Source organism: Herbaspirillum sp. 1130 (genome assembly GCF_017833835.1).
GTDB classification, from domain to species: Bacteria; Pseudomonadota; Gammaproteobacteria; order Burkholderiales; family Burkholderiaceae_D; genus Herbaspirillum; species Herbaspirillum huttiense.
The window spans coordinates 1,325,015-1,440,357 of record NZ_JAFICQ010000001.1; the positions used below are offsets into that span (position 1 = coordinate 1,325,015).

91 protein-coding genes and 4 tRNA genes (2 of these 95 running past the window's edge) are annotated in these 115,343 nt (G+C 62.8%); 42 read left to right on the top strand and 53 right to left on the bottom strand.

The genetic code is table 11. From position 1 onward, the window contains the following. Positions 1-380, top strand: the 3' portion of a protein-coding gene (locus JOD78_RS05775; RefSeq protein ID WP_134135923.1) for an ABC-type transport auxiliary lipoprotein family protein. 223 nt of this gene lie to the left of the window's left edge; only the last 380 of its 603 coding nucleotides appear in the window; its start codon lies beyond the left edge, outside the window; its stop codon occupies positions 378-380. Positions 381-480: 100 nt separating this feature from the next. Then, entirely contained in the window at positions 481-1,398 is a 918-nt protein-coding gene (locus tag JOD78_RS05780; protein WP_204726601.1) for a LysR family transcriptional regulator, read from the top strand. 16 nt (positions 1,399-1,414) lie between these two features. Here the strand turns inward: JOD78_RS05780 and JOD78_RS05785 are convergent, their stop codons facing one another. After that, complete coding sequence (locus tag JOD78_RS05785) at positions 1,415-2,155, bottom strand: LrgB family protein (protein ID WP_034339613.1); 741 nt, start codon at positions 2,153-2,155, stop codon at positions 1,415-1,417. Beyond that, the gene (locus JOD78_RS05790) at positions 2,155-2,514 is read right to left on the bottom strand and encodes a CidA/LrgA family protein (RefSeq protein WP_209567629.1); all 360 of its coding nucleotides are present in this window, start codon (positions 2,512-2,514) and stop codon (positions 2,155-2,157) included. Before JOD78_RS05790 ends, JOD78_RS05785 begins: the two co-directional genes overlap by 1 nt. Positions 2,515-2,740: 226 nt before the next feature. Between JOD78_RS05790 and JOD78_RS05795 the strand changes: the two genes are divergently transcribed. From JOD78_RS05795 to JOD78_RS05900, 22 genes are all read left to right on the top strand, one after another. Further along, positions 2,741-3,043, top strand: coding sequence for a type II toxin-antitoxin system Phd/YefM family antitoxin (locus JOD78_RS05795; RefSeq protein ID WP_209567631.1), 303 nt, complete (start codon positions 2,741-2,743; stop codon positions 3,041-3,043). An 8-nt stretch (positions 3,044-3,051) separates the two neighbouring features. Then, the gene (locus JOD78_RS05800; RefSeq protein ID WP_209566844.1) at positions 3,052-3,435 is read left to right on the top strand and encodes a type II toxin-antitoxin system RelE/ParE family toxin; all 384 of its coding nucleotides are present in this window, start codon (positions 3,052-3,054) and stop codon (positions 3,433-3,435) included. A 251-nt stretch (positions 3,436-3,686) separates the two neighbouring features. Continuing rightward, entirely contained in the window at positions 3,687-4,847 is a 1,161-nt protein-coding gene (gene wecB / locus JOD78_RS05805; protein ID WP_209566846.1) for a UDP-N-acetylglucosamine 2-epimerase (non-hydrolyzing), read from the top strand. A 502-nt stretch (positions 4,848-5,349) separates the two neighbouring features. Further along, positions 5,350-7,650, top strand: coding sequence for a cellulose biosynthesis cyclic di-GMP-binding regulatory protein BcsB (locus JOD78_RS05810; protein ID WP_209566848.1), 2,301 nt, complete (start codon positions 5,350-5,352; stop codon positions 7,648-7,650). A gap of 9 nt (positions 7,651-7,659) precedes the next feature. After that, the gene (locus tag JOD78_RS05815; protein WP_209566850.1) at positions 7,660-9,828 is read left to right on the top strand and encodes a glycosyl transferase family protein; all 2,169 of its coding nucleotides are present in this window, start codon (positions 7,660-7,662) and stop codon (positions 9,826-9,828) included. Positions 9,829-9,861: 33 nt separating this feature from the next. Beyond that, positions 9,862-12,441 carry a tetratricopeptide repeat protein gene (locus JOD78_RS05820; protein ID WP_209566852.1) on the top strand — a complete coding sequence of 860 codons (2,580 nt, stop codon included), beginning with the start codon at positions 9,862-9,864 and terminating at the stop codon, positions 12,439-12,441. A 34-nt stretch (positions 12,442-12,475) separates the two neighbouring features. Further along, complete coding sequence (locus JOD78_RS05825) at positions 12,476-13,339, top strand: hypothetical protein (protein ID WP_209567633.1); 864 nt, start codon at positions 12,476-12,478, stop codon at positions 13,337-13,339. A gap of 51 nt (positions 13,340-13,390) precedes the next feature. Continuing rightward, positions 13,391-14,440: a hypothetical protein gene (locus JOD78_RS05830; RefSeq protein ID WP_227022671.1), complete on the top strand. Its 1,050-nt coding sequence runs from the start codon at positions 13,391-13,393 to the stop codon at positions 14,438-14,440. Positions 14,441-14,565: 125 nt separating this feature from the next. After that, positions 14,566-15,120, top strand: coding sequence for a YbhB/YbcL family Raf kinase inhibitor-like protein (locus JOD78_RS05835; protein ID WP_134135938.1), 555 nt, complete (start codon positions 14,566-14,568; stop codon positions 15,118-15,120). 7 nt (positions 15,121-15,127) lie between these two features. Continuing rightward, complete coding sequence (locus JOD78_RS05840; RefSeq protein ID WP_039785463.1) at positions 15,128-15,949, top strand: helix-turn-helix transcriptional regulator; 822 nt, start codon at positions 15,128-15,130, stop codon at positions 15,947-15,949. Positions 15,950-16,147: 198 nt separating this feature from the next. Then, positions 16,148-16,528 (top strand): hypothetical protein, encoded by a 381-nt coding sequence (locus tag JOD78_RS05845; RefSeq protein ID WP_209566853.1) that lies wholly within the window; start codon positions 16,148-16,150, stop codon positions 16,526-16,528. Positions 16,529-16,823: 295 nt separating this feature from the next. Continuing rightward, the gene (locus JOD78_RS05850) at positions 16,824-17,315 is read left to right on the top strand and encodes an MgtC/SapB family protein (protein WP_039785458.1); all 492 of its coding nucleotides are present in this window, start codon (positions 16,824-16,826) and stop codon (positions 17,313-17,315) included. A 13-nt stretch (positions 17,316-17,328) separates the two neighbouring features. Then, positions 17,329-17,646, top strand: a complete 318-nt coding sequence (locus JOD78_RS05855) for a YnfA family protein (protein ID WP_039785457.1) — start codon at positions 17,329-17,331, stop codon at positions 17,644-17,646. Between the two features lie 415 nt (positions 17,647-18,061). Further along, entirely contained in the window at positions 18,062-19,369 is a 1,308-nt protein-coding gene (locus JOD78_RS05860) for an MFS transporter (protein WP_121041806.1), read from the top strand. 11 nt (positions 19,370-19,380) lie between these two features. Continuing rightward, positions 19,381-21,954: a nitrite reductase large subunit NirB gene (nirB, locus tag JOD78_RS05865; protein ID WP_209566856.1), complete on the top strand. Its 2,574-nt coding sequence runs from the start codon at positions 19,381-19,383 to the stop codon at positions 21,952-21,954. Positions 21,955-21,980: 26 nt separating this feature from the next. Then, positions 21,981-22,343: a nitrite reductase small subunit NirD gene (gene nirD / locus JOD78_RS05870; RefSeq protein WP_034337836.1), complete on the top strand. Its 363-nt coding sequence runs from the start codon at positions 21,981-21,983 to the stop codon at positions 22,341-22,343. Between the two features lies 1 nt (position 22,344). Continuing rightward, positions 22,345-23,568: an FAD-dependent oxidoreductase gene (locus JOD78_RS05875; protein WP_051156323.1), complete on the top strand. Its 1,224-nt coding sequence runs from the start codon at positions 22,345-22,347 to the stop codon at positions 23,566-23,568. 40 nt (positions 23,569-23,608) lie between these two features. After that, a complete protein-coding gene (locus JOD78_RS05880; RefSeq protein WP_209566858.1) occupies positions 23,609-26,377 on the top strand; it encodes a nitrate reductase in 2,769 nt (922 codons plus the stop codon). Between the two features lie 68 nt (positions 26,378-26,445). Then, positions 26,446-26,522, top strand: a tRNA-Pro gene (locus JOD78_RS05885). A 94-nt stretch (positions 26,523-26,616) separates the two neighbouring features. Beyond that, positions 26,617-26,693: transfer RNA gene (locus tag JOD78_RS05890), tRNA-Arg, on the top strand. Positions 26,694-27,605: 912 nt separating this feature from the next. Further along, positions 27,606-28,247 (top strand): MCP four helix bundle domain-containing protein, encoded by a 642-nt coding sequence (locus tag JOD78_RS05895; RefSeq protein WP_134135948.1) that lies wholly within the window; start codon positions 27,606-27,608, stop codon positions 28,245-28,247. 197 nt (positions 28,248-28,444) lie between these two features. Next, positions 28,445-28,942: an SgcJ/EcaC family oxidoreductase gene (locus JOD78_RS05900; RefSeq protein ID WP_209566860.1), complete on the top strand. Its 498-nt coding sequence runs from the start codon at positions 28,445-28,447 to the stop codon at positions 28,940-28,942. Positions 28,943-29,055: 113 nt separating this feature from the next. Here the strand turns inward: JOD78_RS05900 and JOD78_RS05905 are convergent, their stop codons facing one another. Further along, positions 29,056-30,681, bottom strand: coding sequence for a methyl-accepting chemotaxis protein (locus JOD78_RS05905; RefSeq protein ID WP_209566861.1), 1,626 nt, complete (start codon positions 30,679-30,681; stop codon positions 29,056-29,058). A 417-nt stretch (positions 30,682-31,098) separates the two neighbouring features. Next, the gene (locus JOD78_RS05910) at positions 31,099-31,557 is read right to left on the bottom strand and encodes a GNAT family N-acetyltransferase (RefSeq protein WP_034333342.1); all 459 of its coding nucleotides are present in this window, start codon (positions 31,555-31,557) and stop codon (positions 31,099-31,101) included. A gap of 433 nt (positions 31,558-31,990) precedes the next feature. Here JOD78_RS05910 and JOD78_RS05915 point away from each other — a divergent pair, with 433 nt between their 5' ends. Then, the gene (locus tag JOD78_RS05915; RefSeq protein ID WP_204726620.1) at positions 31,991-33,568 is read left to right on the top strand and encodes a DUF3300 domain-containing protein; all 1,578 of its coding nucleotides are present in this window, start codon (positions 31,991-31,993) and stop codon (positions 33,566-33,568) included. A gap of 248 nt (positions 33,569-33,816) precedes the next feature. Further along, positions 33,817-35,517 (top strand): peptide chain release factor 3, encoded by a 1,701-nt coding sequence (locus JOD78_RS05920; protein WP_209566863.1) that lies wholly within the window; start codon positions 33,817-33,819, stop codon positions 35,515-35,517. Positions 35,518-35,620: 103 nt separating this feature from the next. Here JOD78_RS05920 and ppa read toward each other — a convergent pair whose 3' ends face one another. The 5 genes from ppa to hemC form a co-directional block, all read right to left on the bottom strand. Then, positions 35,621-36,154 (bottom strand): inorganic diphosphatase, encoded by a 534-nt coding sequence (ppa, locus tag JOD78_RS05925; RefSeq protein WP_006463345.1) that lies wholly within the window; start codon positions 36,152-36,154, stop codon positions 35,621-35,623. Between the two features lie 277 nt (positions 36,155-36,431). Beyond that, the gene (locus tag JOD78_RS05930; RefSeq protein ID WP_121041830.1) at positions 36,432-37,631 is read right to left on the bottom strand and encodes a heme biosynthesis protein HemY; all 1,200 of its coding nucleotides are present in this window, start codon (positions 37,629-37,631) and stop codon (positions 36,432-36,434) included. A 20-nt stretch (positions 37,632-37,651) separates the two neighbouring features. Beyond that, positions 37,652-38,860 (bottom strand): uroporphyrinogen-III C-methyltransferase, encoded by a 1,209-nt coding sequence (locus tag JOD78_RS05935; RefSeq protein WP_034333323.1) that lies wholly within the window; start codon positions 38,858-38,860, stop codon positions 37,652-37,654. A gap of 35 nt (positions 38,861-38,895) precedes the next feature. Further along, the gene (locus JOD78_RS05940) at positions 38,896-39,693 is read right to left on the bottom strand and encodes a uroporphyrinogen-III synthase (protein ID WP_134135958.1); all 798 of its coding nucleotides are present in this window, start codon (positions 39,691-39,693) and stop codon (positions 38,896-38,898) included. After that, entirely contained in the window at positions 39,677-40,633 is a 957-nt protein-coding gene (gene hemC, locus JOD78_RS05945) for a hydroxymethylbilane synthase (protein ID WP_134135960.1), read from the bottom strand. The genes JOD78_RS05940 and hemC overlap by 17 nt, the downstream gene beginning before the upstream one ends. Positions 40,634-40,877: 244 nt before the next feature. On the opposite strand from hemC, the gene ppc reads away from it, so the two are divergent. After that, complete coding sequence (gene ppc, locus JOD78_RS05950; protein WP_121042324.1) at positions 40,878-43,793, top strand: phosphoenolpyruvate carboxylase; 2,916 nt, start codon at positions 40,878-40,880, stop codon at positions 43,791-43,793. A 125-nt stretch (positions 43,794-43,918) separates the two neighbouring features. Here the strand turns inward: ppc and JOD78_RS05955 are convergent, their stop codons facing one another. Together JOD78_RS05955 and JOD78_RS05960 are read right to left on the bottom strand one after the other, a co-directional pair. Beyond that, positions 43,919-44,356: a YbaN family protein gene (locus tag JOD78_RS05955; RefSeq protein WP_121041836.1), complete on the bottom strand. Its 438-nt coding sequence runs from the start codon at positions 44,354-44,356 to the stop codon at positions 43,919-43,921. Beyond that, entirely contained in the window at positions 44,353-45,027 is a 675-nt protein-coding gene (locus JOD78_RS05960; RefSeq protein WP_121041838.1) for a biliverdin-producing heme oxygenase, read from the bottom strand. Before JOD78_RS05960 ends, JOD78_RS05955 begins: the two co-directional genes overlap by 4 nt. Before the next feature lie 275 nt (positions 45,028-45,302). Between JOD78_RS05960 and JOD78_RS05965 the strand changes: the two genes are divergently transcribed. After that, complete coding sequence (locus JOD78_RS05965; RefSeq protein ID WP_121041840.1) at positions 45,303-47,579, top strand: TonB-dependent receptor; 2,277 nt, start codon at positions 45,303-45,305, stop codon at positions 47,577-47,579. A gap of 438 nt (positions 47,580-48,017) precedes the next feature. After that, positions 48,018-48,956 carry a dienelactone hydrolase family protein gene (locus tag JOD78_RS05970; protein ID WP_039785426.1) on the top strand — a complete coding sequence of 313 codons (939 nt, stop codon included), beginning with the start codon at positions 48,018-48,020 and terminating at the stop codon, positions 48,954-48,956. Positions 48,957-49,142: 186 nt separating this feature from the next. Here the strand turns inward: JOD78_RS05970 and JOD78_RS05975 are convergent, their stop codons facing one another. Then, the gene (locus tag JOD78_RS05975) at positions 49,143-49,973 is read right to left on the bottom strand and encodes an HDOD domain-containing protein (RefSeq protein ID WP_121041844.1); all 831 of its coding nucleotides are present in this window, start codon (positions 49,971-49,973) and stop codon (positions 49,143-49,145) included. A 473-nt stretch (positions 49,974-50,446) separates the two neighbouring features. Between JOD78_RS05975 and argH the strand changes: the two genes are divergently transcribed. The 8 genes from argH to JOD78_RS06015 all read left to right on the top strand — a co-directional run bounded on the left by argH (position 50,447) and on the right by JOD78_RS06015 (position 57,404). Continuing rightward, positions 50,447-51,841 (top strand): argininosuccinate lyase, encoded by a 1,395-nt coding sequence (gene argH, locus JOD78_RS05980; RefSeq protein ID WP_121041846.1) that lies wholly within the window; start codon positions 50,447-50,449, stop codon positions 51,839-51,841. A gap of 311 nt (positions 51,842-52,152) precedes the next feature. Beyond that, positions 52,153-53,310, top strand: coding sequence for an ABC transporter substrate-binding protein (locus tag JOD78_RS05985; RefSeq protein WP_088753397.1), 1,158 nt, complete (start codon positions 52,153-52,155; stop codon positions 53,308-53,310). Positions 53,311-53,591: 281 nt separating this feature from the next. Further along, positions 53,592-54,473, top strand: coding sequence for a branched-chain amino acid ABC transporter permease (locus tag JOD78_RS05990; protein ID WP_034335502.1), 882 nt, complete (start codon positions 53,592-53,594; stop codon positions 54,471-54,473). Between the two features lies 1 nt (position 54,474). Beyond that, positions 54,475-55,350 carry a branched-chain amino acid ABC transporter permease gene (locus JOD78_RS05995; RefSeq protein WP_034335500.1) on the top strand — a complete coding sequence of 292 codons (876 nt, stop codon included), beginning with the start codon at positions 54,475-54,477 and terminating at the stop codon, positions 55,348-55,350. Then, the gene (locus JOD78_RS06000) at positions 55,350-56,111 is read left to right on the top strand and encodes an ABC transporter ATP-binding protein (RefSeq protein ID WP_121041850.1); all 762 of its coding nucleotides are present in this window, start codon (positions 55,350-55,352) and stop codon (positions 56,109-56,111) included. Before JOD78_RS05995 ends, JOD78_RS06000 begins: the two co-directional genes overlap by 1 nt. Next, positions 56,108-56,839, top strand: coding sequence for an ABC transporter ATP-binding protein (locus JOD78_RS06005; protein ID WP_088753394.1), 732 nt, complete (start codon positions 56,108-56,110; stop codon positions 56,837-56,839). Before JOD78_RS06000 ends, JOD78_RS06005 begins: the two co-directional genes overlap by 4 nt. A gap of 137 nt (positions 56,840-56,976) precedes the next feature. After that, a tRNA-Leu gene (locus tag JOD78_RS06010) sits at positions 56,977-57,061 on the top strand. Positions 57,062-57,319: 258 nt separating this feature from the next. Continuing rightward, positions 57,320-57,404, top strand: a tRNA-Leu gene (locus JOD78_RS06015). Between the two features lie 200 nt (positions 57,405-57,604). On the opposite strand, the gene JOD78_RS06020 is transcribed toward JOD78_RS06015, so the two are convergent. The 3 genes from JOD78_RS06020 to JOD78_RS06030 form a co-directional block, all read right to left on the bottom strand. Further along, the gene (locus tag JOD78_RS06020) at positions 57,605-57,916 is read right to left on the bottom strand and encodes a hypothetical protein (RefSeq protein ID WP_134040251.1); all 312 of its coding nucleotides are present in this window, start codon (positions 57,914-57,916) and stop codon (positions 57,605-57,607) included. A gap of 260 nt (positions 57,917-58,176) precedes the next feature. Continuing rightward, on the bottom strand, positions 58,177-58,527 hold the full coding sequence (locus tag JOD78_RS06025) for a hypothetical protein (protein ID WP_121041852.1): 351 nt from the start codon (positions 58,525-58,527) through the stop codon (positions 58,177-58,179). 210 nt (positions 58,528-58,737) lie between these two features. Next, positions 58,738-59,424 (bottom strand): hypothetical protein, encoded by a 687-nt coding sequence (locus JOD78_RS06030; RefSeq protein ID WP_134040253.1) that lies wholly within the window; start codon positions 59,422-59,424, stop codon positions 58,738-58,740. A gap of 482 nt (positions 59,425-59,906) precedes the next feature. On the opposite strand from JOD78_RS06030, the gene JOD78_RS06035 reads away from it, so the two are divergent. Further along, a complete protein-coding gene (locus JOD78_RS06035; RefSeq protein ID WP_209566865.1) occupies positions 59,907-62,126 on the top strand; it encodes an alpha/beta hydrolase domain-containing protein in 2,220 nt (739 codons plus the stop codon). Positions 62,127-62,209: 83 nt separating this feature from the next. On the opposite strand, the gene JOD78_RS06040 is transcribed toward JOD78_RS06035, so the two are convergent. From JOD78_RS06040 to speB, 7 genes are read right to left on the bottom strand one after another with little or no spacing between them, the layout of a single operon-like run. Further along, a complete protein-coding gene (locus JOD78_RS06040) occupies positions 62,210-63,154 on the bottom strand; it encodes a glyoxylate/hydroxypyruvate reductase A (protein WP_158601258.1) in 945 nt (314 codons plus the stop codon). 10 nt (positions 63,155-63,164) lie between these two features. Next, positions 63,165-63,920, bottom strand: a complete 756-nt coding sequence (locus JOD78_RS06045; protein ID WP_121041857.1) for a class II aldolase/adducin family protein — start codon at positions 63,918-63,920, stop codon at positions 63,165-63,167. A 1-nt stretch (position 63,921) separates the two neighbouring features. Next, the gene (locus tag JOD78_RS28200) at positions 63,922-65,451 is read right to left on the bottom strand and encodes an amino acid ABC transporter permease/ATP-binding protein (protein WP_121041859.1); all 1,530 of its coding nucleotides are present in this window, start codon (positions 65,449-65,451) and stop codon (positions 63,922-63,924) included. Between the two features lie 30 nt (positions 65,452-65,481). Then, positions 65,482-66,294 (bottom strand): ABC transporter substrate-binding protein, encoded by an 813-nt coding sequence (locus JOD78_RS06055; protein ID WP_121041861.1) that lies wholly within the window; start codon positions 66,292-66,294, stop codon positions 65,482-65,484. A 51-nt stretch (positions 66,295-66,345) separates the two neighbouring features. Beyond that, the gene (locus tag JOD78_RS06060) at positions 66,346-67,410 is read right to left on the bottom strand and encodes a 2-oxoglutarate and iron-dependent oxygenase domain-containing protein (RefSeq protein WP_121041863.1); all 1,065 of its coding nucleotides are present in this window, start codon (positions 67,408-67,410) and stop codon (positions 66,346-66,348) included. 2 nt (positions 67,411-67,412) lie between these two features. Beyond that, the gene (locus tag JOD78_RS06065) at positions 67,413-68,306 is read right to left on the bottom strand and encodes a TIM barrel protein (protein WP_121041865.1); all 894 of its coding nucleotides are present in this window, start codon (positions 68,304-68,306) and stop codon (positions 67,413-67,415) included. A gap of 10 nt (positions 68,307-68,316) precedes the next feature. Beyond that, complete coding sequence (gene speB / locus JOD78_RS06070) at positions 68,317-69,267, bottom strand: agmatinase (RefSeq protein WP_209566867.1); 951 nt, start codon at positions 69,265-69,267, stop codon at positions 68,317-68,319. A gap of 166 nt (positions 69,268-69,433) precedes the next feature. Here speB and JOD78_RS06075 point away from each other — a divergent pair, with 166 nt between their 5' ends. Then, the gene (locus JOD78_RS06075; protein WP_121041869.1) at positions 69,434-70,330 is read left to right on the top strand and encodes a LysR family transcriptional regulator; all 897 of its coding nucleotides are present in this window, start codon (positions 69,434-69,436) and stop codon (positions 70,328-70,330) included. A gap of 42 nt (positions 70,331-70,372) precedes the next feature. On the opposite strand, the gene pbpC is transcribed toward JOD78_RS06075, so the two are convergent. The 3 genes from pbpC to JOD78_RS06090 form a co-directional block, all read right to left on the bottom strand. After that, the gene (gene pbpC, locus JOD78_RS06080) at positions 70,373-72,661 is read right to left on the bottom strand and encodes a penicillin-binding protein 1C (protein ID WP_121041871.1); all 2,289 of its coding nucleotides are present in this window, start codon (positions 72,659-72,661) and stop codon (positions 70,373-70,375) included. After that, the gene (locus JOD78_RS06085) at positions 72,661-78,552 is read right to left on the bottom strand and encodes an MG2 domain-containing protein (RefSeq protein ID WP_209566869.1); all 5,892 of its coding nucleotides are present in this window, start codon (positions 78,550-78,552) and stop codon (positions 72,661-72,663) included. The genes pbpC and JOD78_RS06085 overlap by 1 nt, the downstream gene beginning before the upstream one ends. A 103-nt stretch (positions 78,553-78,655) precedes the next feature. After that, a complete protein-coding gene (locus JOD78_RS06090) occupies positions 78,656-79,537 on the bottom strand; it encodes a LysR substrate-binding domain-containing protein (protein ID WP_121041875.1) in 882 nt (293 codons plus the stop codon). A gap of 144 nt (positions 79,538-79,681) precedes the next feature. Between JOD78_RS06090 and JOD78_RS06095 the strand changes: the two genes are divergently transcribed. Together JOD78_RS06095 and JOD78_RS06100 are read left to right on the top strand one after the other, a co-directional pair. Next, positions 79,682-80,863 (top strand): MFS transporter, encoded by a 1,182-nt coding sequence (locus JOD78_RS06095; RefSeq protein WP_209566871.1) that lies wholly within the window; start codon positions 79,682-79,684, stop codon positions 80,861-80,863. Between the two features lie 15 nt (positions 80,864-80,878). Further along, a complete protein-coding gene (locus tag JOD78_RS06100) occupies positions 80,879-81,976 on the top strand; it encodes an SDR family oxidoreductase (RefSeq protein WP_209566873.1) in 1,098 nt (365 codons plus the stop codon). A gap of 96 nt (positions 81,977-82,072) precedes the next feature. Here the strand turns inward: JOD78_RS06100 and JOD78_RS06105 are convergent, their stop codons facing one another. From JOD78_RS06105 to ndk, 15 genes are all read right to left on the bottom strand, one after another. Continuing rightward, positions 82,073-82,603 carry a phosphoribosyltransferase family protein gene (locus tag JOD78_RS06105; protein ID WP_034332511.1) on the bottom strand — a complete coding sequence of 177 codons (531 nt, stop codon included), beginning with the start codon at positions 82,601-82,603 and terminating at the stop codon, positions 82,073-82,075. Between the two features lie 53 nt (positions 82,604-82,656). After that, entirely contained in the window at positions 82,657-83,970 is a 1,314-nt protein-coding gene (locus tag JOD78_RS06110; RefSeq protein ID WP_088753376.1) for an adenylosuccinate synthase, read from the bottom strand. Between the two features lie 3 nt (positions 83,971-83,973). Then, entirely contained in the window at positions 83,974-85,134 is a 1,161-nt protein-coding gene (locus tag JOD78_RS06115; RefSeq protein ID WP_209566876.1) for an ATP phosphoribosyltransferase regulatory subunit, read from the bottom strand. 271 nt (positions 85,135-85,405) lie between these two features. Beyond that, positions 85,406-86,299: a protease modulator HflC gene (gene hflC / locus JOD78_RS06120; protein ID WP_121041883.1), complete on the bottom strand. Its 894-nt coding sequence runs from the start codon at positions 86,297-86,299 to the stop codon at positions 85,406-85,408. Further along, entirely contained in the window at positions 86,299-87,657 is a 1,359-nt protein-coding gene (gene hflK, locus JOD78_RS06125) for an FtsH protease activity modulator HflK (protein WP_121041885.1), read from the bottom strand. Before hflK ends, hflC begins: the two co-directional genes overlap by 1 nt. An 89-nt stretch (positions 87,658-87,746) precedes the next feature. Beyond that, the gene (hflX, locus tag JOD78_RS06130) at positions 87,747-88,871 is read right to left on the bottom strand and encodes a GTPase HflX (RefSeq protein WP_121041887.1); all 1,125 of its coding nucleotides are present in this window, start codon (positions 88,869-88,871) and stop codon (positions 87,747-87,749) included. Between the two features lie 39 nt (positions 88,872-88,910). Beyond that, complete coding sequence (gene hfq / locus JOD78_RS06135; RefSeq protein WP_006463311.1) at positions 88,911-89,150, bottom strand: RNA chaperone Hfq; 240 nt, start codon at positions 89,148-89,150, stop codon at positions 88,911-88,913. Positions 89,151-89,289: 139 nt separating this feature from the next. Next, entirely contained in the window at positions 89,290-90,633 is a 1,344-nt protein-coding gene (der, locus tag JOD78_RS06140; protein WP_121041889.1) for a ribosome biogenesis GTPase Der, read from the bottom strand. A gap of 26 nt (positions 90,634-90,659) precedes the next feature. Beyond that, positions 90,660-91,859, bottom strand: coding sequence for an outer membrane protein assembly factor BamB (gene bamB, locus JOD78_RS06145; protein ID WP_134135984.1), 1,200 nt, complete (start codon positions 91,857-91,859; stop codon positions 90,660-90,662). Positions 91,860-91,999: 140 nt separating this feature from the next. After that, positions 92,000-92,644, bottom strand: coding sequence for a tetratricopeptide repeat protein (locus JOD78_RS06150; RefSeq protein WP_121041891.1), 645 nt, complete (start codon positions 92,642-92,644; stop codon positions 92,000-92,002). A gap of 45 nt (positions 92,645-92,689) precedes the next feature. Beyond that, the gene (hisS, locus tag JOD78_RS06155) at positions 92,690-94,045 is read right to left on the bottom strand and encodes a histidine--tRNA ligase (protein WP_039785359.1); all 1,356 of its coding nucleotides are present in this window, start codon (positions 94,043-94,045) and stop codon (positions 92,690-92,692) included. A gap of 130 nt (positions 94,046-94,175) precedes the next feature. Further along, positions 94,176-95,438: a flavodoxin-dependent (E)-4-hydroxy-3-methylbut-2-enyl-diphosphate synthase gene (gene ispG, locus JOD78_RS06160; RefSeq protein ID WP_134135986.1), complete on the bottom strand. Its 1,263-nt coding sequence runs from the start codon at positions 95,436-95,438 to the stop codon at positions 94,176-94,178. A 13-nt stretch (positions 95,439-95,451) separates the two neighbouring features. Continuing rightward, positions 95,452-96,546 carry a helix-turn-helix domain-containing protein gene (locus JOD78_RS28205; protein WP_134135988.1) on the bottom strand — a complete coding sequence of 365 codons (1,095 nt, stop codon included), beginning with the start codon at positions 96,544-96,546 and terminating at the stop codon, positions 95,452-95,454. 300 nt (positions 96,547-96,846) lie between these two features. Beyond that, on the bottom strand, positions 96,847-98,019 hold the full coding sequence (gene rlmN, locus JOD78_RS06170) for a 23S rRNA (adenine(2503)-C(2))-methyltransferase RlmN (RefSeq protein WP_121041897.1): 1,173 nt from the start codon (positions 98,017-98,019) through the stop codon (positions 96,847-96,849). 96 nt (positions 98,020-98,115) lie between these two features. Continuing rightward, the gene (gene ndk / locus JOD78_RS06175) at positions 98,116-98,541 is read right to left on the bottom strand and encodes a nucleoside-diphosphate kinase (protein WP_034333977.1); all 426 of its coding nucleotides are present in this window, start codon (positions 98,539-98,541) and stop codon (positions 98,116-98,118) included. 268 nt (positions 98,542-98,809) lie between these two features. On the opposite strand from ndk, the gene JOD78_RS06180 reads away from it, so the two are divergent. Next, the gene (locus JOD78_RS06180) at positions 98,810-99,499 is read left to right on the top strand and encodes a Bax inhibitor-1/YccA family protein (RefSeq protein WP_039785351.1); all 690 of its coding nucleotides are present in this window, start codon (positions 98,810-98,812) and stop codon (positions 99,497-99,499) included. A gap of 75 nt (positions 99,500-99,574) precedes the next feature. On the opposite strand, the gene rlmD is transcribed toward JOD78_RS06180, so the two are convergent. From rlmD to JOD78_RS06245, 13 genes are all read right to left on the bottom strand, one after another. After that, positions 99,575-100,936 carry a 23S rRNA (uracil(1939)-C(5))-methyltransferase RlmD gene (rlmD, locus tag JOD78_RS06185; RefSeq protein WP_204726645.1) on the bottom strand — a complete coding sequence of 454 codons (1,362 nt, stop codon included), beginning with the start codon at positions 100,934-100,936 and terminating at the stop codon, positions 99,575-99,577. A gap of 141 nt (positions 100,937-101,077) precedes the next feature. Next, positions 101,078-102,091: an RNA polymerase sigma factor RpoS gene (rpoS, locus tag JOD78_RS06190; protein WP_039785345.1), complete on the bottom strand. Its 1,014-nt coding sequence runs from the start codon at positions 102,089-102,091 to the stop codon at positions 101,078-101,080. Positions 102,092-102,094: 3 nt separating this feature from the next. After that, entirely contained in the window at positions 102,095-103,078 is a 984-nt protein-coding gene (locus JOD78_RS06195; RefSeq protein ID WP_209566877.1) for a peptidoglycan DD-metalloendopeptidase family protein, read from the bottom strand. A 221-nt stretch (positions 103,079-103,299) separates the two neighbouring features. Further along, the gene (locus JOD78_RS06200) at positions 103,300-104,265 is read right to left on the bottom strand and encodes a protein-L-isoaspartate(D-aspartate) O-methyltransferase (RefSeq protein ID WP_034333980.1); all 966 of its coding nucleotides are present in this window, start codon (positions 104,263-104,265) and stop codon (positions 103,300-103,302) included. Next, a complete protein-coding gene (gene surE / locus JOD78_RS06205) occupies positions 104,262-104,999 on the bottom strand; it encodes a 5'/3'-nucleotidase SurE (RefSeq protein WP_134135992.1) in 738 nt (245 codons plus the stop codon). The genes JOD78_RS06200 and surE overlap by 4 nt, the downstream gene beginning before the upstream one ends. A gap of 72 nt (positions 105,000-105,071) precedes the next feature. Next, positions 105,072-106,019 carry a flagellar brake protein gene (locus tag JOD78_RS06210; protein WP_121041907.1) on the bottom strand — a complete coding sequence of 316 codons (948 nt, stop codon included), beginning with the start codon at positions 106,017-106,019 and terminating at the stop codon, positions 105,072-105,074. 1 nt (position 106,020) lies between these two features. After that, positions 106,021-108,234 (bottom strand): ATP-dependent DNA helicase, encoded by a 2,214-nt coding sequence (locus tag JOD78_RS06215; protein ID WP_227022672.1) that lies wholly within the window; start codon positions 108,232-108,234, stop codon positions 106,021-106,023. 150 nt (positions 108,235-108,384) lie between these two features. Continuing rightward, positions 108,385-108,591, bottom strand: coding sequence for a YdcH family protein (locus tag JOD78_RS06220; protein ID WP_006463294.1), 207 nt, complete (start codon positions 108,589-108,591; stop codon positions 108,385-108,387). Between the two features lie 101 nt (positions 108,592-108,692). Next, the gene (locus JOD78_RS06225) at positions 108,693-109,640 is read right to left on the bottom strand and encodes a hypothetical protein (RefSeq protein WP_134135994.1); all 948 of its coding nucleotides are present in this window, start codon (positions 109,638-109,640) and stop codon (positions 108,693-108,695) included. An 11-nt stretch (positions 109,641-109,651) separates the two neighbouring features. Beyond that, a complete protein-coding gene (zapE, locus tag JOD78_RS06230) occupies positions 109,652-110,749 on the bottom strand; it encodes a cell division protein ZapE (protein WP_134135996.1) in 1,098 nt (365 codons plus the stop codon). A 146-nt stretch (positions 110,750-110,895) separates the two neighbouring features. Further along, positions 110,896-112,323 carry a dihydrolipoyl dehydrogenase gene (lpdA, locus tag JOD78_RS06235; protein ID WP_134135998.1) on the bottom strand — a complete coding sequence of 476 codons (1,428 nt, stop codon included), beginning with the start codon at positions 112,321-112,323 and terminating at the stop codon, positions 110,896-110,898. Between the two features lie 121 nt (positions 112,324-112,444). Then, positions 112,445-113,686: a 2-oxoglutarate dehydrogenase complex dihydrolipoyllysine-residue succinyltransferase gene (odhB, locus tag JOD78_RS06240; protein WP_088753356.1), complete on the bottom strand. Its 1,242-nt coding sequence runs from the start codon at positions 113,684-113,686 to the stop codon at positions 112,445-112,447. 88 nt (positions 113,687-113,774) lie between these two features. Further along, positions 113,775-115,343 carry the 3' portion of a 2-oxoglutarate dehydrogenase E1 component gene (locus JOD78_RS06245; protein WP_121041915.1) on the bottom strand. 1,296 nt of this gene lie beyond the right edge of the window, so only the last 1,569 of its 2,865 coding nucleotides appear in the window; its start codon lies beyond the right edge, outside the window; it ends in the stop codon at positions 113,775-113,777.

Below are 115,343 nucleotides of genomic sequence, written 5' to 3' on the forward strand. Positions count from 1 at the left end.
ACGTGGTCAAGTCCTACGCCGGCGTGCGCTGGAGCGATCCGGCACCGCAGTTGCTGCGCGACCGCCTGCTGGATGCCTTCCAGGCCGACGGACGTTTCCCGCGCCTGTCCGGCGACAATGCCAACATCGCGGCCGAGGTCGAACTCGATGGCGCACTCAACGCCTTCCAGACGGAATATCGCAACGGCGCGCCCAGCGTGGTGATCGTCTATGACGCGCGACTGGTCGACACCGCCACGCGCCAGCAACTGGCGGCGCGGCGCTTTGCGGTGGTGGAAGCGGTGGCCGGCAGCAAGGTGCCGGAGGTGGTCAGCGCCTTTGGCAGCGCCTCGGCGCGGCTGGCGAACGAAGTGGTGGCGTGGGCCGCCACGGTGCGATGAACGGATTTTCCGGACGCGCCATTATCCGAACGTAGCATGGGCAGGCGCACGCTGCTGTGGCAATCTGACCGGTATTTTTCTTGCGGATCGGAAAGCAGCCATGGACAAGTTGCAAGCGATGGAAACCTTTGTCGCCGTGGTAGAGAGCGGCAGCTTCGTAGCCGCCGTGGAGGTGACCGGCCAGTCCAAACCGGCGGTCTCGCGGCAGGTTTCGGAGCTGGAACAGTTCCTCGGCATCCGCCTGCTCCACCGCACCACGCGGCGGCTCTCGCTGACCGATGAGGGCCGCGTCTACTTCACGCGTTGCAAGGAATTGCTGGAATCCATCCAGGATGTGGAGAGCGAAGTCGGGCTCAATTCCGACCAGGCCTGCGGACGGCTGCGCATCGGCGCTCCGCAGGATTTCGGCGTGGAGCAACTGGCTCCGCTATGGGGCAAGTTCACCGAACAGAATCCGCTGATCACGCTCAACATCACCCTGTCGGACCGCACCATCGACCTGCTTGAGGAAGGTTTCGACATGGCCATCCGCATCAGTACCCTCGGTGACAGCCGCATGGTGGCGCGGCCGCTGGCACCGGTGCGCATGATTGCCTGCGCCTCGCCGGCCTTCCTGCAGCGGCATGGTACGCCGGTAAGTCCGGCGGAACTGCGCGACTATCCCTTCATCTCCTACAGCTACCGCAACGGCGGCGATGAGTGGCATTTCAAGCATGAGCACGGCGACACCTGCACGGTGCGCGTGCGCTCCACCGTCTACGTCAACAATGGCGCTACCTGCCGTGCCATGGCCATGGCCGGCCAGGGCATCGCGATCCAGCCGGACTTCATCGTCAACGCGGCAATCCAGTCCGGTGAACTGGTGGAATTGTTCGAAGGCTGGAGCACCGGCGAACAACTGGTGGTGCATACGCTCTACCCGACCCGCACGCATCTGCCGCCCAAGGTGCAGCGCATGCGTGATTTTCTGGTGGAGCAGTTCAAGGTACCGCCATGGTGCCCGAAGCAAGTAGCTTAAATTATTTAGTTCATTCTCAATTTCCGGTCCAGCGCAGGAACAGCGGCATCAGCACCGGCACCAGCACGGCGGTGAAGACGCCATTGAGTCCCATGCCCAATCCGGCAAAGGCACCCATCTCTGCACTGACCTGCAAAGCGCGCGCGGTGCCGATGCCATGTGAGGCCACGCCCAGCGCGAAGCCGCGCACCGGATGGCTGTCGATCCGCAGGAAGTTGAGCACGTAGCGCGCCAGGACCGCGCCCAGGATGCCGGTGCAGATCACCAGCACGGCGGTCAGCGACGGCAGGCCGCCGAAGCGTTCCGAGATGGCCATGGCAATCGGCGTGGTGGCCGACTTGGGTGCCATGGAAATGACGATGTCGCGCGAGGCCCCCATGGCGTAGGCGATCCCGACCGCCGAGACCACGGCCGTCACGGAACCGGCGGCCAGTCCCAGCATCAGCGGCAGCACTGCGCGGCGGAAATTGTGCCACTGCTTGTAGAGCGGCATGGCCAGCGCAACCGTGGCCGGTCCAAGCATGAAATGCACGAATTGCGCGCCTTCGAAATACGTCTTGTAGGGCGTATGCGTGATGCCCAGGATGCTGACCACGATGACGATGGCGATCAGCACGGGATTGGCCAGCGGGTGGTAACCCAGCCGCCGGTAGATCCACAGTGCCACGAGATAGGCCACCAGCGTGGTCGTCAGCCCCAGCAGCGGCGAGGCTGCCAGGTAGACCCAGACATCGGTCAGACGGGCCAGGCCGTGCATCAGTGCGGCTCCTCATCGTGATCCGGCTGGCGTGCCGCAGAGAAGCGCTTCATCGCCGCATTGGTCACCAGCGCGCCGACGCCGATGGCCAGCACCGTGCTCACCACCAGCGCCACCGCGATGGCCGGCAGATCGCCTTTGAGCTGGCCGGCAGCGGCAATCACGCCGACACCGGCCGGCACGAACAGCAGCGACAGGTGCTGCAGGATGCCCCATGAGGTCGGCTCCATCATCTGCGCCAGGCGTGAGGAAGAGAGAAAGGCGATCAGCAACAGCAGCATGCCGATCACCGGACCGGGAATGGGCAGGCCCAGCAATTGCGCGGTGCCTTCGCCCAGGCATTGGAAGACCAGGAGGATGGCGAGGGGGGGTGAGGTTCATGGGCGGCCAATGGTGATGGAAGTGGCAGACAATCAAAAAATGCGAGGAAAGCGGATTGATTTCACGATTTCGCTGCCAGACCAGGCAATTTGCGCGAGCATGCGCCTCTTCCATCCAAGGAGTGACATCATGCGCACGCAAGCAACCAGCAAGGCAGGCCTCTATAATGTACAGGAATCTGTACATCATTTTAGGAGGTCCGAGATGGCCTTTTCTTCCACTGACGTGATTACGCTGACGCAAGCCCGGGCCCAACTTTCCGAACTGGCGGATCAGGTCAAGGCGGGCACAGAGAAAATCATTACCAAGAACGGCGTCAGCTACGTCGCCTTGATCGATACAGAGCGACTGGATTACTACCATCAGTTGGAGCGGGAGCACCTGCACCTGCTGACCATTGAAGATGCCCGCGCCGGGCTGGCCGATGTCGCGGCCGGTCATGTGGACGATGCCCGCACCGCCCTCAACGGCCTCAAACGCCGCCGCACTGCCAAGACCACGCGCTGAGGTACAAGGTGGCCGTCCCGCATCGGGTCGAGGTCACGACGTATTTCCTTCGCGGGCTGGCGCAGATCGAGGATTTCCTCGACGCCAATGAGGCAACCGATGCCTATGACCAGCTGCTGGATGAACTGATCGCGACCGTCATCCCCAATCTGGAAAGTTTTCCAAAGCTCGGCCCCTTGATTCAAGGCGGCGCCGGGCAATCAACCGAAGTCCACAGCGCCCTGCGCCTCCTCGAACGGCAATTGGGCAGACTGGCCCGCCACACGGAGGTACGAGAGTACGTCATGAAGGATACTCTGGTGCTCTATGCCCGCTCCAGGGGTGTCGTTCACTTGCTCTCAATACGCCACCAGCGGCAGCGCCGCAACTATCTCGCCGCCCCCTCACCGTAAGTCCTGCGCCCGGACCAGCCAAGCTTGCCCGGGCGCAATGACGATAACGCGTACGCTCCGTCCAAGCCTTTCACTGTCGCCAGAACCAAATCTTCGCGAGTCTTGTCCCATATCCCGGGCTGTCTCTGCTTATCGGATGGCCCCACCACTCCGCGCACCACGCTGATGCCAACAATCAACAAGAACAGCCCAACGCCGGTCACGACCTCGATTTGATACAGGCGCGCTCACGCAGCCTTTACTGGAGCATCATGGACCAAGCCACGCCCAGCCACCCTCTCCGGGTGCTGTCGATTTTCGGTACCCGCCCCGAAGCCATCAAGATGGCACCGCTGGTCAAGGCCCTCGATGCCGAGCCCGCCATCGAGTCCATCGTCTGCGCCACCGGCCAGCACAAGCAGATGCTGGCGCAGGTACTGGAGCTGTTCGCCATCGAGGCCGATCACAGCCTCGATGTGATGGTGCCGGACCAGACGCTCAACGGCCTCTCCGCGCGCCTCTTCGCCGGCATCGACCAGCTGCTGGAGCAGACCCGGCCCGACCGCGTGCTGGTCCACGGCGATACCACCACCGCCATGGTCGCGGCCATGGCGGCCTTTCACCGGCGCATCCCGGTCGGCCACGTGGAGGCCGGCCTGCGCACCCATGACATGCACCAGCCCTGGCCGGAAGAGATGAACCGGCGCACCATCGATGTGGTCAGCGACCTGATGTTCGCGCCCACCGCGCAGTCGCGCCGCAATCTCGAAGCAGAAAACCTGCAGGGAAAAATCGTGGTCACCGGCAACACCGTCATCGATGCCCTGCAGATGACGGTGGCCCGCATCGATGCCGATGCCGGGCTTCGCGCCCAGCTCGATGCCGCCCTGCCAACGCTGCTGCCTGAACGCCGCCTGCTGCTGGTCACCGGCCACCGGCGCGAGAACTTCGGTACCGGATTCCTGCAGATCTGCCGCGCACTGGCCCAGTTGGCGCAACGCGATGACCTGCAGATCGTCTACCCGGTGCACCTCAATCCCAACGTGCGCGGCCCCGTCATGCAGGAGCTGTCCGGCCTGCCTCACCTGCATCTGATCGAGCCGCTGGACTATCTGCAGTTCGTGCGGCTGATGCAGCGCACCCACGTGATCCTGACCGATTCCGGCGGCGTCCAGGAAGAAGCGCCCGCATTGGGCAAGCCGGTACTGGTCATGCGCGACGTCACCGAACGCCCCGAGGCCGTGGCCGCAGGCACCGTGCAACTGGTCGGCACCGATACCGGCCGCATCGTCGATACCGTGGCCACCCTGCTGAGCGAAGACCGGCTCTGGCGCAGCTTCGCACGCAAACAAAATCCCTATGGCGACGGACAGGCCTGTGCCCGCATCGTCGATGCCATTCTGGGACGCAACTTCCAGCCCTTCTCCGCCTGACTCATCCATTCGCAAGCCATGGGCGGCGAGACGTTGCGGTTTTTGTCGTCGTCCCGTTTACTTAGTTTTTTATGGAAATGTTTTCCGGCCAGAACCGAGTGAAATCAAACAATATAAAAAATTTTTTACGCCCCTGATGTAGGGAATTCTCACAAACATCCTTGTCAGTGTTGCGTTACCCCGCCTTTTCTCCTCAGGCGAAATCAGCCAGAAGCGCCCCTTTTCCCATGCGCCCCTCCGGGTGATGCCAGACGGCAATCGCCCTGAATACTTAGTTTTTCTGCCTCGCCATTTCAAGCAAAAAATCACGAAAAAATGGACACAAGGAAAGTGTCCGCGTACTGCAAGGTGTAAAGAGTGATATCGAACATGCAACCAAATTGACCTCCCTCCGCTCCTACCGCACGCAACCGAGCCACGCAACCGAACAACAAACAATTCAACGAAACGCCACAAGGTCCGGACTACGCGGACCGATGGTCCCTCTTGCGACAGGAATCTGATGATTGCACGCCACCACCCCCAGCCAGCGGCTGCGCGCCGCCTGCGCTTGTCCGCGGGAACGCCGATGTTCATGACGCTGGCCGTCGCCGTGCTTGCCGCCGGCTTTTCGCCGGTCCTGCTGGCCGCCCCCACAGGCAACAACGCCGCCGCTGACGCTTTCCGCACCTTGACTGACGATACCTGGATCGAGCGCCGCGAGAGCCTGGCCTCACTGGGCATCACCTCGCCGCTGGTGCTGGCGTCCAATGACAGCAGCCGCGAACTCTATCTGCCGGTGCCGTCCAATGTGCCGCTGGCGGATGCCAATCTGAAACTGGACGCAAAGTATCTGCGCGCCGATGGCGGCCGCACCACCATGGTCGTGGCCATCGATACCTATCCGGTCGCGGCGCGTGCCATGACGGCCGATCAGGGCGATGCCAGCCTGGCGCTGGGCATCGATGGCGCGCCTCGCGCCAATGGATTCGTGCGCATGGGCGTGAACTGGACCACCATGCTCTCCGGCCTGTCGCAATGCGCCGACCCGCGTACGCCCGGCAACGTGCTGCAGGTGAATCCCGATTCCTCCTTCAGCTACCGCTACGACAGCCGCGCCATCGGCGACCTGCGCACCGCCTGGGGGGCGCTGCCGGCCCTGACCTCCATCATGGTGGCGGGACGCCAGCTGGATGCACAGAGCTACGACAGCGCCTGGCGCATCGGTGTGGCGCTGGAACGCGCGGGCAAGCACAGCACGGTGACGGTGCTGCCGCGCGTGGGTGACGTGATCGACCTGAGCCGCCTCAACGTACCCGATGGGCTGCGCGGCATTGCCGCGTTTGCCGCGCTCAAGGGCAGCGGCCAACATGCCCTGAAGGATCCGGCCGAAGTCGGCGCCTTGCTGGCCCTGGGCCGCAACCAGGTGCGGGCCGACATCGTGGTGGCCGATGCAGCGCTGCTCTCCGGTCTCGACAGCGCCATGAACGCCCTGCAGCAGCAGGTGCAGGCCAGCGCGCCCGAAGCGATGCCGGCCTTCAGCGGCTGGCGCGCCCGCGTGCAGCCGCAGTCCGCCAGCCTGCAGGCTGGTGAACTGCGGCTGTCGTCAGCCTTCGGTCATCCGGTGATCCTGGCGGGTGCGCAGTCCGGCCCCGCCTTTGCGCAGATGTTCGACCGCTACTGGCGCAACATCAGCGGTGCCGCCTCGCTGGTGGCGCGCACGGCGCACAAGCCGGTGACGGGTGAAGACTTCATCCTGCTGAAAAACCTGGGCGGTGCGCCGGGTAGCATCGATGTGCTCAGCCGCGCCGACTGGAGTGCGTCCTTCGATATCGCCGAAGTCGCCAGCGACGGCCGCCTGCCGTCCGAACTGGTACTGGATGTCTCGGCCGCGCCGGGTGCCACGCGCACGCCGCCGGTGGCCTCGGTGTTCCTCAACGATGTGCTGCTGGGAGCGCGCAGCCTGCAGGCCGACGGCCAGCGCGAGCGCATCATCGCGCGCATCCCGCCGGGTGCGCTGGCTGCACAGAACCAGTTGCGCGTGTCCTTCGTGCGCCAGCCCTCCAGCGACAACTGCCGTGAAACGCCCCAGGCCTTCCCGGTAGCGGTGCTGGGATCCAGCCACCTGAAACTGGACAAGGCCCAGGACGAAGCCAACTTCACCGGCATGGTCCGCCGCTTCGCCGCCGGTGCGCAGTTGCTGGTGCCGCACAGCTATCTGGACGATGTGCCGGCCAGCCTGCAGCGCGTCATCATGGTGGCCTCCAGCGCCGGCCTGCCCGCCGACCGCACCCGCATGACCGTGGTGGACGACGGCAAGGAGGCCGCTCCTTCGGGCAGCTTCCTGGCGTTTGACCTGCCCTTCAAGGATGCCCAGGGCATCGTGCAGGTCAAGGGCAATACGCTGGTGATGAATGACAGCAGCGCCAAGCCCATGCTCGACGTCACCGGCTTCGACCGCCTCGGCATTCTCGAGGTAGCCAAGACCAACGGCCAGCAAGGCGTGGTCTGGCACAGCGTCGGCAAGGAACGGCCGCTGGTGGCCAAACCGTTTGCGCTGTCGTCCGGCAATGTGGCAGCCGTGTCCTCGACCGGCCTGCTGGCGGAGATCGACACCAATGACGCCAGTGGCCGCGATGCAGTGCAGGACGCCCCCTCGCTGACCATTCCGGACATCCTGTGGTGGGTGGTGCCGCTGACCATCATCGGCCTGTTCATTCTCCTGCTGATCCTGGCCAGCCGCACGCGCCGCCGTCGCATGGCCGAGCAGGAAGCCCAGCGCAAGCAAGCCCAGGCGACGCCGCGCGACGCCGGCCAGGACTGAGGACGGCGCATGTTCACCACAGCCAATGCCACGGCCCAGCTCAACTTCCTGTTCGCCAACTACTACGCGGCACTGGAAATTGCGGCGGCCGTGGTGGCCCTGCTGATCCTGCTGTCGGCGCTGGACGACCTGTTCTTCGACCTCTGGTACTGGTCGCGCCGCCTGTGGCGCCGGTTCACCATCGAGCGCGTGCGCACGCCATTGACGGTGGAGCAGCTGCGGCAGCGCGATGAGCAGCCCATCGCCATCATGGTGCCGGCCTGGATGGAAGCGGACGTCATCGCGCAGATGATCGAGGACATGGTGGCCGTGCTGGACTATCGGCGTTACCACATCTTCGTCGGCACCTACGTCAACGACCGCGAGACCATCGACGAAGTGGAGCGCATGCGGGTGCGCTACAAGCAGCTGCACCGGGTGGAAGTGCCGCATGCCGGTCCGACCTGCAAGGCCGATTGCCTGAACTGGGTGGTCAAGACCATCTTTGCCAGCGAAGCCGGACTGGGCATGCAGTTCGCCGGTGTGGTCCTGCACGACAGCGAAGACGTGCTGCATCCGATGGAGCTGAAATTCTTCAACTACCTGCTGCCACGCAAGGACATGATCCAGCTGCCGGTAGCCTCGCTGGAGCGCGAATGGTTTGAACTGGTGGCCGGTACCTACATGGACGAATTCGCCGAAAGCCATGCCAAGGACATGATGGTGCGCGAAAGCGTGGCCGGACTGGTACCCTCGGCGGGGGTCGGCACCAGCTTCTCGCGCAAGGCGCTGCACGGACTGATGCAGGCCTCCGATGGCGAGCCCTTCAACGTGTCCAGCCTGACCGAGGATTACGAGGTCGGCACCAAACTCTCGCAGATGGGCATGCAGACCATCTTTGCGCGCTTCCCCGTGAAGTTCAAGGTGCGCCGCAAACCCTGGTTCTTCGGCAAGCGCGAGCAGGTGGCCGAGAGCACGCTGGAAATGCCGCTGGCGGTGCGCGAATATTTCCCCGACACCTTCACCCAGGCCTATCGCCAGAAGGCGCGCTGGGTCATCGGCATCGGCCTGCAGAGCTGGGAGCAGATGGAATGGCGCGGTTCGCTGGCGGCACGCTATCTGCTGCTGCACGACCGCAAGGGCGTTGTCACGGCCTTCGTCAGCATGCTGGGTTATGTACTGGCCTTGCAGTTCATCCTGTTTTCGGCGGCCACCACTTTCCAGTGGTGGGACGTGTTCTACCCTCCCCTGCTGGCCGGTGACGGCTGGTGGCGCACCGTGCTCACGCTCAATGCTTTGGCGATGCTCAATCGTGCCGTGCACCGTTTCTATTTCACCACCGAGCTGTACGGCTGGCGTCACGGCCTGATGGCCCTGCCGCGCATGGTGGTGGCCAACTTCGTCAACTTCATGGCCGTGGCGCGCGCGTGGCGGCTGTTCCTGCTGTACCTGTTCGCGGGCCGCGCACTGGCCTGGGACAAGACCATGCACGACTTCCCCACGGATGGCATCGCCAGCCGCGTGCGCCTGCGTCTGGGTGACCTGCTGCGGACCTGGCAGGCAGTCGACGAGGCCACGCTGTCGATGGCGCTGGAGGAACAGCGCCGCACGCAATTGCCGCTGGGGACCGTCATGGTCAGCCATGGCTGGCTGGATGAAGAAACCCTGGCCGAAGCACTGGCCTATCAAGAAGGCCTGCCGCGCGTGAGCCTCACGCGGGAACGCGTGCAACGCCATGCGGGCGAACTGCCGGTGGAAATCTGCGCCCGCCTGCGCACGCTCTACCTCGGCCCCGGCAAGGAAGGCCGGCCCGACCAGGGCATGGCGCGGGTGGCCGTGGCCAGTGCGCTGACCGATGCCGCGCGGGCCGAGCTGGAAGCGGTCCTGGGCCGCGCGCCCTTCGCCATGGTGGCGCGCGAGTCCGAGATCGCCGCCGGCTTGCGCCTGCTGCGCGGGCAGGACAATGCCTTCGACCCGGCCCGCACCGAAGCCCGCGTCCCGCTGCTGGGCGACCTGCTGATCGCCAGCGGCCTGCTGTCGCGCCCGGTCTTCGATGCCGCCATGCAGCGCTATCGACCCGACCTGCATGGCCGCATCGGCGACTACCTGGTCAATGAAGCCGTGATCTCGCGCGAGGCCATCGAAGAGGCGGTACGGCGCCAGCGCGACTGGCTGGCACAAGGCGGCCAGCCTGCGTGAGCACCGCCCTCATCACCACAACAAGAAGACACGATGAAGAACAAGACCTTGTCCCTGCTGCTCCTGCTGCTGGTCAGCGGTGCTGCTGCCGCCACCGGAACCGCGCTGGCACAAACTGCGGTGGTGGAACTGCCGCTGTCCGGCCCGGCCTATCGCCTGGCGCAGCAGGCCTATGCCTCGGCGGCGCGCGGTGCGTTCGGGCAGGCGCAGGCGCAACTGCAGGAAGCGATACGCCTGCGCCCGGATTCCATGGCCTTGCGCCGCCAATTGCGCGAACTGCGCCAACAGCAGCGCGGCGGAATGAGCGCCGGGCGTGGCACGGCGCGCGACCCCGGCTATGCCGCCGCAGCAGCGGCCTATCGCGCCTACGATGGCAAGCGCTACGACCAGGCCGTCACGCTGGCACGCCAGGCCGTGGCGGCCGCCCCGCACAATACTGCCTACTGGCTGCTGCTGGGCAATGCCCTGATCGAGACCCATGACTACGACCGCGCCAGCGAAGTACTGGCCCAAGGCGCGGACAAGGTCACGGACCAGCGCCCGCTGCTGCGCCGCCAGCTGGAACTGCAACGCGAACGCGCCGCCATGGCTGCGGCCGAAGTCTTCCGCGCACAAAGCGGCAACCAAGCCGAGGCCGAGCTGGACGCTGCACGCCGGGCCGTGGCACTGGCACCGCAGGAAATGGAATATCGCCTGATGCTGGTGATAGCCCTGCTGCACAACGAGCAGATCGCGCAGGCCGAGCGCTCCGCCGACGAAGCCCACGCCATGGACGAACGCCAGCCCGGCCCGCTGCTGCTGCGCGCCTATGCCCGCGTGCGTCTGGGCCAGGCCGATGCCGCCCGCGCCGACTTCGCACAGGCACGCCGGTTGGCAACCAGCGACAGCAGCGCCGCTGAACAACTGGATGCAGGGATTCTGCAGGCCGATGCCGAACTGGCCATGCAACAACCGCAGGCGGCACTGGATGTGCTGAACGATCTTGATCCCGACACGCTCGCCCCCGCAATCGATGCACGCCAAGCTGCGCGCTTGCGCCTGACGCGCCAGCAGGCCACCCAGACACTGGGACGCTATCGGCTGGCGGCGCTCGGTGCCGAACAGCGCAACCCGTCCATATCGTCCCGCCAACTCCCCGTGCCAGCACTGGATTGCAGCCGCGATGGTGCAGAAAACGTCAATCCCTGCCACGTGACGTTTGGCGCGCAAGCGCGCGATGCCGGCTTCGATGCCGCCACACGCGGCTACCAGGCGATGCAGCAGCAACAGTACGCACAGGCGGCGCAAGCAGCTAACGAGGCCGTAGCCCTGTCACCGCAGAATGCCGAATACCGCCTGCTGCTGATCGATGCCTTGCAGGCTGGTGGACAGGATCAGCAAGCCGAGCAGGCCATCAGCGCCACCCTGCAGGCACAGGGTGCAGATGGCCCCTTGCTGGCAAGGCGCGCTGCCTTGCGCGCACAACTGGGAGATAGCGCGGGTGCCCGCGCCGATGGTGAGGCGGCCTTGGCGCAAGGCGGCTTGCCGGTCGAGACCGAGATCGCGCTGCTGGCCCGCACCGGTCATCCACGCGAAGCGCGTGAACGCTTCCTCGCCGCGCGCGATGGCGGCGCGCTGGATGGACTGGATGATCTCCAACTGGCCTACCTGGCGTCCCAGGCGGGGGACGCCCCCGCTGCCCGGGACGCCTTCCGTCGTGCCGATGCAGGCGGCACCCTGCCCGCCCGCGCACTTTCTGATGCGGGGTATGCCGCCATCGATGCCGGTGACGATGACGCCGCGCTGGGCTGGTTCAAGCGCAGCGTCGACCGTGCCGACGATGGCAGTCTGCAGCAGACGCCGCAGCAGCGCTTCGATACCCGTCGCAGCATCGCCACCATCGATCGCAGCGGCGGCTTCATCGCCTCGCTCACGCACAACGGCGGCGGCCCCAGCGCCGGCAATGGCGGACGTCCCGGTGCCTCCGCCACCGACAGCACCCTGCAGGCCGGAGCAGAAGCCTACTGGCGGCCCTTCGGCTATCAGGGCGGCCGTCCGGTCGAACTGTTCGCACGCGTATTCCAGACCCTGCAGGACCAGTCCGGCGGTGCGACTGGCACGCAGACTGCGCAAGCCACCGTAGGCGCGCGCTGGAAGCCGCTGGCCAGCCAGAACCTGGTGCTGTCGCTGGGACGGCTGATCCCGCTGGGAAGCCAGTCCGCCGCCGACTGGCTGGTGCAACTGGCCTATTCCGATGGCATCGGTACCGACCTGCGAGTGGATCGCCCTGACTGGTGGACCACGCAATGGTATGGCGAGGTCGGCCGCTACCTGCGCAATCCGCAGACCTATGGTCTGGCCTCGGTCCAGACCGGACGCAGTTTCCGGCTCGACAGCGTGAGCGATCAGCTGGTGCTGTTCCCGCATCTGAGCCTGAACGCCGACTTCAATTCGCTCAATACCCATCGCACCGCCATCGGCATGGGTCCGGGGGTGAACCTGCGTTATTGGTTCCGGGGCGATCGCTATCATGCACCGCGCTCCTATGTGGACCTGTCGCTGCAGTATCGCTGGCGCATCGGCGGCGATGAACGGGCGCAGGGATTCTTCGTCAGCACCACGCTGTCCTACTGAGTCCTCGTGAACCGCAGGTCCTCCCATGAAGTACATGCCACCGGCACCCTTGCCCTCCCCGCTGCGCCGTAGCGCCCTGCTGGCCGCTGCCTCGGCGTGGCTGCTGGCCGCCTGCGCCGGCTGTGACCTGCGCGCGCAAGCGCAGGGCGAGATCGAGGGCATCGTCTGGCAGCCCGACAATGCCACCGTCGAACCACGCGGCCAGTGGCAAAAACTGGGAGCGCGAACCCTGCTGGTGCAATGGAGCGCAGTCGATGGCCAGGCCTTTGTTGCAGGCAGTGATTTGCCGACCGTGCCACGCCTGCCCGACTGGCAGCGCATTGCGCGCGAACCATGGGCACAGGAGGTAATCCTCGGACTGGCCGGCCGCTTCGATGAAGCTGCGGCCCGCGCCGACCTGCCGCAACTGATCGCGCAATCCGCCAAGCTGGCAAGATTGTCCACGCCGCTCAAGGTCAGCGGCTGGTACTTCCCGGTGGAGATCGATCCGACCTGGACCGAGGCTGCTCAACTGGGCCAGCTGCTCGGCCAGTTGCCACGACCGCTATGGATCAGCGTCTACGACAGTGCCAATGTGGGGCCGGAAGCACTGGCCGCCGGCTTGCTGAGCTGGCTGCCGCCGGATGTCGGCGTGTTCTTCCAGGATGGCGTCGGCGTCTATGCCCGCGAGCCGCAGGTGGCGCTGCACTACGTGCAGGTGCTGTCGCAGCGGCTGGGGCCGGCGCGGGTGCGGATCATCGCCGAGGCCTTTCGCCCGCAACCCGGAGGCGGATTTCGCAGTGCCACCGTGGAGGAGCTGACGCCGCAATTGCAGCACTATCGCGGGTATCGGGTCTGGCTCTTCGACGGACCGCATTACGTGAACGATGCGCTGGTAGAGGCGCTGCGTCCACGCTGAAACCGAGCGCGCCTCTCGTTACATCCCGTTACGTTTGTGAAGCATCTTCCCATGGTGCAGCCAGGCCGAGGCGGCCATCATCCCGCCCTGGCCTCATCAGGCGCGCATTTCCGGCCGCGCCATTGCTCTTCCATGGACATCGTCTACCTGCACAGCCCCATCACCTATTCCATCGCACGGCAATTGCAGCGCGAGGGAGAAGTGCGCGCGCCGCTGGTGGTCTGCGGACGTGGCATGCAATGGGAGGGTCCCTACGTCAGCGTCATCGACGACGGCATCTGGGATCCGGCACGCACCGTGGCGTTTCTGGAGGGGATGGTGGCGGCCCTGCCTGCCACCTTCACGCCCTTGCGCATCTTCGTGCCGCACACCGGCTTCCTGCTGGGCAAGCTGCTCAAGCTGGCGGCAGCGGTGCAGACCGTGTGTTACCTGGAAGAAGGCAACACCTCCTGCAATCCCCTGCTGGCCGCACCGGCGCAAAATGCCGCCGTCGATGCCACCACACTGCTGCACATGCTGCAAGCCAAACCCATGCTGATGCAGCGCCTGGGCCTCACACCGCAAGCCGTCCTGCAGGTCAATGCGATGCCCGCCATCTGGTTCGATGCGCAGAGCCCGAAATATGGCGGCGCCTACCGGGTCTCGCCGCAAGCCTTTGCGGGCCTGCCGCAGGTGCGCACGATCAGCCTCGAACCTCAGGGCGGACTGCGCGAGACGGAGCGCCACTGGCTGTGCTTCCTGCCCAACATCATCAACATGGTGGCGCGCTGCGGCCAGCACAGCGAAGAGGCCCAGCGCAACCTGCATGGCCTGATGAGTTCGCTGCGCACCATGCAGGCGCTGGTGGCCAGCCAGCATGCGCGGCTGGTCATGAAATTCCACCCGGTCGACGAGGCCAATCTCAATCCGCAGTTCAAGCAGCAGTTCTACAGCTTCGGCCTCAGCTACGCCAGCTTCGCGGCCCAGCAAGCCATCGACGCGCAGCTGGAACCGGCGCTGTTCGATTTCACCCGCTTCATCGTGATCAATGAATCGGCGGCCAGCCGCTATGTCGAACTGTTCCAGGGACTGGACTTCCTGATTTCGCTGAACCTGTTCTGACAACGCGGCACGCAGCACTCTGGGCGCGTTGACGCTTTCTGCACCGAGGCTGACGTTTTCTGCACCATGTCGCCGCTGCCAGCCCTCTACCATGGGCGCTCCTCAACCTTGACCGGAGCGCATTCATGTCCTTTTTCCGCTTTTCCGTGGCCACGCTGGCCCTGACGTTTTCTGCACTGTCGGCCCACGCTGCCGATTTCACCGTGACCAGCCGCGACATCCAGAATGGCAAGGCGCTGTCGAACGCGGAAGTCTTCAACGGCTTCGGCTGCAGCGGCCTGAACCGCTCGCCGCAGCTGTCCTGGTCCAACGCCCCGGCCGGCACCAAGAGCTTCGCCGTGACCGTGTATGACCCGGATGCCCCGACCGGCAGCGGCTGGTGGCACTGGACCGTGTTCAACCTGCCGGCCTCCACCACCAGCCTGCCGACCGGCATCGATGCCCAGGGCCGCGGCCTGCCCGCTGGTGCCATCCAGGGCCGTACCGATTTCGGCAGCAGCGGCTACGGTGGTGCCTGCCCGCCAGCGGGTGACAAGCCGCACCGCTATCAATTCGTCATTTGGGCACTGAACACCGAAAAATTGCCACTGGATGCGCAAGCCAGCGGTGCTATGCTCGGCTTCTTCCTCAACGGCGCGGCCCTCGGCCAGGCCCGCTTGACCGCCACCTACGGACGCTGATTCCCGCATGCAAAGTGACATCGCCATCCTGCCCTTCGCCCATGGCACCCGCCCCACGCTGACACGCATCCGCGCCCGGCACGAACAGCAGTTGCGCCAGGTCTTCATCGGCCTGGCCAGCATCTGCCACGTCCGCCAGGGCAAGAAGCGCATGCAATGGGGCCATCGCCATCTGCTGTGCGGGCAGGATGTGCTGGTGCTCATCGCCGCCGGTACCCAGGTCAATGTCGCCAACCTGCCCAAGGGCGGCGAATATGCGGCCGACATGGTGTCCCTGCCGCCGGCACTGATCGAGCGCTTTCGCCTGCACTATCCCGGCCAGGGCGTACAGGCGCGCGATGCCAGCGCGGTCAGCAGCGTGGCGCAGGATGCCGACATCCTGCGCGCCTGGCGCCATCTGCAGGACTGCATCCGCGAAGAAGCCGCCAGCGAACTGCAATGCCAGGCAGCCGAAGGCCTGCTGCTGGCCCTGAGCCTGCGCGGCGCCATCGGCGGCCTGCTGCGTGAACGTGGCGACGCCATCAGCCATCACATCGAACAGCACCTGCTGATGCTGGCCCCGGAAGAACGCAGCCTGGAACGCGTGGCCGAGGCTTTTCACTGCAGCGTGTCGACCCTGCGGCGGCGGCTGGCGCGCGAGCAGACCGGCTTCCGCGAATTGCTGGACAAGGTGCAGCTGGGACTGGCGCTGGACCAGTTGCAGGCCTCGTCCTTGCCCATCGCCGACATTGCCTCGGCCTGCGGCTATGACTCGCCCTCGCGCTTTGCGATGCGCTTTCGGCAGCATTACGGGATCAGCCCCAGCGAGTTGCGACAGACCCTGCCCTGAGGTCAAAGCCTCCCGAACCTTACCCCCAAACGGCGCGTTGACCTGCGTGGCTCAACAACAAGCGCCGTCATCCCGGTACGAAAGCACCGACACGCGATTGAAACAGCGTCCGACTGCCCGCATTCGGCGCAGGACCTAGTATGGCTCCAACGGCTCGCGATGGCGGGACGCCCCCCACAACAACCTTAGGAGATCTCCATGTCCAAACCGACCCTGAAATTCCTCGGCACTGCCCTGGTAGTGGCTGCCTTCAGCACCGGCGCCTTCGCACAGAATGCCGGCGGTGCCAGCGGTGGTGCAGCCGGTTCCGGCGCGGCTGGCTCGGGCGCAGCAGGTGCCACCGGCGCACAGACCACGCCCAACAACAGCGCCACTGAGTCGGGCGGCTCCTCTTCCGGCAAGAGCATGCGCAGTCACAACAAGTCGGACAAGTCGATGGACAAGTCGATGAAGAGCGGCAGCCAGAATTCCCGCTCGGGCAACAACGCCAATACCACTGACTCGAAGAACGGCCCGCTGGGCACCTCGCCGGGCGGCAATGGCGGCGGCACCGGTGGCGCCGGCGGCTCGGGCTCCTGATCGCTTGCGCAGCAATGCGCAGATGACTCAGATACTCTGATGACCTTTTTCAGCTTTTGTTGTCTCCGTAGTTCCTGTTGTTTCGTTGTGTAGTTGTTTCTGTTGTCTCCGTAGTTTCCTGTTGTTTGATGCTTGAGCGCAGCATGGCGAAGTCTTCATGCCTCCCGCCATGCATGATTTGCCCCGTCGAAGCTGACGGGGCTTTTTTATGGCTGCAGCCAGCAGTCGTTCGACGGTGAAAACGCGCGTGGCGGGAGGGTACAATGTCGCCTTCGCTCACTGCCCGCGCCTGTCCATGACCGATCATCTGGAAATTTTTTACCGGCTCCTGTTCGCCATGCTCATCGGCTGCGTCATCGGCATCGACCGCAACCTGCGCGGCAAGCCGACCGGCATGAAGACCCTGGGCCTGGTGGCGCTGGGATCGGCATTGGTCACGATGGCCGCCATGGACTTCTCGCTGGAGTCCGATGTGCATAGCCGCGATGCGGTCAGCCGTGCCATCCAGGGTGTCATCACCGGCATTGGTTTCCTTGGCGCGGGCGTGATCATCCATGAACAGCGCAGCGAGAAGGTACGCGGCCTGACCACGGCGGCATCGATCTGGGTGACCGCTGCCGTGGGCATCGTCTGCGGTGCCGGCTGGTGGCGCGTGGCGCTGATGGCGACGGGTCTGATCCTGACCTTGTTCGTCGTAGGCCGTCCGCTGGAACACTTCCTGCACCGCCGATGGCTGCGCAAGACCGACGACGAACGCGCCGACATCAGCGCGCGCGAAGAAGATTGAACGCCTCGCGCGCATGAAAACCGTTTTCCTCTATCTCTGCACCGCACTGGCCGAAATCGTCGGCTGCTATCTTCCTTACCTCTGGCTCAAGCAGGATCGCAGCGCCTGGCTGTTGCTGCCGGCCGCCGCCAGCCTGGCCCTGTTCGCCTGGCTGCTGACCTTGCATGAAGCCGCGTCCGGACGCGTCTATGCGGCCTATGGCGGGGTCTATATCGCCGTGGCCATGCTCTGGCTCTGGGCCGTAGATGGCGTGCGCCCTTCCGCCTGGGATTGTGCCGGGGTGGCCGTGGCGCTGGCAGGCATGGCGCTGATTGCCTTCCAGCCGCGATAAGCACGATTCTTTCCGGTCCCGTGCAGACGGGCTATCCCTGCGGCAACAAACACGTCACCGGCTTCATCTTTTCGGGCCCGCACGCTCACGCACTGTCACGATGCACTGCACCACGAACGCGCAGACTGCACTCGAATACATCATGCAATGATATATATCGGTGATCGGGCCCCGCGCCACTATTGCGCTTCATTTCCGCCTTCCTCTCCACAAAACCGCGCCCGTGCTGCCTCCGTGCCAAATCCCTGCGGCTGGCACGGCCTTTGCTCAATGTCCATCAGGATCAAGGACGATCCACCACTTTGATGCCGATCTAACGATGGATCTGCAATGCATACGGACAATGGCGTCCGCTTGAAACGAGGCAAGGCCTCGGATTCGAGCGGGCGCCTTTTTGTTTTTACGGGACCCCGACATGAGCAAATCCAATCGTATCGCGCTGTTCTCCCTGGGCACGCCCCAGATGCGCGCCTTCCACCTCACCTGGATGGCCTTCTTCGTCTGCTTCTTCGCCTGGTTCGCCTGCGCGCCGCTGATGCCGGTCATCAAGGGGGAATTCCACCTCACCCCTGGCCAGATCGCCAACATCAACATCGCCGCCGTGGCCGTGACCATCCTGGTGCGCCTCATCATCGGCCCCATGTGCGACCGCTTCGGTCCGCGCAAGGCCTATACCGGGCTGCTGCTGGCCGGTGCCGTGCCGGTCATCGGCGTGGCCTTCGCGCAGAGCTACGAGAGCTTCCTGTTCTTCCGTCTGCTCATCGGTGCCGTCGGTGCCAGCTTCGTCATCACCCAGTACCACACCTCGGTCATGTTCGCCCCCAACGTGGTCGGCACGGCCAATGCGGCCACGGCCGGCTGGGGCAATGCGGGCGGCGGCGTGGCGCAGGGCGTGATGCCCCTGCTGATGGCCGCCATGCTGATGCTGGGCGTCTCGCAAGGCTGGGGCTGGCGTGCGGCGCTGCTGGTGCCGGGCGTGCTGATGCTGGTGATGGCCGCGCTCTACTGGCGCTTTACCCAGGACTGCCCGGAAGGCAACTATGACGAACTGCGCGCCGCCGGCGTGACCATCGAAAGCGGCAAGCGCGGCGGCTGGGCCAGCTTCCGTGCAGCGGCCGCCAACTATCGCGTTTGGATGCTCTTCATCACCTACGGTGCCTGCTTCGGCGTGGAAATCTTCATCCACAACATCGCCGCCATCTACTACGTGGACCACTTCCAGCTCTCGCTGGAGTCGGCCGGTATCGCTGCTGCCAGCTTCGGCCTGCTGGCGCTGTTTGCCCGCGCCCTGGGCGGCTACATCTCGGACAAGGTGGCCCTGCGTGGCGGCCTGAACCGCCGCGCCACCCTGCTCTTCGTGATGATGCTGGGCGAAGGCCTGGGCCTGCTGTGGTTCGCCCATGCCGGCAGCGTGGTGGCCGCCGTCATCGCCATGCTGTGCTTCGGCCTGTTCACCCACATGGCCTGCGGCGCGACCTATGCGCTGGTGCCCTTCATCGACCGCAAGGCACTCGGCGGCGTGGCCGGCATCATCGGTGCCGGTGGCAACGTCGGTGCAGTGGCCGCGGGCTTCCTGATGAAGGGCCTGGGCAACACCCAGCAGACGCTGTCGATGCTGGGCGTGCTGGTGACCATTTCGGCACTGTGCGCAGTGGCCATCCGTTTCACCGCGTCGGACAAGAGCGGCGATGCCGCCCTGGCCGACAGCAAAGTTGCAGCCTGAGGAGAGCACCCATGAACATCATCGTCATCGGCCACGGCATGGTCGGCCACAAATTCCTGGAATGCCTGGCCGAGAGCGGCGCAGGCGACCTCAAGGTCACCATCCTCTGTGAAGAACCGCGTCCGGCCTACGACCGCGTGCACCTCTCCGAATTCTTTGCAGGCAAGAGCGCGGAAGATCTGTCGCTGGTGGCACCCGGTTTCTTCGACGCCGGCCGCAGCCCGGTGCAGTTCGATCTCAAACTGAACGCCAAGGCGCGGCACATCGACCTGGAACGCAAGCAGGTGGTGGTCAACGTGGCCGGCGCAGAAGAGACCTTGTCCTATGACAAACTGGTACTGGCCACCGGCTCCTATCCCTTCGTGCCGACGGTGGCGGGCAACCAGCGCAAGGATTGCTTCGTCTATCGCACCATCGAAGACCTGGAAGCGATGCTGGAATGCGGCAGCCGTTCGAAGAGCGGCGTGGTCATCGGCGGCGGCCTGCTGGGCCTGGAATGCGCCAAGGCCCTGCGTGACCTGAAGCTGGAAACCCACGTGGTCGAATTCGCGCCGCGCCTGATGGCGGTGCAGGTCGATGAAAGCGGTGGCCGCATCCTGCGCCAGAAGATCGAAGAACTGGGCGTGACCGCCCATACGCAAAAGAACACGGTCGAGATCGTCGATGGCAAGCAGCACACCCATCGCATGAATTTCGAAGATGGCTCGCACCTGGAAACCGACATGATCGTCTTCTCCGCCGGCATTCGTCCGCGTGACGAACTGGCTCGCCAGGCGGGCCTGAAGGTGGGAGACCGTGGTGGCATCGTCATCGACAACAGCTGCCTGACATCGGACGCGGCCGTCTACGCCATCGGCGAATGCGCGCTGTGGAACGGCAAGATCTTTGGTCTGGTCGCCCCCGGCTACGACATGGCCCGCACTGCGGCCAAGCACCTGCTCTCGCACCGCGATGACGCCATCGAAGTGCCGGCCTTCAACGGTGCCGACATGAGCACCAAGTTGAAGCTCATGGGCGTGGACGTAGCCAGCATCGGCGATGCGCACGGCAAGGAAGCCGGCAGCCGCTCCTACCAGTTCACCGACGAACGCAAGCAGATCTACAAGAAGATCGTGGTCTCCGAATCGGGCAAGCATCTGCTGGGCGCAGTGATGGTCGGTGATGCCGCCGAATACGGCACCCTGCTGCAAATGATGCTCAACAAGATCGAGCTGCCGGAGTCGCCGGAATTCCTGATCCTGCCGCAATCGGACGGCAAGGCAAAACCGGGTCTGGGCGTGGATGCCCTGCCGGAATCGGCGCAGATCTGCTCCTGCAACAATGTCTCCAAGGGCCAGCTGTGTGCAGCGGTCGCCTCGGGTGTCACGACGATTGGCGACCTGAAGGCTTGCACCAAGGCCGGCACCGCCTGCGGCGGCTGCGTGCCGCTGGTCACGCAGGTGATGAAGGCGGAGATGAAAAAGCAGGGTCTGGCCGTCAACAACCATGTCTGCGAACACTTCCCCTACTCCCGCCAGGAAATCCACCACCTGGTGCGCGTGGGCCAGATCAGGAGTTTCGATGAACTGCTGGCCAAGCATGGCAAGGGTCTGGGCTGCGATGTCTGCAAGCCGATGGTGGCCAATGTGCTGGCCTCGCTGTGGAACGACTTCGTGCTCAAGAAGGAACACGCCGGCCTGCAGGATTCCAACGACTATTTCCTCGGCAACATCCAGAAGGATGGCACCTACTCGGTAGTGCCGCGCATGGCCGGTGGCGAAGTCACGCCCGACGGCCTGATCGCGGTCGGCCAGATCGCCAAGAAATACGGCCTCTACACCAAGATCACCGGCGGCCAGCGCGTGGACCTGTTCGGTGCCCGCGTGGACCAGTTGCCGGACATCTGGGAAGAACTGATCGCCGCCGGTTTCGAGACCGGCCATGCTTACGGCAAGTCCCTGCGCACCGTGAAATCCTGCGTCGGCTCGACCTGGTGCCGTTACGGCGTGGGCGACAGCGTGGGCTTCGCCGTGCGCCTGGAAAACCGCTACAAGGGCCTGCGTTCGCCGCACAAGATCAAGTTCGGCGTCTCCGGCTGCACCCGCGAATGTGCCGAGGCGCAGGGCAAGGACGTGGGCATCATCGCCACCGACAAGGGCTGGAACCTGTACGTCTGCGGCAATGGCGGCATGAAGCCGCGCCATGCCGAGCTGATCGCCTCCGACCTCGATGAAGAAACCCTGACCCGCTACGTCGACCGTTTCCTGATGTTCTACGTGCGCACGGCCGACCGCCTGCAACGCACCAGCACCTGGCGCGAGAATCTGGAAGGCGGACTGGACTACCTCAAGAGCGTGGTCATCGATGACAAGCTGGGCATCGCCGCCGAGCTGGAAACCGAGATGCAGCGCGTGGTCGACACCTACCAGTGCGAATGGAAGAAGGCCGTCACCGATCCGGAAACGCGCAAGCGCTTCCGTCACTTCGTCAACAGCAAGGCGGCTGACGGCAACATCAAGTTCGTCGAGGAACGCGGGCAGATCCGTCCGGCCACGGTGGCCGAGAAGAAGCTGCTCGATATTCCGGTCGTCGTCGAGACCGTGTGAACATCAGGAAAAATCAGGAGCCCGGCATGCACAGCGACCAACAAATCAAGCACTGGACCCCCGTCTGCGAACTGGCCGAGATCGTCCCCAACACGGGCGTGGCCGCGCTGATCGGCGACCAGCAGGTAGCCATCTTCCACGTGATCGACCGCAGCCAGGGCGAGCCGCAGCCGCGCGTCTTCGCCATCGGCAATTACGATCCCAACGCCCAGGCCGCCGTGCTCTCGCGCGGCCTGGTAGGCAACCTGGGCGAACGCATCGTGGTGGCCTCGCCGATCTACAAGCATCACTTTGATCTCACCACCGGGCAATGCCTGGAAGAACCTGCCAATTCGGTCCCCGCCTGGCCGGCGCGCATCGATGAAGGCAAAGTCTGGATCGGTGGCTGAGATGACGACCGCCAAGCCCTCGCTGGTGGTGGTCGGCAATGGCATGGCCGGCATGCGCACGGTGGAGGAGTTGTTGAAGCTCGCACCGGATCTCTACGACATCACCGTCTTCGGTGCCGAGCCGCATGGCAACTACAACCGCATCATGCTCTCGCCGGTACTGGCCGGTGACAAGAGCATCGATGACATCATGCTCAACCCGCGCGCATGGTATGACGAACACGGCATCACCCTGCATGCGGGCGACCCGGTGGTGCAGATCGACCGCCGCCAGCGTACCGTCCACGCGCAATCCGGCCTCGCGGTGAAATATGACCGCCTGCTGCTGGCCACCGGCTCCACGCCTTTCATCATCCCGGTGCCGGGCCATCAACTGCCGGGCGTGATCGCCTTCCGCGACATCCAGGACGTGGACACCATGCTGCAAGCCGCACGCACGCATCGCCATGCGGTAGTGATCGGCGGCGGCCTGCTCGGACTGGAAGCGGCCAATGGATTGATGCGCCAGGGCATGGACGTGACGGTGGTGCATGTGACGGATGCGCTGATGAACCAGCAGCTCGACAAGCCCGCCGCCGCCCTGCTCAAGAAAGCGCTGGAAGACAAGGGCCTGCGCTTCCTCCTCAACGCCCATACGGACGAGATCGTCGGCCCGGATCGCGTGACCGCCGTGCGCTTCAAGGATGGCAGCAGCATTCCGGCCGACCTGGTGGTGATGACGGCGGGCGTGCGCCCCAACATTGCGCTGGCCAAGTCGGCAGGCCTGCACTGCGAGCGCGCCATCATCGTCGACGACACCCTGCAGACCTACGACCCGCGCATCTATGCGGTGGGCGAATGCGTGCAGCACCGCAAGGCCACCTTCGGACTGGTGGCCCCGATCTGGGATCAGGCGCGCGTGTGCGGTGCGCACCTGGCCGGTGCCGGCCATCGCCGCTATGTGCAGCAGGCCACGGCCACCAAGCTCAAGGTCACCGGTGTGGATCTATATTCGGCCGGCGATTTCATCGGCGGTGAAGATACCGAAGATCTCGTGGTACGCGACCCGCGACGCGGCATCTACAAGCGCCTGGTATTGCGCGGCTCGCGCCTCATCGGTGCGGTGCTGTATGGTGATGTCAAAGATGGACCGTGGTACTTCGACCTGATCCAGAGCGGACGTGACATCAGCGCCTTCCGGCGCGAACTGCCGTTTGGACAGGCCATGTGCCAGCATGCTGCCTAGCCATTGCGGCGAGAACGGCAATTAGTAACAGAGGATACCAATGAATCTTGCACAGACCCCGCTGGCCCTGGCCGTGGCCACCACCTCGACCACCTGCCCCTACTGCGGCGTGGGCTGCGGCGTGACGGCTTCGCTCAAGGACGATGGCCGCATCGGCGTGCAGGGCGACGTGCAGCATCCCGCCAACTTCGGCCGCCTGTGCGTGAAAGGCTCGGCCCTCGCCGAAACGGTGGATCTGGATGGCCGTCTGCTGCATCCGCAAGTGCGCGATGCGCAGGGCGCATTGCAACAGGTATCGTGGGATCAGGCGCTGGACCAGGTGGCGAGCAAGTTCTCTGCCGTCATCGCCGAACATGGTCCGGATGCCGTGGCCCTGTATGTCTCGGGACAATTGCTGACCGAGGACTACTACATCGCCAACAAGCTCATGAAGGGCTACATCGGCAGCGCCAACATCGATACCAATTCGCGGCTGTGCATGTCCTCGGCGGTGGCCGGCCACAAACGCGCCTTCGGTGAAGACCTGGTGCCGGTCTGCTATGAAGACCTGGAGCTGGCCGACCTGATCGTGCTGGTCGGATCCAATGCCGCGTGGTGCCATCCCATCCTCTTCCAGCGCATCGCCAAACTGAAGGAGACCCGCCCTGCCCTGCGCCTGATCGTGATCGATCCGCGCCGCACCGCGACCTGTGAACTGGCGGACTTGCACCTGCCCGTCAAGGCGGGCACGGATGTGTGGCTCTTCAACGGCTTGATGAGTTACCTCGCCCATCGCGGCCTGCGCGACAACGCCTTCATCGCCGCGCACACCAATGGCTTCGACGAGGCATTGGCAGTGGCCGATGCCGAGTGCGCCGATCCTGCCACGGTAGCGCGCATCTGCAAGGTGGATCTGCAGGACTTGCTGGACTTTTACGAAGCCTTTGCCGAGACGGAGAAAGTCGTCACCGGTTTTTCCATGGGCGTGAACCAATCCTCGGCCGGCACCGACAAGGTCAACAGCATCATCAACTGCCACCTGGCCACCGGCCGCATCGGCAAGCCCGGCATGGGCCCCTTCTCCATCACCGGCCAGCCCAATGCCATGGGCGGACGCGAGGTCGGCGGACTGGCCAACATGCTGGCCGCGCACATGGACCTGGACCAGCCATTGCATCGCGAGATCGTGCAGGAGTTCTGGCAATCCCCGCGTATCGCGGACAAGCCGGGCCTCAAGGCGGTGGACATGTTCCGCGCCATCGAGGAAGGCCGCATCAAGGCGGTGTGGATCATGGCCACCAATCCGCTGGTGAGCCTGCCTGATGCCGACCTGGTGCAGCGGGCGCTGCAGAAGTGCGAGCTGGTGGTGTCTTCCGACGTCATCACGCAAACCGATACCAATGCACTGGCCCATGTGCTGCTGCCGGCGCTGGCCTGGGGCGAGAAGGATGGGACGGTTACCAATTCCGAACGCCGCATTTCGCGGCAACGGGCTTTCCTCACGGCACCGGGCGAGGCACGCGGTGACTGGCAGATCATCTGCGAGGTCGCGCAGCGCATGGGCTTTGCGGGATTTGATTTCGACGGCCCGCATGCGATCTTTGACGAACACGCGCGCCTCTCCACGCATCGCAATGGCGAGGCCGATGCAGGGTGCGCACGCCGCGTTTTCAATCTGTCAGGCCTGACCGGGATGGACAAGGACGCCTATGACGCGCTGGCACCGATCCAGTGGCCGGTGCAGCGCTTGTCTGATGGCAGCATCAGCGGCACGGCACGCGTCCTGGAAGATCATCGTTTCACCCACACCGATGGACGCGCGCGTTTTGTGCCGACCGCCCCCCGCACGCCGGGCCACGCGGTTTGCGAGGATTACCCGCTGATCCTCAACACCGGCCGCGTGCGCGATCACTGGCACACCATGACGCGCACCGGCAAGTCGGCCACGCTGGCCAGCCATATTCCGGAATCCTTCATCGACCTGCACCCACAGGATGCGCTGCTGTATGGCGTGCGCGAAGGCGGTCTGGCGCGCATCAGCAGCCGCTGGGGCGCGATGGTGACGCGCGTGCAGCATGGTGGCGGCATCCCGCGCGGCAATGTGTTCGTGCCGATTCACTGGAACGGGCAGTCGGCCTCCGATGCGCGTGTGGGTGCAGTGGTCAATCCGGTGGTCGATCCGGTCTCGGGCGAGCCGGAGTTCAAGCACACGCCGGTGGCGATCGAAGAATTCCGCGTGGGCTGGCATGGCTTCATCCTCACGCGCCATGCGCTGGATCTGGATGACATCACTCACTGGACACGCGTGCAGGGCCGGGATTTTGTGCGATATGAACTGGCCGGCCGCAATCACATCAGCGACCACACCGCGTGGGCAAGGGCGCTCTTGGGCGTGCAGGCCGATGATGCGGACTGGCTTGAATATGAAGACCTGAGCGATGGCAGCTATCGCGCGGTGCATGTGGTGGATGATCGCATCGACATGTGCCTGTTCATGTCGGCGCGCCCTGACCTGCCCTCGCGCTCGTGGCTGGCGGGACTGTTTGCCAAGGAGACGCTGGAAGAAGCCGACCGCGTCGGCCTGCTCGTGGGCCAGCCGATTGAGAAAGGTGCTGACGCCGGGCCGACGGTGTGTTCGTGTTTTGGTGTGGGGCGCAACACCATCTGCAATGCGATCCGTGCGCAGGGATTGACGGAGGTCAGCCAGGTGACGGCGTGTGTGAAAGCGGGCGGCAATTGCGGCTCGTGCGTGCCGGAGATCAAGAAGCTGATGGTGGAGATCAGGGTGCAGGGCGAGGCCGAAGCACGGGAGCGGGAGACGGCGGCTTAGGATCTTCTTTGAAGAATTTGCATTCTTTGTTGACCATTTGAAAGAGATGCTGCTATTATCTCGCTTCTCGGAGTGTAGCGCAGCCCGGTAGCGCACCTGGTTTGGGACCAGGGGGTCCAAGGTTCGAATCCTTGTACTCCGACCACTCATCAAAAACGGGCTGTCTGTGACAGCCCGTTTTCTTTTCTGGATCGTTGGCGGTAGCGCATCGGCGCAGCATCACCGCCAGCCACGCCGAACTGCCCTTAGCTCAACTGGATAGAGCAATGGCCTTCTAAGCCATAGGTCGGGGGTTCGAGTCCCTCAGGGCAGGCCAGTTTCAGTTCTCAGCTATCCCCTTTGCGATCAGTTGCTACGTTCAGGAACGCCGCGCGGATTCTTGCTCTGCTTGCGCATGACGCAATTGGCAAAGTAATGGAGTTCGGCTTGGAAATCGACAAAGCAACAGGGAGTAGTCAGTGAACAAGATGAACTGGTTAGGAACCCTTCGCCGCCACGTCTCAGTTGTCGCTTCGGCTATAGTTCTAGGCATCGCCTGGGGTATGTTGGCCGCAGCTGGTGGACGTTTCTTGTTCGGACTCCAAGAGGCGCAGTCGCTGTTATTTGTTGGATTGCCTTTCGGCTTGCTTGTTGTTGTTCTGATGTGGAAGCGCCTACCTCGGATCCTTGGCTTTGACGAGTAGTACGCAGCCTCAGTGTCATCGGGGGAAGGTCTTCATTTTTACGACCTTCCCGGTGACCACGCCCATGACCACCCCGGCCGCATAAAATTCTCCTGCAACGCTGTACCTGCTCGACTAGGCCCAGGCGTGACGTTTTCGTTACCCGACCTGTTGCTTCCCTAATAAACTCATCAGAGATCAATCATCAGGAACTGGCTCCGCTCGGTTGGTCGACGACTGCCGTATTGATGGGCAGCCAAGCTTTGGCGCTATGCGCACACGAGGCAACACCAAATTTTCTGCGTGCGCGGGTAACGGGGTGAGTCGGTGATCATTCAGCCGATTTATGCCGTCAATGAAACCCGTTTTTGGCACCAGCTACAGAGCCAAAATCGTTAGAAGAAATTCATCGCGTGTCTCATCCAATCAGATGACAGCGCGAGTAAACATGTGATTCTCAACCGATGGCCACTGGAAACGCCCGCTTTGATGGGCCTATTTCGGTAATTGGCGGTGGGCGCGATCGCGTACCATCTCACGCAATTCGATCTTGAGGATACGCGCTCATGACAGTTGCCAAGAAACTCTACGCGCTGGCCGCCATCGCCATTTTTGGAACGCTGCTGATCGTCGGCGTCGAAACCTACCATCTGCACCGAGTGGATTCTGCGGCCAGCTACGCCAGCGCCAATACTGTCCCGAGCATCCTGGAACTCGACAGCGTCATCGACGGAGCGTACGCCATGCGCATCTCGGTATGGAAATACCTCGCCAATCCCACCCCTGAGCAACGCCAGGAAACCGAAAAAGTCATCAACGCGTCTTCCAGCCAGATTGCAAGAGCACTGGACACGTACGAGAAAGAGGACATCTCCGACGCCACCGATGCGCAAATGCTCAAGGACGTTCGGCAGCACATCGCGACCTATGACGTATCGCTGGCCAAGGTCATGATCCTGGCGCAGAAGGATGCGGTCGCGGCCCGCAATGCCATGGCGGCCGATCAGGCGATCGTCGATACCATGATGTCCGCCCTGGACAAACAGAAAAAGTACAACCAAAAGCTGGGCAAGGCAGCCGCACAGACCGCCACCGCAACCAAGAATCAGGCGATGGTCACCGCCCTTGCAATTTCCGCGCTGATCGCTGCGCTGGTCGGCATGATTCTGTATTTCCTGCTCGCAAGATCCGCCCATCCCTCCCGATAGCGGCTAATGGAGCGAAAAAGCCCAAGCACTCCCAGTCCTTCGTCGGCGTCTTCGCACAGATAAGCACTGCATCGAGGCACTGACGATTTCTCGGCAAAAACCAATCCCGCCGCTTAAAATAGCCAGCGCTGAAGACGCCAACTCCGGTCAGCGATCTTCAGCGGAACACCTGAACATAAAAATTAACAGGGGGAAAAATGAAAACAGTCCTTTCCGCATCAGCCTTGGCACTCATCCTCACCGGCTGCGCCTCGACCCCGTCGAGCAAACCCGCTCCCGATCTGCCCTTCGCCGGCCCCGGCACCGGCGTGGTCTGCAAATCAACCACAGGCAAAGAAATCGCCGCCCTCTTCGAGCGCTGGAATGCGTCATTGCAAACCCTCGATCCCGAAGCCGTCGCCGAAAACTACGCCCCGCGCGCCCTGCTCTTGCCCACCGTGTCCAACAAGCCCCGGTTCACCAACGAAGAGCGCATCGATTATTTCGAACACTTCCTCCACAACAAGCCGGTAGGCAAGATCGACCAGCGCTGGCTCTGGATAGGCTGCAACACCGCCATCGATGCCGGCCTCTACAGCTTCACCTTCGGCACTACCGGCCAGGTCGTGCATGCCCGTTACAGCTTTACCTATGAATGGAATGGCAGGGAGTGGCTGATCACCAGCCATCATTCTTCAGGCATGCCGGAGAAGTAAGAACGCTTCGATTCGGTACGACATTGCCGTCGCCCTGAAGAAAAGAAAGAAGAGAAAGAGAAGAAACAAAAGAGGGACGCAGCAATGCGTCCCTCAATGCGTACCGATCTTCCTCAAGCCTGCACGCGCCCACCCACCAGCAGCAGATCGGCAGCCCGCTCCGGGATAGTCTCCCCGGACACCAGGTCAATGGTCAGCTCCCGTTCACGATCCAGCTTGAAGACCTGCACCGCGCCCGCCAGCTGCACCGCCTGCTCCTGCAGCGATTGCGAGGCCGCAGCCGCCTGCTCCACCAGCGCCGCATTCTGTTGTGTCGCCTGATCCATCAAACCGATGGCCTGATTGACCTGCACGATGCCATCGCTCTGCTCGGCGCTGGCGGCCGTGATGTCGGCAACGATGTCAGTCACGCGGCGCACGCTGTCGACCACGTGCTGCATCGTCTCGCCTGCCTGTGCGACCAGCCGGCTGCCGCTCTCCACCTTGCCGACCGAATCATCGATCAGTTCCTTGATCTCGTGCGCAGCCGCAGCCGAACGCTGGGCCAGTGAACGCACTTCGGCCGCCACTACCGCAAACCCGCGTCCCTGCTCGCCAGCACGCGCTGCTTCCACGGCGGCATTGAGCGCGAGGATATTGGTCTGGAACGCGATGCCGTCGATCACGCTGATGATGTCCACGATCCTCAGCGAGGAGGCATTGATCTCGTCCATCGTCTGCACCACCTGCTGCACCGCCTGGCCACCCTCGGTAGCGACGCTGGAGGCGGATGTCGCCAGCACATTGGCTTGCTGGGCGTTGTCCGCATTCTGGCGCACGGTGGCGGTCAGTTGCTCCATGGCCGACGCGGTCTCTTCGATGGAACCGGCCTGGGCTTCCGTACGCGCCGACAGGTCAAGATTGCCGGCGGCGATTTCCGCCGTGGCGGTGGCGATGGTGTTGGCACTGTTGCGCACGTTGCTGACGATGCGCACCAGGCTGTCGCTCATCTGCTGGATGGCCTGCATCAACTGGCCGACTTCATCATTGGCGCGGCGGCGGATGCGGGTGCTGAGGTCACCCGTGGCAATGGCGCGGGCCGTCATGATGGCCTCCCCCAGTGCCGTGGAAATGGTGCGCGAAATCAGCAGGCTCACCACCGCTACCACTGCACACACGGCCAGGCTCATCAGCACCGCCTGAACCACCGCCGAACGCAGGCTGGACTGCGCCGCCTGCACGCCTTGCTGGCCGAGCTGCTCGTTGTAGCGGCGATGGGCCGCTAGGGCGTTGATGAGTTTGTCACCGGGCGGGACCACCTGGTGCTCGACCGCATGCAAGGCTTCCTCGGTCTTGCCTTCAGCGCCCAGGGCGATGACGGCCTGGCGGCTCTTCTCGTAATCGGCGAAGGCATCACGGTCCGCCTGCAGCAGCTGGCGGTCGGTGGCGTCGGAGATATCTTCCTTCTCGTAGCGGTCGAAGGCGGCGATGACCTTGTCGCGGTTCGTGTTCATGGACTTCTCCAGCTTGGCGCGCGTGGCGGCATCCGTGGCAGCGGCATAGCGCCAGATGCCAACCCGGATGCGGAAGACCGCTTCACCCGCCTCCCCCAACACCAGCAGGCTGGGGACCGTGTTGAACGACGAATAGCTGGCAGCATCGGCAATGCGGTTGCTGTGATAGATGCTCAAGCCGGTGAGGCTGGCCAGGCCGAGGACGACGGCGAGCAGAAGCAGACGGAGTTTGTTGGCAATGGTCATGGTCAGGATTCGTGGGTGCGCAGCATGGCGCAGCGGGTCGATGAGCTGAAATGAATGAGTGCCAAAATTATAAGTCTGCAAAAATGATGAAAATTCGCATCTGGCCGCTTCTTGATGCGGATCATCTTTGGGTCATTGCGACCGGAACTGGATCAAGTGTTCATCAAAACTAAGTTGCATGCTCCGTACACGCTGGTTTGACGCGGCGAATGGAATAAAAATACTTAGGAAGGGAAACGGAAGGAGGAGACCGGCGAAGCCATCGCATCGCACGCCGCAGGAATCGTCAGGCGCGAAGCGAGAGAGGAACAAGGAAGGGAAATCGCTGAAAAACTAAGTTTACTGGCAAAGCCAGCGAAGACCGGCAAGGTAAATCAGCGGAGCCACCCTGCGCTCCGCTGGACCGGGAATGCCGGTTTACTGCTGCACGCCCTGCTTGTAGATATCCGGACGCGAGATATGCCACACGAAGTCACCGCGATTGATGGCCTCGAAGCCACAGCTGGCATACAGCCACGGTGCGGTAGATGTGGTCAGCATGACGCGCCGCAGTTTCTGCAGCGTGGGATGCTGGTTGACTGATTCGATCATCCAGCGGCCCAAGCCCTGGCCGCGCAGGTCGCCGACGACGAAGACGTCGCACAGGTAGCCGAAGGTGGCGTGATCGGTCACCACGCGGGCAAAGCCGATCTGCTGCTTGCCGCGATAGAGGCCGAAGCACAGGCTGTTGGCCAGCGCCGTGCGCACGGTGTTGAGGTCGATGCCGGGAGACCAGCTCGAATGGGTCAGTACGTCGTGGATGAGGGGGATGTCCAGCCGGTCGGGATCGGTGTCGATGAGGAAATCATCGCGCCGCCAGATCAGGTGATGGCTCATGGTCGTTCCTTGCTTGATGGCTTGTTGTCGTAAAAAATTTGCCTTGGTACGTACTGCGGGTACTGCGAAAACTGTTTAGAACGTTTCTCTTCAACAAGAAAAGGCACGCCGGCCCTGGTTGTCCGGCCGCTGCAGCGCGTGCAAGGAAGCGTGGCGATTGATCTGCGCGAAGCATGAAAACCGCTCGATTGATCGATTCCGTTGATGAGATTTGTTCCGTGGCCATTCATGATGCCACAGGCTCCCCTGCCTTGCGCAAGGCTTTCCCATCGGCAACCCGCGAGGCTCAGCCGACCCGGCGCTGAAACATCGCTTGCAATTCCGTTACACCTCGCCTGTCCGAGCTGGCAGACCATAGGCTCACCTCAGTGCGCCGGACCTGGCAATTTGTTTTTCCTCTTCCTGGTGCACGCCATCGCGCAAGGAGAACAACGTGAACAAGACATCCCTGGCCTGGGCCACCTGCCTGGTCTTCTCTCTGGTCTCAGGCCTGCCCGTGCAGGCGCAGACCGCTTATGCACCGCCGCCCGCGCCCGTCTATACCCAGCAACAGCTGGACCAGATGCTGGCCCCGGTGGCACTCTATCCCGATTCGCTGCTGGCCCAGGTGCTGATGGCCTCGACCTATCCTCTGGAAGTGGTGCAGGCCCAGCGCTTCGTCGAAGCGCGGCCCGGTCTGCAGGGCGATGGCCTGGCGCGCGCCGTGGCCCCCATGCCGTGGGATCCCAGCGTGAAGGCGCTGGTGCAGTTCCCCTCGGTGCTGGCCATGCTCAATGATCGCCTCGACTGGACCCAGCAGCTGGGACAGGCCTTCCTCGCCCAGCAGCCCTCGGTGATGGATACGGTACAGAACCTGCGCGAACGCGCCCGCATCGCTGGCACGCTGGAATCCAGCCCGCAGCAGCGCGTGGTGGTGCAGGATGAAGTGATCGAGATCGTGCCGGTCAATCCACAGGTGGTCTACGTGCCGTATTACAACCCGACCGTGGTGTATGGCAGCTGGTGGTGGCCGTCGGCTCCGCCGGTGGTGTGGGCGCCGCCGCCGCGTTATCGTCCGCCCAGCTATGAGCCGGGCTTCTCGGCCAGCATCAGCTTCGGGGTGGGCATTGGTGTCATGAGTGCGGTGTTTGGCGATGCGCGTCCCGACTGGCGCCAGCGCCAGGTGATGGTGACGCAGACACGCATCAACAACGTCACCAATGTGACCAACGTGAACAACGTCAACAACACCAACGTCATTAACAATCGCTACGTCAACAACAACATCAACGTGAACCGCAACGTGAGCATGAACCAGCGGCCGGTGGTGTGGCATCACGACCCGCGTTACGCCGGCGGCCGTTATGCGCAGCAACCGGCCCCTGCGCTGGCCCCGCCGCCGGGACAGCGTCCGCTGGCCGGTCCGCAGGCACAGAACCTGACCCAGGCGCAGCACGTGCCGCAGTGGAATGGACATGGTCCGCAACCGCAAGCGGGCCAGCCCTTCCCGGCCAATACGCCGCGTCCGCTGCCAGTGGCCGACAACGTGCAGCAGCGATTGGCCCAGCAGGATCAGCTCCGCCAGCGCCAGGCCATCGATCAGCAACGCCAGCGTGAACAGCAGGCCAATGACCAGCAGCGCCAGCGTGAGCAGATGATCCGCGACCAGCAACACCAGCGCGATCAGCAAGCGCAGGAGCAGCGCCAACAGCAGCAGGCCCAGGAACGCCAGTGGCAGCAGCGCCAGCAACAGGTGCAACAGCAGCAACAACGCCAGCAGCAGATGCAGCAACAGCAATTGCAGCAGCAACAGCGTGAGCAGCAGATGCGCCAGCATCAACTGCAGGAGCAGCAACGCCAGCAGCAGATGATGAACCAGCAGCGCGAGCAGCAGCATCGCCAGATGGAGCAAGCCCGTCAGCAACAGCAGCAACATCAGGCCGCCCAGCATGAACAGCAGGCGCGCCAGCAGCAGGCCCAGCAGCGCGACGCCCATCAGCGGCGCGAGGACCGTCGCGACGAACGCTCCTGATCCTGCAGCGCCTCTGCCCCGCCAGTGATCGCCTGAGCGGCCCGCCGCGCGCACGTTGCCTCCCGGCAAACATGCGGGCAAGCGGGCCGCTTCAGTTATAATCTCGGGTTTTCCAGAGCTGTCGGAACAGGGCGTGCGCCGCCTCCTTGTCAAAGGAACAGTGCGCGCCGCTCAAGGCCATGCGGGTTGGATCGTCCAGCCGCGCCAGGGGCCGCGTTCCGCCCGGCTCCCACCCCGACCGATCCGCCATGCAAGAACCCAGCAACGAACTCCCCGAAGTCGCCGCCAGCGCCCCTGAGGCCGCTGATGCAGACAACGCCAGCGCGGCCGGCGCCGCCACCAAGGTCTCGTCCGACCTGATCGCGCGCGAAGTCAAGCGCCGCCGCACCTTCGGCATCATCTCCCACCCCGACGCCGGTAAAACCACGCTGACCGAAAAGCTGCTGCTGTTCTCGGGCGCGATCCAGCTGGCCGGTACCGTGAAGGCGCGCAAGAGCGGCCGCCACGCGACCTCGGACTGGATGGAAATCGAAAAGCAACGCGGCATTTCCGTGGCCAGTTCGGTGATGCAGTTCGAGTACCGCGACCACGTGGTCAACCTGCTCGACACGCCGGGCCACCAGGACTTCTCGGAAGATACCTATCGCGTGCTCACCGCCGTGGACTCGGCGCTGATGGTGATCGATGCCGCCAAGGGCGTGGAAGAACAGACCATCAAGCTGTTGAACGTCTGCCGCATGCGCAATACGCCCATCATCACCTTCATGAACAAGCTGGACCGCGAGACCCGCGATTCGCTGGAGCTGCTGGATGAGCTGGAGTCGGTGCTGAAGATTCAGTGCGCACCGGTGACCTGGCCGATCGGCATGGGCAAGAATTTCCGTGGCGTGTATCACCTGCTGCGTGACGAGATCATGCTCTTCAAGGCCGGTGAAGAACGCGCGAACGGCAACGTGGAAATCATCAAGGGCATCGACAACCCCAAGCTGGCCGAGATGTTCCCGCTGGAAATCGAACAGCTCAAAATGGAAGTGGAACTGGTGCATGGCGCCTCCCACCCCTTCAACCTGGAAGACTTCCTGGCCGGTGTGCAGACGCCGGTCTTCTTCGGTTCGGCCATCAACAACTTCGGCGTGCGCGAGATCCTCGATGCGCTGCTGGACTGGGCGCCGGGTCCGGGCGGACGCGACGCCACCGTGCGCGAGGTCAAGCCGACCGAAGAGCCCTTCTCCGGTTTCGTCTTCAAGATCCAGGCCAACATGGACCCGGCGCACCGCGACCGCATCGCCTTCCTGCGCGTGTGCTCGGGCCGCTTCGAACGCGGCATGAAGTTGAAGCACCTGCGCCTGAACCGCGACATCAAGGTGTCCTCGGTGGTGACCTTCATGGCCTCCAGCCGCGAACAGGTGGAAGAAGCCTATGCCGGCGACATCATCGGACTGCCCAACCACGGCAACATGCAGATCGGCGACAGCTTCTCCGAAGGCGAAATGCTGCAGTTCACCGGCATTCCCTACTTCGCCCCTGACTTCTTCCGTGTGGCGCGCATCCGCAATCCGCTCAAGATCAAGCAGTTGCACAAGGGCCTGCAGCAGCTCGGCGAAGAAGGCGCGGTGCAGGTCTTCAAGCCCGTCACCGGCAGCGACCTGATCCTGGGCGCAGTGGGCGTGCTGCAGTTCGAAGTGGTGGCCAGCCGCCTGCTCAACGAATATGGCGTGGATGCGGTCTTTGAAGGCACCAGCATCAGCAGCGCCCGCTGGATCAGCTGCGATGACAAGAAGAAACTGGCCGACTTCGAGAAGTCCTCGGCCGGCGCCAACCTGGCCATCGATGCAGCCGGCAACCTGGCTTACCTGGCCAGCTCGGGCGTGAACCTGCGCCTGACCCAGGAACGCTGGCCGGAGATCACTTTCCACGCTACCCGCGAGCACGCGGCCAAGCTGGATTGACCCGGCGTTGAAGGGATCGACCGGCCACGTGCCGGTCATGAAAAAATATCGCCCGACAGGCGCAAACCTGTCGGGCGATTTTTTATGTCTTGCTGACGGGGAATTACTTGGCGTTCTTGAACGCTTCCACACCGGCCAGGATTTCAGCGCGGGCGGCGTCCGGGCCTTCCCAGCCTTCGACCTTGACCCACTTGCCCTTTTCCAAGTCCTTGTAGTGTTCGAAGAAGTGCTTGATCTGGTTCAGGCGCAGTTCGTTCAGATCTTCCGGCTTTTGCCAGTGGGTGTAGATCGGCAGGATCTTGTCGACCGGCACGGCCAGCAGCTTGGCGTCGATGCCCGATTCATCGGCCATCTTCAGCACGCCGATGGGACGGCAGCGCACCACCACGCCCGGGATCAGCGGGAACGGGGTGATCACCAGCACGTCGACCGGGTCGCCGTCTTGCGACAGGGTCTGGGGGATGTAGCCGTAGTTGCACGGATAGTGCATGGCAGTGCCCATGAAACGGTCGACGAAGATGGCGCCGGTGTCCTTGTCCACTTCGTACTTGATCGGATCGGCGTTCATCGGGATTTCGATGATCACGTTGAAGTCATTGGGCAGGTCGCGGCCAGCGGGGACGTTGTTCAGGCTCATGGGATTCTCACTAGGGAAAGAAACGAAAAGCGGTTTTCGGGCCGGCAGCGCCAAGGGCATCTTGTTTAATGCTCGATGCAATGAGCATTAAACGGGGCTTAATGCTCAGTTCTGGCATGCCAAACACCGGAAAGCGGCAATTATAGCGGCATTCAGGCTCAGACCGGCATCTTGGCCGGTGCAACTTACGCCAACATGACAGTGCCCGGCAGCGCACGTGAAAAAGGCGGAAGGGCTTGCGCCGCTTCCGCCTTGGTCATTCACCAGCGCAACAAGTTCAGCGGATGGCCGTGGCCAGGGCGCATTGCTTGTAGTGGCCGGCGGCCTGGTCCGGCTGGTCCAGCGCCTCGTGCAGCTGGGCCAGGGCCAGGTGCGATTCGCGCACGGTGCGCGGTTCGATGGCGTCCGACAGGGCTTGTTCCAGATGGCGCTGGGCCTTGCCCCACAGCTTCTGGCGCAGGCAGAACATGCCCAGGGTCAGCGCCAGTTCGGCATCGGTCGGATTCTTGGACAACCAGGATTCGCAATGCTCGATCTGCGACAGCAGGGCCGGCGAGCCGGCTTCGGCGGTCGATTCGCGATAGGCACGCAGCAGGCGGATATCCCAGTCGGCGGCCAGCGCGCGTTCCAGCAGGCTGCGCGCTTCGTCATGCAGGCCACGGCTGGAGAAGGCGTGGGCGGCCCGTGCGGCGATGTAGGGCTTGAGCTTGTCCACGCCGGGCACGCCATTCCACAAGAGGCGAATCGATTCGGCATCGTGCGAGCGGTCCGACAGCAAGGCATCGTAAGACAGCTCGCGCAGGCGGTTCGACAAGGCCGGATGCAGGGCATTGCGCTTGTCCAGGGTCTGCACCAGGCGCAGCACTTCGGGCCAGTTCTTGGCTTGCTGGTTGGCCTTCAGCGCCCATTGCAGGGCCTGGATGTGGCGCGTGCCGTTGGCGTTCAACTCTTCCACCGTTTCCAGCGCCTGCTTGAAATGGTGTTCGTCCACTTGCAGTTCCAGCGCCGTCATCAGGCGCGCAGCCTTCAAGGTCGGATCGACTTCGGTGCTGGCCAGCCAGATGTCGCGGCGGTCGCCCTGGCGCATGCGATGCGCGGCGCGGGCCGCGATCAGGGCGGCGATGCCGGCGTTGTCGGGCAGGTCGGCTGCGCGCGTGGCGGACTTCTCGGCCTGGCCGAAGCGGCCTTCGAAGTAAGCCTTCAGGGCATCGCGCAGGGCCTTGTTGCTTTCATTCTCGCGCTTGGCACGGCGATAGGCGATCACGCGGCCGGGCAGCTTCTGCGTCAGGCGAATGGCGCGGATGACCACGTAGATGGTCAGGAACACCGCCAGCACGGCGAAGATGAAGAAGTTCAGCGACAGGTCGATGCGGTACGGCGGATAGAACAGCACCACATTGCCGGGGTTGAAGCGCGCCAGCACGGCCAAGCCGATGGCGGAGGCAAACAGGGTCAGAAGCCAGAGCAGTATTTTCATATCAGGTTCCCGTCAGCGGCTCACGGACGGGCCTTGTAGTTGCGCACCGCATTCAGGCTTTCGGCCAGCGTGGGCAACTGGATGGAGACATTGCTGCCCTGCACCTGCTTCAACAGCGCCTGCGTGGTCTGGACCTGCTTGGCGCGGGTATCGAAATACTTGGCGATGGTGTCCTGGGCCGAGGACAGGTCATTGCGGAAGGCGAACTCGTTGCGCGAGAGCAGCGCCAGGCGTGCATTCAACAAACGCAGCTTGAGGTTCTCGCGCACGAAGTAAGCCTGGCCCGGCGAGAGCAGGATGGCTTCCGGCGTCTGCACTTCGCGGATGCGCACCAGCTGGCGCAGCTCGGACCACATTTCAGTGCTCATGCTTCGCCAGGTTTCGCGGGCACCGGCCAGCCATTGCGACCAGGCGGACGCTTCGGCAGGCGCAGCTTCGGCCTTGGTTTTGGCATGGGCAGCATCGCCCTTGGCGGCAGGCTTCTCGGCGGCAGCGGTTTTCACCGGCTGCGGCTTGGGCTCGCTGGCCGACTCCACCGGACGCTCATCGACCAGCAGCGGCAGGTTGTCGACCTGGCCGATGGCACTGTCCAGACGCACGGCGATGCCGGCGATGTCCACTGTCGGCAGGGCCTTCAGGCGTTCGATGTCGCGCGCGATGGCGCGGCGGATGGCGATGAACTGCGCCTTGTCCGAACGCGACAGGCTCTTGTCGGCATTCTGCAGGGCGATCAGCGCGCCTTGCACGTTGCCGGCCAGCTCCAGCTGCTGGTCAGCGGTGGAGAGGACTTCCTCGATTTCGGAGAGGGCCCAGTCGTCGCGGTTCTTGTTGAGGTCCTGGTACATCTGTTCCAGCGCCAGTTGCTGGCTCTGGGACTCGGCCTGCTTGCTGTCGAGCACGCTGACCTTGGACTGCAGTTCCTTGGTGCTCTCCTGCACGGCCTTGAGCACGCCCTTCAGTTCATTGCTGCTGTTGTCGCCATTCTGCAGGCGCTGCGCCACTTCGCTGCGCAGGTCGCGCAGTTCGGCATGCGAGACCCACCACTGTGCGCCCAGGCCGGCGATGACCAGCAGCAGCACGATGGTCTGCGCACGCTGGCGGCGGCGCAGCACGGCCGTGCCATCCGGGGGAGTGAAGGTATAGGACGCCTGCGGGGCCGCAGCACCAGCGCTGTGGCTGGCTTGCGGTTGAGGCTCCGGCAATTGGGGAGTGGGTTGCTGTTCGTTCATGGGCTGGATTGTAACGCGGCAAATTACGCGGCCACTCAGGGAGCGGGTGGAACAAGGGCGGCAAGCAGGCGTTCATCTCCCGACCCGGTCAGGACCACCTGCACGAAACCCTGCTCCCGCGCGGTCTCGGCGATCCTGTGGTGAGAGACGACGATGCGTTGTCGTTGCAGTTTTACCACACGTTCCTCGCCCCCGGCTAGTCTTGCCAAGTGAAGCAAATTGCGCAAGGCCTCGGAACTGGTGATGACCCAGTCGGCACCACCGTCCAGCAAATCCAGCAGTTGCAGGCGGTTTTGTGCGTTCAGCTGGGGGGCCAGGCGACGGTAGGCGGTAAGGAATTCGACTTCCACGCCCTGTTGTTGCAAAGCTTCACTCAGGAAATCGCGGCCGGCCTGGCCGCGCACGATCAGAGCACGCCTGCCGCGCAATTGTTCCAACGGGAGGGATTTGAACAATTCCTCGGAGTCCATCTTGTCGGCGCGCTGCGGGCCGTAGATGGTGGCATTGGCGCCATCGACGCCATGCCCGCGCAAGGCCACCCTGCTGCCCTCCCCCACGATGCCGATGGGCACATCACGCGGCCAGCCCTGCAGATGGGCAAAGGCGGCATCGATGGCATTGGGGCTGACGAAGACCACCAGCGCGAAGTCGTGCAGGCGTGCCAGCGTGGCCTTGAGTTCGCTGTCATCTTCGACCGGGCCGATGGCCAGCAGCGGAAATACCACGGCACGCCGGCCCAGCTGCTGCACGCGCTCGGCAAAGCCGCCGGCCTGTTGCAGTGGCCGCGTCACGACCACCGGCAACGGTGCAGCTGTCTCAGGCCGAAGCGGCATCAGCCTGGGCCTTGCAGGCCGCCAGAATCGCATCGGCACCGCGCGACTTGAGCAGCTCGGCCACTTGCGCACCGAGCGCCTCGGGCGCATCCGGCGAACCTTCGGCTTCAGCGGCAGCGGCTTGTGCGCCATCGGGGGTGGCGATCATGGCGCGCAGGTGCAGGCGCTCACCGTCCAGCGTGGCGTAGGCCGCCAGCGGGATCTGGCAGCTGGCACCGAAGATGCGCGAGACCGAACGCTCGGCTGCCGACACCACGGCGGCCGGCACATCATGCAAGGGGGCCAGCAGGCGTTTGATGTCGTCGCGGCCTTCGGGGATCTCGATGGCCAGCGTGCCCTGCCCGGGCGACGGCAGGCTTTGTTCGGGATCGAGGAAGGAACGGATGCGCGCCTTCAGGCCCAGGCGGTTCAGGCCGGCCACGGCCAGGATGATGGCGGCGTAGTCGCCACGATCCAGCTTGGCCAGGCGGGTATCGAGATTGCCGCGCAGCGGCTTGACCACCAGTTGCGGATAGCGCGCGGCGATCATGGCCTGGCGGCGCAGGCTGCTGGTGCCGACGATGGCGCCATCGGGCAGCGCGTCCAGCGAGGCATGGTCATTGGAGACGAAGGCGTCGCGCGCGTCTTCGCGTTCCAGGATGGCGGCCAGCTCGAAGCCTTCGGGCAAGTCCATCGGCATGTCCTTCAGGCAGTGCACGGCGAGGTCGGCGCGGCCTTCGGCCATGGCCACTTCCAGTTCCTTGACGAACAGGCCCTTGCCGCCGACCTTGGAAAGCGCGCGATCAAGAATCTGGTCGCCACGGGTGGTGGTTCCGAGGATATTGATGCTGCACTGCGGATATAATGCGGCCAGACGGTCCCGCACGTACTCGGCCTGCCACATGGCGAGGCGGCTTTCACGCGAGACGATGACGATGTTGGAAGGAGGAAATTCTTTCAAGACGGGCTTTCCGATTCAGTCGTGGCACCCGCGGCCGAGGAGACAAGGAAAGCAGGAGACCGGCGCATCCAGACTGAACAATACGATTAAAAAAGCGATCGAGGGCAAGCAGCAACGCACATCGATCACAGCGACCAGAAGCGAGACGCACACCAAAAACGAGGCAAATTCTAGCACGCACACCCACGGCAATCCGATCCACAAGCACGACTTTCTCCTCCGAAAACCGCAGCAACCGTTGATCATGGCGACTAAAAATCCAACACCACGCAGTGCCCGTTCCACTCCTTCCACGCCACGCGCCACCACTGCCGCCAAGCGCAGCCCGGCCAGCAAGACCGTCACCAAACCCGCCCGCAGCACCGACAAGGATGCGCCCCTGAAGGAAGACATCCGCCTGCTCGGACGCCTGCTGGGCGAAGTCGTGCGGGAACAGGAAGGCGATGAAGTCTTCGAGGTGGTGGAAACCATCCGCCAGACCGCCGTGCGTTTTCGCCGCGAATCCGATGCCAAGGCCGGTGCCGAGCTCGACAAGCTGCTCAAGAAACTGACCCGCGACCAGACCAATTCGGTGGTGCGCGCGTTTTCCTATTTCTCGCATCTGGCCAACATCGCCGAAGACCAGCACCACAACCGCCGCCGTCGCGCGCACCTGCTGGCCGGTTCCGAAGCCCAGCCCGGCAGCGTGGCCTATGCGCTGTCGCGCCTGGATGATGCCGGCGTCTCGGGCGCACAAGTGCGCAGCTTCCTGAAGGAAGCCCTGGTGTCGCCGGTGCTGACCGCCCACCCGACCGAAGTGCAGCGCAAGTCCATCCTGGATGCCGAGCGCGAGATTGCCCGCCTGGTGGCCGAACGCGACCTGCCGCTGACCCCGCGCGAGCTGCGCCACAACACCGAACTGCTGCGCGCACGCATCGCCACGCTGTGGCAGACGCGCATGCTGCGCTATACCAAGCTGACGGTGGCGGACGAGATCGAGAACGCCCTCTCCTACTACCGCATCACCTTCCTGCGCGAACTGCCGGCGCTGTATGACGACATCGAAGCCGAGATCGACAGCCAGTTCCCCTCGCGCGCCAAGACCCGCGCCGTGGAGCTGCCGCCCTACCTGCAGATGGGCAGCTGGATCGGCGGCGACCGCGACGGCAACCCCAACGTCAATGCCGCCACCATGCAGCATGCGCTGAAGCGCCAGTCCACCACCATCTTCGATTACTACCTCGACGAAGTGCACACGCTGGGGGCCGAGATGTCCATCTCCACCCTGATGGTCGCGGCCAGCCCGGAACTGCTGGCCCTGGCCGATGCCTCGCCGGACCACTCCGAGCACCGCGCCGACGAACCCTACCGCCGTGCCCTCATCGGCATCTACGCGCGCCTGGCCGCCACGGCCCGTTCGCTGGGCGTGGTCAACATCCTGCGCCAGGAAATCGGCGCCGCTGCGCCCTACGCCAGCCCGGCCGAATGCGTGGCCGAACTGGAGGTGCTGGTGGCCTCGCTGCAGGCCCACCACGGTGCCGCGCTGGTCAAGCCGCGCCTGGCCGGATTGAAGCGTGCCGTGGAAATCTTCGGCTTCCACCTGGCCACGCTGGACATGCGCCAGAGCTCCGACGTGCACGAGCGCGTGCTGGCAGAGCTGTTCGCCAAGTCCCAGGTAGAGGCCGACTATGCGGGCCTGACCGAAGAACGCAAGATCGCCCTGCTGCTGGGTGAACTGTCCAAGCCGCGCCTGCTGTATTCGCCCTACCTGCAGTACGCCGATGAAACCAACTCCGAGCTGACCATCCTGCGCGCCGCGCGCGAAATCCGCCGCCGCTATGGCGAACGTGCGATCCGCAACTACATCATCTCGCACACCGAGACCTTGTCCGACCTGCTGGAAGTCTTGCTGCTGCAGAAGGAAACGGGGCTGCTGCACATCGAAGGCAACCAGCTGCACGAGCTGGAGCTGATGGTCATTCCATTGTTCGAGACCATCCCCGACTTGCGCTGTGCGGCCGAGATCATGCGCGGCTGGCTGACCCTCCCGCAGGTCAAGGGCTTGATCGCCAAGCACGGCAAGCTGCAGGAAGTGATGCTGGGCTATTCGGATTCCAACAAGGATGGCGGCTTCCTGACCTCCAACTGGGAACTCTACAAGGCCGAGAACCAGCTGGTGGAACTGTTCAATGAAGCCGGCGTGAAGCTGCGCCTGTTCCACGGCCGTGGCGGCACCGTCGGCCGTGGCGGCGGTCCGAGCTACCAGGCCATCCTGGCGCAGCCGCCGGGCACGGTCAACGGCCAGATCCGCCTGACCGAGCAAGGTGAAATCATCGCCTCCAAGTTCTCCAATCCGGAAATCGGCCGCCGCAACCTGGAGCTGCTGGTCGCCGCCACCCTGGAAGCGAGCCTGATGCCCGCCGCCACCGATGGCAAGGAAGCCAGGAAGCTGGCCGAATTCGAGCGCGTCATGGAAGAACTGTCGGAGCGTGCCTATCGCGCTTATCGCAACCTGGTGTACGAGACCCCGGGCTTCACCGATTACTTCTTCGCGGCCACGCCCATCGCCGAGATCGCGCAACTGAACATCGGTTCGCGCCCGGCCTCGCGCAAGGCGACCCAGCGCATCGAGGATCTACGCGCGATTCCCTGGGGCTTCTCGTGGGGCCAGTGCCGTCTGCTGCTCCCGGGCTGGTATGGTTTTGGCAGCGCCGTGGCGGGCTGGCTAGAAGAAGCCGGCAACGCCAAGGAGAGCGCAAAACGCCTGGCCACCCTGCGCGCCATGTGCAAGGAATGGCCGTTCTTCGCCGCCCTGCTGTCGAACATGGACATGGTGCTCTCCAAGACCGACCTCGCCGTGGCCTCGCGCTACGCCGGACTGGTGGCGGACCGCAAGCTGCGTACCACGATCTTCGGCCGCATCACCGGCGAGCATGAACGTACCAGCAGCGTGCTCTCGGCCATCACCGGCACCAAGGAACGCCTGTCCGGCAATCCGCTGTTGGCGCGTTCGATCAAGAACCGCTTCGCCTATCTCGATCCGCTGAACCACCTGCAGGTCGAGCTGATCAAGCGCCACCGCGCTACGGCTGCAGCGAAGCGTGCGCCGGAAGAACGCGTGCAGCGTGGCATCCACCTCACCATCAACGGGGTGGCCGCCGGCTTGCGCAATACTGGCTAAACTGCAACGCCTGCCGGCGAAGCCTCACGCTGCGCAACGGGACCGACCTGCCATCATCAGGGACGGGCCCCGATCCCCCGGATACCTTCGCGTAACGGGGGATTTTTTTATGATTCAACGCATTGTCAGTCTCTGGACCCGTCGGTGCCCGCACCACCGGGCTCGGGACGCGACCACATCCAGGCGGCCCCCACTGCCATGCCCAGCGCCGCCAACAGGAGGATCCAGCGGCGCTGGATGGTCAACGCCATGATGATCAGGCAGAGCGTCATCGTCAGTGAGGCAGTCGCCTTGGCACGTATCGTCACGGCACGGCCATGGCGCCAGTTGTGGATCATCGGACCAAACAGGCGATGCTGCTCCAGCCAGCGCTGCAGACGCGGCGAACCACGGCTGGCAGCCCATGCCGAGAGCAGGATGAATTCCGTAGTAGGCAAGCCCGGGATGAAAATGGCGATGACACCCAACGCCAGGCTCGCATAGGCCAACAGCAGCCAGGCCCACGCCACCAGTCTGTGACGAGTCAGGCGCTTCGGTTCAGCCTCGGTCGTGCCCCCGGTCACGCCGCATTTTCCGTCAGTGGCGCGCGGCAGAACCGACCGACATACGAGGTCACCTGCGCAAACGCAGCGCTCGCCCCTTGGATCACCTGCTGTTCCGCGACCGCGTCAAGCTCAATGGCGTTGAGCTGGGCCACGAAACCGCGCCAGCTCGGGGCCCTGCCTTCCGGGTGCGGCGCCAGGTGGCGCGCTCCGCGGTTGCCATCCAGGCCCAGCCCGGCCGCCATCTTGTAGAGGAACGCCGCACCGAGGTTGGATCCTTCCTCGACATACAACCAGCCGATGGCCACAGGCAGGGAGAAACGATCCGCGCAAAACACCGGCGCCGACAGCACCGGAAGCGGCAAGCCCAGGTCCTGCAGGTCGGCCGTTACCTGTGCCAGCCGCGAGCGTGCCTGCAGATCTGGAAACAGACGGTTCAAGGCAGCATCCTCGAACAAGGCTGCTACATCGCGATGAAACGCGTATTGCATCTGCAGGAAGCCGCCATAGCGCTGCAGCGATGCGAAGGGGTTGAAACGCATGATGCTCCCATCCAGCGCTTCGTGGGCCGCGCGGGTAGCCTCTTTCAACGCCGCGGCGCGATCCAGCTCCGGGGCGGCGGCAGGAACGGGAACGGTTTCGGTTGAGGTGGACGGGGAGGCAGGGATGGCAAGTGAAGTGGAAGTAGTCATGGCGTGGACGATTGATCAAAAACAAACCGACGTGGACACACCCGACTCGGACCAGCACATTCTAATTGCAAATGATTATCAATTGCTTTGCCTTTGCAAAAACTTAATTTTAAAATCGCGACCTCTCTGCGAGAGATGAATTGATTCAGATTTAGCCAGCCACTTGTTCTAGTCCACCCGCCGGTATCGATGAAGACAGCGTCAGCCAGTCGACGACCCATCACGCCGCCGCACCGCCAATACCGACGGCGCACACAAGACTAGAAGAGGAAGCAATGATTGCAGCAATCGCGCGCAGCACGACCGCGCAAAACCTGGCGCGTCCCGTTCCGCGGGTCCTGACCATCTCCATCCACCTGGCACTGGCCGGGCTCATGATCAGCCCGGCTCACGCCGCAGAGGACGCCAGCCGCGACAGCGCCCTGCCACAGATCAGCGTGACAGCAGACAGGGCCTCCCGCAGCACATCCCTGAGCGCCGATGACCTGCAGAATGCGGGGGTCACCGACATGGCGGGCGTGATCCGCTACCAGCCTCTCGTGAGCGCGCCTTCGGCACTGAGCGGAGCCGCCAACCTGTGGGACGGCAGCGGCACCTCGGGCTACAACATCCGTGGCGTCGAGGGCAACCGGGTCGGACTGGATGTCGACGGTATCGAGCTGCCAGCGGCCGTCCCCTTGCCGGATGGGCTCAAGGCCACAGGCGTGGGCATCGGTCGCGACTATATCGACCCCGAGGTCTTCCGTCGCGTCGACATCATCTCGGGGACCACGTCTTCCGGCGAAAATGGCGCCACCGGCCTGGGCGGACGCGTCTCCTTCCAGACCAGGTCGCCGGACGACTACCTGAGCGACGGCAAGAACAGCTATCTCGGTGCCAAACTCGGCTACACCTCCGCTGACCAGGCCTGGGCAGAATCCCTGACCACGGCACAGAAGATGGGCGACTGGAAACTGCTGGCCCTGTATTCGAATCGCGATGGCGCACTGACCCGGTCCAAGGACGTGAGCGATGCGAACCGTGACAACTGGCATTCCGACGCGGTGCTGTTCAAGGCGTTTTATGAAGGGCTGGCGCACCACAAGCTGGGCGTGACACTGGACCTCTATGATCGTGCCGACAACCGCTATCTTGACGGCAGCACCTATAGTGCCTATCCGGCCGGTGCAACGCAGTACTCCACGACCCGTCGTCATCGCCTGCAAGTGGAGGATGAATACACCCCGGCGGCTGGCAGCATCGCCGCCTTCGACAAGCTGCGCGTACATGCCTTCTATCAGGACAGCAAGAAAGAGGACTACACCATCGCTGCCAATTCCACCAACAGCTATACCCGCTACATCGACACCTATCTGGCCACCACCAGCGTCGGACTGGGCGCGGACGCCAGCAAGCGCATGGGAACGCACGAACTGTTCTATGGCCTGTCCTTCACCAGCACGGACGAGCAGCGTCCCTGGACCGAAGCGCGCATCACCAACGCCACCGGCAATTCGGTCAGCGGCTATCCCTACAGCAAGGACCGCATGGCACAGACGCGCACGAACAAGCTGGTGGCTTACGTCCGCGACGAATGGCACCTCTCTCCGCGCGCCACGCTCACGCCGGGCCTGCGGGCTGAATACTGGCAAACCCGGCCGGGCGACCTGAGCCATTACCTGGCCAACGTCGGCAGTGCCGCCAGCGAGGTCAGCGCAGACCATACGGCCTTGCTTGCCCCCAGCCTGCGCTTTGCCTATGCGCTCACACCGAGCTATGACTTCTTTGCCCAATACAGCCGCGGGGTACGCGTGGCCACTGCCGCAGAAAAAACCGGAACCTATGATTCCTCGACCTACGCCAGCTCGGCCTTCCTGTACGCCATCCTCGGCAATCCCGACCTCAAGAACGAGACCAGCGACGCCTTTGAACTCGGGACCAAGGGCGAGCTGATCGATGGCCTGACCCTCAACAGCTCGCTGTTCTATACCCGATACAAGAACTTCATCGACTACCAGACCACCACCTACAGCGGCACGTCGCTGGCATATCGCCTGCAGAACATCGCCAACGTCGATATCTACGGCGCAGAAGTCTCCGCACAACTGCGCCTGGGGACCTATGCCAGTGCGCTGCGAGGCTACAGCCTGGGGGGCAGCGCTGGAGTATCAGCCGGCCGTTCGCGCAATGACGCCGGTGTCAGTGGCTCGGTCAACTCGGTGGGACCCGCCAAGGGCACCGTGCGTGTGGCCTATGATGATCCCGGCGCCCGCTACGGCGGCAGCCTGATCATGACGGCCGTGAAATCCAAGCGTGCCAGCGCCGACGACGTCTCGGTCTATTCCACCAGCGGCGCTTACGTCAACGTGCCTGGCTATGCGCTGCTGGATCTGTCGACCTACTGGAAGCTGAACCAGCATGTGACACTGCACGCCGGCATCTACAACCTGACCGATCGCAAATACTGGGACTACGCCACGGTACGCGGCCTGACCACTTCGCAATCCGTCTTGTTCCAGCGCGCCGCGCAACCGGGCCGCAACGCCGCCATCACCCTCAATATCGATCTTTGAGATCGTCCGGCACGATGCCGCCACGGATGAAAGTTCCCGGCAGCATCGTGCGACCGGCCGGCGCGCCCGATGCTGACTCGGGCGCACCAGCCTCCCCTCCTCCTGCACTGACAAGCATGACGTATCAGAGACGCCCCGTCTCAAGTTCAGCGTTTGCATGCCGATAACAGATGGCTCATATGACATTTGACGAAGCGACAAGCTGTTGCAGGCGACGCACAGGTGCAGGCGCGCTCTTGTGATGGATCAGATTTTTGCACCGCAAAAACCAATCTTCCCTGCCGCACGACGCTTCGCTTTTGTAAAATACAAGCTGAAGAATTCAAATACATACAGTCGTTGCAATCCGTGAAGCTTATTGCTTCAGCGACCATTTTCCCCGTTGACGGGAAAGGCCGTCGGGCAACGATTTGGCATCACTACGGGGAATCAGACATCATGCGACATTGGGGAAAACCGCTGGCTGCGTTCTGCATTGCAGCATCGCTGGCCGTGATCGGCTCCTGGGCGCAGGCCGCGCCCAATTCGGCACCGCCGCCACCACTGGAAGCACGCCGCGTCTCGCTCACCAGCGTGGACAGCAAGGGCGGCAAGGCCACCGCGCTCTATGGCGTCTGGATCAAGGCACGCAAGTCGCTTACCACCAAGGGCCCGGCACCGACCGTGATCGCCCTGCATGGCTGCGGCGGCTTGTACAGCATGGTCAAGGATGGCAAGGGGGAATTCACGCCGCGCCACCTGGCGATGGCACGCGTGCTCAGCGACGCCGGCTACAACGTGCTGTTCCCGGACAGCTTCACCCCGCGCGGCCGCCGCTCCACCTGCCAGGACACCGTGGCCCAGCGCGAAGTCAGCGCCATGAACCGCCGCTACGACGTGCAGGCCGCCCTGCACTGGGTGACTTCGCAGCCGGATGTGGATGTGAAGCGCATCGCCCTGCTGGGCTGGTCGCATGGCGCGTCGACCCTGCTGGCCTCGATCAACCTGGCCGAAACCGACGTGGCCGTGCGCAAGATCCAGCCGCGCGCTGCCGTGGCGTTCTATCCGGATTGCCGCCCCTACGCCAAGACCACCGAGCCCTTCAAACCGGCCGCACCACTCCTGATCCTGATGGGCGAGAACGATGACTGGACGCCGCCCCAGGCCTGCGAAGCCATCGAAGAGAAGATGAAGGGCAGCGACACCGAGATCGCCCTGCGCCTCTATCCCGATACCTATCACGACTTCGACGCGCCCGGCCTGCCGGTGCACGTGCGCATGGATGTGGCCGGCGTGGGCAAGCGCGGTGAAGGCGTCACCAGCGGCGGCAACCCGGATGCGCGCAGCCAGGCGTATCGCTCCATGCTCAACTTCCTGGACGCCAAGCTGAATTACTGACGAAACACTGAGGATCCGGGCCGGCCACGCGCCTCCCGGGTTTTGACAGTACCCTTCACCAACGACAATGCCGGCCCCTTGCGGGAGCCGGCATTGTCGTTTTTTACGTCCTTTTCCTTCACATCGGCCGGAAACCACCGTACTTCGGCGCTCGCCGGCCTGCCCTGTTGGGGCGGATCAGGCCGCTCAGGAGATCAGGTCCTGCATGCCCTCGCCCAGTTCGGCCAGCGGCGGCATGTCCTCGGTGAAGGTGGCCAGGCTCAGCCCGAGCTTGGCGGCGACCTCCGTCGGGAAGGTCGACTCCAGTTCGTCGGCCGAGTACTTGTTTTCCTCGGCACGGGCACGCCAGGCGGCCAGGTGGACGACCGCGGCGAAGGGATCGAACTCGCCCTTGAGCGGCTGCGGGAAGGCCTTGATGACCTTGGCGAACTCGTCCGGGAAACGCCAGCGGCGTGCCAGCTCGGCCCCCACATCGGCAAAGTCGTAACCGAAGGACTGGCGCTCCACATCCAGGCGGCGCGCATCCAGGGGACCGGCGACCTTGTCGACCTCCAACGCCTGCTCGGGCATGCCGGCGTGCATCACCAGCTGGCCGATGGCATGCATCAAGCCCACCGTGAAGGCAAAATCGGAATTGAGCTTGACCTGCTTCTGCTTGGCCAGCCACTTGGCGACGATGGCCGTATCGAGGCTGTAGCGCCAGAACAGCTTCAGGTCCACACCGGGCAGCTTCTTGAAACTGCCGGCCATGCCGGTGCTCACCACCAGCGTACGAACCGTCATGAACCCCAGCATCAGCACTGCATCGTCGACGGTGCCGATGGTGCGCGAGACGTGGTAATAGGATGAATTGGCCAGGCGTAGGATCTTCGCGCTCAGAACCTGATCTGCGGCCAGCTTTTTGGCGATCTCTTCAATCGAGACCGATTCGTTGTTGAAACTTTCGATGACTTCCTGCACCACCTTGGGAATGCTCGGCAAGGCAGTTTGCTGCTGAAACAGTGCTTCCAAATTCATGCTTCTCTCCTGTAAGACGACCCCCATACATCTCGCTTGAGCGCTTGACAGGACCACCCCCTTGGCATTGTGCAGCTGGACGATGCCCCCACGACACCGGCCGGTGCCGGCATCATCCTGGCTGCGCCGTGGCTGGCAGCCCTGATCTTCTCCGGAAACCTGCAGAACTTCCCCCGGATCAGTCATCGCACCCTGAGTATAGCGTCAGCAAATGTCAGTAGCCCACGGCTTTTTAGCGTCTCAGCAGAGCTTGCGCAAAAACAACAAGCAAAAATGATGCCACCTGGAAACTTCGCTTGCTTTGATGTCGAGAAAAGCTTTTCCAAACCACCCGCTGGGAACGGATGAAAAAAGCGTGCGACAGGCTGGTGATGAAATGCGAAAAATCCGCGTGCCGCAGCATTTCGGGCTGCATGGCCGTGGCTTGGCGCAGTTGTGCTTGCTATAATCGCCCATTCTCCGGAATTCCCTATATGACAGACCAATTTGCTAAAAAGGGCGAAGCCTGGTCGGCTCGCTTTTCTGAACCCGTCTCCGATCTCGTCAAGCGCTATACCGCATCGGTGTTCTTCGACAACCGCATGGCCCAGGTCGACATCCAGGGCTCGCTGGCGCATGCCGAGATGCTGGCCCACCAGGGCATCATCAGCGCGGCCGATTACGCCGAGATCCAGCGCGGCATGGCCCAGATCAAGGGTGAAATCGAGTCCGGCCAGTTCGAATGGCTGCTGGACCTGGAAGACGTCCACCTGAACATCGAAAAGCGCCTGACCGAACTGGTCGGCGACGCCGGCAAGCGCCTGCACACCGGCCGTTCGCGCAACGACCAGGTGGCCACCGACATCCGCCTCTACATGCGCGGTGCGGTCGACGACATCATCGGCCTGCTGCGCGATCTGCGCCTGGCCCTGCTGGACCTGGCCGAGCAGCACGCCGACACCATCCTGCCGGGCTTCACCCACATGCAGGTGGCGCAGCCGATCACCTTCGGCCACCACGTGCTGGCCTACGTCGAGATGTTCGGCCGCGATGCCGAACGCATGATCGACGCCCGCAAGCGCATCAACCGCCTGCCGCTGGGCGCGGCTGCCCTGGCCGGTACCACCTTCCCGATCGACCGCCTGCGCGTGGCCAAGACCCTGGGCTTTGACGACGTGTGCCGCAACTCGCTGGACGCCGTCTCGGACCGTGACTTCGCCATCGAATTCTGCGCCGCTGCTGCCCTGGTGATGACGCACATCTCGCGCATGTCCGAAGAGCTGGTGATCTGGATGAGCCCGCGCGTGGGCTTCATCGACATCGCCGACCGCTTCTGCACCGGCTCGTCCATCATGCCGCAGAAGAAGAACCCGGACGTCCCCGAACTGGCACGCGGCAAGACCGGCCGCGTCAACGGCCACCTGATCGCTCTGCTGACCCTGATGAAGGGCCAGCCCCTGGCCTACAACAAGGACAACCAGGAAGACAAGGAACCGCTGTTCGACACCGTCGACACGCTCACCGATACCCTGCGCATCTTCGCCGACATGGCACGCGGCATCAGCGTCAAGCCCGAAGCCATGCGTGCCGCCGCCCTGCAGGGCTACGCCACGGCGACCGACCTGGCCGACTACCTGGTCAAGAAGGGCCTGCCCTTCCGCGACGCCCACGAAGCCGTGGCGCACGCGGTGCGGACCTGCGTGGACAAGGGCTGCGACCTGGCCGACCTGTCGCTGGACGACCTGCGTGCCTTCTCCGGGCTGATCGGCGAAGACGTGTTTGCCGTGTTGACGCTCGAAGGCTCGGTGGCCGCACGTGACCACATCGGCGGCACCGCACCCAACCAGGTGCGTGCAGCCATTGCGCAACTGCGCAAGGAACTGAACTAAGTACCATCTCGCACCACCCTCGTCCGCTGGCCGGACGACATTCGCATGCCGCTGTGGCGCGCCCTACCCGGGCGCGTTGCAGCGGGTTGTAATCGCTGGCGCAGCCTGCCTTTTCGGGTATGCTGTGGCGGCTGTATCGAAAGAGACCACACAACGGTCTTCAGAGGATGGAGCACAAGTCCCGGCCATCCCGGGCGTCTTTTGCATCATCCTCGATGAAGGAATCGCCACATGACGTCGCGCCGCGCTGTTGCGCACGGCGCTCCGTGATGCGGACGATTTCTACAATATCTAACTGAGGAGAGAACTCGATGCAATTCAATACCATGCTCAAGACCATTCCGGCCCTGCTGATCGGTGCCACCCTGTCCTCGGCCGCACTGGCCGCCGACATCAAGCTGGGCGTGGCCGAAGCCCTGACCGGCCCGGCCGCCAAGTATGGCGTGGCCATCAAGAACGGCTTCACGCTGGCTTCCGAAGAAATCAATGCCAAGGGCGGCGTCAACGGCGACAAGCTGGCCCTGGTGATCGAAGACGAACAAGGCAAGAAGGAAGAAGCCATCAACGTCTTCAAGAAGCTGATCTTCCAGGACAAGGTACTGGCCGTCTTCGGCCCCACCCTGTCGAACTCGGCCTTCGCTGCCGACCCGATCGCCAACGCCGCCAAGGTCGTGGTGTTCGGCACCAGCAATACCGCTGACGGCATCACTGCCATGGGTCCCTTCACCTTCCGCAATTCCGTGATGGAAGCCGACGTGCTGCCCGTCACCGTCAAGGCCGCCGTGAAGCACTTCGGCATCAAGAAGGTCGCCGTGATCTACGGCAACGACGACGCCTTCACCAAGTCCGGCTACGACGTCTTCAAGGCCACCCTGGAACAGCAGAAGATCCCCGTCACCACCACCGAGGCCTATGCCAAGGGCGACGTCGACTTCAAGGCCCAGCTGACCAAGATCAAGGCCGGCAACCCGGACGCCATCGTCTGCTCCTGCCTGGCTGAAGAAGCCGCCAACATCATCCTGCAAACCCGCGCGCTGGGCATGAAGCAGCCCTTCATCGGCGGCAACGGCCTGAACTCGCCCAAGCTGTTCGAGATCGCCAAGGATGCCGGTGACAACACCCTGATGGGCAGCCCGTGGTCGGCCGAGAACCAGACCCCGGCCAACAAGGCGTTCATTGCCGCCTACAAGGCCAAGTTCGGTTCCGACCCTGACCAGTTCGCCGCGCAAGCCTATGACGCCATGTACATCATGGCCGATGCGATCAAGAGCGTGAAGCTCTCCGGCAACCTGGCCAAGGACCGTGATGCCCTGCGCGCTGCACTGCCGGCAGTCAAGATCGACGGCGCCACCGGCAAGTTCGCCTTCCGTGCAGCACCGGCGGTGGCAGGCAAGCAGGTCGGCTTCGATGCGGACCAGGAAGCCATCGTCAACATCGCCAAGGGCGGCAAGTTCGTCCTGCTGAAGTAAGCACGCCGTGTGACGCAGGCTGGGTGGCCTGCCGGGCAACCGGCAAGCCACCCGCAAGCGACGCTCACCCGGGCGCAGCCGGCAACAACCGCCGGCTGCCCGCTTGGGAGGGGATATGAAGCAAATCGCCAGGCCGGAACGGGGAACCACCAACTGCCGCATGACGCGGGCGAGTTGAACCCGGCACTACGACGCAACGAGGGAGGGCCCCGCGCAGCATGCACGGTCGTGCAAATTTGCCGGCGCGGCGCATGGTCTCCCATCACCTATCGCAGGTTCCAATGTTAGAACAACAGCTCATCAATGCCCTTTCGCTGGGCAGCGTGTACGCGCTCTTCGCGCTCGGATTCACGCTGGTCTTTGGCGTTCTGGGCGTGATCAATCTTTCGCACGGCGCCATCTTCATGCTGGGCAGCTATGCCGCCCTGCTGCTGGTGGAGCAGATGGCCCTGCCCCTGTGGGTGGCGCTGCTGCTGGCCATGGTGGCCACCGGCACCCTCGGCCTCATCATCGACGTGCTGGTCCTGAAGCCACTGCGCAAACGAAATGCGCCCCACCTGATCCCCATGATCGCCACCATTGGCGTGGCCATCATGATCACCAACATCTCGCAGGGCATCTTCGGTGCCGAGAACAAGCGCTTCCCCCAGGGCACCATCCCCGAAGACAGCGTGAGCCTGGGCAACCTGCACATCACCGCCGTGCAGGTGGCGATCATCGTGATCGCCTTCGTGCTGATGGTGGTGCTGCTGGGCGTGATGCGCAAGACCCAGCTCGGCCGCGCGCTGCGCGCCATCGCCGAGTCGCCCAAGGCGGCTTACCTGCTGGGCATCAACGTCGAAGGCCTGTTCCTGCTGACCTCCTTCGCTGCAGCGGCCCTGGGTGGCGCGGCCGGCGTGCTGGTGGGCGTGTCCTTCAATGCGATCTCGCCCTTCATGGGACAGCCGATGCTGCACAAGGGCATCGCCGTCATCATCCTGGGCGGCATGGGCGATATCCGTGGCGCCATGATCGGCGGCCTCTTCCTCGGCTTTGCCGAGGTGCTGACGGTGGCCTATATCTCCAGCGACTTCCGCGATGCGGTGGCGTTCGGCCTCCTGTTCCTGATCCTGCTGGTAAAACCCTCCGGCATGTTCGGCAAAGTGCTGGAAAGGAAGGCATAAGATGGGCTTCATGGAATGGTGGGATGGCTTCTGGGCCACCTACAACACAGTCATTTTCAGCATCGGCGTCAACGCCATGCTGGCACTCTCGATCTACGTCACCCTGTCCTGCGGCCTGCTGTCGCTGGCCAATGCGGCCTTCATGGGCATCGGTGCTTACACCGCGTCGCTGTTGACGATGCAGTTCGACATGCCCTTCCCCATCGCGCTGGCCGCCGGCGGCGTGCTGCCCTCGCTGGTGGCGCTGGTGATCGGCATCCCGACACTGCGTCTGTCGGGCGTATATCTGGCCATGGCCACGCTGGGCTTTGGCGAAGTGGTCCGCGTGATCGTCCTCAACCTGGAGATCACCGGCGGCCCGATGGGCCTCAATGGCGTCCCGCCGATCACCGAGTGGTGGCACATCGTGCTGCTGCTGGGCGTGACGATCTATGCGCTGGCCCGCCTGCGCCGCTCCAAGACCGGCCGCGCCTTCGAAGCCATCAAGGAAGATGAAGTCGCAGCGCGCCTGATGGGCGTGAACGTGGCCGGCTACAAGCTCTTGGCCTTCGTCATCGGTGCTGCCATTGCGGGTGTGGCCGGTGGCCTCAACGCGCACTTCACCTTCACCATCGGCCCCAACAACTATGGTTTCGAGAACGCGGTCGACATCCTGACCATGGCCGTCTTCGGTGGCACCAGCAACCTGATCGGTCCGATGATCGGCTCGACGATTCTTTCGCTGCTGCCGGAAGTGCTGCGTCATTTCAAGGACTTCCGCCTGGCCATCAATGGCCTGATCCTGATCCTGGTGGTGCTGTACCTGCCCAAGGGCATCTGGGACCCGCGCCGCATCCGCGCCTTCCTGGGCCGCAACGCTGAGAAGAAGGTGAAGTAATGCTTTTACAACTGAACGACATCAGCAAGAACTTCGGCGGCCTGCAAGTGCTGCAGGGTGTGAACTTCAACGTCAAGGAAGGCGAGATCTTCGGCCTGATCGGCCCCAACGGTGCCGGCAAGACCACGGTCTTCAACCTCATCACGGGCCTGCTGCGCGCCTCCTCCGGCAGCATCCGTTTCAATGACGACGACATCGGTGCCGTCGCCCCGCACAAGATCACCGAGCGCGGCATTGCCCGCACCTTCCAGAACATCCGCGTGTTCAAGGAAATGACGTTGCTGGAGAACGTGGTGGTCGGCATGCACGAGCACCTGAACTATGGCGTGGCCAGCATGCTTTTCAACCTCGGCGGCTTCCGCAAGGCCGAGCAGGAAGCGCGCGAACGTGCACTGGAACTGCTGTCCTGGGTGCGCCTGGATCACAAGGCGCACATGCTGGCCGACAGTCTGTCCTATGGCGAGCAGCGCAAGCTGGAGTTCGCGCGTGCGCTGGCGACCAAGCCCAAGCTGCTGTTGCTGGACGAGCCGGTGGCCGGCATGAACCCGGCCGAGAAGACCGAGCTGATGAGCGAGATCGTCAACATCAAGGCGCGCGGTTTCACCATCTTCATGATCGAGCATGACATGCGTTTCGTCATGGGCCTGTGCGAGCGCATCGCGGTGCTGAACTTCGGCAAGATCATCGCCGAGGGCACCCCGGACCAGATCAAGAACAACCAGGAAGTGATCGAGGCCTATCTCGGCAAGGAAGAAGCATGAGCGCCAGCGGCAACAAGCAACCCATTCTGCAGGTCGAGGACCTGGCGGTGGCCTATGGCCACATTGAAGCGGTCAAGGGCATCAGCCTGTCCCTGAACGAAGGCGAGATCACCGCGCTGGTCGGTGCCAATGGCGCCGGCAAGAGCACGTCGCTGCTGGCCATCTCCGGCCTGGTGAAGGCGCAGCGTGGCCGTGTGCTGCTCAACGGGCAGGACCTGCTGCAGATGTCGCCGCACCGCATCGTCGAATCCGGCGTGGTGCAGGTGGCCGAAGGCCGTGCGACGCTGACCACGCTGACCGTCGAAGAGAACCTGGCCCTGGGCGCTTATACGCGCAAGGACAAGGACGGCGTGGCGCGTGATCTGGAGTGGGTGTATTCCCTCTTCCCGGTCTTGAAGAACCGTGCGGCCGGACTGGCGGGCAATCTCTCGGGTGGTGAGCAGCAGATGCTGGCCATTGGGCGTGCGCTGATGGCCAAGCCCAAGGTCTTGTTGCTGGATGAACCATCGATGGGGCTGGCCCCGTTGATCATCCAGGAAATCTTCCGCATCGTGCAGGAGATCAACAAGACCGGCATGACCGTGCTGCTGGTGGAACAGAACGTGCGCCAGGCGCTGCGCATTGCGCAACGCGGCTATGTGCTGGAGACGGGCAAGATTGTGCTGGAGGATAGCGGTGCGAATCTGCTGGGCAATCCTAAGGTGGTGGAGGCTTATCTGGGGGGCTGATGCGCTTGATCTGTTGCATGTGACGGGGCTGGAGAAAAAATAATAAAAAATTTCTCAATTAGGTGTTGACCATCAGCCTGATAGGCCTTAATATGCAGCCTCTTTCAAGCACAGCAAGTCACCGCTGATGCCAGAAGGCCCACGTGGCGGAATTGGTAGACGCGCATGGTTCAGGTCCATGTGCCGCGAGGTGTGGGGGTTCGAGTCCCTCCGTGGGCACCAGACATAAAAGGTCGGTTGATGAAAATCAACCGGCCTTTTGCGTTTCTTGGATTGGAAAATAGTTTTACTTGCTGATGGTTTCTTTGAAAACTATCTCTTCAAATTGTTAGTTTTTAGTAGCTCGCTTCATTCTTGAGCAGTCTTTTTTTACTTAGTTTTTTAAGAATAAAAAACTTAAAAAAACAGGTGACAACTTAAAAGTTTGCCCTTAGAATGCAGCCTCTTTCAAGCAATGCAGTTTGAACGCATTTGCAGAAGGCCCACGTGGCGGAATTGGTAGACGCGCATGGTTCAGGTCCATGTGCCGCGAGGTGTGGGGGTTCGAGTCCCTCCGTGGGCACCAAAATAGAAAAGGTCGATTGACGAAAGTCAGTCGGCCTTTTGTATTTTGGGGTCCACGAGCAAGGCGCCTGCGCGCCTTGCAAGGCCGGACGGGGTCGCGGGACGTGACCGAGGTCCTCCGTGGGCACCAAGCCCAAATATTTCTACAAATGCACGAATATGCATAGCTACTTTCTAACGAGTTATCTTGTTTAGCCCGGACTATTCCACACGCAAGCTAAGTTTTAGTAACAAGCCTGGCACAACCTTTTTAACAGACTTCGAGCTACCAGAGTCAACAGTATCAATAACCATCAAGTCTTGATAGCAACGAATAATAGTGTTGTTGGCTCTCAGAATGAAGGGTGCTGTCTTATATGAAGTGACATTGACCTTCCAGCCGACACGCTGCATCTCAAAAAAAGAAATTAAGTTCAGATAAACAGCATCATCCATCGGGAGTATGCGCTTCGAAATCAATTCTCCGTTGGGCGCATATGATTCCAGGATCACCTGTGATGGCAGTTCTTTCAAGGGACTCTCTCCATCGCATCCCGGCAATATGAAAAATAAGACCATCAGGAAAACCAATCGGCAAAGAGAATGTTGCATATCGACCGCCTAAAATTTGGAATCGCGTCCCTCGGAGCGAGCCCGAAGAATCTCTGCTTTATATAGTTGAACTGCGCTGCAGTAAAATCTCGACAGCTATTGGTCAAGGCATTGTAGGGAGCGACATCCAGTTACTCGACGGCTAACTCCATCTCATCTTGTGTCTCGCGGCAGGATCAAGCTCAAAGCGAGTGCAAATTATCAATCTCCAAATCAATACGCCCTGCACCGCGGTCGATTAACGTGCATTCCAACGAGAGGTCAGACCGGCCCTCCTCAGCCGTCCAAAGATCAAAGCGAACAGACCAGGTTGGGCTAGCGGCATTCCTGACTTCAATCGCATCGATACCGGCGAATGCAGTGTCGGGCGGAATAACCAACGTCCCACCGTATCTCAAGACAGCATCACGCATCAGGTCGGCGGAAAGGCGAATACCACGTGAACGGCACTGGGCCGCTTCGTAATCACCCGCGACTAGCCATGAAATGAGCTGACGAATCAGAGTGATAAGTCGTTGATCAAACGTGTTCATGTGTTCGCATTCCTGGAGATCCGGGTAGCTGTATCTGCACGATGCTAGCCGGGCAATATTCCGTTTCAGCTATATTTTCTGCGCCTGAGGAACGTCTTCTCAAGATCTGCTCCCGAGGGAGCTTTTAATTCCAGCACGGAAAACACGCGTCATGCCGCTTTTTCGAATGAAAGCCATGTCGCTGCCAATCGAGCGGCACAGCCTATTTCCTTACGTTCGCAAAATTCGACGCATTCTCTCTTTGTAATTTAAGGATCGTCTGTGCTGCCATTCGATATCGGGGTTAACACATGCATATTTCAGCTCACCTTTTTTCAGGGCCTCTTTCGCCTGAGCGATTTCACCATTGCGCATGGACAAAATAGCCGAATAGATAAATGGATCAGCCGATCTCGGCTTTCCCCCCTGCATTATGTTAGCCGGATATTCATCAATATTTTCGAGGGCATTCGCCAATTGATCAGGCCTCGATAGCGAAGAAATGAATGGAATTCCGAATGTATCCAAGTCTTCAAAAAATCTCATGCATCCAGATTCAAATGATTTCCGATAATCATCGCGGTAGTTTTGCATCAAGTCCGGGTTGTTGTTCCAACGCAGCCATAGCAGCTCCACGGACAATACCCCAATCGAATTCCCTTCCAAACCTGGCATCTCATCAAGCCACAAATCTTTTTCACGAAATTCTTCAGCCACATCTCGTGAGCATAAAATTATTGCGCTTCGAAAGGTGCTCTCATCCCATTGCGAAAGCGTTATTCTTGGAAAAATTTTTAGCCTGATCTCCGGATAGAAAATACACTGATTTTCATCATCGGACGCACATAATCTATAGCCGCGATCATGCATCCCTGAAATCAGGGATGACTTATTTTTGATCCAATTGGTAAATTTCATCTTTATATCGCTGCCGGTTAAGCAGCACTCTATTCAGCGGCCATCAGACTTCTGCCTCTGAGGTCGCTTTACCATGTCACCACATCCCCATTTTTTACGCGTCCAGAAGTGACAATCAAGCTGTCCCGATACTGACACTCATCAAGCTCCTTGGATTACCAAAGACTGCGCCGAAGCTCATTGCAATAGTGTAACCGGCGTCTTCAAATGCTTTCGCTTCCGGGTATCAAGGACCTGCCATTGCACGGCGCGTACACCTGTTTGCACAAAACTATTGCTCAGCTCGATACGCACTCAACTTCTCTCGCGTCACCAGCAGAAAACTTATCGGCGACGTCACTCACAGAACTGATCAATCATCTTTCCCTTGAGTCTGTATTCCATAAAGATGAAATCACCGAAGGTGACGCTAGCGATAAAAACCCGTCATCCCAGTTTGCGGTAGGCTTGGTCTTCCTCGTTCCCACAAAATCACGGAGACCATGAAAACCACCCTCACCTTGCTGGCCCTCGTCGCTGGCACGGCAGCCACGGGACAGACGCTCGCCGCCAACTCACCTGCCAGGCCGTCCGGCTACATCGACCAGCTTGAAATCACCCAGACCGCCGATGCCTTCGGTGGCGCAACGCCAGCCGGTGCGGCCGGCCCCTACCAGTTGATCTCGGGCGTCGTGCACGGCAAGCTCAATCCGCTTCACCCGGACAATGCCAGCATCACCGATCTCGACAAGGCCCCCAGAGACGCCCATGGCTACGGTTCCTACACGACCGACTTCGTGATCCTGCGTCCGAAGTCGGCGACCCAGGCACGTCGCGTGCTCTTCTATGACGTGGCCAATCGTGGCCGCAAGCTGGCCGAGGAATTCTTCATCGGCGGCAAATCCCTGCGCAACGGCCCGGCTCCCGGCGACACCTACCCTTCCCTGCTGCGCGCCGGCTACACCATCGTCTGGAGTGGATGGCAGGGTGATCTGAAGCAATCGGGCGCGGCCATCGACGGCGCACTGGGCACACAATTCCCGGTGGTCACGAACAAGGATGGTTCCGCCATCACCGGTCTGAGCCGCGAAGAATACATCCCCGACTTCCATCAGGGAAACAACGAATTCAAACTCTCGTACGCACCTGCCTCCCTGCGCGACAAATCGCAAGTGAGTTTCACCGTGCGCCAGACCTGGCGCAATGCGCAGGGCCAGCAGGATTACCAGGCTCCTTCTGCGCCGGTGACCGACTGGCATTACGAACCCAAGGCGGACGGCAGCGTGAACGTGGTCTTCACTCCGCCCGCTGCAGTCCCCGGCCCCGCAGGCGGGACCGTGCCCGCCGACCAGGGCAGCATCTACAGCTTCGTCTATCCCGCCGCCCATCCCAAGGTGATGGCGATCGGCTTTGCCGCGGTCCGCGACCTGGTGAGCTTCCTGCGCGATGCGCCTGCCGATGCCAGAGGCACGGCCAATCCCCTCAACGATATGAAGAACGCCGCCTGCGTCGAACAACAGTCCTGCACGGCGCGCGACAAGCGCAATGTTGACTTGACTATCGGTGAAGGTATTTCACAGTCGGGCCGCTTCATGCGCGACTTCCTCTACATGGGATTCAACAAGAATGCGCAGGGCAACAAGGTCTTCGACGGCATGATGGCCATCATCCCGGGCGGACGCCGCACTTGGATCAATGAACGCTTTTCCCAGCCAGGCCGCTGGTCCAAGGGCCATGAAGAACACTGGATGCCGGGCGACCAGTTTCCCTTCGCCTACAACGTGATGAAAGATCCCGTCAGTGGCGTCACCGATGGCTTGCTCAAGCGATGCACTGCCAGCGCCACTTGCCCGAAGATCATGCAGATCGATGGCAGCTTTGAATGGTGGGGAGGACGCGGTGCACTGGTGGTGACCGACGGCGCGGGCAAGGATCTGATCTTGCCGGACAACGTGCGCTATTACCTGATCTCAGGCACCCAGCACGCGGGCGGAGCCGGCATCAGGAATGGCGTGGTGAAGCGGAACGGCAAGGACAGCATGTGCCAGTTCCCGGCCAGCCCCGTAACGCAGGCTCCCGTGCTGCGCGCCATGATTCCGGCGATGGAAAACTGGCTGGCGAAAGACCGGTTGCCGCCACCCTCGCGCTACCCCACGGTGGCCAGCGGCACGGCGGTCACGCCGGACCAGGCCTCGATTGGTTTCCCTGCACTGGACAACGTACTGGTACCACTGGCCGACTCCTCGGGGACAGTCACGCCAACCCCACTGCAGTTGGCCTACAGCGGCATCCACAATCCGCTGGCCGTCACCGATTATCGCAACGCCATCCCGGTCGTGGATGTCACGCGGCCCTACCGCATTCTGGTGCCCAAGGTTGATGCCGATGGCAATGAGCTGGGCGGCATCGCCCAGCCGGAAGTGGCAGTACCACTGGCTACTTACACGGGATGGAACCTGCGCGCCGGCGGCCACGCGCAAGGGGAAACCTGCTCTTCGCTGGGCAGCGCAATTCCTTTCGCCGTGAGTGGTGCGAGCAGGAGCAGCAGTGATCCCCGGCCTGCACTCGACCAGCGCTACCATGGCCGGGCAGACTATGCCGCGCAGATCAAGGCCGCTGGCGACAAGTTGGTGCAGGAAGGCTATCTGCTACCACTGGATGCCGAACACCTGTTTGCGGCTCATGCGCAACAGGTGTCGCCGCAATTGATTCCGCAACCCTGAGTGATGTTGCCGGGTCCATGGGCGCAGGCCGGCCCATGGACTGCATGTTCACGTATTCAGGTGAGGCAGCTTTCCGGTAGGCCCTAATACCCCAGACCGCGATCAACACCATTCAGCACAGGCTGCCCGCTGCGTACCCGCTGCAAATTGTCCAGAATCTGTCCGACGATCACCTCAGGCTGCGCACTCGACGCCATATGCGGCGTAACCACCACGCGCGGGTGCGACCACAACGCGTTGGATGCGGGCAACGGTTCCTGCGCAAAGACATCCAACACGGCCCCGCGCAAATGCTGCCGGTCCAGTGCTTCCAGCAGGTCCTCCTCCACCAGATGCTCTCCCCGGCCGCAATGCACCAGCGCTGCACCCGGCTTCATCGCCGCAAATACGTCGCGCCCCAGCAGCTTGCGGGTGGCATCGGTCAGCGGCAAGAGGCAGACCACGATATCGGGTGCCTGCAGGAATGCATGAAGCGCATCGTCACCGGCACAGGTGCTAACCCCATCGATGTGATGCACGGAACGCGACCAGCCACTGACAGTGAAACCCTGGCCTCGCAACACCCCGGCCAGATGGCTCCCCAGAGCACCCAGCCCCATCAGGCCGACATGGGTCTGATGCGCCGGCTTTTGCGTCGGGATCTTCCACACGCGCTGTACCTGCTGCTGCAGCGCCTGGTCCAGCGCGCGGTGGTAATACAGCACGGCCCACAAGACGTACTCGGCCATTCCTGCCGCCAGCGCGGGATCAACGATGCGGCACACCGGCACAAGAGGGTGAGCCCGCGCAGCGCCGAGCACATGATCGACTCCGGCTGCAATGGAAGAAATCAGGCGCAGATTGGGCAAGCGCTCGATGACCCCGGCCGGCGGATACCAGCCGGCGACCGCCTCCACATCGCCCGCATCGGGCAGGTCCGGCCACAGCCGCACTTGCAGCTCCGGCATGCGGCGCGCGGCCTCTTCACGAAACACCGCGTGCAGGTCGCTGAGGTCATCGGTCGCGCTGCAAATCAACAAGGTCGGCATGGCGTGGCCCTCAGTCGCGGTAGGAAGGATCCAGTCGGTCCAGGCGCCGCAGCCAGGCTTGCCACAGGATCTGGCGCTCATGTTCGACGCTTTGCAGCTGCTCGCAGGCGTGCTGGCTCAAGTGCGCGGCAATCTCGGTAACCGGTCCGGCGACTGTGGCCATTTGCGCGGCAGCCATCTGGATCTCGCACGCGCGATTGAGGTAGAACATGATCGCAAACGCATCGGCCACCGTGGCCCCCACTGACAAGAGGCCATGGTGGCGCAACAGCAAGGCGATGTTGTTGCCCAGCGATTGCTGGATGCGTGTACGTTCATCCAGATCGAAGGCCACGCCCTCATAGGCATGCACGCCGACCCGCTGGTGGAACTCGGTACTGATCTGGTTGAGCTGCAGCAGCCCCTGCTCGCAGGCTGCCACGGCCATGCCGGGCAGCGTGTGGGTATGCAGCACGCAGTGGGCATCCTCGCGCGCCATGTGCACGGCACTGTGGATGGTGAAGCCGGCGACGTTGTAGTCGGCCTTGCCCGATACCACGCGGCCTTGCAGGTCCACCACCAGCAGGTCGCTGGCACGCACTTCGTCAAACATCAGCCCGAAAGGATTGATGAGGAAACGGTCCTCCTCGGGGGCCGCGTTGTCCGCACGCGGCAGCCGCACCGAAAAGTGCGTGTAGAGCGTGTCATCCCAGCCGAACAGTGCGGCCAGCCGGTAAGCGGCCGCCAGGTCGCGGCGCAGGACGAGTTCATCGGGTGTCGTAGTCATCTCAAGCATCCAATCCCATGAAGCGGCGCACGCGCAGGGTAGCGGCGTCGGTTGCGGTGGCCTCCCGGATCTGCCGGGGCGAAGCATCCAGTTGCACGCGGCCGTTTTCCATGAACAGCACGCGGTCGGAGATGGTCAGCGCAAAGTCCATCTCGTGGGTGACGATCACCATCGTCATGCCCTCCTGCGCCAATTCCTGGATCACCTTCAAGACCTCGCCAACCAGTTCAGGGTCCAGTGCCGAGGTCGGTTCGTCAAACAGCATCACGTCAGGCGACATGGCCAGCGCCCGGGCAATGGCCACCCGTTGCTGCTGGCCGCCGGAGAGCTGGTGCGGGTATTTGTGCTGGTGCGCCAGCAGGCCCACCTTGTCGAGCAATTGCAGGGCCCGGGTCTGGCGCAGCGCCGGCTCGCCCGGCTGGCGGTGGTAGCGCGGTGCCAGCAGCACGTTGTCCAGTACGCTCAGGTGCGGAAACAGGTTGAAACCCTGGAACACCATGCCGATACGGCCGATGCCATTGCGTACCAGGCTGGACTCCAGCGAGGCGTTGGCGCTGATATAGCCTTCGCCGAAGAGGATGATTTCACCCTGGTCGATCTTCTCCAGCGCATTGATGGTGCGGATCAGCGACGTCTTGCCGGAGCCCGAAGGACCGATGATGGACACCACCTCGCCCGCCCTCACGCTCAGGTTCACGCCCTTGAGCACCTCATGCGCACCATAGGCTTTATGGATGCCGATCAGCTCCAGTGCACTCGGCTGCCCTGCCGCCTGGGGCACTGCCGGTGCGACAGGCGGTTTGCCGAGATGGCTGCGCAAGGCGCTGCACTGGTCCTCACTGAGGGTTGCGGGATGGCGCTTCTGGAGATCCAGGCGCCGCTCCAGCCAGCCCAATAGCGTGCTGAAGAGAGTCACCAGCAGCACGTAATACACGGCCACGCCAAGCAGGGTTTCCATCACCAGGAAATTCTGCGAATACAGGCGCAGGCCCGTCATCAGCAACTCCGGCAAGGAGATCACCGACACCAGCGACGTGAGCTTGATGATGGTGACGTATTCGTTGATGAGAGTGGGCAAGGCAATGCGGAAGGCCTGCGGCATGACGATCAACCGCATCGTGCCCAGGCGGCTCAACGCCAGTGCTCGCCCTGCTTCGCGCTGTCCGCGTGCAACCGACTGCAGGCCGCTGCGATGAATTTCCGCCATGTAGGCCGCCTCGGTCAGCACCATGGCCACCAGCCCGGCAAAGAAGGGATCACCGACAACGGCGCGGGTCAGCGGAAAAATTTGCGGCAGGTTGAAGACCACCACCACCACGACCAGCAGCGGCAGGCTGCGGAACAGCCAGATATACAGCCCGGCGGCCCAATTGATCCAGCGCGTGCCGGAGGTACGGGCGCAGGCCAGCAAGAAGCCCAGCACCATGCCCAGTACCCACACCAGCGAACCCAGTTCGACCACCGTGAGACACGCGCGCCAGAAGATCCCCATTGAAAAGAGGGACCAGAAATACGACCAATCCAATGCCATGCGAGGGCTCCCGGTGGTTCAAGGTCGACGTTACTTGGCGACTGCTACAGGCTCAAGATCGTATTTCTTGATGAGGGCCGCGTATTCCCCGCTGGCCTGTCCTGCCGCCAGCGCTTTCTGCAAAGCCTGATACAAGGCGGTATTACCCTTCTTGACGTAGATGCCCAGCGTCTGCGGATACACCAGGGCCGGCGAACTGATGACGATGCGGCCCTTGCTGCGCTCGGCCAGCATCTTGGCGGCACCGGCGATTTCCATCTGGGCCTGGATGTTCTTCGACAGCAGGGCCTGCGAGGCTTCCGGCGCGGTCGGGAATTCGCTCACGGCCACGGCCGGCTTGCCCTGGGGCACACAGTATTCGGCCGAGAGTTTCTTCAAGGCGTTGACCCAGCTGGTCCCTGCTTGCAGGCCGACCTTGAGGCCACACAGGTCGTTTTCGCTCTTGGGCATGACGCCGCCATCCTTGGCCACCATGATGGCCGCACCGGTCTTGCCGTAGGCAATGGCATCAGCCTGAGCAGTGCGCTCGGGCGTGATGTACATACCGGAAATGATCGCATCGAACTGACCACCGCCCAGGCCCAGGATCAGGCTGGGGAACTTGGTATCGATGAAGGAAGGCTTGAGCTTCAATTCCCGGCCCAGCATCTCGGCGATGTCCGGATCGAAACCGACGACCTTGTCGCCCTGCCAGGATTCAAAAGGGGGATAGGTGATTTCCATGCCGACCTTGAGCTGGCCGGGGACCATGGTCTGCGCGGACGCTGCTACCGGCAGCAAGGCTGACAGGGCCAGCGTGAGCAGGTTGCGCTTGAACGAAATGCGGCGGGCGGTGTGGGTCATGGCGCGGAACTCCTTCTGTAAGCGGGCTAAAAAAGAAATGTGGACGAGATCTCAATGACCGGCCGTCGTCCGGGGCCGGGTATAACCAAAACTGCCGGGCTTCAATGCGTCCGCAGACATCGCCAACTCGCCTGCTTCCACCTTGCGCTTGAGGTAGGTATAAGTCTGCTGAGCCTGCGCATACATGTGTTCTCCGATGGACAGCTCACCGTAACGGGTCGCGTCTTCAGATCCGCTGGCAAATTGCGGCAAGGGGCTGATGCGCGTGTGATAGTCGCAGGCGAAAAACAGCGGGAAGGAATAGCGTTCCTGCTGCACCTTGCGCACGCGGTGCGACGTGGCGGGGAAGGCGCCCGCGGTCATCACTTCGAGCATGTCGCCGATATTGATGACGAAGGCTTCCTCGCCGGCCACCGAACAGGGTGGCGCGTCGATCCAGGCGCCCTGGTCGTTCATCACTTCCAGGCCGGGCTGATCGGCCAGCAGCAGGGTGAAGCATTCGTAATCCGTGTGGGCACCGATGCCGGGCGCATCGACCGCTTCCAGGTCGACCGGATAATGAATCAGGCGCAGCTTCGAGGGCGGACAGGTCACCAGGGACTCGAAGGCATCCTCGGGCTGGCCCAGCGCCAGGGCAAAGCCACGGAACAAGGTGCGGCCAAGCGCGAACACCGCCTCGTAATAACGGGAGACGGCCTCCTTGAAACCCGGTAGCTCGGGCCATTTGTTGTTGCCGATCAGGGGCGTGCCGGCCAGTACCAGCGGGTGGTCATCCGGCACCTCGAAACCGATGTCGAAGGCTTCCTTGTGATCGGGCCGGCCCTTGGAATAGACCTCTTCGCCCTCGGGCACATAGCCCTTGTGGCCCCAGGCATCGCCGATGTAATAGCGCATCTTCCACGGCATCGGCTGCGCAAACAGCGCGCGGCTGGCCTCGCGCAGGCCGGCGATCAACTGCGGATCGATCCCGTGGCCGGTGATGTAGAAAAATCCGACCTCGCGCGCCGCCGCTCCCAGCTGATCGGCAACCGCCTGGCGCTGTGCCGGCTCGTCGCGATAAAGGCCGCTGATATCGATCACGGGCAAGGCCGTGAAATTGCGCTGTCCGGTGTGCATGTTCAAACTCCTGCGGTAGAAGGCGACTGCGTTGATGACGAAGAACCGATGCCGTGCTGCTGCGACCAGCGTGCAAAATGCGCGCGCTCCTGCTGCGCCATCCAACGATTGAGCTGCCACAGGTCGGCCACGGGGCTGCGGGTATAGGGCAGCAGATGCAGGTAGCCGTCCGGACCGAATTCCGGCGTGAGCGTGCTGATGGCATAGCCGCTGGCGTGCTGGAAGGACCAGACCGTCTCCCAGATGCGCTGGTGAAATGCCAGCTCGGGCGCGTATTCGGGTGCGGCCGGATCAGGGACCTGCGGCCCCTGCGCATAGCCCACGCGCGCCTGCACATGGTGTACACGCTCAAGGAAGGGCGTAAGGTCATCCAGCGGGTCATCCAGCAAGCGCTCGCAGACCACGACCCAGTGGCTGATGTCGGCGGTGTAGCGCAGCCGGGGCAGCTGGCGCACGATGTCCAGCGTGATCCAGGGACTGTAGAGCGAACTGGCGCGATGGGTCTCGAAGCTGCAAGGCACGCCCGCATCATCAGCCAGGGCCTGCGCCCGCCCCAGGAAATCGACTTGTTCCGCCAAGGGCCAGCGGTCGTTGCCGGCCAGCAGGTTCACGAAACGGGGCTGCAGTTCCGCCGCCGCATCGAAGGCGCGCGCCAGGTGCTGCAAATGCACCTCCGGCCGGTCGGCCTGGCGCGGAACGACGTCCACGCCACTGAAGACGATGGCGATGTAATCCAGCGCCTCGGCCTGCAGGCGGTCGCGCAATGCGCGCCGCTCCTGCAGCGCCATCGGCAGGCGCGCTTCCAGGCCGCTGCAGCCGGCCTCGCGCAGTTCGGCCACGCAGCGGCTCCAGGGTTCTTGCATGCCCCAGCCGCTGCGAAAGATCTTCAGCTCCATGGCCGGCCTCTCAGCGGTAGGTCACGCCGGGCAGCACACACAGCATTTCGTAGAGCAGGTTCGCGCCCAGCTGCGAGGTATTGCCGCTCAAGTCATAGGGAGGCGAGACCTCCACCAGATCACAGCCCACGAGGTTCATGCCACGGCAGCCACGCACGATTTCCAGGGCCTGGATGGAAGTCAGCCCGCCCACTTCGGGGGTGCCGGTGCCGGGTGCCCAGGCCGGGTCGATGCCGTCGATGTCGAAGCTCAGGTAAACCGGACCGGTCCCGATTTGGGCGCGTACTTCTTCCATCAGCGGCGCCAGCGAGCGATGCCAGCATTGCTCGGCCTGCACGAGGCGGAAACCCTGGTCCACGCCCCACTGGAAGTCGCCGCTGGAGTAGCCCTGCGCACGCTGTCCGATCTGCACCACCCGCTTGCAGTCGAGCAAGCCCTCTTCCACGGCGCGGCGGAACGTGGTGCCATGGGCGATCTTCTCGCCGAACATGTCGTCATTGGTATCGGTATGGGCATCGACGTGCACCAGGCCGACCGGGCCGTGCTTGCGTGCAATGGCGCGCAGGATAGGCAACGTGATGGTGTGGTCGCCGCCCAGCGTGAGCGGAACGACCGGATGCGCCATCAGCTCCTTATACGCCTCTTCGATGACGCGGACCGATTCGAGCAGATTGTAGGTATTGATGGCGACGTCGCCGATGTCGGCCACCGACAGGGAATCGAAGGGCGCGGCACCGGTGGCCATGTTGTAGGGGCGGATCATCACCGATTCCGCGCGGATCTGGCGCGGACCGAAGCGGGTCCCCGCGCGCAGGGAGGTGCCGATATCGAGCGGCACGCCGATGAAGGCAGCATCCAGGCCCTCGGCGCTGTCCATCGCAGGCAGGCGCATCATGGTCGAACGGCCGGCAAAGCGCGGCATGTCGTTGCCGCTTTGGGGCTGGTGGAAGACTTTGGACATTGCGTATCACCCTTGTTCTGGCAGCAACATCAGGCTGCGATGGAGCGAATATACAATGGCCGATAGTTATCAAAAGATAGCTGTATTCAAATAATAAGTTGTTAAAATTCGAAACTGATTTCGGGCACTGAACGCGCGCCCTCCTCCATGCAAAGACGATTTATCCATGACCCCAGGCATCGATTTCAAGTTGCTGCGCATATTCGCCGCAGTGGTCCGCCACCAGGGATTCGCCCGGGCCCAGCAGGAGCTGAACCTGACGACCTCGGCCATCAGCACCTACATGGCCCAGCTGGAGAGCGATGTCGGCTTTACCGTCTGCCGGCGTGGACGAGGTGGTTTCGCGCTCACTGACAAGGGGGAACTGCTGCTGTCGGAAACGCTGCGCGTCTTGGGTGAGGTAGACAGTTTCGAGCGCTATACCCAGTCGCTCAAGGGCGAACTGGGCGGTACGCTGAAGATAGGCGTGCTCGATACGACGGTCACCGATCCTTCCCTGCCCATGGCGGAGGCGATCGGGATGTTTTCCAGCAAGTTTCCGGGCATGCACCTGAACCTGCTCATCCGCAGCCCCTACGAACTGCAGAAGGGCTTGCTGGACAATGAACTCGACATCGCGGTGGGCTTTTTCCCCGCCAAGGCCAATGGCCTGATCTATCAGCCGCTCTACCGCGAGCAGCAGTGGCTGTATTGCAGCGACCGGCACCCCTGCTTCCAGCAGCGCAACCTGCGCGCCTCGGCCGTCTCGGAAATGAGCGTGGTCAGCCGCAGTTACTGGAGCCAGACCGAGCTGAGCCGGCACGGTTTCAAGCGCAGCGTGGCCACGGTGGAAAGCATGGAAGCGCAGTTGATCCTGATCCTCTCGGGCCGCTATATCGGTTATCTGCCGGAGCACTATGCGCAGTCCTGGGTCGAGCAGGGACGGCTGAAGGTCTTGCTGCCTTCCGAGTTTGGCTACCAGTCGCAGTTTTCCCTGGTGCTGCGCCGGGGCCGCAGCCGCGAACTGCCTTTGCAGGCAATGCGCGAACTGCTGCAGACCGGCAAGCGGGGCAGCAAGCGCTAGAAATGGGCCAGAAGGGATCTGTGCTGGGCCATGCAGCACGCATTATTTGCGCGCTGGTCCACCAGCCTTGGATTCATTGCGCACTACCGCCCCCCTGACCTCGAAGCGCACGCTATCGAGCAGCTTGCCCTGCTTGTCCTGCAGCACCAGCACATGCTTGCCGGGCCAGGGCATCCAGTCGAAGTCCAACGCTTCTTCCCCTGCGGCCGTAAGGTTGGCCGCCACCTTCTGCGCCTGTACCCTGCCCGCCTGCATGACCTCCTGCGGCATCAGCTTGCCATCGAGCATCCAGCGGCTGCCCGCAGGCGCGCCCTGAGCGCGGAAGCGGATGCGCTGACGCGCCGGCGGGATATCGGGGTCCAGCGCTGCGAGCATGCCTGTGGTGGGATAAGTGATGGCGGGACGAATATCGCGCGCATGCGCCAGGCGGATCTCGGCCTGGCCGGTGCCCGGTAAAAAATATTCGGTGCGCGCTGCTTCCACATCCTGCTCGTAACGGATCATCTGCGCCTCCACGCCGGCCGGTTTTGCGGGCGGGCCGTTGCCCGCATCACGTCCGCCGTTGCGGCCTCGTTCATGCAGATATTGCATGACCTCCTGCCACACCGGTGCCGCACCGGTCACGCCGGACACGTCCCACATCGGCGCGCCAGAAGCGTTTCCGACCCATACCCCTACGGTATAACGCGAGGAATAGCCGACACACCAGTTGTCGCGCATGTCCTTTGAAGTACCGGTCTTGACCGCCGTCCAGATACGGGTGGACAGCGCATTCTCCAGGCCGAAGGTGCGCGCGCGCGCACTGCGGTCGGAGAGGATGTCGCCGACGATGTAGGCGGCATCGGCGTCCATCACCTGCGTGGTACGCGCTGGCGTGCGCGCTTCATCGAGCCGGGTGCGCAAGGGCGTGTAGCGGCCTTGATTGGCCAGCACGCGATAGGCATTGGCCAGGTTGGCCAGCGTGATGTCGGCGCTGCCCAGCGCGAGGCTGTAGCCGTAATAATCACCGCTCTCGCGCAGGTTGAAACCTAGCGCCTGCAAGCGCCGGAAGAAGCGCTCGGGCGTCACCATCACCAGCGTGCGCACCGCAGGGATATTGAGCGAGGAACCCAGCGACGTGCGCAGGCTCACCAGTCCCTTGTATTGCTTGTCGTAGTTCTGCGGAATGTAGAGCCCGGCCGAGGTGGCCAGGTTGACCGGAGAATCATCCAGCAGGGACGCGGCCGTCAGCCATTTCTTTTCGATGGCCAGTTCGTAGAGGAAAGGCTTGAGCGTCGAGCCCGCCTGCCGCTGCGCCACCACCCCATCCACATTGGCCGCCGCCGACAGCGGGCCGCTGGAACCGACCCAGGCCAGCACCTCGCCGGTGGCATTGTCGATGACGATGACGGCACCATCCTCGATGTTGCGCTCGGCCAGTCCGGCCAGTTGATGACGCAGGGCTTGCGTGGCAAAGCGCTGCAAGGGCGCGTCCAGCGTGGAACGCAATTGCTGCCCCGGTGCATTCAAGAGCTTGCGGGCCAGATGCGGCGCCAGCTGCGGTGAATCGCTCGTCCCCGGCAAATCACGCTTGGCGGACACGCGCGCCAACGCCAGCTCGGTGCGGCCATCCATGCCGCTGCACTGCTCGCCTGCGCCCTCTTCCTTGAGAATGGCGCAGGCGCGTTCGGTCACGCGGCGCGGCGTCGCATTGGGCGCACGGATCAACGCGACCGCGATGGCCGCCTCGCCCTGGTCGAGTCCGCTCGGATGCTTGCCGAACATCACGCGCGACAGCGCATGCACGCCTACCAGCTCGCCCCGGAAGGCTACCAGGTTGAGATAGGCTTCCAGGATCTGGTCCTTGCGCCAGTTGCGCTCCAGCGATTGTGCAATCCACGCCTGCGATACTTTCTGCGTGAGCGAACGCACGCCGGACTTGCGGCGCAGATCGTCATAGATCAAACCCGCCAGTTGCATCGTGATGGTGGAGGCACCGCGTGTCTTCGTATTCCACAGGTTGCCCCAGGCCGAGGCAGCTACAGCGCTCCAGTCGATGCCGCTGTGCTGGTAGAAACGCCGGTCCTCGGAGGCCACCAGGGCATGCCGCAGCGCCGGGGATACGTCTTCCAGTTTGACCCAGGACAATTTGCGCTCGTCCATATTCACGCGCATGCGCTGCAACAGCTCGCCGTTGCGGTCCATCAGGCTGGCCTCCGAGGGCAGGAAGTCGCGCTGTACTTCGCTGAACGATGGCACGGCACTGGCTGCGGTGGGCATCAGCAGAGCCAGCACCAGCGCGCTGATCGAAACCAGCGCGCCAGGCCGGAGGGTGCCTGCGGTCAAGCGCATCACTGCGCCGCCTTCACGACCAGCTTGCCATTGGGGACTTCACCGAACATTTCCGGCGCATACATCGCTTCCACCCGCGTGGGCGGCAGATTGAATTCACCCGCATTGTTCAGGCGCACCGTGTAGCTGATGCTGGTGCGGCCCTTGGGCATGGCCTCGTAATACGCGCGGTAGGCTTCGAAGCTGCGCTCTTCATAGGCCAGCCAGCCCATGCCACGATCACGCGGGGCCTCCTGCTTGCCCTGCGCGATGGCGGAGTCGCGGCCCAGGCCGGAACCCAGCAGGGTCGCACCGCCCGGCACCGGATCACTGACCACGACCCAGGTCATCTCGGCTTGCGCGTCGATGTCCAGCGTCACGCGCAGCACGTCGCCACGTGTATATACACCGGCCTGCTTCTGCTCGATGGCCTCGACCTTGCGGGTGATGCGATAGCCGGCCGCAAAAGGCTGCTTCAAGGGGACTGCAGCCAGGCTCTGCAACGTCACCCAGGGCTTGCCGTTGCCCTCTTGCGCCAGGCGTACGCTGCCACCCTGCGCATTGCCTTCCGGCCAGGGCAGCTGCAGCTTGCCGCCGTTGGTAGCACCGCTCCAGGCCAGGCTCTGGGTGGCGGCGCTGGTGCCGTTCTGCTCCAGCGTGGCACGGGTGGTGCCGGTGACGGGTTCGGATTCGAACTTGCGCGCGAATTTCTCCAGCGCCAGGCTGCCCCAGACGTTGGCCGTGGTGGTTCTCCAATGACCGCGCTGCTGACGGCCGATGGCACCGGCGATCAGGCGCGGCATGTCCTCGCGCCAGGCCGGGTTGTTCAGCTCCAGCAGGATCAGGCGGTTGGCGTTGGCATCGGCGCTGCTCATGAGCCACCACCAGTAATCGCTCTCTTCATTGGAGAAGCCCATGCGCGTACCCTGGAAGTTCAGGCGGGCACGCAGGATCTGGTCTGCCTGCTCCAGCTTCTTGTCGCGATCGGGGATGGCAGAGACGCGCTGCAGGATGCCGATCCAGTCCAGCAGGCCCGAGGTGGGCCAGACGTTGGGATTGATCTGGATCGAACCCAGCATCGCGGGTTGCACACGGTTGTAGCGCGACAGCGCTTCCAGGGCGGCCAGCTTGCGCACGTCCAGATCCTTTTGCGGCGACCAGAAATCGCGCATCACCTTGCCCTCCACAAAAGCCGCAAGACCATCCAGCATCTTGTCGCGGCTGCCTTGCGGGATGGCATAGCCGGCTTCGTTGGTGGCAGCCAGCAGATAGGCCGTCAGCGTATCGCTGCCGCGGCGCGCGCCACTGTCGCTGGGCGGGAAGTAATACGCCAGGCCATCGCCATCCAGATAGGTCGGCAGGTCGGCCACGATCTTCTGCCATGCCGCTTCATCGCGCAGGCCGATGGCCTTGGATGTCTTCTGCTCCAGGCAGGCGAAGGGATAGTTGACGAAGTAACGCGTGAGCGCATCGCTGCCACCGGCCAGGCTGGGCTTGAGCGAGAGCGCCAGGCCACCGCGTCCCGGCAGGCTGTCGGCGGGTCGCGCGACGTTGATGGCGGCACTCTTGTCCAGCTGGAACAGCGTGGCCTGCTGCACCGTGACCGGCACGGCCGGGACGACGCGCTGGGTGAACTTCATGGCGTCTCGCGCTTTCTGTCCGCCCTGCTCCTGGGCGCTGATTTCCCAGGCCAGCTGGTTGATGCCTTCCGGCGTCTGCACCGGCCACATGACTTCGGCCGACTGTCCGGCTGCAATCTTCATCTCACGTTCCGGCAGAGTCAGCGTGCTCGCCGGCGTACCACCTTGCGCACGCGCGGCGACCTTGATCGTCATATCGTGCGTGGTGGTATTGCGTACGGTGACGCTGCCGTTGAAGTTGTCGCCCTCGCGCACCAGCGGCGGCAGGCCGGAGATGACCTGCACATCCTGCGTGGAACGAATGCTGATGCTGCCGGTGCCGAAGTCACTGATGCCATTCTCGGCGATGGCGACGATGCGGAAGGAAGTCAGCGCATCATTGAGCGGCACATCCAGCTGTGCCCGGCCCTCGGCATCCAGCGTGACATTGGGCTTCCATACCAGCAAGGTATCGAACAGTTCACGCGTGGGCGCCCGGCCACCGCCCCCGCCAGCGGGCGTGGCCTTCTTGCCGTAGTGGCGCTTGCCAACCACCTGCATCTGGGCCGTTGATGTTTCGACGCCGTAGCTGCGACGTTGCAGCATGGCGCGCAGCACATCCCAGCTGCCATTGGGCTGCAGTTCCAGCAGGGCTTCATCGACGGCGGCCAGGGCGAATTCACCACCGGCGGCGGGCTTGCCGTTGGGCAGTTTCACTTGCACTTGGACCTTGGCCGTGGCGCGGATGGGATACGCCGGCTTGTCGGTGCTGACGGCCACTTGCAGACGATGGCCCGCGTCACCCACGTTGACTTCGGCGATGCCGAATTTCCAGGCCGGTTTGGAGAGATCGACGATGGGGCCCGGTCCCTGGTATTCGCGGAATTCATGCCACCAGTTGATCGGTTCCTTCCAGCCCCAGATGAAGAAGGAATACCACGGCACCTCGCGCATGCGGCCGCGCACGGCCAACACCGACACATACACGTTGGGACCATACTCGGCCTTCATCGGCACGCTGATGGTGGGATCCTGGCCGGACAGCTGCACCACGCGCGTATCGATCACGCCTTCACGCTCCACCGCGACCAGCGCGGTAGCGTAGCGGAACGGCATGCGGACCTGGAAGTTGGCGGTCTCGCCGGGCTGGTAATTCTTTTTCTCGGGCAGGATGTCGATGCGGTCCTGGTTCTCGCCATCGAACCAGACTTCGCCGCGTCCGGTGACCCACACCGAGGAACGGGCGGCAGCCGCATTGCCATTGCCATCCTTGGCGCTGGCGATCAATTCCACATTGCCCGCTTCGGACAATTCGGTATCGCAGCTGAACATGCCATGCTGGTCGCTCTTGCCGGAGCAGAGCTTGCCGAGGTCCTGCTTGCTCTCGTCGTTTTCATAGGCGTAGAAGCCGCCGACCATGCGCTTGCGGTGCGAATTGGTCTTGCGCGCCAGGCCACGGATTTCCACCGGCACACCAGCTTGCGGCTGGCCAGCGGTATTGAGGGTGACGGCGGTCAGCGTGAGCTTCTTCTTCACCGAGACCCAGTTGCCGGTGCGCAGGCCCACCACCACCGCCGACGGCCACAGGGGCGTGACGTTGGAGATGGTCTGCACTTCGCCATTGGGGTCGCTGTAGGTCATCTCGGTGAGCAGTTCCTGCGGGCGTTGCAGCGCGGGCAGCTTGCCGATGACGGCGCGGCCGGCACCGTTCTTGTCGAGCGTGACGGCGAGTTTGTCGGCGACGATCTTCTGGTCATCAGCATTGCTGTCATCGTCATTACGCGGCGCATCGAAGGAGAAACCGTCGTAACCCGTGATGTTGACCGAACGTGACCGCAACAACGACGACACCCGCACCGCCTGGTTGGCAGCCGCACCGCCATTGATGTAGTTCAGCTGCAGATCCAGCGGCAGCTCCTTGATGGCCACTTGCGCGCCCTTGGGTGGCGTGATGCGCCCCTGCATCAGGGGCAGGCGGAATTCCTCCACGCGGAAGCTGCCGGTGACGTAGGTGCCGCGGCCGTAGCCTGCTTCATTGTCGCCGTCATCGGATTGGCCATTGGCATTGCTGCCGGCAGCGGGATCGACCGTGCCCTGGTCGAGCACAACCTCGTAGCTGCCCAGCTTGGCTTCCTTGGGCAGGGTGAAGCTGGTCTCGGCGCTCTTGTTGCCGCGCCAGTTCAGCGGGAACTGGTATTGCTGGCCGCTGCCGAGATGGCTGATGCGCACCCGCGTAGGCAGGTCTTCCTTGCGCATGAGGCCGAAGCCTTGCATGGTCTCGGTGCGGATCACGTGCTTCATCGAGACGGTCTCCCCGGCGCGGAACAGGGTGCGGTCGAAGATGGTAGTGGCGCGTGTGGTGGCCGACTTGTCCATGTCGGTCGGCAAATTGAAGCGCCAGGATTCGATGCCTTCATTCCACGAGGTCAGCGCAAAGGCCATGTCCTGGCGGCCCTTCTCATCGGTCTTGCGCGCGCTCACGAAGAGGCCGCTGATCTTGTCGGCGTTCTCCGCGCTGTAGCCGCGGTTCACGCAGGCATCTTCCAGCACCGGCATCATGGCCACGCCGCTGGCGTTGGTCTTGCCCTGCCAGAGCTGGGTGCCGTCGCAATTGGAGACGCGGATCTCGGCATCGGCTACCGGTTTGGCATCGTCCAGCCGGGTTACCCAGACGGCGCCATTGGCGCGGCCCAGCTTGACGTGCACCGACAGGTTGGTCACCAGCGCGCTGGTGCGCACATACATCGGCTGCGGCTTGCCCAGCAGCGACGCGCCCAGCTTCTGGGATTCCAGTTCGACCACGTAGAAGCCCGGATCCTTCAGGGGAATGCCGATCACTTCAAAGGGCCATTCGCCCTCCTTGGCGTCCTTCTGTGCAGGCAGATCGAGTTTCTTCGCACCGGGTTCCTTGGCCAGCAGGCTGACGCTGCGCGTATCCACCTTCTTCGGATCGCCCCACTTCTCGTGATACTTGTTCAGGCGCGTGAGCCAGGCGATGACGGCCTTGTCGCCATCCACTTTCAGATCCGCGACCTGGCCGGGCATGGCGCGGCCGTCCTTGCCGCGTACCAGCAGCCCGGCTTCCACTCGGCGCAGGGTGACCGGCAGTGTGGGATCAGCGTTGAGCTCGATGATGCCAAAGGGGGCGGCCGGGAATTTGGCCAGCGGCGGGAAATCCGCCAGCGCCGATTTCAACGGGAAGGCTCCTGCATTGGCCAAGGTGCGCCCATCTTCATCCTTGAAGCCGGAAGGCAGGCTGATGGTGAAGTCGGATTTCTCCGGGAACGGCGGCTTGAAGCGCAGCTCTCGCACGGCTTCGTCCTTGTCGCCTTCCAGTGTGGGCTTGATCTTGCCGGTGGTGGCATTCATCACCACCTGCTCGGCCAGCTTGCGCGGCACCGGGGCCGAGAACGACAAGGTGACCGGCAGGATGGGCGAGCAGGCAGCGTTGGCGTTCTCGCGCTGGCACGAGAGGCTGGCGGCGAATTCGCTGCGCACCTGGAAATTGAAGACCTGCGGCTTGGAGGTCACGATGGCAGGCGCATTGGCAGCGGCAATGCCACGATCCCAGACCAGCTTCACGTGCGCCTCGTTGGGCAGGCGCTGCTGGCACTGCACGATGGTGACCGACGCCGGGTCCGAGCCCTTGGCGAACTGCTGCAGCAAGGCCTTGCGATCAGCGTCGCCGACGGCCTTGGTGGGGATGCGCTCATTGATGCCTTCGGCTTCGCAATACAGGTGGTCGCGAACCGTAGCCTCGGTGGCCGGCCCGTTCTGGAACAGGATGAAGGCCTGGTCTTCCGCAATCTGTGCGCCGCTGTAGGGTTCGACGCGGCTCACCGCCGGGCCGCCGGTACTGAACTGGAAGCGCGTCTTGCCGCTGACCGTGTTGCCGGCGACGGAACGGGCATCCGCACGCAAATTGAAACTGCAGCGGGTACCGGGTGGCAGGTCGCGTTCGAAGTCGTAGACCCAGTTCTTGTCATCAGCCCAGCGTGCCGTGCCGCTGATGGCGCAATCGGCATCGAAGGGCGAGGCCGCCTTGGGGTCGCCAAACTTGACCATGGATTCCGAGAAGCGCGCCCGCACCTGGCGGATGCGCTGCACTTCGCCCTGCGGCGAAAAGGACAGCACGCTGGCATTGGCCGCATGCGCAGCCGGTGCAGTGAGCGCCGTGACCGTGCCGAGGCTGAGCAAGGCCGCCCCGGCCAGCAGCAGCCCTTGCAGCGGTGCGCGGCACATCGCCGCGATCGATGGACGGCCTGTGGCCATGGCGTTTTCCGTTTGCTTCATCTTGTTCTCTCCGGATCAATCTTGTCGTGATGACAGCCACAGGATCCTTCCCCTTGCGGCAGTGCTGGCGCTCAGACTGGAATAACGGCAAAACGTTTCCGATTTACAGCTTGCATTGCAAAAAATCCAGAAAACAGCTGATCCGGCGCGATAGCTGGGTGTTGTGGTAGTACACCGCCGAGATCTTTTGACGGAAGCCGCTATCGTATTGATCCAGCAGGCGCACCAGGCGGCCTGCCGCCAGGTCGGCCGCGGTCATGAAGTCGGACAGGCAGGCAATGCCCTGCCCCTGCAGCGCCAGGTGACGAATGGTCTCGCCGCTGGAGGCGCGAATCGCCGGACGCACCTGGTAGCGGTCTCCTGCGGTGTGGCGCAGCGGCCAGTGATTGAGGCTGTCGGGCTGGGAAAAGCCGATCAGCTGGTGCTGTTCCAGCGCTTCCACCGACTCCGGCGCGCCATGGCGGGCCAGGTACTCGGGACTGGCCACGATGTTCAGGCGCGCCGAGCTCAGCGGCCGCGCATGCAGGGTGGAATCCTGCAGCTCGCCGATGCGGATGGCGATGTCGGCACGCTGCTCCACCAGGTCGATGAAGCGGTCATTGGTGGTCAGCTCCAGTTCGATCTCCGGATAGGCGGCGCGGAAAGCGCCCACATGCGGCACCACACAGTGCAGCATGAAAGGTACGGCCGCATCCACGCGCAACTTCCCGACCGGCTTGCGCGTGCGCATGCGCACCGTGTCTTCGGCCTGCTCCATGGCGGCCAGGATGGCGCGCGCCTGCTCGAGGAAGGCCTCGCCCTCTTCGGTCAGCTCCATGCGGCGCGTGGTGCGGGTCAGCAGGCTCGCGCCCAGCTTCTCCTCCAGCCGCGACAGCGCGCGGCTCACCCCGGACGTGGTCTGCTCCAGCACTTCGGCTGCGGCTGAGAGCGTGCCCGCCTCCACCACCGCAACGAAGGTCCGCAATTCCTCGGACTGAATACTCATTGTTGACTCCGGATCAAATATTCTTTGATTGTAACGGCATTTTTCTCAACAAAGAGTGCGCGCACAATCCTTCACATCGCTGCGACTCCATTTCGGGTTCGGCAGCCGGAAACCCTCATTACTCCTCATTCTGGAAGGATTGCCATGCCAATTGCACTTTGGGCGCTGACCATTAGCGCATTCGCCATCGGGACTACCGAGTTCGTCATCATGGGTCTGCTGCCCGAGGTGGCGAACAATCTGGGCGTGAGCCTCTCTTCGGCCGGTCTGCTGGTAACCGGTTATGCGCTGGGCGTGTTCGTGGGCGCCCCGCTGGTCACGGCCACCACCGGACGCCTGCCGCGCAAGACCTTGCTGATCGCCTTGATGGTGGTCTTCGTCATCGGCAACCTGGCCTGCGCCATCGCGCCGGGCTATGCCACGCTGATGATCGGGCGCGTGGTGGCCTCCTTCGCCCATGGTGCCTTCTTCGGTGTCGGCTCGGTGGTGGCCACCAGCCTGGTCCCCAAGGAGAAGCAGGCCTCGGCCATCGCCCTGATGTTTACTGGCCTGACGGTGGCCAACGTGCTGGGCGTGCCCTTCGGCACCTGGCTGGGTCAGAGTTATGGCTGGCGCGCCACCTTCTGGGCCGTCACCGTCATCGGCGTGATCGCGCTGGCTGCGACCGCCGTGCTGGTGCCGCGCTCGCAAGGCGGTGAAGAAGCCGACTTCGGCAAGGAAGTGCGCGTGCTCATGCGTCCGCAGGTCATGCTGGGGCTGTTGATGACGGTGTTGGGCTTTGGCGGCGTGTTCGCGGCCTTCACCTACATCGCTCCGATCCTGACCGACATCAGCGGTTTCCCGGCGTCGGCGGTCTCGCCCATCCTGCTGCTGTTCGGCCTGGGACTGGTGATCGGCAACCTGGCCGGCGGCAAGCTGGCTGACCGCAAGCTCATGGCCACCCTGCTGGGCAGCTTGGTGCTGCTGGCGGTGGTACTGGTGCTGTTCGGGCTCACCAATGAAAACAAGATCGCCGCCATCATCGGCGTGGGCCTGATGGGCATGGCGGCCTTCGCCACCGTGCCGCCGCTGCAAATGCGCGTGCTGGAAAAGGCGACCGGTGCGCCCAACCTGGCCTCATCGGCCAATATCGCGGCCTTCAACCTGGGCAATGCTGCGGGTGCCTGGCTGGGTGGCGTGACCATCGATCATGGCCCGGGCCTGCATGCAGTGCCTTACGTGGCGGCGCTGCTGCCGCTGGCGGGGATTGCCGTGGCCCTGGTGAGCTGGAAGATGGATGCACGACCGGCCGCCCTGGCCCGCACCGAACGGACCACCCCCATCTGATTGACGGAGCCCGCCATGACCCAGACCCCAAGCACTTCCCCGCCGCAGCGCCAGACCGCCCTGGTAGTGGGAGCCCACGGCGTGATCGGCAGCCAGCTGATCGCGCACCTGCTGTCCCTGCCGCAGTGGGAGGTCATCGGCCTGTCGCGCCGTGGTGGCGAGCACCGCAAGCAGGACCGACTGCGCCACGTTTCCGTGGATCTGCTCGATGCCAGCGATGCCAAACGCCAGCTAGCCCCGCTGGAACACGTCACCCACGTGTTCTATGCGGCCTATCAGCATCGCCCCAGCTGGAGCGAACTGGTGGCCCCCAACCTGGCCATGCTGCAGAACACGGTGCAGACGGTGGAAGCCCACGCGCCCGGCTTGCGCCATATCAGCCTGATGCAGGGCTACAAGGTCTATGGCGGCCATCTTGGCCCCTTCAAGACGCCGGCGCGCGAAAGCGATGCGCAGTTCATGCCGCCGGAGTTCATGTTCGACCAGCAGCGCTGGCTGGAACAGCGGCGCGTCGAGTCAGGCCGCTGCTGGAGCTGGTCGGCACCGCGTCCGGCGGTCGTGGGCGGCGCTGCCCTGGGCAATCCGATGAACCTGGCGCTGGCCATTGCGCTGTATGCCTGCATGAGCAAGGCGCTGGGGCTGCCGCTGCGCTTTCCCGGCAAGCCAGGGGCCTACGACAAGCTGGTCGAAATGACTGATGCCCGCCTGCTGGCCAAGGGCACCGTATGGGCCGCCACCACCGAAGCGGCTGCCAACCAGGCCTTCAACATAGGCAATGGCGACCTGTTCCGCTGGAGCGAGATGTGGCCGAAGATCGCCCGTTATTTCGGCATGGAAGTGGGCACGCCGCTGCCGCTGAAACTGGCCGAGGTAATGGCGGACAAGGCGCCGTTGTGGGAAAGGATCGTCACAGCACATGGCTTGAAGCAGCATCCTTATGCTTCACTGTCGGCATGGGAATTTGCCGACTTCGTGTTCTCGTGGGACTACGACATGTTCGGCGATGGCAGCAAGGCCCGGCGCCTGGGCTTTCACGAGTATGTGGAGACGGAGCAGATGTTCTATCAACTCTTCGACACCTTCAAGGAACGCAAGATCATTCCGTGGTCCTGAAGCGTTGCACCGGTCATCAACAGACGAAAAAAAGAGCTTGCCGCGGCAAGCTCTTTTCACGTCTGACATCAGCTTCAATCAAACCAAAGCGAACGATCAGGCACCCTTCTTGATCCAGGCCGCCAGCTGATGCGGGCCCAGGCCGTCATATTCTTCGAACGGCTGGTGAATCCAGGGGTTGGTCGGCAGGTAGTCGATGTGGAAATCGGGCTCCACGACCGAGCAGGCCTTCCACCAAAGAACGGCACTCTTGATCTCGGTGACGGACGGGTAATGTTCCTTCAGGTGGACCATCACCTTCTGCAGGGTGACGCCGGAATCGACCAGGTCGTCCACCAGCAGGATGCGGCCACCCAGGGTTCCCTTGGTGATGGTGATGTACTTGGCGATGTCCAGGGAGCTGCGGATGGTGCCGGCAGCTTCCCGGTAGGAGCTGGTCGAGAGAATGGCCAGCGGGACATCGAAAATGCGCGACATCACGTCACCCGGGCGCAGGCCGCCGCGCGCCAGGCACAGCACCTGGTCGAACTGGTAGCCGGATTCGTAGACCTTCAATGCCAGTCGTTCGATCAGGCGGTTGTAGTCGTCCCAGGAGACCCAGAGGTCTTTGTCGTCAGAGATCTTCATATTGTTGATTGCTTCGTAGTGCCTTGTGCCCTTGCGGGCGATTGCGTGGTGAATTACTTGAACGGATGGCGCAGGACGATGGTCTCTTCGCGGTCCGGGCCGGTGGAGATCATGTCGATGGGCACGCCCACCAGTTCCTCGATGCGCTTGATGTAAGCGCGGGCGTTGGCCGGCAGAGCGTCCAGCGTCTTGGCGCCGACGGTGGTCTCGGACCAGCCAGGCATTTCTTCGTAGATCGGCTCGCAGGCAGCGGCTTCTTCAGCGCCGACCGGGAAGATGTCCACGGTCTTGCCGTTGAGCTTGTAGCCGGTGCACAGCTTCAACGACTCCAGGCCATCGAGCACGTCCAGCTTGGTCAGGCACATGCCGGAGACGCCATTGATCTGCACCGAGCGCTTCAGCAAGGCGGCATCGAACCAGCCGCAACGGCGCGCACGGCCGGTGACGGTACCGAATTCATGGCCGACCGACGCCAGGTGCTTGCCGGTGCCGGCGTCCGTCGGCAGTTCAGCCGGGAACGGGCCCGAACCGACGCGGGTGGTGTAGGCCTTGGTGATGCCCATGATGTAGTGCAACATGCCCGGACCCACGCCCGCACCGGCGGCGGCGTTGCCGGCCACGCAGTTGCTGGAGGTGACGAACGGATAGGTGCCATGGTCCACATCCAGCAGGCTGCCTTGGGCGCCTTCGAACAGGATCTTGCCGCCGGCCTTGTGGATGGCGTACAGGTCGCTGGAGACATCGGTCACCATGGGCTTGATGCGCGGCACGTTGGCCAGGGCATCGTCCAGGGTCTTCTGGTAGTCCACCGGCTGGGTCTTCAGGTAGTGGGTCAGGACGAAGTTGTGGTAGTCCAGGTTGGCCAGCAGCTTTTCGGCAAAGCGCTTTTCGTTGAGCAGGTCAGCCACGCGGATGGCGCGACGGGCCACCTTGTCTTCGTAGGCCGGGCCGATGCCCTTGCCGGTGGTGCCGATCTTGTCCACGCCACGGGCCGCTTCACGCGCCACATCCAGCGCCACGTGATACGGCAGGATCAGCGGACAGGCGTCCGAGACCTTCAGGCGCGAGCAGACTTCCACGCCGGCGGCTTCGAGCTTGTCGATTTCGCGCAGCAGGTCGGGCACCGACAGCACCACGCCGTTACCGATGTAGCAAGCCACGCCTTCGCGCATGATGCCCGAGGGAATCAGTTGCAGCGCAGTCTTCTTGCCGCCGATGACCAGCGTGTGGCCGGCATTGTGGCCGCCCTGGAAACGCACCACGCCCTGGGCGTGATCGGTCAGCCAATCGACGATCTTGCCCTTACCTTCGTCGCCCCATTGCGTACCGATGACGACGACATTCTTTGCATTGCTGTTCTGTAACATGACTCAACCCAAGTTTTTGATAATCCAGTTTCCATTGCTGAAATCGAGTGCGCGATCGCAATCGAATTCGTCCTGATCGTTTTCGTGGCCGGGAAGGCTTTGGATCACGATCTCTCCCGCTTGCCGCAATTGCGCTATTTTCTCACGCAGACCGGCGTCCCTGCCCCAAGGGGCGAGGATGGCGCGTTTTCGTTCTGCGCCCGGCATCAGTCGTGCCAGTTCACGCAGGTCCAAGGAGAAGCCGGTGGCCGGCCGCGCACGGCCGAAGGCTTCACCCACATGGTCGTAGCGGCCGCCGCGCACCACCGCATTGGGCAGGCCCGGCACATAGGCGGAGAACATCACGCCGCTGTGGTAATGATAGCCGCGCAGGTCGGCCAGATCGATGGTGACAGCCGCGCCTTCATGGCCAGCCGCCAGTTCCACCAGGGCCTGCAGCTCGTCGAGCGCCTGGCCGATGCCCGGCAGCGCCGGCAAGGTGATACGAGCGCGCGCGATGACCGAAATGTCGCCATACAGGTTGGGCAGCGCCAGCAAGGCGGTACGGGTACCTTCCTGGTAGGAGGTGGTGATTTCCTTCAAGCCCGGCACATCCTTGGCCTGCAGCAGGCCGAAGAGCTGGGCTTCGTCGCGCTTGGCCGCGGCATCGTTGGCAATGATGGCGCGCAGCACACCAACGTGGCACAGGTCCAGGCGGATGGTGCGCATGCCGGCCAGGGCCAGCGAATTGAGGGCCAGTTCCTGGATCTCGGCGTCGGCTTCGATACCTGCATGGCCATAGATCTCGGCACCGATCTGGATCGGTTCGCGGGTAGCGTGCAAGCCCGTCGGGCGCGTATGCAGGACGCTGCCGGCATAGCACAGGCGGGTGACCGAGGCGCGATTGAGCAGGTGGGCGTCGATGCGCGCCACTTGCGTGGTCATGTCGGCGCGTACGCCCAAGGTGCGGCCGGAGAGCTGGTCGACCAGCTTGAAGGTGCGCAGGTCGGTATCCTGGCCGGCACCGGTGAGCAGCGATTCGAGGTACTCCAGCAGCGGCGGCATGACCATTTCATAGCCATAGAGGCGGAAATTGTCGAGCAGGCGCCGGCGCAGTTCCTCGATCTTGCGCGCTTCGGAGGGCAAGACATCGGCGATGTTTTCGGGAAGAAGCCAGTTAGGCATAAACAAAAGTCAAAGCAGAAAAAAACGGTTTGCGTACTTGCATGGTTCGGACAGCCAGATCAGAAGCAGCCGCCCAGACGAACAATCGGGGCGGTCCGGGAATGCCTGCCGCCCCTCTTCTTGCACGTCGGGAAAATTGCACCCCGGCACATTGTATCCGACCAAAAAAGGAAAGATGCCCTTTACCAGCGGCATCCATCCGGTTTGCCCTGCCCGCCGGAAATACGCGGCGGCGCAGAACTGTTCACATTATCGCCTGATAAGCGGATTTTTACTTCTTCGCAGCGCTGGAATTGCCGCCGCCGACTCCCTTGAAGTACTTGAAGAACTCCGAGCTCGGATCGACCACCATCACATCGTGACGGTTCTTGAAGCTGGCACGGTAGGCTTCAAGGCTGCGATAGAACTTGTAAAAGTCCGGGTTCTGGCCGAAGGCCTGGGCGTAGATCTGGGACGCCTTGGCGTCGCCGGCACCACGGATCTTTTCGGATTCACGATAGGCTTCGGCCAGGATCACCACGCGCTGGCGATCGGCGTCGGCACGAATCTTTTCGGATTCGGCAGCACCCGTGGAACGCAGCTCATTGGCGACTCGCACACGTTCGGACTTCATGCGTTCGAACACCGAGTTGTTGATCTGGTCCACGTAGTCCACACGGCGCAGGCGCACGTCGATGACTTCCACGCCGATCTGCTTGGCTTCGTTGGCCACCCGAGCCTGGATGGCATCCATGACGTTGTTGCGCTGGCTGGAAATCACTTCGCGCACGGTGCGCTTGGTGATTTCATCGTTCAGCGCCGCTTTGACGATCTGCGACAGGCGATCTTGCGTGCGGCGCTCGTCGGCACCGAAGCTGACGAAGTACAGGCGAGGATCGACGATGCGCCACTTGACGTAGGCATCGACCAGCACGTTCATCTTTTCGGCGGTAATGAAACGGTCGGCGTCAGGGGTATCCAGGGTCTGGATGCGCTTGTCCAGGTACATCACGTTCTGGAACGGCGGCGGCAGCTTGAAGTGCAGGCCGGGTTCGCTGATGACCTGCTTGACTTCACCCAGGGCAAAGACGATGGCCGAGGAACGCTGGTCGACCACGAAGATGGTGGAAGAAGCCAGCCAGATCGCCACGACGGCGACGATGACGGAAGTGACGAGGCGGCCCATCAGCGCACCTCCCTATCACGCGCATCACGGGGATCGCGGTTTCTCGAATCTCGCATCAGCTCGGAAGAATACACAGTGTCGTTTCCTGCAGTCGAAGTGGTGGACGCCGCGCCCGCCGAGGGCTGTACGGTCGACGATGCCGGGGCCTTGCCGCTGGCCGGGGCCGCGTCGCCGGCACTTTGCTGGATCAGCTTGTCCAGCGGCAGGTACAGCAGGTTGCTACCATTCTTGGCATCGACCATGACCTTGGTGGTATTGGCGAAGATCTGCTGCATGGTTTCCAGGTACATGCGGTCGCGGGTGACGGCCGGGGCCTTGGCATAGGCTTCCTGCACCTGGGTGAAGCGCGAGGCATCACCTTCGGCGTTGGCGGTCACGCGGGAGCGGTAGGCTTCGGCTTCTTCCAGCAGGCGCGAGGCGGCACCGGAGGCGCGCGGGATCACGTCGTTGGCATAGGCCTGGCCTTCGTTCTTGAGGCGTTCGCGGTCCTGGCCGGCCTTGACGGCGTCGTCGAAGGCGGCTTGCACCTGTTCAGGCGGTTGCACGCCCTGCATGGTGACGTTGGTGATCTGCACGCCGGACTTGTAGCGATCCAGGATCTGCTGCATGCGCTGGCTCACGTCGAGCGCCACCTTTTCACGGCCTTCGTAGAGGACGAAGTCCATCTTGCTGCGGCCGACGATTTCACGGATGGCCGTTTCGGCAACCTGACGCACGGAATCATCCGGGTCACGGTTGTTGAACAGCCATTCGGCGGCATTCTTGAGCTTGTACTGAACGGCAAACTGGATGTCGATGATGTTTTCATCATCGGTCAGCATCAGGGATTCCTTGAGCTGCTTGTTGCGCACGTTGCCACGGTAGCCGATTTCGGCGGTACGGACCTGCGACATGTTGACGATCTCGTGGCCCTGGATGGGATAAGGCCAGCGCCAGTTGAAGCCCGGCAGCGTAGTGTGGCTGTAGCGGCCGAAGGTGGTGACCACGGCAGTCTGGCCTTCCTGCACGATGAAGAAGCCGCTGGCCAGCCAGAGGAAGGCCACGATCACGGCGATCACGCCCACGCCGATGCCGGCGCCCTTGACGTCGCCACGATTGAAGCCGCCGCCACCGTTGCCGCCGTCGGAACCGCCACCGCCCTTGCGGCCCAGGAGGCCGGCGATGCGCTGGTTGAAGTCGCGCCAGAGCTGGTCGAGGTCAGGCGGGCCGTCGTTGTTGCCGGACGGTTTTTCGGGCCGTTTGTCGCCGTTACTTCCGTTATTCTGATTCTCGCGGTTGTCGTTTTGCGAACCACGTCCCCATTGGGGGTCGTTCAACGAAAACTTGACACCGATTTTCCTGAATAAAGACACAAGCATGCGTTTGCGTTCCGGCTGAAGTGATGGATTAAGAGAATCTAGGAGGAATGCGCGCCAGGAACGTGCAACGAACCGTCCCCTCGAACGGCTCAAGCGTGCATGTCTTCGGAATCGACTGGCTGGGAACGGCTGCGACCCCTGGCCTCCAAGGCGGCCTTGAGCGAAGCGGCGATCGCTTCGCGCAGCAGATCCAGGCCAGCACCAGACTTGGCACTGACGAAAACCCGCTGGATTTTACCATACTCGTCATACTCGACCGTCGGTTCCAGACCGGCGGCGTCGATCTTGTTCCAGACCAGGATCTGCGGCACGTGGTCGGCACCGATTTCCTTCAAGACCAGGTTGACCTGCTCGATCTGTTCCATGCGCACCGGGCTGGCAGCATCCACCACATGCAGCAGCAAGTCGGCGTGGATGGTCTCTTCCAGGGTGGCCCGGAATGCCTCGACCAGCTGGTGAGGCAGTTCGCGGATGAAACCCACGGTGTCCGAGATCACCACATGCCCGACCTCGCCCAGGTAGACGCGACGGGAAGTCGTGTCCAGTGTGGCGAAAAGCTGGTTGGCGGCATACACGCCGGCCTTGGCCAGCGAGTTGAAGATGGTCGACTTGCCGGCGTTGGTATAACCCACCAGCGAGACCGAGAAGGTTTCACTGCGTCCGCGCGCTCGGCGCTGCGTGGCGTGTTGCCGGCGCAGCTTGGCCAGCACCGCACGCAGCGCCTTGACGCGCTCGCCCAGCAGGCGGCGGTCGGTTTCCAGCTGGGTTTCACCGGGACCGCGCAGGCCGATACCGCCCTTCTGCCGCTCCAGGTGGGTCCAACCGCGAATGAGGCGGGTCGCCAGGTGCTGCAGCTGGGCCAGTTCGACCTGCACCTTGCCCTCGTGACTCTTGGCCCGTTGGGCGAAGATGTCGAGGATCAGGCTGGTACGGTCGAGCACACGCACCTTCAGCACCCGCTCCAGGTTACGTTGCTGGGCCGGTGAAAGAGCGTGATTGAAAATGACCAGTTCGAGCTGGAGGTCGGCGACGGCGTCAGCGACTTCTTGTGCCTTGCCGGTACCAACGAAGAGAGCGGCATCCGGACTGGCACGGCGGCCGGTGATGGTAATCACCGGTTCCGCACCAGCCGATTTTGCCAAGAGGAAGAGCTCATCCAGACTAGCGGCGAAATCGTTCTTGCCGAAGTCCAGGCCGACTAACGCGGCACGCATGTCAAAATGCCCACGGCGTCAAGCCGGCCAGGTAGACCATTATTCGTCGGACGAGGATTCGAGACTGAGGTTGACCGCACGTGCAGGCACGACGGTAGAGATGGCGTGTTTGTAAACCATTTGCGTAACGGTGTTGCGCAGCAGGACCACGTATTGATCGAAAGACTCCACATGGCCTTGCAGCTTGATGCCGTTGACCAGATAGATAGAGACGGGAACGTGCTCTTTTCTCAATGCGTTCAGGAATGGGTCTTGTAACAATTGCCCTTTGTTGCTCATGGCAGCTCCACGGTGTTGTTGTGATTAGGACTTGGAGGCACTTCAAGGAAAATCAAGTGCTTGACCAACTTTATGCTATTCAATTTAAACGATTTTCGCTCCAACGCCAAAAACATTGATCGAATAGCAGGATTTACGATTATTTTTCCTGCCGGATGAAAGGATTCTTGCCCGACTTGAACTCGATACGCAGTGGAGTGCCCACCAGGGAGAAAGTTTCCCTGAAGTGCTTTTCCAGATAACGTTTGTAGTTGTCGTCGATGGCTTCCAGTGCATTGCCGTGGATCACCACCACCGGCGGATTCTGGCCACCTTGGTGAGCATAACGCAGCTTGGGGCGGATCGAACCCTTGCGGCGCGGCTGCTGGTGCTCCAGCGCCTCTTCCAGTGCGCGCGTGAGGCGCGGGGTGCTCAGCTTGGCCATGGCGGCAGCATAGGCCGAGTCGATGGACTTCATCAGCGGACCGATGCCGGTCGACTTCAGGGCAGAGATGAAGTGGAACTTGGCGAAGGAAAGGAAATTCAGTTTGCGCTCCAGATCCATCTTGATCTGGTTGCGCTGGTCGCTTTCCATGCCATCCCATTTGTTCACACCGACCACCAGTGCCCTGCCCGACTCCAGCACGAACCCGGCGATGTGGGCATCCTGCTCGGAAATATCCTGCTGCGCGTCCAGCAGCAGCAGCACGACGTTGGCGTCCGAAATCGATTTCAGGGTCTTGACCACGGAAAACTTCTCGATGGCCTCGAAGACCTTGCCACGGCGGCGGATACCGGCGGTGTCGATCAGGGTGTAATGACGCCCTTCGCGTTCGAAGGGAATCTCGATGGAATCACGGGTCGTGCCCGGCATGTCGAAGGCGATCACGCGCTCTTCGCCCAGCAGGGTATTGACCAAAGTCGACTTGCCCACGTTGGGACGGCCGACGATGGCGATCTTGGTACCGCGCACGGCCGGTTCCTCGGCTTCGGGCTCCTGGGCGCGCTGGGCGTCGACCTGATCCAGGGCTTCTTCCACCAGGTCGGCCACGCCATCACCGTGGGCAGCGGAAATCACGTAAGGATCGCCCATACCCAGCTCATAGAAGTCGGCGGTGACCGAGGTGTACTTCATGCCTTCGGACTTGTTGACCACCAGCAGCACGGAACGGCCGCACTTGCGCAGGAAGTCGGTGATGGTCTTGTCGTGCGGCGTCAATCCCTGGCGGCCGTCGACGATGAACACCACGATGTCGGCCTCGACCACCGCCTGCTTGGTCTGCTTGGCCATCTCATACATGATCCCGTCCTTGGCGACGGGTTCGAAGCCACCGGTATCGATCACCAGGAACGGACGTTCGCCGACCCGGCCTTCGCCGTAGTGACGATCGCGCGTCAGGCCGGGCAGGTCCGCCACCAGCGCATCGCGGCTGCGGGTGAGCCTGTTGAACAACGTCGATTTGCCGACGTTGGGACGGCCTACAAGTGCAATTACCGGTTTCATTTCTTTTCTTGGGGGTCGTTCGTCACTTATTCAGCGACGACGGAGACCACGGTTCCTGATTTGGTTTGGAAAACGACAGACGAGCCGGTCGAAACCGGAGGCGCCTGGACAGCACTGCCGTCGGTAGCCAGACGGGCCACGAAGGCACCATCTTCCCGCGACAGGAAGTGAATATAACCCTGGAAGTCAGCCACCGCCACCGCCTTGCCCACTGCGATCGGGCTGGACAGCTGGCGATTCTTCAGGCGGTCGTTGCGCCAGATGACGGCACCGGTATCGCGTGCGAACTCGGTGACGGCACCATTGACATCGGCCGCATAGACGTAGGCGTCATCCAGATTGACGCCGACATCGCTGGAAAACTCCTTGATCCAGCGCACATTGCCGTTGAGCAAATCGAAGCAACCGATACGCCCCTGGTACGACACCGCACAGATATCACGCGAACCCAGCGCCGGCACGCCCGACACGTCGGAGATGCGTTCCAGTTCGGTGGTACCGCGCGGATCGCCCACCGGCACTTCCCAGCGCGGACCGCCGTTGTTCAGTGCCAGGGCCGACAGACGGCCACCCGGCAGGGCCACGAAGGCGGTCTGCGAACCGATCACGATGCCCGGCGCGTTGCGCAGGGTCAGCGACGGCACGTTGCGCTGGACCATCCAGCGCTGGCTGCCATTGTCGGCATCATACGCGGTCACGCGGTTGTCGATGCTGCGAATGACTACCAGGCCCTCGCCCACGGCCGGAGCCGACAGAACTTCGCTGGGTGCCTGAGCGCTCCAGGTCGGCTTGCCGGAGGCGGCATCGAAGGCCTGGATACGGCCCTTCTCGGCCACCACCACCACGGTGCTGCCATCGCTGCCGACACCAGCCGTCAGGTTGCCTTCGGCACGGCTGCGCCATAGGGTCTGGCCATTCTGGGCGTTGATGCGCACCACGGTGCCATCATTGGCGGCGGCAAACACGCTGCCCGCAGCGAAAGCCGGGCTGAACTGGTAGCTGCCGGCCTTGCCGACCGACACCGTCCAGGCAGCCTGGGCACGCATCTTCTGGGTGAATTCGACCAGCGGGGCCGGCGGATTCGGATCTTTCTTGCTGGAGAACAGCGAGCAGCCGGACAAGGCCACCACGGCGGCCATGGCGGCCACATTCAGCGCCAGCTTGCAGGCGCTACGGGATCGAGCAAAGGATGTTGCCTTGGCAGCAGTGGCTGTCACACTACGCATATTCTGTTTCCTCTAAGCGATGGATGGATTCGCGGTGGGATTGCGATTCAATTCGGGGTTGCATCTGCAACCCGCCAGACCACCGGTGCGCCACAGCGAACCGGGACCCGGAGCATTCTTCAGTGGCGCGAGCGCCGGCCTCAGGCCTTGGGCGCTTCGCCGCCGATGGCGTCGAGCTTGATCTGGATCAGCTGGCGGCCCGGATCCTTGGCGTCGCTCTTTTCCAGCGCCAGCTTGTAGGCGGTGCGGGCTTCGTCGCGCTTGCCCTGGGCAGCCAGCACATCGCCCTTGCGGTCGGCAATGGCACCGGCGAACTGGGCGGGATAGTCACCCGACAAGACCTTCAGCGCCTCGTCATACGCCTTGGCATCGAGCAGCACGCCCGCAAGGCGCACGGCAGCGATGGCCTTGTATTCCTTGCCACGGCCGTGGTCGATCACCCATTGCAGCTGCTTCTTGGCCGCTTCCAGGTCATTGGCATCGAAGGCCGACTTGGCTGCCACCAGGGCGCTCATCTCGGCATAGGCGGTGCCGCTGAACTTGTCCTGAATGTCGGCGGCGGCGCGTTGCACCTTGGCATTGTCCTTGGCCGCCAGCGACTTCTGCTGTTCTTCGTAGAGCACCGAGGCTTGCGCCGACTGGCGGCCCTGCCAGGTGTTCCAGCCGGTCCAGCCGGCGTAGGCGGCCAGCGCGATGATCAGGGCCCAGGTCACCAGGTTGCCGTATTTCGCCCACCAGGCCTTGATGGAATCAAGCTGTTCTTGTTCTTCGAGATCGTATGCCATGTAACTCTGCGTTTAGATAAGTTGACGGTCGAGGTGGACGGGTCTTCAGGGGTGATAGTGCACGTGGTCGTGATCATGGTCGTGATCGCCGACGATCTGTTCCACGATGTAGTCGACCACGCCGTCGAAGGCCATGTTGCTCTGGTTGGCACGCCCTTCCTCGGCATTGCCTTCGCGCATGTGCTTGACGGTGGCAGTCCCGGCCTTGAGCTCGTCTTCACCGATGATCACGGCAAAGGCAGCACCGCTGGCGTCGGCGCGCTTCATCTGCGCCTTGAACGAACCACCACCATTGGACGATGCGCAATGTAGCACAACATCGAGCCCGGCAGTCCGCAAACGTTCAGCCAGAACGAAAGATTGCAACTGTGCTTCTTCGCCTTGATGGACCAGATAGACGTCGCACTGGTTCGGCGCGTACTGCTCGCCATTGGCCTTCATCAGCTCCAGCAGGCGCTCCACGCCCATGGCGAAGCCGCAGGCCGGGGTCGGCTTGCCGCCGAACATTTCGATCAGCGGATCGTAGCGACCACCGCCGCAGACCGTGCCCTGCGAGCCCAGCTGGTCGGTGACCCACTCGAACACGGTACGGTTGTAGTAGTCCATGCCGCGCACCAGGCGCGGGTTGATGGTGAAGGGAATATTGTTGTGGCGCAGGATCTTCTGCACGCCCTCGAAGTGCGCGCGCGATTCTTCACCCAGGTAATCCAGCAGCTTGGGGGCGGCGTTCACCATCTCCTGCATGGCAGGATTCTTCGTATCCAGGATGCGCAGCGGGTTGGCGTGCAGGCGGCGCTGGGCGTCGGTGTCCAGCAGGTCCTTGTGCTGTTCGAAGTAGGCAATCAGGTCGGCACGGTGCTTGTTGCGCTCTTCGGCGTTGCCGATGGAGTTCAGTTCCAGGCGGATGTCGGACAGGCCCAGGTCATCCCACAGGCGCTGGCACATCATGATCAGTTCGGCATCAATGTCCGGGCCGCTGAAACCCACGGCTTCGGCGCCGACCTGATGGAACTGGCGATAACGGCCGCGCTGCGGACGCTCATGGCGGAACATGGGGCCGACATACCACAGGCGCTTGGGACCGTCATAGGTCAGGTTGTGTTCCAGGGCAGCACGCACTACGCCGGCGGTGTTTTCCGGGCGCAAAGTCAGGTTGTCGCCGTTCATGGAATCGGTGAAGGAATACATTTCCTTCTCGACGATGTCGGTCACCTCGCCCAGGCCGCGCGCGAACAGCGCGGTCGGCTCGACGATGGGGGTGCGGATCTGCTGGAAACCGTAGCTCTTGAGTACCGATTGCACGGTGTTCTCGAACAGCTCCCACAACGGGGCGTCCGCCGGCAGGATGTCATTCATGCCTTTGACGCCAACGATTTTTTCGACTTTCTTTTGTTCTGACATACCGAAACCCGGAGTTTTTACTTTTTACTTCATTTCTGGAAACTGGTATCTGACGCATCTTTCGTGCGACGCACCAGCGCAAGTGTACTGCATGGCCCGCAACGCCCTATGGTGGCAGGCTCCACGGTGGTCAGGAATGGCTGCCCTGACCGTAATGCGATTCGACATATTCCAGCACCACGTTCTGGAATTCCTCGGCGATGCGTTCGCCGCGCAGGGTCATCTTCTTTTCGCCATCGATGAACACCGGTGCCGCCGGCGACTCGCCGGTGCCCGGCAGGCTGATGCCGATGTTGGCGTGCTTGGATTCACCGGGACCATTGACGATGCAGCCCATGACGGCCACGTTCATGGCTTCCACGCCGGGATACTTGCCCTTCCAGACCGGCATCTGCTCGCGCAGGAAGGTCTGGATCTTGTCGGCCAGGTCCTGGAACACGGTCGAGGTGGTGCGGCCACAACCCGGGCAGGCGATCACCATCGGGGTGAACTTGCGCAAGCCCATGGTCTGCAGGATTTCCTGGCCGACCACCACTTCCTTGGTCCGGTCGCCGCCCGGCTCGGGGGTCAGCGAGATGCGGATGGTGTCGCCGATGCCTTCCTGCAGCAGCACCGACAGCGCCGCCGTGGAGGCCACGATGCCCTTGCTGCCCATGCCGGCCTCGGTCAGACCCAGGTGCAGGGGGTAGTCGCAGCGGCGCGCCAGCTCACGATAAACCGCGATCAGATCCTGCACGCCGGAAACTTTGCAGGACAGGATGATCTTGTCACCCGACATGCCCAGCTCCTCGGCGCGCTGGGCGTTTTCGATGGCCGAAGTGACCAAGGCTTCATACATCACCGCCTGGGCCGACCACGGCTCGGCACGACCAGCGTTTTCGTCCATGATGCGCGCCAGCAGCGCCTGGTCAAGGCTGCCCCAGTTCACGCCGATGCGCACCGGCTTGTCGTACTTGCAGGCCACTTCGATCATCTGTGCGAACTGGGTATCGCGCTTGGCGCCCTTGCCCACGTTGCCGGGATTGATACGGTATTTGGAGAGCGCCTGGGCGCACTCCGGATAGTCGGTCAGCAGGGTGTGGCCGTTGTAGTGGAAATCGCCCACCAGCGGCACATCCACGCCCATGCGGTCGAGCTGCTCGCGAATGGCCGGCACGGCTGCGGCGGCCTCGGGCGTATTGACGGTCAGGCGCACGATCTCGGAGCCGGCCCGGGCCAGTTCCTTGATCTGGATGGCCGTCCCGATGGCATCCGCAGTGTCGGTGTTGGTCATGGATTGCACCATGACCGGGGCACCACCACCCACGATGATCTCGCGCGCCCCATGGCTGATGACCACGCGGCGGCTGTTGCGGCGGGCCAGCGGCCCGGAGGCGATCGGGAAGGAAGACATGATGGCAGTCGACTCAGTTCAGGTTCAGGCGTGCAACATTGCTGCCGCCCGGGGTTTTCAGGTCCAGCGGCTGGCCGCGCAGGCTGGCGTCGACGCCTGCGGCGTTGCCGATGATCAGGGTCGTGGCGTCCGAGACATCAAAGGTCTCGGTGGTGCCGGCCTTGAGCAGGCGCGAAATCACGGTGCTCTTGTCGGCACGCCGGATTTCCACCCAGGAATCCTCGCGGAAGGTCAGGCGCAGCAAATCCTTGCTGTTGACGATGTTCAGGCCACTGGGGACAGTGGTCGAGGCCATCTGGGCGGGCGCAGCCGATGCGGCAGACGCAGCCGCCGGGGCCGGCGTGGATGCCGGCTGGCTGGCTGCCGGCGTGGCAGCCTGAACCGGTTCCGGCTTGGCCGCCACCGGGGCCTGAGCTAGCGGTGCGGGTGCCTCCGCAACGGGAGCAGCAGGCTTGGCGGGCTCCTCGGCGGGTGCGGACGTGATTGTTTCAACGCGGGCATTCACCGGTGTCTCGGTGGAAGAAGCGGTCTCGGCCGACTGCACATTCTGCGCATCCGGAGAAGTGCCCGACGCTGCTGCTGCCTCCTCGTGATGCGATTTGAGGAAGGCCAACTGCGGCACATTGGCACCGAGTTCAGTCCAGCGCATGGCTGCCGCGCCTGCCAACAGGGCGACCACCACCACACCGGCGACGATGGGCAAGGCCGAGCTGTTGCCGCGCGTGCTCATCATCATGGCCGGCAGCGGACCTTCCGAGAACGGCGTGGAGAGCTGGTGCTGCGGCACGATGTGGTCGCGCTGCTGCACGGCCGACTCCTGCGGCAAGGAAGCCGTCACGGCATTCACATCCAGCCCCAGCACCTTGGCATAGCTGCGCACGAAACCGCGCGCGACGGCCAGGCCAGGCAAGGCTGCGTAGTTATCCGCTTCGATCGCCAGAATCTGGCGCGGGGCCAGCTTCACCAGGCTGGCTGCCTGCTCGATGGTCCAGCCCTTCTTCTGACGCGCTGCCGCCAGCGCGGCGCCGGGCAAGACCTGGGCCGGGGACGATGGACCAGGATCTTGCGGTTGCTGCGACGACATTTCGTTCATTTGTTGATCACTCATCAAATGCTCCACATGGAAAAGCTTTTTTTAGCCGGCCCTGGCCGGATTCTTCTGGAGCGTCCCTGCGCGGCACCTGCCGCGTCCCTCCGGGGAAATTCGACAACTTCAGCCCATCCTGAACCATAACGGCAGAATGGACGATCATTTCAGCAAAAACACAAAAAGGACGTGCGATGCCTGCGCCCCAGCGCAACATCGACGCCCCCGTTACCCATTCTGTAAAAAGCGGCAGCTGATCCCTCGCCGTGGCGGCGAAGGCTGGTACCGCAGGACCAGCAAGGACATGGGACCACCCTGCCGTCACCCGGAGATCTCCACGATGCGGCCAAAGTCCTTGCCGAACTTGGCCTGGTATTCGGCCATTTTCTGCATCCGTTCCTGCACCCGCGTACGATCCTTCACTTCGCCGGCCAGCTGGCCGCAGGCGGCATCGATGTCGTCGCCACGGGTCTTGCGGATGGTGGTCACGATGCCAGCATCCATCAGGATCTGCGCAAACGCCTTGATGCGCGGATTGTGCGAGCGCTTCAAGCCCGACTCGGGGAAGGGATTGAAGGGAATCAGGTTGAACTTGCAGGGGATGGCGGTCTCGCCTTCCTTCACCAGCGCGACCAGTTCGCGCGCATGGGTGTCGGTGTCGTTGACGCCATCGAGCATGCAGTACTCGAAGGTGATGAAGTCGCGCGGCGCGAATTCCAGATAGCGCTTGCAGGCCAGCATCAGCTCGCGCAGCGGGTGCTTGCGGTTCAGCGGAATGAGGGAATCGCGCAGCACATCGTTGGACGCGTGCAGCGAGACAGCCAGCGCCACCGGGCACTCCTGCGACAGCTTGTCGATCATCGGCACCACGCCGCTGGTGGAGAGCGTGACGCGGCGGCGCGACAGGCCATAGGCATTGTCGTCCAGCATCAGGCGCAAGGCGGTCACGGTCGGCTCAAAGTTGAGCAGCGGCTCGCCCATGCCCATCATCACCACGTTGGTGATCTGGCGCTCGCCCTTGGGGCCGCCTTCGATACCCTTGGTCTTGCGCAATTCGAATTCCGCCATCCACAGCTGGCCGATGATTTCGGCCACGGTCAGATTGCGGTTGAAGCCCTGCTTGCCGGTGGAGCAGAAGCGGCAATTCACGGCACAGCCCGCCTGCGTCGAAACGCACAGCGTGCCGCGGTTTTCTTCAGGAATGAACACGGTTTCCACCGCATTGCCCTGGCCCACGTCGACCAGCCACTTGCGTGTGCCGTCGGTGGAGGTATGGTCGCTGATGATGGCCGGCGCACGGACTTCGGCGCGGGTCTTCAGCTTGTCGCGCAGCGATTTGGCCAGGTCGGTCATCTGATCGAAATCAGACACGCCGAACTGGTGTATCCATCGCTGCAACTGCTTTGCACGAAACGGCTTCTCACCCAACTCGCCGCAGTAGGCGACGAGTTGCGCGGGATCCATATCCAGCAGATTGGTGAGAGCTGTAGTCATGATGCTTGCGGTCGGGACCAAGGCAGAAAGACGCGGCAGGGATTGCAGCGCCGGTTTCCGCCCCAGCCCGGAAGACCGATGAAAAACAGGAACAGATTAACGCGAATAAACGTTCAGTGCCGGGAAGAAGTAGGCGATTTCGCCCTTGGCGGTTTCTTCAGCGTCCGAACCGTGCACGGCGTTGGCATCGATGGAGTCGGCGAAGTCGGCGCGGATGGTGCCCTTCTCAGCCTTCTTCGGATCGGTTGCGCCCATCAGGTCGCGGTTCTTCAGGATGGCGCCTTCGCCTTCCAGCACCTGGATCATCACCGGGCCGGAGATCATGAAGTCCACCAGATCCTTGAAGAAAGGACGCTCACGGTGCACAGCGTAGAAACCTTCGGCTTCAGCGCGCGACAGTTGGGCCATGCGAGCAGCGACGACCTTCAGGCCGGCGTTTTCGAAACGGCTGTAGATCTGGCCGATCACGTTCTTGGCGACGGCGTCGGGCTTGATAATCGACAGGGTGCGTTCAATTGCCATGAGAAAAACTCCAATAAAAATAAAGGCTTAAAGCCAATAATTGTTAATTCAATGAACCTTGTATTTTAGCATGAAACCATCAGATATCATGTCAATTCACCTGCTTTGACACCGCATACGGGCAGTAGCGCATTGAAACCAGCCAGGATGCGCGGAATAACGGGCTTACATAAAATGCCTGCATCTCGAACCAGAGCGAGGGAAGACTTGTCTTAGCAGTGAGCCATCGTGCTATTCTCTGGCTCGCATTCAACGCTTCGGAGGACATATGAATCAACTGGACACGACCTTCGGCCACTCGACCACGAGCCTGGCCACCCGCAACCGCGTTCTGCGCAACACCTACTGGCTGCTGGCGCTGTCGATGATCCCGACCGTGCTGGGCGCCTGGCTGGGCGTGCAGATGCATTTCAGCCTGTTTGCCGCCAGCCCGATGATCGGCTTCGTGCTGTTCCTGGCGATCGCCTTCGGCTTCTTCTACGCGATCGAGAAGACCAAGAATACCGGCTGGGGTGTAGCTTTCCTGCTGGGCTTCACCTTCTTCATGGGCCTGATGCTGTCGCGCCTGATCGAGTACACGCTGGGCTTCTCCAACGGCGCCGGACTGATCATGACGGCCTTTGGCGGCACCGCCATCATCTTCTGCGGCATGGCCACCATCGCCACCGTCTCGAAGCGTGACTTCTCGGGCATGGGCAAGTGGCTCTTCGCAGGCGTGCTGGTGATCCTGGTGGCTTCGCTGGCCAACATCTTCCTGCACCTGCCGGCGCTGCAACTGACCATCTCGGTGGTGGCCATCGCCATCTTCTCGGCTTACATCCTGTATGACGTGCAACAGGTGGTCAACGGCGGCGAAACCAACTACATTTCGGCCACGCTGGCGATCTACCTGGACGTCTACAACGTCTTTGCCAACCTGCTGTCCATCCTGGGCATCGTTGGCGGCAACCGAGACTGATCTCGCGAATATTGCTTCAAATGAAATAAAAATGCCGGCGCAAGCCGGCATTTTTTTCGTCTGCTGCCCTCGCCCTCACTCGGGCAGATCGAACACGGCGATGGATTCCACGTGGGCCGTATGCGGGAACATGTTCACTACGCCAGCATACTTGAGTGCATAACCACCCAGATGGACCAGCATGCCTGCATCGCGCGCCAACGTCGCCGGATTGCAGGATACGTAGACGATACGCTTGGGCTTCAGGTGCTGCTGTTCCGGCGGCAATTCCACGAGGGCCTTGCAGACTTCCATGGCACCTTCGCGCGGCGGGTCGATCAGCATGCGATCGAACTTGCCCAGCGCCACGAAATCCTCCGGCTTGGCTTCGAACAGGTTGCGACAATAGAAACTGGTCTTGGCATCGACGCCATTGACCTTGGCATTGTCCAGTGCGCGCTCGGTCAGGGCCGTGCTGCCTTCGATCCCGACCACTTCGCGTGCCAAGGTAGCGATGGGCAGCGTGAAGTTACCCAAGCCGCAAAACAGGTCAGCCACGCGATCCTGCGGCTGCACATCCAGCAGGCGCAGCGCACGGGCCACCAGAACGCGGTTGATCTGGTGATTCACCTGGGTAAAATCGGTCGGCTTGAACGGCATGCGGATACCGAATTCAGGCAAGGTGTACTGCAGGCGCGATTCGGCGGGATAGTATGGCGCTGCCGTATCCGGCCCCTTGGTCTGCAGCCACCATTCGATCTTGTGCTCGTCGGCAAAGGTCTTGAGCAGGGTTTCATCGGCCGGGCTCAGCGCCTCCATGATGCGCAACACCAGTACGGTAACCTTGTTGCCATCGTCGCCCTCACCTACGGCCAGCTCGATCTGCGGCATGCGATCACGAATCGACAGCGCTGCCACCAGTTCACGCAGCGGCACCAGCATGGCCGACACATTGGGCGGCAGGATTTCACAAGTCTTCATATCGGCGATGAAGGACGAGCGCTTTTCATGGAAGCCCACCAGCACCCCACCCTTCTTGGCCACGTGGCGCACCGAGATGCGGGCGCGATAGCGATAACCCCAGGTGGGACCATAGATGGGACGCAGCATGACCTCGGCCTTGGTCTTGCCCAGGTGCCAGAGGTTGTCTTCCAGCACGCGCTGCTTCATGGCGACCTGGGCCGACGGCTCCAGATGCTGCATGGCACAGCCGCCGCAGGTGCCGAAATATTCACACCTGGGCTTCACCCGCAGCGAGGACTCGCTATGCAGCGTGGTCATCACGCCCGCTTCCCACTTGGGTTTCTTGCGATAGGACTGGAAACTGACCCGCTCGCCCGGCAGCGCGCCTTCGACGAAGATGACCTTGCCTTGCGTGCCATCCTCGTTTTGGAGATGACCAACGCCGCGCCCGTCCATGTCGAGCGACTTGATTTCAATGATGATGTCTTGTTGCATGAGGGAAACCACAGGGTAGGACCGAAGCCCGCTGCCGAAAACAAAAGCGGTATTGTCCGCGATCCGGGACCGCGAGGGAAGCAGCAAGCGCATCCGGACCGCGCCGGCCCGCGAAAACCACTGCAATTTAGAGGAAGCGCCCTAGAACAACGCGTCGCGGCTCACGCCGCGCGAGGTCAGCAGCCGCTTGAGCTTGACCAAAGCCTCCTGCTGCACCTGGCGCACACGCTCACGAGTGATGCCCATTTCGCCCGCCAGTTGCTCCAGCGTCGAGGGATCGTCGTTGTCCAGGCCGAAGCGGCGGGCCACCACGACACGTTGCTTTTCGGACAAGCTCTTGAGCCATTCCCGGATCAGCAAGGCCATTTCCTGGCTTTCGGCACGGGTGTCAGGATGCTCTTCAACGGCACTGGGCAAGAGATCCATCAGGCTGGCCTGCGGGTCGTTATCCAGCGGGGTGTCCAGCGAGGCTGCATGTTCGGACAGGGCCAGCACATCCTGCACCTCTTCCACCGGGCGGTCGACCAGGTGCGCGATGTCTTCGGCGCTGGCGTCTCTTCCGTCACGTTGCTGCGCTTCGAGGTGATATTTCGCGCGGAGAATCTGGTTCAGCTCGCGCACCATATGCACGGGAAGCCGCACGGTACGGGCCTGATTCATGATGGCGCGCTCGATGCTCTGGCGGATCCACCAGGTGGCGTAGGTGGAGAAGCGGAAACCGCGCTCAGGCTCGAACTTGTCGATGGCGCGCATCAGGCCGAGGTTGCCCTCTTCGATCAGGTCCAGCAGGGCCACGCCCCGGTTGATGTAGTGCTTGGCGATTGACACCACTAGCCGCAGGTTGTGCTCGATCATCTTCTGGCGCGCCTCGAATTCGCCGGCCTTGGCCTGGGTGGCGAAATGCAGCTCTTCGGCCGCCGTCAACAGCGGCTTGGCACCGATCTTGTTGAGGTAATGCTGGGTGGTGTCGGTGGAGAGTTCGGCGGCGAGCACCTTCTTGAGCTCGTCCACGCCTTCGGCCGGGGCAGCCTCCTGGGGCTGCTCGGCAGCATCGCCGTCAATCACTTCCGGTTCATCGATCTCCTCGATGGGATCGTCCATATCCTCTTCACGAGGGTCTTGGTCTGGCAAGTGATCGCGGCGATTGCTTGTCATACGCTAGCGTGGCGGTAAGTATTTTGAAGGATCAACAGGTTTACCCTGCTGGCGGATCTCGAAATGCAGTTTGACGCTGTCGCTGTCGGACTTGCCCATTTCAGCGATCTTCTGTCCCTTGGTCACCGCCTGGCCTTCCTTGACCAGGATGGTCTTGTTGTGGGCATAGGCCGACAACAAGTTGTTGGTGTGCTTGATGATCACCAGGTTGCCATAGCCACGAATGCCGCTGCCGGCATACATGACCTTGCCACCGGCTGCTGCCAGCACGGCCTGGCCATCCTTGCCTGCAATGTCCACACCCTTCTTGCCGCCTTCGAAGGTGCCGACCACCTTGCCGTCGGCCGGCCACATCCAGGTCACGCCTTCATCATCGCTGGCGACCGGCGCCTGGCTGGCTGCCGCCGGCTTGTCCGCCGCATGCGGCACTTCCGGCTTGGCGACAGTCGCAGGGGCAGCAGCAGGTGCGGCTGCCGGTGCAGCATCAGGCTTTTCCAGTTCAGCCAGGGCGCTTTCCGAGTAGGCGCGCTTGTCACCGCGCGGACCAGTCTTGTTGCTGCCCGAGGCCATCGGTGCTGCAGCCGGTGCGGCGGCGCCTGGGGCACCCAGCGGCTTCACATCCAGGCCTGCGCCCGGCGCGGCAGCCACGGTCGCCGTCTGGGCCGGACCGGCACGATCGGGCGGCGCCACGCGCAGCACCTGGTCGACCTTGATGTCGTTCGGGTTGGTCAGATTGTTCCAGGCGACGATGTCGCGCCAGTTCTGCCCGACGTCCAGGGCGATGCGATACAGGGTATCGCCCTTCTTGACCGTGTAATAGCCACGTCCCGACGGGGCCGGCACCACCGGAGCGGCAGCAGCATCGGCCGGCTTGGCGGTGCTCGACGTGCGCTCGACGACGGGCGCCGGCTGCTGATTCGGTGTCGAGCCGCAGGCGGCCAGCAAACTGACGACACTGCCCAATACAGCCAAACGAATTTTCTTCATGCTCTTACGTTAGATTTTGTACGACGCTAGTTGACACGCAGCCAGCGCCAGAAGTTCATCAGGGAAATGCGGCCCCCTCGCCTGCCCATCCGCTCTTTTCATCGACCCGCGGCTTGGATGCTTGTGCTTGTTGCCGCCCGTTCCCTGTTCGATGATGCGTGGCGGACCTGATATCCGCCGGTTTTGCTCATTGCGTCCTGCTCATGCCGGGCTTTTCCGACCTACACCGTTCCCGGCCGCAGCGGCACGAAATGGCACTGTTCCAGGGTGGTACGGCGCCAGTCGCGCTGGCCGACACGTTCAATCAGTTCCAGCACCTGCTGGCGTTCGCCCACGGGCGCTACCAGCCTGCCGCCAATGGCGAGCTGTTCCAACAGGGCCTGCGGCACTTCGAGACCTGCCGCCGCGAGGATGATGCCATCAAACGGCGCAACTTGCGGCAGGCCAAGCATACCATCTCCGTAATGCAAGCGGATGTTCGCCACGCGCAAGGGACGCAGATTGGTCTTGGCCAGTTCATGCAAGGGCTTGATGCGCTCGATGGAATACACCTCGCCGGCTACCCGTGACAGCACGGCGGCCTGGTAGCCGCAGCCGGTACCGATCTCCAATACCCGGTCCAGGCGGCCGCCATGGCGATTCTGGCGCATCAGTTCGATCATGCGCGCCACGATGTAGGGCTGCGAAATGGTCTGGTGATGGCCGATCGGCAGCGACGCATCGATATAGGCCTGGCTGGCCAGGCCGGGTTCCACGAACATGTGGCGCGGCACTGCCTCCAGCGCGGCCAGCACCTTGGCATCGGCCACACCCTGCTTGGCCACGCGCGCCACCATGGCCTTGCGCACCGCTTCCGAGGCCAGCGGCGAGGCATGATGGGAAGCATTAGTCTGGGTCACCGTCATGACGTTCCTGACGGCCGTGCGCGGCACCGGCGCGGCGCTCAGCAGCGGCTGGGCCGGCGCTAGCGGCGCGCGCGGTGGTGCCGGCGGCGGACGCAGCGCCTGGGCCAGGCCCTGCTGCACCGGCTTCAAGGCCGCACGCTGCGATGACTGAGCGGCATTCTTGGCCGCCGTCTGGGTCGTGGCCTGAGGCCGGCCAGCCGCATCCCGCCCGGCGTTGGCGGTCTTTTTCTTGTCGACCACCGAGGACAGGCTCAGCGGAAAGCGGCTGGGCTTGTCGCTCATGCAAGCGCTTTCTTGAGATTGTCCAGTTGCGCGGTGTGCGTCAGGTCGATCTGCAGCGGCGTGATGGAGACGTAGCCATTGGCCGTCGCATGGAAATCGGTGCCCTCGCCACCATCCTTGGCGGCCCCGGCCGGGCCGATCCAGTACAGGTCCCGACCATGCGGGTCAGTCAGCTTGTGCACCGGCTCGGACATGTGGCGTTTGCCCAGCCGGGTTGCCACGCAGCCCTTGATCTGCGCATACGGCAGGTTGGGAATGTTGACGTTGAGCAGGTAAGGCTTGGGCAGGCTGTCGAAGCGGCGCTCAACGATCTCGCGGGCGATGCGTGCGGCCGACTCCAGGTCGCCCCAGCCCTTGTGCAGTTGCGAAAACGCAATGGAAGGAATGCCGAACAGAAAACCCTCGGTCGCCGCCGCCACCGTGCCGGAATAGAGCGTATCGTCGCCCATGTTCTGGCCCTGGTTGATACCGGAGACGATCAGGTCAGGACGCTCCTTGAGCAAGCCGGTCAGCGCCACGTGGACACAGTCCGAAGGCGTGCCATTGAGATAGTAGAAGCCGTTGGCGGCCTGCTCCACCCACAGCGGGCGATCCAGCGTCAGGGAATTGGAGCTGCCCGAGCGATTGCTGTCGGGGGCCACCACGGTGATGTCGGCGATCGGTGCGAGGGCTTCGGCCAGGGCATTGATGCCGGGTGCCAGGTAGCCGTCGTCGTTGCTGATGAGGATTTTCATGGGCTGAATTTTAACCGAAGCCGAGCTTTGGACAGCCCCTCCTCCTGACATTCTCCTGCCCTGTTGCGTCGTCTATTCCTGCAGCGTCAGTTCCTGATAGACATAGGCTGACAGCACCAGTTTGTCGCGCACCGTCAGTTGCGCAAATTCCACCCCGTACTGATGGAAATCGGCCTCCCCCAAAGACTCCACCGTCCGCAGGACCACCGGCAGTTCCAGCGGCAACTGCTGGTCCGCCACCGAGGCCACGAAACGCAGCTGGCCCGTCACGCCCTTCTTTGCAGCCACCTTGCCGGAAAGCGAGGTCGCCACCAGCGAAGCCCCAGCCAAACTGAGGTCGATCACGCTGGCGGCCAGCGGCTGGCTGCCATCCACCGCGAGATAGCCTTCCGCCCCGACAGGCACGCGGGTGGCCTGGCGGATAACGGTGGAACGTACCTCCTTGGGCAGGGAGACATGAAGGTAAACGAAAGGAGTTTGCTGGTACTTCAGCAGTTGCGCCGCAAAAGCATAGGCGCGGCGACCGGTCAGGGCGCGCACCACGAAGCCCTGGCCTTCTCGCACGAAGAGCTGCTTGCCCTCCTTTTGTGGCGCTGTCACCAGGATACTGCGGTTGGGCAAGCAGCCCACCAATGACACCGCATAGCGCTGCGCGGCATCGTCGGCAAATTGCAGCCACAAGGTATCGCCGATCTGCCAGCGCACCTCGTCAAGCGTGATCACGGTTTCCTGGCCGCGCACTGCCGCAGAGGGCTTCAAAGGTTTTTTGCCACCCTGCTTCTTGCGCAAGACGTCGCGTGCCTGCGGCAACGGTACGGATTCGGTATCCGGCTCGGCAATCCAGTTGGCATTGCGGTAGAGACCGTTTTCGATCAGCCCGGCCAGTTGATCCGGTGTATCGATCAAGGTACCGCGTGCCAGCAGGAGCTTGCCGGCATCGTTGTAGATCGGCCAGGGCGCGGGGCGGCCCAGGGCGAGTTCGGAGGCGCGCACCGGCACCAGCGAGGTGTGATCTGCCATCTCAACCCTCCGCCGCAGCGTCCTCGCCGGCGGCGGCAGCGGCGCGGCGTGCATCCTGCTCGCGGAAGAAGGCTTGTACCACCTCCAGCTCGCGGGTGCGCTTGAAGGGCGGCAGGCTCTGCCAGATACGGCGACCGTAATTCTTGGTGATGATGCGCGGATCGCAGATCATCAGCACGCCGCGGTCGCCCTCGTCACGGATCAGGCGACCCGCACCCTGCTTCAGGTTGATGATGGCCGCCGGCAACTGGTGGTGCACGAAGCCGTTCAGGCCCTGCTTTTCCATTTCGCTGATACGGGCCGCCAGCACCGGATCATCCGGTGGCGAGAACGGCAGCTTGTCGATGATGACCAGGGACAGAGCGTCGCCACGCACATCCACGCCTTCCCAGAAGCTCTGGCTACCGATCAGCACGCCATTGCCCGCAGCGCGGAAACGGTCCAGCAACTCCGTACGTCCCGCCTCGCCCTGCACGAACAGCGGGAAATCATGGCCGCGCGCCTCGAACTCGGCGCGCAGCCGCTCCGCTGCACGATTGACTGCACGCAGCGTAGTGCACAGGAAGAAGCAGCGGCCGCCGGCGGCCTCGATGGTCGGCAGTGCGGCATCGATGACGGCATCGGTGTATTCAAACGAATTCGGCTGTGGCAGGTTCTGCGGTACGTACAGCAGCCCCTGCTCGGCATAATTGAAAGGGCTCGGCCACGATTGCGCCGGGGCATTCCACAGGCCCATCTGGGCTGCGTAGTGATTGAAATCCTTCTTCACTGCCAGCGTCGCCGACGTGAAGATCCATGAACGCGGCGTACCCTCGCGCTGCTTGTTGAAGATGGGCGCGATCGACAGCGGCGTGCGGTGCAGCTGCAGCGAGGACTGGAAGGCTTCCACCCAGAGCACGTAGAAGGGTTTCTGCGCGGGCGAATCTTCCTGCTCCTCACCCTCGCCTGCTCGCTTGTTGTCGGCGGGCTTGGCCGCTGCCTTGGCGGCGGCTTCGGCCTGGATCTTGGCCAGTTCGTCGGGCGTGCCCCAGTTTTCCAGCTGCCGCAGCAATTCATTGGCACGGTCGCGGCACTGCTCGATGGTCTCGGCACGTTCGGCCTGTTTTTCGAGCACGGCGATCATGTCGTCCATGCACTCCTTCAGCGTGTCGAGCGACGGGAAGAAGGCGCTGGAAGGCGCAATCTGGTTCAGTGCCAGGCGCACCGATTCTTCCGGGAAAGCCAGCCGCAGATCGCGCGCCGCACGTTCCACCGGTGCCACCAGACGCGCCCAGTCAGCACCGTCACGGGCATGCGACAGGCCTTCGGCCAGCACGTCGCGGCAGAGTTCGAGAATCTGCGAGGTGGAGATGGTCTCGCCAAAGAACAGCGTGGCCGTATCCGGCAACTGGTGCGCTTCGTCGAAGATGACGGTATTGGCCGAGGGCAGCAGTTCGGCGATGCCGGTGTCCTTCAGGGCCACATCAGCGAAGAACAGGTGGTGATTGACCACCACCACATCAGCCTGCTGCGCTTCCTTGCGCGCCTTCATGACGAAGCAATCCTGGTAGTACTGGCATTCAGCCCCGAAACAGGTATCGCGGGTGGAGGTCACCAGATTCCATACCGAAGCCGTCTCCGGCACCTTGGTCAGCTCGGCCTTGTCGCCGGAGGAAGTGGATTTGACGAAGCGCGAGATCTCGCGCAGGTAGCCCACATCCTCGCGCGCGGTCAGGCGGCCGTTCTGCAGGGTGCGCTCCAGGTGGAAGTGGCAGACATAATTGCTGCGCCCCTTGAGCAGCGCCACCGAGACGGGCGCATGCAAGGCCTTGCGCACGGTGGGGATATCACGATTGAAGAGCTGGTCCTGCAGCGTCTTGGTGCCGGTGGAGACGATGGTCTTGCCGCCCCACAGCAAGGCCGGGACGAGGTAGGCAAAGGTCTTGCCGGTACCGGTACCGGCCTCGGCGATCAGCGTACCCTGATTGGCGATGGCGTCAGCGATGGCCTTGGCCATCTCGGTCTGGGCATGACGCGGGCGATAGCTGCCAACGGCACCGCCCAAGGGACCGCCTTCACCGAACAGGCGCTCGACCTCGGCATCATGGAGACCTGGTTCTTCGGGGGCAGCGCCCTCCGTCCCGGCGGGAGCGGTGCGACTGTCGGCGTTGTGGGCGGGGGCTTCGGGAGCTGTCACTGCGGCAAACCTGTAGAAGAACACGTGTGGCGCAGGCATCGGCGATACCGGCGCATCTTGCACGTCATTGGGAACAAGGCGCTATTTTACGCGGAGTCGGCAGCACACCCCCGACTCGCATGAAGGACACAGGAACGTGGACCGCGGATTTCGAGAAGCTCGCCAGCAGGAGCAGGCGCGCAGCGGGGCTCAGGCGGGGATATCGGGGACCAGCTGCATCTTCAGCAGCGCAATGTGGTCCTTCAGTTGCAGCTTGCGCTTCTTGAGGCGGCGCAGTTGCAGGTCTTCCGAACGGGCATCGCGGATGAGCATGTCGATCACGCTATCGAGATCACGGTGCTCGACTTCGAGTTCGATGATGCGGCGCTGGATGTCTTCGCGATGCGTACTGGTCATGATGGCGGCTGGTTGCTGATGTGCTTGCTAGTGTAATGCACCCGCAGGCCCACGCCAAATCGGCATGGGCCTGCGGACGGAGGGGCCAGCGTCAAAACGCCTTACTTGGCGGCGGGCTGCTGCGATTGCTGCTGTGGCTGATCCTGCTGTTGCTGGTCCTGCTGTTGCTTCTGCTTGCGCTCGGCGCGTTCACGCTCGTTTTCGGCCTTCTTGCGCTCCACTTCCAGGCGGTGCTCCTCGGCTTCCTGAATGCGGCGCTGACGTTCGGCGGCGTTGGCGGCGCGCGACGGTGCGCGCGCGGCTTCCTCAGCCTGCTGGCGCTGGACTTCCGCCTCGTGCTGACGCACACGGTAATCGGCCGGCACGTTCTTGTTCTGGTCGATACGTTGCTGGACTTCGCTGTTCTTGGCGCGGCTTTCCTGCACCTTGCGGGCGGAATCGGCTTCCTTCTGCTTCTGGTCGGCCAGGCGGCGGGCGGAATCTTCCTCGTCCTTGGCGCGCTGCTCGGCCAGTGAACGATCACGGTCGTCCACGGTGGCCTGGCGTTGGAACACCTTGGCTTCGTATTCCACTGCCTTGATGCCCTTGTCGGTCAGGCGCTTGCGGTCGCGCGCGGCTTCCAGGCAGTCCGAGACCAGGAATTTGGGATAGCAGGCACGCTGATCAAGGATGTAGCGCAGTTCGGCCACCTGCCGGTCTTCGGCGGCTTCGTCCAGCGCCTTTTGTGCCGTTTCGTCGGACTTGATGGAGCCGGCAGGATAACGCTGCGCAATCGGCGCACGCGCTTCCAGTTCGTCGAAGCGTTCACGGCTCATGACGGGCGCGGGGGCAACAGGAGCAGCCTGTGGTGTCGCACCGGCATCGGCCGGGCTGACTTGTCCCTGGGCTTGCGCCTGGATCCGTCCCGGCTGTGCGCCGGACGTGGCGCTGGCCGATGCCTGCCCTTGCGCCATGCTGGCACCGGCGGCCAAGGCCAGCATCAGGCCGCACAGGGAAGAAGTGACGCCTTTGGCATCGGCAAAAAGACCTTGCATGGATTTCTTGTTCATCAGGTGGTTGTTCAGGAGAGGCTGTCGGCAATCGAGCGGCGATCCGCATCCAGGTATTCCTTCGACTGCATCTCAATGATACGTGAAACAGTACGGTGGAATTCGTTGGAAAGGGTACCGACGGTGTAAAGCTCGTCCGGCTCCACCGCGGCCGACATGATGAGCTTGACCTTGTGGTCATAGAAAACATCGATCAGCCAGGTGAAGCGGCGCGCTTCCGAAGACATGGCCGCGGACATCCGCGGAATGCCAGACAGGATCACGGTCTGGAACCGGCTGGCCAGTTCCAGGTAGTCATTCTGCGATCGCGGGCCTCCGCACAGCGTAGCGAAGTCGAACCAGATCGCACTGCCCGCACGGCGCAGGGCGCGGATCTCGCGGGCCTCGATGTGGACGCGCGGATCTTCATCAGCCGCCTCGGCCACGGAGGCGAAGGCGGTGCGCAATTCTTCATCGGTCTTGGCGTTGAGGGGCGTGTGGTACACCTTCACCTGCTCCAGCACCCGCTTGCGGTAGTCGATGCCGGCATCGATGTTCATGACGTCCAGCTTTTCCTGCAGCAGCGCAATGGTCGGCAGCATGCGATCGCGGTGCAAACCGTCCGGATAGAGCGTGCTGGGCTCATAGTTGGAGGTCATCACGAAAGACACGCCGTGATCGAACAGCCCCTTCAGGAGGTTGTAGAGAATCATCGCATCGGCGATGTCGGAAACGTGGAATTCGTCGAAACAGATCAGGCGATACTTCTTGGCGATGCGCTTGGCGACTTCATCGAGGGGGTCGGAAATTCCCTTCAGTTCATCAAGCTGGCGATGCACATCGCGCATGAATTCGTGGAAGTGCAGGCGCGTCTTGCGCACCACCGGCACCACGGAATAGAAGCTGTCCATCAGGAAGGACTTGCCGCGCCCTACCCCGCCCCACATGTAGACGCCGCGCGGCACGGCCGGGCGGCTGATCAGGCGCTTGAAGGCGGAGGCGCGCTGGGCCTTGTAGGCGACCCATTCCTCATAGGCGCGCTGCAGGCGCTCGATGGCACGCAGCTGCGCTTCATCAGGTTGATAACCGCGCTGGGACAGCGACTGTTCGTAGAATTGACGGACATCCATGGTGTGGTCTTGTAAAACGACAATGGGCGAGCCAGGCTCGCCCATTGGGTTGGCATCTCAATGCGCACTATGCGGGCAACTCGGACGCTGCCAGCCCCAAGGGCTGGCCAGGCGTCGGCGACCCGTATTGTCGCACTGATCGCGCATCAGAAGTTCAATGCGCGCTTGTCCACGGCCAGGGCCGCTTCCTTGGTCGCTTCGGACAGCGAGGGGTGAGCGTGGCAGATACGGGCGATGTCTTCCGCCGACGCACGGAATTCCATCGCCACCACGGCTTCGGAGATCAGCTCGGAAGCCATCGGGCCGACGATATGCACGCCCAGGATCTCATCGGTCTTGGCATCGGCCAGGAACTTCACCATGCCCGAGGTATCGCCCAGCGCACGGGCGCGGCCGTTGGCCAGGAACGGGAAGGTACCGGCCTTGTACTGCACGCCTTCGGCCTTGAGCTGCTGCTCGGTCTTGCCGACCCAGGCGATTTCCGGCGAGGTGTAGATGACCCAGGGAATGGTGTTGAAGTTGACGTGACCGTGTTGGCCAGCGATACGCTCGGCCACGGCAACGCCTTCTTCTTCGGCCTTGTGCGCCAGCATCGGGCCACGCACCACGTCACCCACCGCCCACACGTTGGGCAGGTTGGTCTTGCAGTCGCCATCCACGGCGATGAAGCCGCGCTCGTCCAGCTTCAGGCCCACGCCTTCGGCGTTCAGGCCAATGGTGTTGGGGGTACGGCCGATCGAGATGATCAGCTTGTCGAATTCGCCGGTGTGGGCTTCGCCCTTGGCATCGGTGTATTCCACGGAGACGCTGTTCTTGCCAGCCTTGATGGTACCGATCTTCACACCCAGGTTCACGGCCAGGCCCTGCTTGGTCAGCAGCTTCTGGGCTTCCTTGGCGATCTGTTCATCCACGGCACCCAGGAAGGTCGGCAGGGCTTCCAGCACGGTCACTTCCGCGCCCAGGCGACGCCAGACCGAACCCATTTCCAGGCCGATCACGCCGGCACCGATCACGCCCAGCTTCTTGGGCACTTCGGAGATGGCCAGTGCGCCGGTGTTGGAGAGGATCAGCTTTTCATCGAACTCGGCGCCCGGCAGTGCACGGGCGTTCGAACCGGTAGCAACGATGACGTGCTTGGCGGTGATGGTTTCTTCGGCAGCACCGGCGACCTTGATCTCGTAGCCATTGGCATCGCCCTTGACGAAGGAGCCACGGCCGTGGAAGAAGGTGACCTTGTTCTTCTTGAACAGGTACAGGATGCCGTCGTTGTTCTGCTTGACCACGGTATTCTTGCGGCCCAGCATCTTTTCCAGGTTCAGGCCCAGGCCCTTGACTTCGATGCCGTGCTCGGCGAAGCCGTGGCTGGCGTGTTCGTAGTGTTCGGACGATTGCAGCAGCGCCTTGGAGGGGATGCAACCGACGTTGGTGCAGGTGCCGCCCGGTGCGGGGCCGCCCTTTTCGTTCTTCCATTCGTCGATGCAGGCGGTGTTGAAGCCCAGTTGCGCTGCGCGGATGGCGGCGATGTAACCGCCGGGGCCGCCACCGATGACGACCACGTCAAAATTCTTGCTCATGTGTGTATTCCTGATTCGTTGTGCGCATCCGCTTTGATCTCTTGGTCCAAAGCGGATGCAAAAAGGCGCTGAATGCCTGGGGGCCGTTCAGCGCCTCGCTCACGCCGTGATGGCCGGTTGCTTACAGATCCAGCAGCAGACGGGCCGGATCTTCCAGGGCTTCCTTGATCGCGACCAGCGACAGGACGGCTTCGCGGCCGTCGATGATGCGGTGGTCATAGGACAGCGCGAAGTAGTTGATCGGACGGACCACGACCTGGCCGTTTTCAACCACAGCGCGTTCCTTGGTGGCGTGGATGCCCAGGATCGCCGATTGCGGCGGGTTGATGATCGGGGTCGACAGCATGGAACCGAAAGTGCCGCCGTTGGAGACGGTGAAGGTACCGCCCGACAGTTCTTCGATGGACAGCTTGCCGTCCTTGGCCTTCTGGCCGAATTCACCGATCTTCTTCTCGATGTCGGCGATGGACATCTGGTCCGCATCACGCAGGATGGGCACCACCAGGCCGCGCGGCGAACCGACGGCAACACCGATGTCGAAGTAGCCGTGGTAGACGATGTCATTGCCATCGACCGACGCGTTGACGATCGGGTACTTCTTCAGGGCGTGCACGACCGCCTTGACGAAGAAGGACATGAAGCCCAGCTTGACGCCGTGTTCCTTCTCGAACTTGTCCTTGTACTTGTTGCGCAGGTCGATGACCGGCTGCATGTTGATTTCGTTGAAGGTGGTCAGGATGGCGTTGGTCGATTGCGATTGCACCAGACGCTCGGCCACGCGGGCACGCAGGCGGCTCATCGGCACGCGCTGTTCAGGACGGCTTTCCAGGCCAGCCTTGACCGGGGCAGCAACTTGCGCCAGGGCCGGCTTGGCAGCGGCAGCAGGTGCAGCGGCGGGAGCCGACAGGGCACCCAGCACGTCACCCTTGGTCACGCGGCCATCCTTGCCGGTGCCGGTGACTTGCGAGGTCGACAGGTTGTTGTCGGCCAGCAGCTTGGCAGCGGCAGGCATGGCGACGTCGCCCTTGGAGGCCAGCTCGGGAGCAGCAACCGGGGTCGGTTCGTTGGTCGATTGCGGTGCCGGGGCAGCCTTGACTTCGGTCGGGGCCACTTGCGCGGAAGCGTCGGTGTCCAGGATGGCGATCACTTCACCAGCCACGACGGTGGCACCGTCGGCCTTGATGATCTGGGTGATCACGCCGGCGTCCGGCGAGGGCAGTTCCAGCACGACCTTGTCGGTCTCGATGTCGATCAGGTTTTCGTCACGGGCCACCGGTTCGCCAACCTTCTTGTGCCATTGCAGCAGGGTTGCTTCGGCAACGGATTCCGACAACTGCGGGACTTTTACTTCGATTTGAGCCATTTTCAGGATTCTCCGATTTTCGGGTGATTTCGTTCTTATGGAAACAGGGACGCACTGCCCTCGCAGCGCGTCCCGTTTGCATCGATGATTACTTGGTCAGCACAAAGCCCTTGAGCTTGGCGAAGGCAGTTTCGATCAGCGCCTTTTGCTGTGCGTAGTGCTTGTCGTAGTAACCGACGGCCGGCGAGGCGCTGGCCGGGCGGCCTGCATAGGCCAGCTTCTGACCTTCGGAGAGATTCTCGAAGATGTTGTGCTGGATCTGCAGCCATGCGCCCTGGTTCTGCGGCTCGTCCTGTGCCCACACCAGTTCGTTGAAGTTGGGGAACTGCTTCAACGCGGCCGCGAAGGCCTTGTGCGGGAACGGATACAGCTGCTCGACGCGGATGATGGCGGTATCGGTCTGGCCACGTTCCTTGCGGGCGTTGACCAGGTCGTAGTACACCTTGCCCGAGCAGGCGACGATGCGCTTGACCTTCTTGGCGTCGATGGTTTCATCGACTTCCGGAATCACGGTCTGGAACGAACCCTTGGCCAGGTCGGACAGCGGCGAACCGGCATCCTTGTTACGCAGCAGCGACTTCGGGGTCATGATGATCAGCGGCTTGCGGAACAGGCGGATCATCTGGCGACGCAGCAGGTGGAAGATCTGCGCAGCGGTAGTGGGCTGCACGACCTGCATGTTGTTGTCGGCGCACAGCTGGAGGTAACGCTCGATACGTGCCGAAGAGTGCTCCGGACCCTGACCTTCGTAGCCGTGGGGCAGCATCTGCACCAGGCCCGAAGCACGGCCCCACTTCACTTCGCCGGAGCTGATGAACTGGTCCATGACGACCTGGGCACCGTTGGCGAAGTCGCCGAACTGGGCTTCCCAGATGGTCAGGGTGTTCGGTTCGGCGGTCGAGTAGCCGTATTCGAAGGCCAGCACGGCTTCTTCGGACAGCACCGAGTCGATCACGGTGAAGGTGGACTGGTTTTCAGCCACGTTCTGCAGCGGGATGAAGGTACCGGCATCCCAACGTTCGCGGTTCTGGTCGTGCAGCACGGCGTGACGGTGGGTGAAGGTGCCACGGCCGGCATCCTGGCCGGTCAGGCGCACGGCATAGCCGGAAGAAACCAGGCTGGCGTAGGCCAGGTGTTCACCCATGCCCCAGTCCAGGTTCATTTCGCCACGGCCCATGGCGGCGCGGTCGTTCAAGACCTTCTCGACCAGCGAGTGCACCTTGAAGCCTTCCGGCACCGAGGTGATCTTGGTGGCCAGGCGCTTGAGCTCAGCCAGCGGCACGGCGGTTTCGGCTGCGTCGGTCCACTTGCGGTTCAGGAACGGCAGCCAGTCGACGGCGTACTTGCTCTTGAAGTTGGTCAGCACCGGATCGATGGCGTGCTTGCCGGCATCCATCGCCGCGCGGTAAGCCTTGACCAGTTCTTCGCCGCCATCGGCGGGGATGGTCTGCTGGGTCACCAGCTTGTCGGCGTACAGCTTGCGGGTGCCGGGGTGCTGGGCGATCTTCTTGTACATCAGCGGCTGGGTCAGAGCGGGAGTGTCCTGCTCGTTGTGGCCCAGCTTGCGGAAGCAGATGATGTCGACCACGATGTCCTTCTTGAACTTCATGCGGTAGTCGACAGCAATCTGGGTGGCGAACACGACGGCTTCCGGATC

Excerpts from the sequence above, each read along its gene's own strand:
- JOD78_RS05780 (WP_204726601.1), top strand. The coding sequence starts at position 481 with ATGGACAAGTTGCAAGCGATGGAAACCTTTGTCGCCGTGGTAGAGAGC.
- JOD78_RS05785 (WP_034339613.1), bottom strand. The coding sequence starts at position 2,155 with ATGCACGGCCTGGCCCGTCTGACCGATGTCTGGGTCTACCTGGCAGCC.
- JOD78_RS05795 (WP_209567631.1), top strand. The coding sequence starts at position 2,741 with ATGGCCTTTTCTTCCACTGACGTGATTACGCTGACGCAAGCCCGGGCC.
- wecB (WP_209566846.1), top strand. The coding sequence starts at position 3,687 with ATGGACCAAGCCACGCCCAGCCACCCTCTCCGGGTGCTGTCGATTTTC.
- JOD78_RS05810 (WP_209566848.1), top strand. The coding sequence starts at position 5,350 with ATGATTGCACGCCACCACCCCCAGCCAGCGGCTGCGCGCCGCCTGCGC.
- JOD78_RS05815 (WP_209566850.1), top strand. The coding sequence starts at position 7,660 with ATGTTCACCACAGCCAATGCCACGGCCCAGCTCAACTTCCTGTTCGCC.
- JOD78_RS05820 (WP_209566852.1), top strand. The coding sequence starts at position 9,862 with ATGAAGAACAAGACCTTGTCCCTGCTGCTCCTGCTGCTGGTCAGCGGT.
- JOD78_RS05825 (WP_209567633.1), top strand. The coding sequence starts at position 12,476 with ATGCCACCGGCACCCTTGCCCTCCCCGCTGCGCCGTAGCGCCCTGCTG.
- JOD78_RS05830 (WP_227022671.1), top strand. The coding sequence starts at position 13,391 with ATGGTGCAGCCAGGCCGAGGCGGCCATCATCCCGCCCTGGCCTCATCA.
- JOD78_RS05835 (WP_134135938.1), top strand. The coding sequence starts at position 14,566 with ATGTCCTTTTTCCGCTTTTCCGTGGCCACGCTGGCCCTGACGTTTTCT.
- JOD78_RS05840 (WP_039785463.1), top strand. The coding sequence starts at position 15,128 with ATGCAAAGTGACATCGCCATCCTGCCCTTCGCCCATGGCACCCGCCCC.
- JOD78_RS05845 (WP_209566853.1), top strand. The coding sequence starts at position 16,148 with ATGTCCAAACCGACCCTGAAATTCCTCGGCACTGCCCTGGTAGTGGCT.
- JOD78_RS05850 (WP_039785458.1), top strand. The coding sequence starts at position 16,824 with ATGACCGATCATCTGGAAATTTTTTACCGGCTCCTGTTCGCCATGCTC.
- JOD78_RS05855 (WP_039785457.1), top strand. The coding sequence starts at position 17,329 with ATGAAAACCGTTTTCCTCTATCTCTGCACCGCACTGGCCGAAATCGTC.
- JOD78_RS05860 (WP_121041806.1), top strand. The coding sequence starts at position 18,062 with ATGAGCAAATCCAATCGTATCGCGCTGTTCTCCCTGGGCACGCCCCAG.
- nirB (WP_209566856.1), top strand. The coding sequence starts at position 19,381 with ATGAACATCATCGTCATCGGCCACGGCATGGTCGGCCACAAATTCCTG.
- nirD (WP_034337836.1), top strand. The coding sequence starts at position 21,981 with ATGCACAGCGACCAACAAATCAAGCACTGGACCCCCGTCTGCGAACTG.
- JOD78_RS05875 (WP_051156323.1), top strand. The coding sequence starts at position 22,345 with ATGACGACCGCCAAGCCCTCGCTGGTGGTGGTCGGCAATGGCATGGCC.
- JOD78_RS05880 (WP_209566858.1), top strand. The coding sequence starts at position 23,609 with ATGAATCTTGCACAGACCCCGCTGGCCCTGGCCGTGGCCACCACCTCG.
- JOD78_RS05895 (WP_134135948.1), top strand. The coding sequence starts at position 27,606 with ATGACAGTTGCCAAGAAACTCTACGCGCTGGCCGCCATCGCCATTTTT.
- JOD78_RS05900 (WP_209566860.1), top strand. The coding sequence starts at position 28,445 with ATGAAAACAGTCCTTTCCGCATCAGCCTTGGCACTCATCCTCACCGGC.
- JOD78_RS05905 (WP_209566861.1), bottom strand. The coding sequence starts at position 30,681 with ATGACCATTGCCAACAAACTCCGTCTGCTTCTGCTCGCCGTCGTCCTC.
- JOD78_RS05910 (WP_034333342.1), bottom strand. The coding sequence starts at position 31,557 with ATGAGCCATCACCTGATCTGGCGGCGCGATGATTTCCTCATCGACACC.
- JOD78_RS05920 (WP_209566863.1), top strand. The coding sequence starts at position 33,817 with ATGCAAGAACCCAGCAACGAACTCCCCGAAGTCGCCGCCAGCGCCCCT.
- ppa (WP_006463345.1), bottom strand. The coding sequence starts at position 36,154 with ATGAGCCTGAACAACGTCCCCGCTGGCCGCGACCTGCCCAATGACTTC.
- JOD78_RS05930 (WP_121041830.1), bottom strand. The coding sequence starts at position 37,631 with ATGAAAATACTGCTCTGGCTTCTGACCCTGTTTGCCTCCGCCATCGGC.
- JOD78_RS05935 (WP_034333323.1), bottom strand. The coding sequence starts at position 38,860 with ATGAACGAACAGCAACCCACTCCCCAATTGCCGGAGCCTCAACCGCAA.
- JOD78_RS05940 (WP_134135958.1), bottom strand. The coding sequence starts at position 39,693 with ATGCCGCTTCGGCCTGAGACAGCTGCACCGTTGCCGGTGGTCGTGACG.
- ppc (WP_121042324.1), top strand. The coding sequence starts at position 40,878 with ATGGCGACTAAAAATCCAACACCACGCAGTGCCCGTTCCACTCCTTCC.
- JOD78_RS05960 (WP_121041838.1), bottom strand. The coding sequence starts at position 45,027 with ATGACTACTTCCACTTCACTTGCCATCCCTGCCTCCCCGTCCACCTCA.
- JOD78_RS05965 (WP_121041840.1), top strand. The coding sequence starts at position 45,303 with ATGATTGCAGCAATCGCGCGCAGCACGACCGCGCAAAACCTGGCGCGT.
- JOD78_RS05970 (WP_039785426.1), top strand. The coding sequence starts at position 48,018 with ATGCGACATTGGGGAAAACCGCTGGCTGCGTTCTGCATTGCAGCATCG.
- JOD78_RS05975 (WP_121041844.1), bottom strand. The coding sequence starts at position 49,973 with ATGAATTTGGAAGCACTGTTTCAGCAGCAAACTGCCTTGCCGAGCATT.
- argH (WP_121041846.1), top strand. The coding sequence starts at position 50,447 with ATGACAGACCAATTTGCTAAAAAGGGCGAAGCCTGGTCGGCTCGCTTT.
- JOD78_RS05985 (WP_088753397.1), top strand. The coding sequence starts at position 52,153 with ATGCAATTCAATACCATGCTCAAGACCATTCCGGCCCTGCTGATCGGT.
- JOD78_RS05990 (WP_034335502.1), top strand. The coding sequence starts at position 53,592 with ATGTTAGAACAACAGCTCATCAATGCCCTTTCGCTGGGCAGCGTGTAC.
- JOD78_RS05995 (WP_034335500.1), top strand. The coding sequence starts at position 54,475 with ATGGGCTTCATGGAATGGTGGGATGGCTTCTGGGCCACCTACAACACA.
- JOD78_RS06000 (WP_121041850.1), top strand. The coding sequence starts at position 55,350 with ATGCTTTTACAACTGAACGACATCAGCAAGAACTTCGGCGGCCTGCAA.
- JOD78_RS06005 (WP_088753394.1), top strand. The coding sequence starts at position 56,108 with ATGAGCGCCAGCGGCAACAAGCAACCCATTCTGCAGGTCGAGGACCTG.
- JOD78_RS06025 (WP_121041852.1), bottom strand. The coding sequence starts at position 58,527 with ATGAACACGTTTGATCAACGACTTATCACTCTGATTCGTCAGCTCATT.
- JOD78_RS06030 (WP_134040253.1), bottom strand. The coding sequence starts at position 59,424 with ATGAAATTTACCAATTGGATCAAAAATAAGTCATCCCTGATTTCAGGG.
- JOD78_RS06035 (WP_209566865.1), top strand. The coding sequence starts at position 59,907 with ATGAAAACCACCCTCACCTTGCTGGCCCTCGTCGCTGGCACGGCAGCC.
- JOD78_RS06040 (WP_158601258.1), bottom strand. The coding sequence starts at position 63,154 with ATGCCGACCTTGTTGATTTGCAGCGCGACCGATGACCTCAGCGACCTG.
- JOD78_RS06045 (WP_121041857.1), bottom strand. The coding sequence starts at position 63,920 with ATGACTACGACACCCGATGAACTCGTCCTGCGCCGCGACCTGGCGGCC.
- JOD78_RS28200 (WP_121041859.1), bottom strand. The coding sequence starts at position 65,451 with ATGGCATTGGATTGGTCGTATTTCTGGTCCCTCTTTTCAATGGGGATC.
- JOD78_RS06055 (WP_121041861.1), bottom strand. The coding sequence starts at position 66,294 with ATGACCCACACCGCCCGCCGCATTTCGTTCAAGCGCAACCTGCTCACG.
- JOD78_RS06060 (WP_121041863.1), bottom strand. The coding sequence starts at position 67,410 with ATGCACACCGGACAGCGCAATTTCACGGCCTTGCCCGTGATCGATATC.
- JOD78_RS06065 (WP_121041865.1), bottom strand. The coding sequence starts at position 68,306 with ATGGAGCTGAAGATCTTTCGCAGCGGCTGGGGCATGCAAGAACCCTGG.
- speB (WP_209566867.1), bottom strand. The coding sequence starts at position 69,267 with ATGTCCAAAGTCTTCCACCAGCCCCAAAGCGGCAACGACATGCCGCGC.
- JOD78_RS06075 (WP_121041869.1), top strand. The coding sequence starts at position 69,434 with ATGACCCCAGGCATCGATTTCAAGTTGCTGCGCATATTCGCCGCAGTG.
- pbpC (WP_121041871.1), bottom strand. The coding sequence starts at position 72,661 with ATGCGCTTGACCGCAGGCACCCTCCGGCCTGGCGCGCTGGTTTCGATC.
- JOD78_RS06085 (WP_209566869.1), bottom strand. The coding sequence starts at position 78,552 with ATGAAGCAAACGGAAAACGCCATGGCCACAGGCCGTCCATCGATCGCG.
- JOD78_RS06090 (WP_121041875.1), bottom strand. The coding sequence starts at position 79,537 with ATGAGTATTCAGTCCGAGGAATTGCGGACCTTCGTTGCGGTGGTGGAG.
- JOD78_RS06095 (WP_209566871.1), top strand. The coding sequence starts at position 79,682 with ATGCCAATTGCACTTTGGGCGCTGACCATTAGCGCATTCGCCATCGGG.
- JOD78_RS06100 (WP_209566873.1), top strand. The coding sequence starts at position 80,879 with ATGACCCAGACCCCAAGCACTTCCCCGCCGCAGCGCCAGACCGCCCTG.
- JOD78_RS06105 (WP_034332511.1), bottom strand. The coding sequence starts at position 82,603 with ATGAAGATCTCTGACGACAAAGACCTCTGGGTCTCCTGGGACGACTAC.
- JOD78_RS06110 (WP_088753376.1), bottom strand. The coding sequence starts at position 83,970 with ATGTTACAGAACAGCAATGCAAAGAATGTCGTCGTCATCGGTACGCAA.
- JOD78_RS06115 (WP_209566876.1), bottom strand. The coding sequence starts at position 85,134 with ATGCCTAACTGGCTTCTTCCCGAAAACATCGCCGATGTCTTGCCCTCC.
- hflC (WP_121041883.1), bottom strand. The coding sequence starts at position 86,299 with ATGGGCCGCCTCGTCACTTCCGTCATCGTCGCCGTCGTGGCGATCTGG.
- hflK (WP_121041885.1), bottom strand. The coding sequence starts at position 87,657 with ATGCTTGTGTCTTTATTCAGGAAAATCGGTGTCAAGTTTTCGTTGAAC.
- hflX (WP_121041887.1), bottom strand. The coding sequence starts at position 88,871 with ATGCGTGCCGCGTTAGTCGGCCTGGACTTCGGCAAGAACGATTTCGCC.
- hfq (WP_006463311.1), bottom strand. The coding sequence starts at position 89,150 with ATGAGCAACAAAGGGCAATTGTTACAAGACCCATTCCTGAACGCATTG.
- der (WP_121041889.1), bottom strand. The coding sequence starts at position 90,633 with ATGAAACCGGTAATTGCACTTGTAGGCCGTCCCAACGTCGGCAAATCG.
- bamB (WP_134135984.1), bottom strand. The coding sequence starts at position 91,859 with ATGCGTAGTGTGACAGCCACTGCTGCCAAGGCAACATCCTTTGCTCGA.
- JOD78_RS06150 (WP_121041891.1), bottom strand. The coding sequence starts at position 92,644 with ATGGCATACGATCTCGAAGAACAAGAACAGCTTGATTCCATCAAGGCC.
- hisS (WP_039785359.1), bottom strand. The coding sequence starts at position 94,045 with ATGTCAGAACAAAAGAAAGTCGAAAAAATCGTTGGCGTCAAAGGCATG.
- ispG (WP_134135986.1), bottom strand. The coding sequence starts at position 95,438 with ATGTCTTCCTTCCCGATCGCCTCCGGGCCGCTGGCCCGCCGCAACAGC.
- JOD78_RS28205 (WP_134135988.1), bottom strand. The coding sequence starts at position 96,546 with ATGAGTGATCAACAAATGAACGAAATGTCGTCGCAGCAACCGCAAGAT.
- rlmN (WP_121041897.1), bottom strand. The coding sequence starts at position 98,019 with ATGACTACAGCTCTCACCAATCTGCTGGATATGGATCCCGCGCAACTC.
- ndk (WP_034333977.1), bottom strand. The coding sequence starts at position 98,541 with ATGGCAATTGAACGCACCCTGTCGATTATCAAGCCCGACGCCGTCGCC.
- JOD78_RS06180 (WP_039785351.1), top strand. The coding sequence starts at position 98,810 with ATGAATCAACTGGACACGACCTTCGGCCACTCGACCACGAGCCTGGCC.
- rlmD (WP_204726645.1), bottom strand. The coding sequence starts at position 100,936 with ATGCAACAAGACATCATCATTGAAATCAAGTCGCTCGACATGGACGGG.
- rpoS (WP_039785345.1), bottom strand. The coding sequence starts at position 102,091 with ATGACAAGCAATCGCCGCGATCACTTGCCAGACCAAGACCCTCGTGAA.
- JOD78_RS06195 (WP_209566877.1), bottom strand. The coding sequence starts at position 103,078 with ATGAAGAAAATTCGTTTGGCTGTATTGGGCAGTGTCGTCAGTTTGCTG.
- JOD78_RS06200 (WP_034333980.1), bottom strand. The coding sequence starts at position 104,265 with ATGAGCGACAAGCCCAGCCGCTTTCCGCTGAGCCTGTCCTCGGTGGTC.
- surE (WP_134135992.1), bottom strand. The coding sequence starts at position 104,999 with ATGAAAATCCTCATCAGCAACGACGACGGCTACCTGGCACCCGGCATC.
- JOD78_RS06210 (WP_121041907.1), bottom strand. The coding sequence starts at position 106,019 with ATGGCAGATCACACCTCGCTGGTGCCGGTGCGCGCCTCCGAACTCGCC.
- JOD78_RS06215 (WP_227022672.1), bottom strand. The coding sequence starts at position 108,234 with ATGCCTGCGCCACACGTGTTCTTCTACAGGTTTGCCGCAGTGACAGCT.
- JOD78_RS06220 (WP_006463294.1), bottom strand. The coding sequence starts at position 108,591 with ATGACCAGTACGCATCGCGAAGACATCCAGCGCCGCATCATCGAACTC.
- JOD78_RS06225 (WP_134135994.1), bottom strand. The coding sequence starts at position 109,640 with ATGAACAAGAAATCCATGCAAGGTCTTTTTGCCGATGCCAAAGGCGTC.
- zapE (WP_134135996.1), bottom strand. The coding sequence starts at position 110,749 with ATGGATGTCCGTCAATTCTACGAACAGTCGCTGTCCCAGCGCGGTTAT.
- lpdA (WP_134135998.1), bottom strand. The coding sequence starts at position 112,323 with ATGAGCAAGAATTTTGACGTGGTCGTCATCGGTGGCGGCCCCGGCGGT.
- odhB (WP_088753356.1), bottom strand. The coding sequence starts at position 113,686 with ATGGCTCAAATCGAAGTAAAAGTCCCGCAGTTGTCGGAATCCGTTGCC.